This is a genomic window from Chitinivorax sp. B (assembly GCF_005503445.1).
Classification (GTDB): domain Bacteria; phylum Pseudomonadota; class Gammaproteobacteria; order Burkholderiales; family SCOH01; genus Chitinivorax.
The window spans coordinates 1-91,249 of the sequence record NZ_SCOH01000024.1 but is presented as its reverse complement, the minus strand read 5'-3'; the positions used below and the strand labels follow the sequence as shown (position 1 = coordinate 91,249).

The following is a 91,249-nucleotide window of genomic DNA, read 5'->3' as shown; positions in this document are numbered from 1 at the left end:
CTACCCTATCCGCCTCGCCAACTTGCCTGGCGGATCCCAGCGGGTTTGCTGGCTTTTTTTGATGAGCGCGGGGACAGGTCAGATATTGCCGACGTGATCGGCATGAAAGAATAATCAATCTAATCAATTATATCATGTCAAATGCGCATGTAATATCATCGAATCCCCTAGTCCGCTCCCCGTCGTTCTAACTCAACCCCTACCTGCAATCCGCCACCCAATTTGATGCGTTACTTTGCTGATGATCCAGTCACAGGCCTCCATTTCTGGCTGGAATCCCATGGTCTGGGCAGATCGTTTAGGGAACAATGTCGGGCGGCAGCCAGCCAAGGTGGGCTGAATTCAACCACGCCCTGCGCAGCTTTTGCCAAGCGGCTCGGATAGCTTGCAGGCGGTGAATCGTGGGGACCTGGGGGCATCACCTCCAGTTGATGGCTAGGATGGGCGAGCCCACGAAACGGGCAACGGCAGAAGCGCTGGGATGACAGGTTTCGACATGCCAATCATGGAAAGATTAAACCAGTTGCGCCAGCACATCGGTTCGACGACCCTTCTTCAAGATGGCTTGCACCATCCGTCGACTATCGTTGCGAAAACCCTCGGCATTGCCAGACTGAAGGTAAACCACGTTCTTTTTCTGTCGCGCCCACAGGGCCTGCAATTTTGTCGGATCTGACCCTTTGACTATGGCCCAGGCTTCTCCCAGCATGCGTGTACGGTAGAGGTGACATCGGGTGTAGATCGGGCCTCGTGGATGATGAAAATAAGGGGGCATGGATCCGTACCACTCTGCCCTCCCCTCCGCATCGATAGGCTGTAGATAGACAGGTGGTGGTAAATCCAACCAGCTTTGCTCGTAATAAGCCAGAATAGGTAGCTGTTCAGAGCAGTGGGTAAAAAAAGCACTGAGCCGGCCAGGTTCCGCTTTTTCGAACCCCCGGAAGAAGGCAATGGGATTGAGGAGTTGATCCAAAGAATCTGCCAACAACGAATATCGCTCTATTGCATCAGCAAGTGCCGCCAGGAAATGTGGGTGTGCCACTCCAAAATCTGCAGGGCTGGTATGATCAACCAACGTCGTCCGTCTTTTACGCAAACCTTCTAGCAGACAATCCAGCTCGGGTGCACCAAAAGCTTTACATGCTGCATTGACCAGGACGGGTTCGCCAGAGAGCAACCAGAGTATCCAGACCCTGGGTGGCAGGGACTGGGTCTGGGCCACCATCCACTCGCCGTAACCACATAACAACAGTAGCTCCAGCAACTGACAAATTTCCGCTCCGGCTTCTGGCCACGGGTAGCGAAGGAAGTCCTCCCAATGTGGATCAAACCAATAACTCATCGGATTGACGGGCGGGTCGGCTAATAACGCCAAAATTTCCTCTGGCTCAGCCTTGAAAAGACGTGACCGAACATGCCCTGGCAGGGATAGCTTGGGGTCATAAGCAAAATCCCGAAGGCTAGGTGTGGCAAGTTGGCGATGCTGATTTCTACTGTAAGGCCCAGCCTGTAGCTGCTCATACAGTTCAGGCCGACTGGACTGCACGTCCCCGAGGAACTGGTCTGTGTAGTTCACCCACTGTTGGTGCCCAAGATAGGTTTCTGCGCATTGCAAAGCCGCATTTCCCTCCAAAAAAGGTAGTGCCGCCTTAAGCAACTGAGGGCGGCGCCATGCTTCGGCCTGCAGCATGCGATACAGCGTTAAAGCAGGTTCGTGGCCACCCTTTGCAGCTTGTACAACAAGCAATTGCTCGCAGAATGTCAAAACAACACACCAGCGGGAAAACTGCGGGTCATGTTCTGACAGAAACGCATGAAATAAGGGAAATAGCTTGTTAGCCTCTTGCCACAGCGCTTCCAGTACACCGATATCGGGGAGATTGCCCAGACTGATATCGGTACGCCAGCCAGCGAACTTATAGTCAAACCCACTTAACGAATACGCCAGTGAATTGATGCGCTCGCGTACTTCAGGAGGAAGACCAATGAGAGATTGGCAGGGCCAAGGCAGGGAAGGTGTCATCACATTCATTCGCTCAGTGAATTGCAGCTGGAATACCGTTTTTACGGACGTTCAAATGATTCTATGGCCGATCGGGCGATAACACATTCAATCTGCGTGGCGTTTCAGATAGGGAGTAAACGGCAAAACCTGCATCAATCCTCAATTAAACACCATGTCGGCCGGAATCAGTTGCCTGAGAGCTTGCTCAAGGTCTGTGATGAGCGACCACCAGCAGGGTGAAGTGCAGCGCAAAAACTGGCGTGTAGGTGCGATACATGAGGACGTTGAGCAGCACATGAGCCCCGATCATGGTTGCGTAATAAGCCATTGAACAGATTCTAAGACCGGCAATGCAGGAGTAGTAATGATAGTAATCAAAGGATTGTTACATCTGGTATAAGAGCCGCTAAGTAGATCGCGTGATACGCGGTCTCCCCTTAACCACCCCTTGTTTCGACCAGTCGAGCAGATCCATCCGAGTGAAGCGCTTATTGACTCGGTCTGTTTCACGCAGGGTAACCAGCAGGCCATGAAGACAGCCTTTAACACGAAGGCCGGTCAAACCCATGCCAGCCCGTGAGCATTGCACCCATCGGCATCGAGCCCTGATCATCAATCAGCACGATCCGGTCTGCATCTCTGGCTTTGGTTGGATCTACTCGCCACCCGGTGGCTTATCCATGGACGGATGCATTGGCGGCGGCATCAGACTGCGCTGCTCGGGAGTCAGGCTATTGAAAAATTGCTCACGGGCTTGCCGCCGCTGTTTGAAATGCGATTTGATCTGTTCACGCTGTTCAGGCGTCAAACTCTCAAACAGTTCACGACGTTCCTCCGGTGACAGCTCGTGGCGGCGACGCATCCGCTCCCTTTGCTGATCCGACAGGCCCTGCTCCAGCCGTTCCCGCGCTTGACGGTCTTGCTGTTGCATGTCTTCAAATTGTTGGCGCTGGGGTGGAGTAAGGCTCTCGACCAGCCGCTTGCGGCGCTCCTTCCAGGCTGAGTCCGGCGGGGCCATGCCGGGGCGCTTCGGATAACCCCACAATTCCTGCTGCGGGCCTTGGCCTCGCCACCGCTCACGCAGACGGTCTGCTTCCTCAGGGGTAATTTTGCCATCCCGCAACGCCCGTTCCAAGCGGCGCTCGCGATGCTCGACATAAGGAGGCTCATCCCCTACTCGCAGCAATGCCGGGCGACCAGCTACCTGGTTGGCGCGCGATTGTGCCTGGGCAATGCCCATCAGCAGCAGACCCGTCATCCCCAGCAGCAGCCAACCGGCACGCAATGCTTGCGATAGCCGGAACAGGCGATTAGTCTTTACCCCGAACATCATCATCGTGTTTCTGCATATAAATATCGCGGCTCAATTTATTCAAATCGTGCCGCACCGCGACACGCTCGGCTTGGGTAAAACGACCATCAGCCCGATATTGACGCTCAGTCTGACGAATCTCCCGACGCTCCGAACGCAGCGATTGGACTTCATTGTGCGTCAGCGCCCCACTTCGCACGCCCTTGGCAATTCGCACATCCTGCTGGTACTGCCGCTCGTTGATCGATTCGGCCTGAACGGCTCCAAGCATACTGCACAACAACAGCCCAGCTACAGCAGATTGCAGATATTTCATCATTCACCTCCCTATTCCGTCAAAAGAATCCGACCTTGTCATCATCACCCAGGCTGATGATGCCGGATGATCTGGGTGACATTGTGTCGCCAGCTTGTAACGCAAATGTTTGACGGAGCAACCAGCTTGTAAAAATCCACGAGCAGAATCGACAATCCATACAGCTTTTAACAATTGCCCTCACAACGGCCGCGCCGCAAATTGCTACACTATCGGCATGAATACCACCAAGAAACGCATTCTGGTCATTGACGATGACCCCCGCCTGCGCGATCTGCTGTTGCGCTATCTGACTGAACAAGGCTTCGATGTCGATGCATATGCCGACACCAGCCAGCTGGACAAACGGTTGCAACGTAACCGGCCTCACCTGCTGGTGCTGGACCTGATGTTGCCTGGCGAAGACGGTCTTTCGGCATGCCGACGCCTGCGCGCCCAACACGATGCCTTACCAATCCTGATGTTGACTGCCAAAGGTGACGATATCGACCGGATCATCGGCCTGGAAATGGGGGCTGACGATTATCTGGCCAAACCATTCAATCCACGTGAACTGGTCGCACGCATTAATGCGGTACTACGTCGCCACGCTCAGACGCCTGCATTGGCTGCGGATTACAATGCAGAAGAGGTATACGAGTTCTCTGGTTTCGTTCTGGATGCAGGCTCGCGCAAGCTGACCCGGGATGGACAGGACATTGTGCTAACCCATGCCGAGTTCTCGATTCTCAAGGTGTTGGCCATGCACCCGCGTCATCCGCTATCACGTGAACGCCTGATGGAGCTGGCGCGTGGTAAGGAACACGAAGCATTCGACCGTTCCATTGATGTGCAGATTTCCCGGTTGCGCAAGCTGATCGAGGCCAACCCGGCCGAGCCCAAATTCATCCAGACAGTGTGGGGCTTTGGCTACGTCTTCGTACCAGATGGCGGACCGCGCTGATGCCACGATCGTTGTTCGGCCGGCTGGCGCTGATGCTGGTCGGACTGGTTGTAGCCAGTCAATTGTTCACGCTGGCATTGCTGAATTACAACTGGCGGCACCTGATGGCCGAACAGGTGTCGGAAGAGGTCATGGATGCCCTGGCCGACCTTGAATCTTCGCTGGCCAACATGACGCTCGATGAACGAGCACTATATCTTGATGCCTACAACCGCCCGTTCTCCATCAACCTGCTGCCCACGATTGCAGCCCGGCCACCAGCCGACAGCCACCCATTGCCAGGTGATCTGAATGCGTTGGTGGCGCGGCTGCGCACCGATGGGTTGGTCTTCAGTGACCAGCGCTATACTGTACAGCCCAAGCCACTACTATGGCTGCAGATCAGCATGCTGAACGAGCCGCATTGGCTGATCATCCCATTGGGACGCCCACAGCCCGGGCTGCGTACGACACTCAGTCTGGCGGTGGTCGGCTTCTCGGCACTGGCATTGATCGCCGCATTTTTCTTTGCCTGGTATCTCAACCGGCCATTGAAGCGGCTGATTTCCGCAGCCCGGCAATTGGCACTGGGCCAGCACCCTGCCCCACTACCTGAAGGTGGTATGCGTGAAACCCGCAGCCTTGCATTGACCTTCAACAGCATGACCACCGCATTGCAGCAAGCCGAAACCGATCGTCGTGTCATGCTGGCCGGGATCTCACATGATGTGCGTACCCCGCTGACCCGGCTGCGGCTGGGTGTGGAAATGATGAGTGACGATAGCCTGCGCGATGGCATGCTGACCGATATCGACGACATTGAGCGGATTGTGCGACAGTTTCGCGATTTTATTGCCGGCGAGCCTGAAGAGCCCGCCCAGCATTGCGATCTCAATGAACTGCTGCGAGAAACCCGTGACCGCTACCAACGGCAGGGACTGAGCCTGGCCACCGAACTGGCACCAGACGCGCCCTGGATCAAGGTACATCCGCTCGCAATCCAGCGTATGCTGACCAATCTGATCGATAACGCGCGGCTCTACGGGAGCCCACCTATCGAACTGAGTAGCCATGTTGAAGGAGGTCGGTTGATACTTCGCCTACGCGACCACGGTCCAGGTGTACCGGCCGAGTTGATCCCAACCCTGCTGCAACCGTTCACCCGGCTGGATCCGGCCCGCCGTGCAGATGGGGGCAGTGGTCTTGGATTGGCCATCGTCAAACGAATCGTCGAAGCTCATGGCGCCAACTTGAAAGTCAGCAATCATTCCGCCGGCGGCCTGTTAATTACTGTTGCCTTCCCGATTGCCCCATCCGCGCAAAACGCCTAGAATAACAATGCAATTTGCGCAAGGAGTCCTCAATGCCGCAAGCCAAGACATTCAAGTTCGCAGCCCCTGCTGCGACCGACCTGCCCGACGACTACAGTCGCCTTTCACAATTACTCTCAGTCGATGTGACAGATGAACTGAATCTGGCCGAACATATCAGTGCTGGCCTGCCTCTGGATGTAGTCAGTATGTTGACCAATGCAGGCATCAAGCGATCGGAGATCATCAGCCTAGTCGCCCCAGCCCGTACGTTGCAACACCGTCAAAGCAAGGGGGAACCGCTCAACCCGGAAGAAAGCGAGCGCGCCGTCAGACTGGCCAGAATCATTACCCAGGCTGAATCAGTGTTTGGCGATCGAACAGATGCCATCACCTGGTTACGCCGCTCACTGTTACGCTTTAATGGCAAATCGCCACTGGACATGCTGCGCACTGACGTTGGTTGCCGCCTGGTAGAAAATTACCTGATTGAAATCGATGAAGGCTACGCTGCCTGACGCCAGATGACCTCACCTCTGACACTGTGGCGTATCAGCAACTACGCTGATCTGGCCGGGAAGGGTGGCCTGATCGGACCTGCTCGCTGGCATAGCAAAGGCCGGCCGATCGTCTATTTGGCGACTTCGCCTGCCAGCGCGCTGCTGGAAACGCTAGTTCACCTGGAAGTCAACAGCCTTGCCGCCCTGCCTCGCAATTATCAGCTGCTGCAGGTCACCGTACCAGACCACGTCAGCATCGCCTCTCTGGATCAGGACATACTCACCGACGATTGGCGCGAACAAACTTTGCTTACCCGGAGTATCGGCGACCAATGGCTGCGTCAGGGTGCTTCGGCCTTGCTCTATGTCCCCAGCGCCATCGTACCGCACACACAGAATATGCTGATGAACCCGTTACACCCGGATACAAACCGCTGTGTAATCTTGTCCGCACAACGCTATCCGTTCGACAATCGATTGCTACCACCTGCCCCGCATGACACACGTTGATACCGTCTTTGAAACAGCTTTGCATGCAGCAAATCAGGCAGATCATGTTGGCTTGGCTCATCAACAATATATTCGCGACGCCGCTACCCGGCCCGAACATATGCTGCAGAACACGGCCTCGGCAGATGCGCTGATCATTGCTTTGGTACGCTATGTCAGCTGCTTTGGTTGCCCATTACCCAATCTGCCCACCTCCACACTCAATTGGATGGAGCGTGGCCATGAACGCTGGCTGGCCGAATTGGATCACGCCTGCGCGCAATCGGCATTGAACAATCTGATGGCATCTCCGGTCAGTCTCCATCGCTTGCAATGGATTGAACCGTTGCAAACCAGCCTGGCGGTACTGTTGCAACAAACATGAAAAAAGCCGACGGCAACGTCGGCTTTTTTTGCTTTTCTTTACGCTGCAGTGGTCAAGCCGCATGGGCCAAGCGTGGAAACACCCGCACCATGACAATACGCGGGCCTTTCATGCGTTTCACCACCACATCGAAATCATCAAATTCGATGCGGTCACCCTCTTTGGGCAAATCACCCAGACGCCACATCAACAGACCACCAACGGTGTCGACATCATCCTGGTCAATGTCCACGCCCAGTGCTCGCTCCAACGTAAAGATCGGCAGGCTGCCCTTACCAATCAACGAGCCGTCATCCAGTCGCGTCCATTCATTCTGAGTATGGCGAAACTCATCGCGAATCTCACCAACCTGTGCTGACAGCAGATTATCCAGTGTCACAAAGCCCAACGGCTCTCCATCCTGATACGTGACGACAGCGAAATGCGGCGCACCCTCGCGAAAACGACGGAACAGCTCCATCGCTGGCATACTGGGTGAAACAATTTGTGCTGGCCTCACCAAGTCATCCAGGTTGGCGGCCGCCCCCCCTTTGTTCAAGGCAAAGAACACATCCTTCAAATGCAACACCCCCATTACCTTGCCATCCTGGCCAATAAAGGGGTAGCGGCTATAACGAGTCTGCACCATCTTGTCCAGATTCGCTTCAAGCCCGTCTTCTGCACGCAACGCGACCATCTCACTGACCGGTCGCATCAGATCGGCAACATCCAGTTCCCGAAAATCCAGTGCTTGGGCCAATACCCGCCATTCCTCATTGGTAAATTGCTCCGTCTCTTCCGACCCTCGCAAAATCAGCTTCAGCTCGTCTGCCGAATAGTGGGTTTCATGTGAGGTGGTGCCATCCAGTTTGAACATTTTCAATATCCAGTTAGCGCTGGCATTCAGAGCCCAGATAGCAGGATACATGGCCCAATAGAAGCCATATAGCGGTACGGCCGTCCACAAGCCGATCAGTTCGGATCGACGAATGGCCATGGATTTTGGCGCCAGCTCGCCCACCACAATATGCAAATAGGAAATAATGAAGAACGCGATGAAGAAGGAAACACCGTGCACCAATTTCTCGTTGCCGATACCAACTGCCGTGAACAGTGGCTCCAGCAAGCGTGCAAAGGCAGGCTCACCCACCCAGCCCAAACCCAGCGAAGCCAGGGTGATGCCCAGTTGGCAAGCTGACAGGTAAGCATCCAGATTGGTATGTACTTTGGCAAGAATACGGCCACGGAAGCCATGCGCCTTGGCAATTGCCTTGACGCGTGTTTGCCGCAACTTGACCAGGCCGAATTCCGCTGCGACAAAAAATCCGTTCAATAACACCAGAACGAAGGCAAGAAAAAGTAAACTTATCTGACTACTCATATAAAGGGACGGCAACCGACCGGCTGTACCGGCTTGTCGAATCCTGCAGCCCCTGACGCTCCTTGGGTTGTTGGCAATCTCTATATCTTAGCCGATTCAATAAGGGGTGTCTTGCGCAATCCCCATGAACAATGCGGTCATACCCGACCGGCTGAGCTTCGAATGGTGTGATGATCAGCCCGATTCTTGATCATGTCGAGATCAACCGGGCCAGCAATGGCTTTCCGAGTTAAACTTCAAGCCATCACCCTGCCCAGTTGCCAATCATGGCTGAAGATAGCGATCAGGAACGGACGGAACCCGCCTCTGCGCGGCGATTGGAAGAAGCCCGTCAGAAAGGGAATATTGCCCGCTCACGCGAGTTGGCTACGTTTGCCGTCACCATGACGGGGGTAGCCTCCTTGGTGCTGATGGGCCCGCAGTTTATTGATTTTCTGCAAAAACTGGTACGTGATGGGCTGACCTTCGACCGCAAGCTGTTGCTTCATCCACATCACATGCTGGAGATGCTGTACAAGATGTGTGCTGATGCACTACTGGCGTTCTTTCCCTTCATGGCTGCCGTCACCATCGCTGCGATCGTGTCACCCTTGCTTTTGGGTGGATGGCTGCTGACGTTTGAAGCGCTGGAACCCAAATTCAGCAAGCTCAATCCGTTTTCCGGCCTGAAACGGATGTTTTCCGTCAGTGCACTGGTCGAAGGTGCTAAAGCCATCCTGAAATCACTCCTGATTGGTGGCGTGGCTGGCTGGGTAATCTGGCAGGAGCGCGGCGAGTTTCTTGCTTTGATCAGCGAATCCCCCTATTCCGGTTTCAGCCACACTGCGGCCCTGGTTTCCTTTACGCTGGAAGTCGTTGCCGGGTCGATGATCATCTTGGTGCTGATCGATGTCCCATTCCAGTTATGGAATTACCAGCGAAGCCTGCGCATGACCAAGGAGGACGTACGCCGGGAATCGAAAGAAGCCGAAGGCTCACCTGAGATCAAGGCACGCATCCGGTCACTGCAGCGCGAGGCTGCACGCAAGCGGATGATGCAGGAAGTCCCCAAGGCCGATGTGATCGTGACCAACCCAACACACTACGCGGTAGCCCTGAAATACCAAAGCAACACCATGCGCGCACCAACGGTTGTCGCCAAGGGGGCTCATCTACTGGCAGAACGCATCATCGAACTTGGAGAAGAAAACAGGGTAACCGTCATGCGCGCACCACCTTTCGCCCGGGCATTGTATTTTCACGCGGAATTGGGAGAAGAAATCCCCGCCAAGCTCTATACAGCAGCGGCCGAGGTACTGGCGTATGTCTATCAGTTACGGCATTACCGGCAATTTGGTGGCCAGCAACCTGGTCTGCCCGAGACACTGCCCGTGCCGCACGAGCTTGATCCAGAAGCCACCAGCGCGCCCCACAACACCTAAGCCTTCGAACCGGAAACGTGAAAAAAGCCGGGCTCAACCCGGCTTTTTGGGTACAGGGTACAGTGCATCAGTCGCGCGTCACCCGCAATACCTCTTCCAATGAGGTTTCACCCGCAAGGATCTTACGCACACCATCCTGTCGCAAAGTCAACATCCCTTTGTTCACCGCATAATCGCGAATCATTCCTTCTGATGTACCATCGTGGATATGACGTCGCATCAAGTCGTCCACAGTCAGCAGCTCATACAAGCCACTTCGGCCTTTGAAACCGTTGAAGTTACATGCCGGACAACCTACTGGTCGATAAATTGGTCCATCCCGTCCCAGCATTGCCCGCTCTGCTTCATCCGGATGGTGCTCACGCTTGCATTCCGGGCATAGATTTCGAGCCAGTCGTTGGGCCAATACACCAATCAGGCTGGATGCCAACAGAAATGGCTCAATCCCCATATCCACCAGGCGGGTCACCGCACTGGCCGCATCGTTGGTATGCAAGGTGGCTAACACCAAGTGCCCCGTCAATGAGGCCTGTACGGCAATTTGGGCTGTTTCCAGATCGCGGATTTCACCAATCATGATCACGTCTGGGTCTTGCCGCAAAATCGAACGCAAGGCCCGCGCAAAATTCATCTCAATGCGCGAATTGACCTGAGTTTGCCCCACGCCATCCAGGTCATATTCGATCGGGTCTTCCACCGTCATGATGTTGGTGGTCTTGGCATCCATCTGCCCCAACGCTGCATACAATGTCGTGGTCTTACCGGAACCGGTTGGGCCCGTGACCAGAATGATGCCATGCGGCTGAGCAATCAGCTCCCGTAATTGATTGAGTGTTGCCGGGCTCATGCCCAGGCGGGCCAAATCCATTTTGCCCGCAGACTTGTCCAGCAAACGCAACACAACCCGCTCACCATGCCCTGTCGGCAACGTCGAGACCCGCACATCGACAGGCCGGCCTGCAATGCGCAGGGTAATGCGGCCATCCTGCGGCAACCGTTTTTCGGAGATATCCAGATTGGCCATCACCTTGATACGCGACACCAACGCAGCATGCAAGGCCCGCTTGGGTTCGATAACATCAACCAATTTGCCATCAATGCGAAACCGCACCACCGAGCGCGTCTCAAACGGTTCGATGTGGATATCCGATGCATACTCACGCAATGCCTGCGTCAACACAGCATTGATCAAGCGAATGATCGGCGCATCGTCTTCCGCTTCCAGCAAATCCTCGATTTCCGGCAGCTCTTGCGCCAGACGCGACAGGTCGTAGTCCTGCTCAACATCCTCCACCACACTGGCCGCCTGGCTATCGCCACGCGAATACACCGCAGCTAGGCGCTGTTCGAATTCCTCAGGTGGATACAGACTGACCGCCAACGGCCTGAGCAATACACGACGGACTTCAGACAAGGTCAATGGATCAATATCATCCCGTGCCCAAATCTGGATCTTGCCTTCCTGCTCACCGGCATCGATCACGCCCTTGTTCTTGGCGAAATGATAAGGAATGCGATGTTCCATGCCTTAATTCTTCTCGCTCGTGGTCGGCTCGATGGCAACAGCCGGATTCTCTGTAGTTTTGCCTGCAACCGCCTCTGGCTTGCTTACCGCGTCGGGTTTGGCAGCGGCTTCCAACTTGGCCTTAGGCACAATTGGGGTCAATTCAGGTGCCACAATGGTGGGCGGATTATGCAATACAAAAGAATCCGGCAATTTGAACTGACGCTGCTGATCGCGAATGTATTCGTAACGGTCACTGGAAAGAACATTGGTGGCTGCACCATCTTTCAAGACAACTGGACGCAGGAACACCATCAGATTGGTTTTGGTGGAGCTACGGCTTTCGTACTTGAACAGATTGCCGATGATCGGAATATCGCCCAGCAATGGCACCTTGCTGATACCGCTATTCACTTTGTTCTCGATCAAACCACCCAATACGATGATCTGTCCATCGTCAACCAGCACTTTGGACTCGATGGTCCGCTTCTTGGTGATCAAGTCTTCACTCTTGATCTGACTATCGTCCACACTTGATACTTCCTGGTAGACCGTCATGGTGATACCGCCCCCTTCGGAGATTTGCGGCTTCACTTTCAGCGTAATACCAATGTCCTTGCGTTCAAAGGTGGTAAACGGGTTGGTGGTGGTTCCCGTTTGCGGTTGACTGGTGGTCTTGAATGGTACGTTCTGGCCTACCAGAATCTTGGCTTCCTCGTTATCCAGGGTCAGCAGGTTCGGTGTCGACAGTACATTACCAGCCTTGTTGTCTTCCAAGGCACGGGCCAGCATACCCAGGTTAATGAACTCCTTACCGCCAATGGTGATCGTCCCTTTTGCAACCCCCACACTCAAACCCGTGCTGGCAGAAAGCGGGTTCTGCAACACATTCAGAATGTTCTTGCCGCCTTCACCAAAATTTGTACCGCCAAAGCCACGATAGCTAGGGGCGTTACTTTGCAAACCATCTGCAGTCAACCACTGGAAGCCAAATTCCGAGGTATCCCCAGCATTCACCTCAGCGATCAACGCCTCCAGATAAACCTGGGCGCGACGCACGTCAAGCTTATCGATAACTGCCCGGAGATTACGATAGACATAATCCGGCGCGGTAATGATCAATGAATTGGTTGCCGCATCAGCCTGAATCATCCCGCCTTGCGCAGCAGAGGACGTGCCACCAGCACTGCTGCCACCAAGCGAGACTGGCGACACCGACGTACCTGGCAAGCCAGACGGCGTTGGCATGTTACTGGTTGGCGGGCTCGACGAACTCGCGGCAGCCGAGGTATCGCCTGTGATGATGGAGCGCAGCGTCTGCGCCAATTTGACGGCATCAGCGTTCTTCAAATACACCACGTTGATATTGCTGCCACTTTGGGCGGGTTGATCCAGCATGTCCACCAAGCGCCGTACATTTTGTGCAGTCGACGATGTTTCGCTACGAATCAACAGGCTATTCGAACGCGGGTCGGCAATCACGGAGCTGCGTTTCACCCCTTCTGCACCCATGCCCGGCACCATCGGCTGACCAGGCACCCCGCTGGTACCCAGTTCCGGCATCAACCGCGCCAAAGTGGTAGCCACATCCAGCGCAGAGCTGTGCTTGAGCGGAATGGCAAAGAATTCGGCAGTCGATGGTTGATCAATCGAGGCCACAATACGATTGATCCGCTTGACGTTCTCTGCATAGTCAGTGATAACCAGCGTATTGGCATTATTGTACGCCGCAATCATATTATTGGGTGTGATCAACGGCCGCAGAATCGGCACCAGCTGAGCCGCAGACTCAAACTTCAACGGATAGACCTGAGTGATGATCTTATCGCCGGATACGTTCAGGCTTTTGTCTGCTGTCACACTGAAATGCTGTTTGGCGTCAGCTTCCGGCACAATCTTCACCGTCCCTGTGGATTCGACAGCAGCAAAACCTTGCAGGCGCAATGAAGATAACAGGATGGGGTAAACCAGATCCTTGGAAACCGGGGTCGATGAAACGATATTGATCGTACCCTTCACTCTCGGATCAAGTACAAAATTCTTGCCGGAAATCAGGCCCACGGCCTTGATGGTCGATTCGATGTCGGCGTTGACGAAATTGAGCATCACCTTGTTGTCGTCCGCAGCAAAAGTAAGGGACGAAACGAACAACGAGGCTGCAAGCAAAACGGGTAACGTTTTTCTGATCATGATCGACCTTATGGTTGCAGGGTGTAATCAAGCATGGTCGGTCGACCATCGCGCATGACTTCCAACTGCACTTTGTTTTTCTGGGTAAATTCGTTGTAAACCAGCGCAATATCGCCAGGCCGGCTTAATTGCGCACCATTGATTCGGCGCAGCACATCACCATCACGCAGCTCAAGCGCGCTGATCAGGGCTTGAGCACTACCGCCAGTGATGCGAATGCCCCCCGCAGGGTCGGGTCGCAATCCGGTCGCCCATTCTGCGACATTACCCGACTGCAAAGCATTAACCAACGCCGCACGTGGCACAGTCAATACCATGGCATTGCCTTCAGCACCTGGCGGGGTCTCATTTGGGCCCATGCCAGGTGGAATGCCATCCTGCATCGCACCAACTGGCGTAACACCATCAATCACCAATGCAGGCTTTGCATCAAGATCAATCCGCTCACGGCGGCCATTGTTCTGTACCACAACGTGATCTGACGCCACCTCCAGAAGCTTGACGCCCGGCTGGATCTCGTCACCCACCGTCACCGCCACTTCTTTGGCACCTACGCCTGAGAAAGTTGCAGCTGGCACCTGATTAGCCGTCCCGGTAATTACACCGCGTAACTTATAAGGTAGATTGCTGGGTACGATCTGGCCATTATCGGCTACCCCTTGGGTACGGCCAAACAACCCCGCCACCAGGTTCAAATCCAGTATGGGGACTGGATTCTGCGGCATGGGTACAGCAGTGGATTTGGCACCCGGCACTGCAGTCGGCTTGGGCGCCACAAAACGCCATGTCACGCTGGCCGCAAGCCAGGCAATCAGGGCAATCAATAATACATTTAGCAGTTTGAGTGGGATCTGCGTGTGTCGCATCAGGGTATGCCGGCTGAGCCGGTCAATTATGTGGAGCCAGTCCTGTTAGAGGATACAGGCGAAATAGGGTTCAACGGGGGATTATACGAAACCCGCTTCATTATGTGCACTGAATACGCCATTTCACATATAAATCACCACCACACCATCCTCAACCAATCATTCCATTTGAATCCACGTATGGTGCAGCAAAGGCCATCTCAAGCGCCAAGCTCGGTCAAGTATAACGGAAGCATGTTTCAGCATCTAATTTCAAATTCAGACAGCTGGGCTGCCAACAGTGTTATTTACTCTGCTACTGATTGACACATTACTCGCGACACCTTTCCCAGAAAACGCGTTTCACTACATTCCATTCAAGTGTCAAGGCCACGCCCTTCTCTTGCTTGCCGCCCTAAATCGAAGCGGCAACAATTGTTCCAGCCACCAGTACAATTTGCTCAATCATGAAATATACATACCACCGCATTCAAGTTATTCATTTTTTTGAATCGAGCATTGGTGCGCCCTGGCGGTCCATCTCAAGGCCATGTGCCCGATCGAAAGTTTTTTGTAAAAGGGTGTTGACCCCTCCAATAAAGCATGATTAAATGCGCCCCTCTTCGACGCAACGGGCGCTTAGCTCAGTTGGTAGAGCGTCTGCCTTACAAGCAGAATGTCGGCGGTTCGACTCCGTCAGCGCCCACCAAACATTGCGTCAAGAACCGCTGCGGAGCGGTAGTTCAGTTGGTTAGAATACCGGCCTGTCACGCCGGGGGTCGCGGGTTCGAGTCCCGTCCGCTCCGCCAGCAACAATCCTGTTTTAGCATGAAATCCCGTGCACAGTAACAACGTGTAATGGGCGCTTAGCTCAGTTGGTAGAGCGTCTGCCTTACAAGCAGAATGTCGGCGGTTCGACTCCGTCAGCGCCCACCAGATCGATTTCATGTCATACCGCTGCGGAGCGGTAGTTCAGTTGGTTAGAATACCGGCCTGTCACGCCGGGGGTCGCGGGTTCGAGTCCCGTCCGCTCCGCCAGCAACAATCCTGTTTTAGCATGAAATCCCGTGCACAGTAACAACGTGTAATGGGCGCTTAGCTCAGTTGGTAGAGCGTCTGCCTTACAAGCAGAATGTCGGCGGTTCGACTCCGTCAGCGCCCACCAGATCGATTTCATGTCATACCGCTGCGGAGCGGTAGTTCAGTTGGTTAGAATACCGGCCTGTCACGCCGGGGGTCGCGGGTTCGAGTCCCGTCCGCTCCGCCAAATCCTCATACTGCCTCCCTATATTTCCTCTTGGATCATTCAAACGACCCAATGCTTACCTAAATATCAGAGGTATGCTTTTTGATGACAGATTGCTGGCCCGCATCGACTATCCTCGGCCAGGAAAATCAATCTGTAATTTGCCTGGCGTGACAAACATGGTCGTCTGGCTTCGGAATGGGTTGATCGGCGGCAGACCATTCGACACTTCGGCCAGTTCAATATACTCCACCACCAGCTTGTCTTTCAGAAAAGTCATTACCGTATATCCCCTGACACCTGTTTTGACGTATTGCAACCAAGTCGAATTCTGTTCAGCCATCATCTGATCGATCGTACTGGCTGTCTTCAACAGGCCGGACAAGCTGACGTTTTCTGTTGATGCCATGTCGGCAATCCGCTCCAACAAGGAAGGTGCCGACATACCAGCGGTTGCAAAATCCAGCATGACCGGGTTCCGAGCCTGACGATAATCGCCCCATACCTCGCCCGCCATGAAGGCGCCAGGGGCGGACAGAGAAATCACATTCTGTATTTGCTGATCCCGTATAAAGCCAACCAACTCACGTCGCTCTGCATCATAGCCATCCCATTGGTCTGCACTCAGCAAATAAGACTGCTGGAATAAGGAATCAACCGACTGCTGGCCCGCCAGATTCAGCGACATCTTCAACAGGCTACTTTCACCACCCAGCACTTTCCAACGCGCAGTACTGTGACGCAACGTTTCCTTGACCCAGGCTTTCTGCTCCATCCCAAGTAACGTTTGCCCAACCGGCTCACTGTTCTGCATGACACTGGACACCACCATATGACGCGCACCCAATGCACCGGTTTGATTACCTGGCAAATGGGGCAGATCTTCGCGAATTGCATGATCCGACCGAGCCAGACGCTGCTCGGTCAATAACAAATGCAGCAACGTGCCCCAATGAAAATCCCGATAGAGCCGGATCTGCTGGAATCCAGCCGCACCAGCGGTATAGTGCAGGTCATTCCAATCAACTGGCAGATTCTCCAACCAGGCCAATGTAGCCATTTGTCGGCGTTGAGTTTGCTGCTCGTTGGCGCTAGTTATACCTTCATGATCCTGCCAGGCATCTGGCGCAAACTCCTGATCACCCCACACTGGCAATAGCGTGTATCGCGCAAACAGGGCCTGCAGACGAGCATCTGCACGATAGGTACGATACAGATAGCGAAAATCATCCAATGAGCTGGCCAGCTTTCCTTTATCTTTAATCGTCAATCCGTTCGGCAGACTGAGTGGCCGATGTGTCGACTCAACAGTCAGTTTGCTGGCTTCAGGTGGCACCAATGCACTCAGACCATCCCCCAGCAGCACCAGGAAATCAATATCCGACTCGCCGTCAGTCAAAATACTGGCACCTTGCCAATGGTTATAACTCCAATCCAAACCACTGATAAAGGCCAATTTGAGCTTGTTGAGGTCAGCATCAGCCGCCGGCAATGTTCGCGCACGCCCAGTCGGCGACACATCGCGATCCGCCACAAAGCAGAAATAATAGGTCTGATCTGCCTCCAGACCCGTGATCTTGACTCGTACCGTGCCATCCAGATCCAGCTTGGCGATTACGTCATAAAATTGAATCAAGCGAAAATCGGCTGTTTTTGACAGCGCCAGCTTCATAGGCACGTCACCCACCACGCCATCTGCACGCAACGCACGCGTCCAAAACACGGCCGAATCGGCTTTCGGGTCACCGGATGCAATCGACTGTGGAAATTTATACACACCAGCACCAGGGCGGTTTGGCGCTGAGCCATTTTGCGCGGCTTGCTGAATATGTTTGGTTAAATCGAAATCATCCGGGGAATCGCCACCACTGACGGAAGATTGGCACCCGGTCAAACCAGCCGCTGCCGAAATTACCGTCAAACTCCCCGCCAGCTTCATGAACTGTCGTCTATCCATCTTGCCACCCTCTCCTGATGCGCCGGTTCACCCAGCTGCGTTTATCGGGGCTAACAGTCTACCGGCCAGTTCGCCCTGCTTCGGTCATGCCGATACGCATTAATAACACAAATACAAAATCAGGGAAAACCCTAGCCCCCATTTCACTCCAACTCAACGTCGCCAGACCATACGATGCAATGCCGAATCAGCAGCAAACCCATGAACCAGACACGAAAAAGCCCGCGATCAACGCGGGCTTTTTCATCCAGTCATCTGTAATCAGCCAACGACAACCGCCGCCGTATCTTTTGTCACCGTCAATCGTGTTGCGTATTGAACAGTCTGCAGAGGCAGTTTGCCATCACTCAAACGGCCGACCTTCTTGAACAAAGTTGTCAAATTGTCTGGCGTCACCGTTACTACCGCATAGCCTTGCGCGTCGGTATCGGCATGAGTAACCCAGGGATTGAAAGCCTTGAGATAGAAATCGAAGGTATTTACATCTCCCTTGTAGATCAAATCACGCAGCGGTGCGAAAGTAGGATTGGAATCAACCACTGACTTGAAATAGGACTGGAATGAATTGCTCGATACCCCGGCAGTAACCAGATCCACCATGACGGGGGTCGGGGTAGCCGCATCATAGTCATCCATGACACTACCTGCGAAGAATGCATGAATATCACCCGTGATTGCCACCACATTCTTCACGCCATTGGTCTTCAGGAAGCCCATCATATCCTTGCGCTCTGCATTGAAGCCATCCCACTGATCTGCATTCAGGATATAGTTGTTCTTGAAAGCATCAGGCACGGCCAGCCCCAACTGCGCTACCGTAGCTAGATTGACCTGCATGCGCAGCAATGACACTTCATTCGCCCATACCTTCCAGGTAGCAGTCGACATGGCCATCTTCTGCTTCCACCAACCGCGTTGCAGCTCACCCAACACCGAGGTTGCAGCCAATGGGAAAGGGCCGCCCGGCAAGCCGGCAGTCTGTGCCGTTGCCGCTGCGATCTTTTGCGCCTCGGCACCAACCAGGTCAGTCTGCTTCACAAAATAGCGGCTACCCACCTCACCCAATGGAGACAAGGTTTCCGGAATCACGTGGTCGGTACGGAACAAGCGTTGATCGGTCACAATCAAGTGCATCAGCTTACCGAACTGCAAATCACGGAAATTGCTGATCTGCTTGGAAAAATCAGGCTGACTAGCATCAAAACTGACATCAGCAGGCATAAACTCGTACCAAGCCTGGGTCGCAGACTTGCGGCGATCTGTTTGTTGCGGATTGTCCGTGGTATAAGTCTGATGATCACCCCAGCAATCATCACTGAACTCATGGTCATCCCAGATTGCGACAATCGGGAATTTGGCATGCAATGCCTGCAACCGTACATCAGTACGATAGCTCTTGTATAGATAACGATAATCCGCCAGAGTTGTTGCGTAGTGGCCCTTACCGGATTTGGTGACCGTACCATTTGGCAGGGTCAATGCACCATGAGCGCCCTCTACCCCGCCTGTCTGGAAAGCCTCACCGACTGTTTCATAGATGTAATCACCGAGATGAACAACAAAGTCGATGTCTTCCTTCACCAACTCGTCAAATGCAGCCCAATGGTTGACCGTCCAATCCTGACAGGAAATGAAGGCAAATTTCAGACTGGACAGGTCCGCATCTACAGCCGGTGCAGTTTTGGTACGACCAGTGATGGATACATCTTCACCTGCGACAAACCGATAGTAATAGGTAGTTGCTGGCTCCAGCCCCGTCACTTTGTGGCGAATAGTGTTATCCCACCCTGCCTGGGCCACCAGCGCAAAATCAACGATCAAGCTGGCAAAATCTGCTGCTTTGGATACCTGTACCTTGAAGTTGATATCCGCTGCCGAGCCATCATTCCGCGTGACTCGCGTCCATAGAATGATGCTGCCAGACTTGGGATCTCCTGACGCCACCCCTTGCGGGAAGCTGTATACCTTGCCGGTGCCCGGTGCGGGCGAGTCGCCGCCGCCATCGCTACCGCAACCAACCAGCCCTGTGGTTGCGACAGACACGGTGAGAAAACCACCCAATTTCAAAAACGCGCGACGATCCATTATTACAGTCTCCTCTTGTTGGTAAACGTCGTTAACCGGCAAATATTAACAAAAAGGCACGTAAGCTACGCCGTTTTTGTTACATTTTGTTCAATGTTCGCCCAAAAACGAACCGCTTATCACCCGGGCCGCGGCTCACGATTGAATCCATAACCAATTGGAAGATCATGTTTTTCACCCCACATCAGCGGCAATTTGCAATCCCCCAGATCCATCAGCAACTTCCCTGCCCGCCCACTCTCCGCCAACCAGTCCAGCAATACCGTCTCAGTGACGGGCCGGTCCATTTCATCCACCAGGCATTCTGACAAGGCCAGCAAATCCTGCTCATCTACCAAACCGAGGCCCAGTTCGGTGATCAGGTATAGGGCACCTTCCTCGTCCATCAGCGCCATTGCAGGCCGAACCGGTAAACCGGTATGACTGATGAAATGCCACCCATCCCCACCCTGCAACCGATAAATCCATGGGGTGGCCACCAGGCTGACGAATACCTGCTGCGGTCCATTCTGAAAATAATAGTCGCCCGCAGGCGACTGCACATAGTTCCGGCCGATGAAGGCACACATGGCATCATTGCGTATCTGCTCATCGCGCACCCACCATCGACCGCGCCGATCCAGTCTTAGCCAGCCATACACTGCCGGCACATTCGGCCACTTGGCCATGGCCTTGATGACCTGCTCATCCATGTATCGCTATCAATCCACGATAAATAATGTTGCGCCCACATCGGTATACGATCGATGAGGTTCGGCGAGATCCGCCACCTGGTAACTCATGTCGGGTTGCAAAACAAATACACGGCCGTTGGCAAATTCGGCGTGCAGCTCACCATTGAAACAAAGCAGGATATGCCCCTTGCTACACCCATGATCTGCCTTGTAACCCGGCGAATAAGTCACCATTCGCCCCCGCACTTCGCCAAACTGGCAAGTACACCAGCTTGCCCCTCCGATCTCACCCGCATGCACTGTTGGCTCAATTTCCTGCCATTGCGTAATCCCAAACGGGACATCTTGAATTTGCATCGCGCCCCCTCAGCCTGATTGATTCAGGACATGCAACGGCGGCGTACGCAGAAGTCGCAACATGCCCGGCAAACCGGCCAACATCACGGCCAATGCTCCGCCGCCAATTCCAAGTACCGGCAGCAGTGGGTTGAATTGGTAAGGCAGATTCAGCAACTGCGTACTCACGACCCATCCCAGCACGCCACTTGCCAGCACGGCCACCGCACCGGCCATTGCACCGATACTGGCAAACTCGGCCAAGGTGGTATGCATCAGTTGCCGACGACTCCCCCCCAATGTACGCAAAATCGCATTGTCGAACCGACGCTCATCCTGCGTGGCAGCCAAAGCGGCATGCAGCACCACAAGGCCTGCAGCCAGCGTAAACAGGAAAACAAACTGAACCGCCCCGGCCACCTTCTCGATAATGCCGCGGACTTCGCGCAATACCGAACCGACATCAATCACCGTCATGTTAGGAAAGCCACGTACGAGATCATTCACTACCACCTGCCCTCCTTCCGGCAGATGAAAACTGGTGATGAAGCTGGTTGGCTGTTTGGCCAACATGGCAGGCGTTGCCACCACAAAAAAGTTCACATTGAACGAATCCCAGTTGACCTTGCGAAGGCTGGTCACCGGTGCGGTATAACGCACCCCGGCAATATCAAATGTCAGACGATCACCCAGCTTGATCCCCAATGTCTCTGCCAAGCCCTCTTCAACACTGAATTGTGGCTTGGTGTCTCCTGGAGTCCAGAATTTGCCGGCCACGATCTGGTTATCTACTTGTGGCTTATCAGCCCAGGACAGATTGAACTCGCGTTCTGCCAGATTACGGGCATTTTCTTCCTGATACTGATCACCCTTCACCTGCTGCTCATTCTTGCTGACCCAGCGCCCACGGATCATCGGATAGCTGGCTGGCATCACCATCTGCTTAGCGCTGAAGAACTGATTCAGCGCATCACGTTGATCAGGCTGAATATTGATGACGAAACGATTAGGCGCATTGGGCGGAACCGATTGTTGCCAGGACTGCAGCAGATCACCGCGCACCAGGGTAAGCGTCAGTAAAGCCATCAAACCCAGTGACAACGCCACAATCTGCACCACTGATAACCCTTTTCGGCGATACAGATTAGCCACACCAAATCGCCAGGTGATCCCCGCGCGCCGATTGAAACGGCGCAATAGCCACATCAGCCCCCATCCAGCCCCAGCAGCCACTGCAATACCGGCGGTAAAGCCAGACAGCACATAGGCAGCCAGCTTGGGTTCATTTACTTGCCAGATCAGCAACAAAATCAACATTGCCGCGCCCGCCACATACATGGCACGGCTCCCCACATCACCTGCCACTTCGCGCCTCAGCACCCGCAATGTGGATGCACGCTTCAATTGCATCAGCGGTGGTATGGCAAAGCCAAACAACAACAAGGTACCCAGCAGCCAGCCCTGTACACCCGGCAACCAATGGGCGGCTGGCAGTGCACGATCCACCAGCCCTGCCAGGGTATCCACCAGCACATGCTGCGCAACGAATCCCACGCCCACCCCTACAACACCGGCCAACAAGGCCAGGCAGGTGAACTGCCACATGAACAACTGAAAAATCGTGGGCTGACTGGCCCCCAAGCAACGCATCATGGCCACCGGGTTAAGGTGCCGCTCAACATAACGTCGGGTTGCCAATCCAATTGCCACGCCAGCCAGCGCTACACTGGACAAAGCCGCCAACCCGAGGAATCGCTGCGCACGCTCCAACGCACTGCGCACCTCGGGCCGCGCATCCTGTACCGTTTCCAACCGCTGACCACGACCAATCTTGGGTTTGACAAAGACACGGAATGCTTCCACCTGCTTGGCTTGCCCTGCCGCCAGCAAGCGGTACCTGACCCGACTACCCGTCTGAATCAACTGGGTCGTAGCCAAGTCAGCTTGATTGATAATGACCCGCGGCATGAAATTGAATACATCGATGGCCGCATCTGGCTCACGTTCGATACGCGCATCAATTCGGAACGTCGCCTCACCCAGTTGTACGGTATCGCCCACCTTGGCATTCAATCGCAATAGCAGGCGCTCATCTGCCCACAATGTACCAAGCGGTGGAATACCCTTGGCCTGTCGGACGGCGGAAGCTTCACCCAGCAATAACCGTCCTCGCAGCGGATAGCCCGCTGTCACCGCCTTGATCGAAGCAATCTGCGCCCCATCACCTGCCAGTACCATGCTTGGAAAAGTGGTGGTATGCACCAGCGTCAGCCCCAGAGAATGCGCATGCTGCTGCCAATCCAAAGCGATCGGCTTGTCGGCATTCACGACCAGATCCGCACCAAGCAGGTCATTTGCCTGTTCATTCAGTGCCCGTTGTACTCGCTCGGTAAAAAAGCCCACACTAGTCATGGCTGCTACTGCAATCACCAATGCAAGCAGCAGGACATTCAATTCACCAGCCCGCATATCCCGACGCAACATGCGCATGGCCAATCTGATTTTCTGCCAAGTGTTCATGCGGCATCGTCCTGATCAATTCGGCCTGCAGCAATCCGCACGTGGCGATGGCAACGCGCCGCCAGCTGGGAATCATGTGTAACCAAGACCAGTGTCGTACCTTGTGCTCGATTCAGCTCGAACAACAATTCGACAATCTGTTGCCCTGTGGCGGTATCCAGATTGCCTGTCGGCTCATCCGCAAACAACAACTGCGGATTACCGGCAAAAGCCCTCGCCAATGCTACCCGCTGCTGTTCACCGCCCGACAGCTGTTTGGGATAGTGTGATAGCCGAGCGCCCAGACCGACTTTCTGCAGCCATTCAGTGGCAGATCGCTCCGCATCCGGCTTGGCTGCCAGCTCCAGCGGTAACATCACGTTTTCCAGCGCTGTCAGGGCCGGCAGCAATTGGAAGGACTGAAACACGAAGCCAACCAGATTACCACGCACACGAGCCCGCCCATCTTCATTCAACGTCGTCAGATTGGCACCACCCAGCCAAACTTCACCCTCTGAGGGAACATCCAGCCCCGCCAGCAAACCAAGCAGAGTGGACTTACCAGAACCGGATGCACCCACAATCGCCAGCGTCTCACCTTTGGCGACGGTCAGATCCACACCATGCAGAATGGTCAGGAGTGTATCCCCCATTGGCACTTGCTTGACCAACCGGGTCGCCTTCACAATCGGTACATCGCCAGTGGTCGAATCTTTTGAGGAAGCAACATTCATGTCGCGTTTCATGCGTTTACTCGTTCTATGGTTATGGCCAGTAATGGCACAAGCGGCACCGGTAATCATGGTGTTCGGTGACAGTTTATCTGCGGGCTATGGCCTGCCGCAAAATCAGGGTTGGGTACATTTATTGAGTGCCAAACTGACACCAGCCTATCAGGTCGTCAATGCCAGTGTCAGCGGCGAGACCACATCAGGCGGCCTGTCGCGACTGGATTCAGCATTACAGCAACACAAGCCCACCATTGTCATCTTGGAACTCGGTGCCAATGATGGCTTACGCGGCCTACCTTTAAAGCATAGCAAGGCAAACCTTGGCGCCATGATTGAAAAATCAAAGGCCAGCAAAGCCAAAGTACTACTGGTTGGCATGCAACTACCACCCAACTTTGGCAAGCCTTATACACAACGCTTTGCCGACATGTACTCGGAACTGGCACAGGCACACAAAGTTCCGTTGATTCCATTTCTATTGGAAGGGTTTGCAGATAAACCGGAATGGTTTCAAAACGACATGATTCACCCAACGGCAGCAGCCCAGCCATTCATTGTCGATCGGGTACAAAAAGCATTGAAGAACTTCAAGCCTTAAGCAGCCACCCAATGCTGCAGGGCGCCCTATCGCGCCCTGTCGAGAGCAGCATGCGGGTTGACTGCCTCCAGACCTGATCTGGGTGAACTGGATGAGATCAGAAAAAGGTCATCTGGAACGAATTGCCGGATTTGTCACGCACCAGCGACAAGGCATTGGTCGATTTGCCCTTGATTTGATCAGGTAGGCGCACAAATGACAAGCTATTGACTGCGCTATCGCCGCGCATGAATCCACGCACGAAATACTCTACTAAGACATCGCCTTTTGCCTTATCAAGCACCTTGGGCACCAATGCAAATGTCGCAGTGACCATGGGCCAAGTGTTATTACCACCCTTGTTGATCAGCCTTTCGTCAAAGTCACCTTTGGTTGACCAGCCGCTATTCAACAATGCATCGGTAATACTGGCAGGTCCTGCTTTTGCGGCACGGCCGGCACCGTTGATCAATCGGACATCCGTCAAGCCCAACTCAACAACGGTTGCATAATCCACATAGCCAATTGCCCCTTCGGTAGCCTTGACCGATGCTGCCACGCCACTCGCTCCTTTTACCTGTACGGCCCAAGCCGGCCATTTGATGTTGAAACCAACACCCTGATTGACCTTCCAGTCAGGCGATATCTGCGCCAGATACTCGGTCAGCGCATATGTCGATCCAGAACCGTCCGAACGTACAACCAATTTTATTGGCCTAGATGGTACGCGCTCCCCATCATTCAAGGCCACAATCGCCGGATCAGTCCACTCCACAATCTTGCCACTGAATATCTTGGCCAGCAGCTCCCCATTCAGTTTGACTTGACCTGACTTGACGCCTGGCAGGTTTACCACCGGCACGACAGCAGTCACTGCAGTCGGAAAGGCAACCAAGCCGGCCTTGGCCAGTTCTGCACCAGGTGGCAATGCATCGGTTGCACCAAAATCGACCTTGCCCGCTTTAACTGCCTCCAAGCCCTTTGCTGAACCAATCGGATCGAACCGAAGCGAGTGGCCACCATTCTTTTGAATCTCTGCCGCCCATTTGGCGTAAAGCGGCGCCGCAGCGGATGAACCTGCCCCAGACAACTCTATTGCATGCGTGTACGGTGTCCAGACACAAATCACTACTACCGAAACAGCCAGATACAAGTTGCGCACGGTTCCCTCCCCAATCAATTCAACATTGCTCAACGGAGCTTAGCCCATCTTGCCCTGCCACACTACTTGGCGCCGTGTTACTTCAGTGCCTGGAGATAGCGATTTTCGAGAAATACGCAGCACAGCCCCAACTGCAATCAATATCGTTTCATCACATGCTGACGGGCAGCAGGCAAGAACTCCATCCCCAACCTGCCATTTCATTCACCGACAAGAATGGCCATAGCGATCACAGCATCAAGGTCATTCGCGACATGATTCTGACCTACTTGGCTATTTTCATCGTAGCCAACTTTTAAAGCCCAATGCGATGACATCGCATCACGCAAAAATGAAGCCGGGGAGGTGGTAAATACCCCTCCCCGGCTTTGTCCAACGATGACGATGAATTAGAAGAAACTCATCGGCAACGGCTGGCCAGCCTTATCACGGATTGCTGACAAGGTATTGGTGGCCTTGCCCTGCACGGTAACAGGCAGCGGTGCATAAGACATTGAGTTGACTGCACGATCCCCAGACATAAAACCTCGAATAAACAATTGCGCTGCGGCAGTCGTGCGCGGCACGTTGTCGGCCACCTTGGGCATCACCGCGAACATTGCTGTCGCGATTGGCCAACTGCCTGAACCTCGCATATTGGTCAACTTTTCATCGAAATCGCCTTTGTTAGGCCAGCTACTGTTCTGCAACGCCTCGATAAAAGCATTAGGCGTAGCGCGGACAAATTTCCCAGCATGGTTTTCCATGCGAACGTCGGCAAGCCCTTGTTCAACAGCGGTACCGAAATCAACATAACCTATCGCACCTTCAGTATTCTTAACAGCAGCGACCATTTCCGCCGAGCCCTTGACTGCTGTGGTACCTGCAGGCCATTTGACGATGTAACCAGTACCGAATGCAGACTTCCACTCCGGTGACGTTGCGGAAAGGTAACTGCTCAAATGCAAGGTAGAACCAGAATTATCGGCACGGGTAATCACCTTGATTGGCTTAGAGGCCGGATGATTACTCTCATTCAATGCCACGATGGCCGGATCTGCCCAATCGGTAATCTTGCCGCTCATGATGCGGGCTAGCACGTCACCATTAAGACGCAGCTGACCACCTTTGAAGCCCGGTACATTCACCACCGGCACCAAACCGGTCATCACCGTCGGGAATGCCACCATGCCAATCTTGCTCAGCTCTGCATTACTGGGCGGCGCATCCGTCACGCCAAAATCAATCTTACCTGCTTTGACCGCATCAATGATTTTGACTGGACCCATGGTTTCGTATCGCAGACTATGGCCGCCATTTTTCTGCCACCCATCCGCCCACTTCGAGTAAATCGCCCCGGCCGATGGCGCACCAGCGCCCATCACCTCAACAGCACCCACCTGTTGAGCCAAACCCAACGAAACCAAAACAGCTACCAATGACATGGAACTACGGATAAACACCACAACACACCTCAACAATCAATCATTAATCAGGAGCACTGTCCCAAACAGTGCTAACAAACGCTGGACTTGCTTACAACCACGCTCAAGGAAAAGATGCTCACTAGCGACAACTTCATTCAACATCAGATACTTGAACTGAAAATCTCGGCAGAAAAATGGCTACCCGATCAATAGAATGGCCCCAGCCCAACCAACAACACATTTGCATTAATTCTATCAATTACTAGAATATCAATAAAGTATTATAAAATAATAGACATGTCAGTATTACTACCAATAAATTCAACTTTAAATCAAACAATACATTGTTTTAAAACGAATAAAATAAACATCCAACATGAAAAGCAAATAGCGAAACCCCAGAAAAATCTTGGCATAACTACCTACAAATCTCAAAAATATACCAACAAATAATTTATCTTTATTGAATATATAAATAACATGAGCAAATGCCGAACATGACAGTGCTGTAGCGGCATCAGGCGGTCAATTCGTAAAACTACGAAAACCAGCACCAATCCGACGAAAGGAAAAACAGACGAGATGATGAGAAGAAATCGCAGGGCGAGGTGCAGCAGCTCCATCACGCACTGCAAAAAAACCTGCCACACCACCAGAGAATGCAAGCAATGAAGCTTATGCCCATCAATTTATAGGAGGCAATGATCAGGTTTTGGCGGTACGTCCAACCTAGACCTAGCCAGCATTCACAGCATAGGCACCAGTGCCTCGTCGAACCATCAAGTAATATCGCCCCACAACACAAGCCAGAGCCAAGCCTTGCCAACAGCCATGCGATCCAACATCAAAACATGTTGAATCCAATAGCCAAACAGAACCCGCTCACATCGAGATGGAATTCAGAGGAGAAATCAAAGAAAGGAAGAACTACTCGAAGCGGTAATCAATACCAATGGTTGCCGCAGCCTCCCACTTACCACCAGGCGGCTGCCAAGCAGACGGACTATGTGCCTGCGCACGCTCCATGCTTTGCCATTCTCGATCAAGCATAGCATTCAGCGATGGATTGGCATTATTGATACCAACATACCGCGGGCGGCCTGCCTGAGCCATACCGACATCTGCAACCAGATTCAAACCGGTAGGCTTGAGGCGAGCACGGCTGAGATCCACCCCCAGTAACGGCGCAAGCTTGCCAATTGTGAACTGACCAGCCGTCAAGGCCACATCTTTGACACCCTGTCCAATTGACTGCGCCAAGCTAACCAGCTTGATACCCACCATGCTCAGTGGGTTATCAGATTGCCCTGAATAAGGGTGCGCATCAGTTACCACATCAGCAGACGACCCGGCAGATTCAATATGAGGCAAATACGAAGAACCCAACCCAGGCTCGGGCAGATTATTGGGTGTAATGAGGGGCTGCACCATAAAGCCGGGCAAACGCGCCACCATATCACGGGGAATGAAAACGGGAATACTGCGGGGTGATTCCTCACCCCGCAGCTCCACTGGTTCGATGAGCGGGTTGCACCCTACTGGCGCCCCAGCCACTGGAATGCTTACCGCACCCAGCAGCATGCCGCACAGGCAGCACCGCAACTTCATCGCGTCTCCTCAACAAGTGCGATTTATTAATATGTATATAGCACCGCACCACCCAAATTGGAGTGGAATGTAAACTCTAAATTTTCCACTGTCAACAATAAGTAGTTACCCGAATGGTTAAACCAATACCTTGAATCGCATTGTTTTTTACTGAACAACGTTCATTAAGGAAAGCCGGGCCGATGCCATATAACTCTTGAATCCACCAGAAAGCCCGTCAATACTAGGTTGAATACCGATTGACATGCCACTGGCACACACATCACACCCATTGATGCAATGCTGCTTTATGACAATATAATGATATTTGATACAACAAACGTCAACAGGATTTCGATCACTTGTGACACAATGCAAAGTATGTTGAACGAACGCTCGCAAATCCTGCTCAAGACACTGGTCGAACGCTATATCTGCGACGGCCAGCCGGTTGGCTCCCGGACGCTATCCAAATATTCCGGGCTTGACCTGTCAGCTGCCTCCATACGCAATGTCATGGCAGATCTTGAAGAAATGGGCTTCATCACCAGCCCCCACACGTCGGCTGGCCGCATTCCGACGCCACTGGGCTACCGAGTATTTGTCGACACATTACTGACCGTCAAACCACTGCACTCTGTTGAGATCCATCAACTGGAAGAGCAACTGCATCCAGATAACCCGCAACGATTAATCAGTTCAGCCTCCCAATTGTTATCCGAACTGACACAGTTTGCCGGCGTGGTGATGTCCCCAGTTCCTAGCAATGTGTTCAAACACATCGAATTCATTCCACTCTCCGAAAAACGGGTGCTCTTGATTCTGGTAACCCCCGAGGGTGATGTGCAAAATCGAATGCTGCTGACCGATCGCACGCATACCCAGGCAGAACTGACCTTGGCCAGCAACTTCTTTAATCTGCATTTCGCCGGTAAGACGCTGGACGACATCACCCTTTCACTGCGCGATGAATTGAAGCAATTGCAGGTGGACATCAGCGCCCTGATGACTGCGGCGCTCGCCGCCAGCAATGAAACACTTAGTGCAGGAGGACAATACGTGATTGCAGGCGAGCGTAACCTATTGAATATTGATGATTTTTCATCCAACGTTAATAGCCTGCGTCGACTATTCGACCTGTTCGAACACAAAACAGAAATGTTGAAGTTGCTGGAAATCAGCCGACAGGCTCAAGGTGTGAAGATTTACATTGGTGGCGAATCAGGTGTCGTCCCGCTGGATGAGTTCTCCGTTGTCACCGCACCTTACGAAGTGAATGGAGAAGTCGTTGGCACAGTAGGTGTCATTGGCCCCACACGCATGGCTTATGAGCGAGTGATTCCAATCGTGGATGTAACCGCCAAATTACTATCCAGCGCATTAACAGTAGCCACGCACGCCTGAGCATAAACCCACGCCATAAAAAAACCGGCAATGACATGCCGGCTTTTTTCCATACCCTGCAAGATCTTATGCCATCCGGCGTAACACCTCTTCCTTACCGATCAATGTCAGAACCGCATCAATCGACGGAGTCTGGGTGGTACCACATACCTTCACCCGCAGCGGCATACCCAATTGACCCATCTTGACACCCTCCTCTTCGCAGAAGGGCTTGAACAGGCCATGGATCGCTTCAGCAGTCCAATCCGACAACCCAGCCAACCTGGCTGCGAAACGGGCCATACGAGCCGCAGAAGCGTCATCCAGATGCTTGGCCAAGTCTTCGGCAGACGGGGCACGCTTCTGGTAGAAGTAATCGCACTGCTCTGCCAAGGCATTCAGATCCTGCACCCGCTCCTTGACCAAACCAATCACCGCCGCCAAGACAGGCCCGGCATCTGTGACAATACCCTTATCCGTCAGGCGCGGTAAAACCAGATCAGCCAAACGGATGTTGTCTGCAGCCTTCATATGCTGTGCATTCAACCACATCAGCTTTTCTTTATCAAAACGCGACGGGCTGGGGCTAACTCCCTCCAGGCTGAACCATTCCACAAACTGATCCACGGTAAAGAATTCCGCATCGCCATACCCCCACCCCAAACGCGCCAAATAGTTCAACAGCGCTTCAGGCAGGATGCCCATGGTGGCATATTCCACCACGCTCACCGCATCACGACGCTTGGACATCTTCTGGCCATCTTCACGCAGAATCATCGGCAAATGGCCGTAAACCGGCACAGGTGCGCCCAATGCTTTCAGAATATTGATCTGACGCGGCGTGTTGTTGACGTGATCATCCCCGCGAATCACATGGGTGATGCCCATATCCCAGTCGTCCACCACCACGCAGAAGTTATAGGTTGGCGCACCATCACCGCGGGCAATGATCAAGTCATCCAACTCATCATTGCTGATTTCGATACGGCCCTTCACCGCATCATCCCACGCTACCACGCCATCTAATGGCGTCTTAAAGCGCACTACAGGCTGCACGCCAGCAGGTGGAGGGGGTAATGTTTTACCTGCCTCCGGGCGCCAACGCCGGTCGTAACGCGGCTTCTCACCCCGTGCTTCGGCATCGGCACGCATCTGGTCCAACTCTTCCTTCGAACTGTAACAGTAATAGGCGGTACCTGTGACCAACATTTCCTGGATGACGGCCTTATAGCGGTCAAAGCGATGGGTTTGATAGAACGGGCCTTCGTCATGCGCCAACCCCACCCATTGCATGCCATCCAGAATCGCCTTGACAGATTCAGGGGTGGAACGCTCCAGATCGGTGTCTTCAATGCGCAACACAAAGGTGCCGCCATGCTTACGGGCAAAAGCCCAGGAGAACAGTGCGGTGCGTACACCGCCAATGTGAAGATAGCCGGTAGGGCTAGGAGCAAAACGCGTGCGAATCATGATGAACGTATCGTTGCGGGAAAACGGTACATTCTACCTGAAAAATGTAGGCCACCTAAGCACGGGCTTGGGTCCCACTGACTCGCCACAGCCAGTAGCTGCAGATTTGCTGGGCAGTCACCCTGTGTTTTGATGAGGGTATTTACTGAGCATGCAAATAGGAAACCCAGCGCGCACGACTTGGCCTGTCATTTTATTGACGGATGATGATGACAGGCCAAGTGGCAAAGCCAGCCGGATGATTACCTCAGCACCCCATCTTCCATATGCAGAATCCGGTCCGCCTTGGCGGCCAGCTCCTGATCATGTGTAACCAGCACCAGCGAGGTGCTCAATTGTCGGTTCAAGTTCAGCATCAGCTCATACACCTCATTGGCTGTCTTGCGATCCAGATTGCCGGTAGGTTCATCGGCCAACAAGCAGGCGGGCTTGGTAACCAACGCCCGAGCGATGGCAGCACGTTGGCGCTCGCCGCCAGACAGCTCACCCGGCTTGTGGGTCAGACGATGCCCCAGGCCAACTTGCTCCAGCATCTGCTTGGCTTGCTGCGTAGCAGATGCCGCCGTTTCACGACGGATCAGCAAAGGCATGGCGACGTTCTCCAGCGCGGTGAATTCTGGCAGCAGATGGTGGAACTGATAAACGAAACCCAAAGCCCGATTGCGCAATTCCCCCTTGCGGCGCTCATCCAGCTTGGCGATCTCTTGGCCATCAATCTGGATCTGGCCACGTGTCGGGCTATCCAAGCCGCCCACCACATGCAGAAAAGTGCTCTTGCCAGAACCGGAAGCACCCACGATCGCAACGATCTCGCCCTTTTCCACCGTGAAATCGATACCCCGCAAGACGGGTACTTCCGTTTTGCCCTGCAGGAAGATCTTTTCAACCGCCTGACAATGAATGATTGGCTTACTCATAGCGCAGTGCCTCCGCCGGATTGATGCGGGCAGCACGCCAGCTTGGGTAGATCGTGGCCAACAGGGAAAGAATCAACGACACAACGGTGATGGTCGAAACATCCATCCATTGAAGGTCAGAGGGCAATTCGGTAATGAAATAGACTTCGCCTGCCAGAATTTTGGTGCCGATGAAACGTTCGATGGTCGGTACGATCACGTCGATATTCAGCGCCGTCACAATGCCAGCAAGGGAACCAATGATGGTGCCGATGAAACCGACAATCGATCCCTGAACCACAAAAATCTTCATGATGGAACCTGGCGATGCCCCCATGGTGCGCAAGATGGCGATATCAGCCTGCTTGTCGGTGACCGTCATCACCAGCGTGGAAACCAGATTGAATGCCGCCACCGCCACAATCAAGGTCAGGATGATGAACATCATGCGCTTTTCGATTTGTACCGCACGGAAATAATTGGCGTTTTGTTGTGTCCAGTCCATCACATAGGCATCCGCTTTCAGTGTATGGATCAGATTCCGTGCGACGCTGGGCGACTGCATCACATCATCCAGTTTCAAACGAACGCCGCTGACATCATCACCAAAACGAAACAACTTTTGCGCATCTGTCATATGAATGTAAGCCAAGGTGTCGTCGTATTGGAACAGGTCCATCTCGAACACACCCACCACCGTGAACTGCTTGAAGCGTGGCATAGTGCCCACTGGGGAAACCTGGCCCTGCGGTGTGATCAAGGTAACTTTGTCACCAGGCTGTACACCTAACTCACGCGCCACCCCACGCCCCAAAACCATGCCAAACGCACCGGGCACAAGAGCATCCATGCGACCATGCTTCATGTGCTTGGCCACATCAGACACTGTGGCTTCAGCAACTGGCAGAATACCTTGGACGGCAATACCCTTGACTGTGGTATCAAAGCTCAGCAGACCTTGCCCTGTGACATAAGGTGCGGTCGCCACCACCTGTTTGTTTTGTTTGACCTGGCTCGTAACATACTGCCAATCCATCAACCGGTCGCGCGGGCCGACCACCTGCACATGCGACACCACTGACAGCATGCGTGCCCTGACTTCTTTCTGAAAGCCGTTCATCACCGACAACACCACGATCAAAGCCCATACGCCCAGCGCAATGCCGACCATGGAAGCACCGGAGATAAAGGAAATAAAATGATTACGCCGCTTGGCGCGCGTATAGCGCAAGCCGACGAACAACTCAAATGGCGTCAACGGACATTACCTCAATTTATGGAGCCGGCAGTGTGCCACATCCGAGAAGTCGGCTCCAGTTTATGCCAACCCGAAGGCACAGCGACGGCCATGCCTATTCAGTGATCAATCAACACTGACCGAAGGAAAAAACTGCATCAATGGTGGAAATGGTAAGTGTAGAATGCGCGCTTTCCCGTCATGCCCGCATTCATCGCTCATGCATCTGACGCTTGTCACCCCGCATTTGTTCTGGCCTGATCCGGCACTGCCGGAAATCTACCGTGACCTGCCCTTGCCCGCATTAAGCTGGCTACTATCCCGTGGTGCACATGCACCTCAGCCCCTGTCACTACACCACTGGCTGGCGCAGCGGTTTGGCATGTCGACGGATGGCATGTTGCCCTGGGCGCCATTGAGCCTGTTGCTGGACGGTACCGAACCGGCTGGAGATTACTGGATGCGCGCCGACCCGGTGCACCTGCAAGTCAATCGCGACCAATTGATTCTGGCGGACAGCGGGATTCTGTCGATCACCCAATACGAGGCCGATGCAATTATGGCTTCACTCAATCAACATTTTTCGGAAGATGGTCTGCATTTCATCGCCCCCTATCCCAATCGCTGGTATCTACGCTGCAATCAAACACCCCACATCACGGTAGTACCGGTCGAGCACGTCATCGGGCAGGATATCCATCGCCACCTACCACAGGGGCACGACGCCATGCACTGGCACCACCTGCTGAACGAACTGCAAATGCTGTTGTACAACCACCCAGTCAATGATGCACGAGATGCGGCAGGCGACCCGACGATCAACAGTATCTGGCCTTGGGGCGGCGGCACTTTGCCGCCAAGCTTGCACAAGCCTTATCAACAATGCTGGGCAGATCAACACGAGGCGGCCGCACTGGCCCACGCCGCCCAACTACCCTTTGACAACTTGCCCGCCACAGCAACCGTATGGCATGGTCAAGCGCAGGGCGAGCAACAACTGATTATCCTTGACAGCTTAAGCGGGGCTGCCTCCTATGGCGATGCCTATGGTTGGCGGGAAACGCTGTTACACCTGGAACAAGACTGGTTCACCCCAATGAAAACACTATTGGCCAGTGGACAACTCAATAGCCTATTGCTAGTGGCCCCTGGGTATTTTGATTGCCTTATCAAACCGACTGCACGCTGGCAGTTCTGGAAAGGCAGCCAATCGCTCGGCCATTGGGCATCCGCTGGAGATCCGACATGAGCACGATTCGTACCCGCCCCTATCAATCCACCCATGTTGAACAGCTGGTCAGTAGTGGTTTGCCTCCACTGTTTGCACGCCTTTACGCTGCGCGCGGAGTCAGTCATCCAGGTGATTTGGAAACCGGCCTGGACAAACTGATTCCATTTCATCAACTGAAGAACGTTGAAGCCGCCGCCAGCCGACTGGCCGATGCCATTGCGCACCGTGAACGCCTGTTGATCGTTGCCGATTACGATTCAGACGGCGCCACGGCCTGTGCTGTCGCCATGCGTGCATTAAACGCCATGGGCGCTACAGTTGATTTCATCGTCCCCAACCGATTTGAATATGGTTATGGCCTGACGCCCGAAATTGTCGAATTGGCAGCCCAGCGACAACCCGACCTGCTGATCACCGTTGATAACGGCATTGCCAGCGTCGACGGCATCCAAGCTGCCAAGACACTTGGCATTGACGTACTGGTTACCGACCACCATTTACCGGGCGATACATTACCAGAGGCATTGATCGTCAACCCCAACCAGCCGGATTGTCCGTTCCCTAGCAAGAGTCTGGCTGGCGTCGGCGTCATTTTCTATGTCATGCTGGCCTTACGGGCCGAATTGCGCCAACGTGGCGCATTTGGCGATGGCAGTGGCCCCAATTTGGGCAATCTACTTGACTTGGTCGCACTTGGCACAGTGGCCGATGTTGTCAAACTCGACCACAACAACCGCATTCTGGTCAGTCAGGGGTTGGCGCGTATGCGTGCCGGCCGGGCCGTACCGGGCATTCTGAGCCTGTTTCGCATTGCTGGTCGCCAATTTGCCCAGGCCAGCTGTTTCGACTTGGGCTTTACCTTAGGCCCACGCCTGAATGCTGCCGGCCGGTTGGACGACATGTCACTGGGCATTGCCTGCCTGCTGACCGACAATGTGGACCATGCACTGGCATTGGCCAGCGAACTGGATCGACTGAACCGGGAGCGTCGCAACATCGAAAGCGGCATGCAGGAAGAAGCCCTAGCGATTCTGGATGGATTGAACGCCGATGACCGTTATGCAATCAGTTTGTACCGGAATGATTGGCATCAGGGCGTAATCGGCATTCTGGCCTCACGCGTCAAGGATCGTTTTCATCGGCCGACTATTGTATTTGCCCCTGGCCACGAGGGAGAGATCAAAGGCTCCGGACGCTCTATCGGCCCACTCCATTTGCGTGATGCACTGGATTTGCTCTCCAAGCGTTATCCAAATTTGATCCTGAAATTTGGCGGTCACGCTGCTGCAGCCGGGCTGACCATTCGTGAGTGTGACTTTGAACACTTCAAGCAGGCGTTTGATGACGTGGCACGCAGCCTGCTGCACGCCGACGATCTGGCGCGCGAATTCCTGACCGATGGCGAGCTGAGTGCTCGCGAATTCTCGCTGGATATTGCCGCCAATCTAAATCGCCACGTATGGGGACAAGGTTTTCCCCAACCCGCCTTTCATGGGGAATTCCATGTCGCCAATCAGCGCGTGGTTGCAGACAGACACCTTAAACTCAAGCTGGCCAACCAGGGCCAAGTGCTGGATGCCATGCTGTTCAATCACGCCACTCCTTTACCGGAACGGGTGCGGGCCGTCTATCGGCTCAGTGCCAATGAGTACAATGGCAATACGACGCTACAACTGATTTTGGAACACTGGGAAACGGCTTGAAGCAACAAAAAAGCGAGATGAATTGATCTCGCTTTTTTCATGGGAGTCGCAATACTCCCTTCTTATTTGAATTTTGGCACATCCCAACGCCGCCATTCGTCCTTGAACCAAGCATAGAACACCGGTGCCGCCACCACACCCACTGGCCCGAACACCCGCTCCATCAATAACATGACCAGCAGGATTTCCCAGGCTTTGGCCTTGATTTCACCACCAACAATGCGGGCATTGAAGAAGTATTCCAGTTTGTGAATTACGATCAAATAGGTCAGCGCTCCGATGGCCGCACCAAACGAATGATGCAAACTCAGCAGAAAGATGACTACGTTGGAGATCAAATTACCCACCACCGGCAACAAACCACACACAAACGTCACAACGATCATGGTCTTGGTAAATGGTAGATGGACGCCCATCAAAGGCAGCGCCACCGCCAGATACAGGCCGGTCAGCGTGGTATTCAGGACAGAGATTTTCACCTGTGCCGAGATAATACGGGCAAAAGCCAACCGTACCGCCGCCATCTGCGTCATCAACTGATTGGCCACCGGCCCCAGACGGGCATATTCAACGATATCGGCAAATGCGATCATAGCTCCCAGCAGCATCCCCAGCAAAGCATAGCCCAACACTTTCAGCGCACCCAACCCAATATTGCCAACCATGGCGGCGTGTTCCCGCAGCAGTCGGCCCACCTCACCCAACAGCTCACTACGCGGTGGCAAGAATTTGGCAATGAATGCAGGCAACCAGGCCCGGCTGGAATCAACCGCATCGGCCATTTCCTGCAACAGCTCCTCCAGCATGCCATGCGGCTTGAAGAAGAACATAGCACCCGTCACCACCGCTGTCAGCAACCCCACCACCAGAATGGCAATGGTCGACACAGCAATCCATTTGGCGCGACCGGATGAACCAAGACGACCAACCAAGGCTCGGGACAACGATTCCACCCACCAGAAAGTCAACAAACCGGTAAATAACGGGACGAGCATGCCACCGTACACCGCCAGCATGTAGATGAGCGCTGCAAAGGCAAACGCAGCAAATCGCAGATTGGGTGCCGTCCAACGGCCTGATGCAGTATTCATAAAATCCGAGGGAAATCTTGACGAACACGCATCATAAGTGTTTTGCCAGCCTCGTCAACCTAACTATCGATTGTTCAAGTTACATGGCTATTTGCATGCATGGTGATGCGCGTGTTGCCATTCAACCAGCTTCTGAACGATAATTCGCCCGTTCATGCAGGAGAGTGCAGCGCCGCCAAAGGCGTCGCTGCCGCCGAAGGCGCAAATTCACCCGGAATCGCTCAGGCAACAAGGACTGCATGATGCAGCAGACGCTGCCGTTCATAAATGTTATCCAACATGCAGAACGGTCTGGCCAGCAGATGCTGTGGCGCGCTAGCGTCCAATCACTCTGGAGAGAGTTGGCTGATTCAAAGCCATCCGCCGAAGGGGCTAACGGCTGTTTTCAGCCGGAAAATCTCAGGTACCAAGGACAGAGGGGTGAGTCTATGATGGGTAAAACCCCGTTTACGAACGAACCTGGACTCACTCAATGACCAACGCTCCGCAACGCACGCCCCTCTTCCAAAGCCACGTCGACTGTGGTGCCAAAATGGTCGATTTCGCTGGCTGGGAAATGCCTATCCATTATGGTTCACAGCTGAAAGAGCATGAAGCGGTACGTACTGACGCCGGCATGTTCGATGTTTCCCACATGACTGTGGTCGATGTAACAGGTAGTGGCGCAAAAACCTACCTGCAACGCCTGATTGCCAACGATGTCGCGAAGCTGGGCTTCGTCGGCAAGGCACTTTATTCCGGCATGTTGAATGAGCAAGGCGGTGTGATCGATGATCTGATCGTCTATCTGACTGCTTCGGGATATCGTGTGGTGGTCAATGCCGCCACGCGTGACAAGGATCTGGCCTGGATGGTCAAGCAAACTGCCGGTTTCGATGTCACACTGACTGAACGCCCCGAACTCGCCATGGTTGCCGTACAAGGCCCCAATGCCATTGCCAAGGCATGTGCAGCCTTTGCAGACAGGGCTGAGCTAATCCAGTCCCTGAAAATCTTCCAGGGTGTACCTGCAGGCGATTGGTTTATTGCCCGTACTGGTTACACCGGTGAAGATGGCCTGGAAATCATGGTGCCCGCAACTGAAGCCCCCGCTTTCTGGCAGGCATTGGTCCAAGCCGGCGTCGCCCCATGTGGCTTGGGGGCGCGCGACACCTTGCGCCTTGAAGCCGGCATGAACCTGTACGGCCATGAAATGGATGATACCGTTTCCCCATTACAGGCCGGGATGGGCTGGACCATTGCCTGGGAACCCACCGATCGTCAATTCATTGGCCGCGACATCATTGAAACCGAGCGGGCTGCCGGCATCAAAATGAAGCAGGTCGGACTGGTGCTGGAAGGCCGTGGTGTCATGCGTGACGGCATGAAAGTTGTGGTCGATGGCCTGGGCGAAGGCATCACCACCAGCGGCACCTTCTCTCCCACCATTAAAACCTCAATCGCCATGGCTCGCGTACCCGCAGGTACCGGCAGTACTGCCAAGGTGGACATCCGTGGCACGCTGGTAGAAGTCAAAGTTGTCAAGATGCCGTTCGTTCGCAACGGTAAAAAGGTTTACGAATAACAAGAGGCTGCCAGTCACACCAGCCGTACCGTGTAGCCTGGGCCCCCAATTTTAGCGTCGATGTAGGACGGAGACAGCCGCTTGGCCGTTGTCCGCCGTTATCCAAAGCCGGGCTGCGGTTTGTACCCGCCCTACAAACAAAAGGAAAGCATCATGAGCACGATCCCCGCCGAACTGAAGTATGTTGAATCCCACGAGTGGTTGCGCCAAGAAGCGGATGGTACCGTTACCGTCGGCATCACCCACCACGCTCAGGAACTGCTGGGCGATGTCGTATTTGTCGAATTGCCAAAAGTAGGTTCAGTGCTGGATAAGGATGGCCAGGCCGGCGTCGTGGAATCGGTCAAGGCCGCATCTGACGTGTACTGTCCGATTGCCGGTGAAGTCGTGGCTATCAACGAGGAACTCGAGGCCAGCCCTGAACTCGCCAATACCGATCCGTACAGTGACGGTTGGTTCTTCAAGATCAAACCGATGAATCTGGCTGACCTGGATGGCTGCATGAATGCGGCCGCCTATGCCAAGGAAATTGGTGCCTAAGGCAGTTTCGCAGTGGACATACAGCCCCGCGGGGCTGTTGTTTTTTCGGCCGGTGACGGCTGGCCGCGCGCATGTAAGGATACCCAGCGATGACGCACTCGCTTACCCAACTTGAACACCACGAAGAATTCATCGGTCGCCATATTGGCTCGGAAACCGCCGACCTCGATGCCATGCTGAAAGATATCGGCGCCAGTTCGCTGGACGATCTGGTCAGCCAGACTGTCCCTGCCGCCATTCGACTGCCGCATGAACTACCACTGGACGCACCACAAACCGAGTACGACGCCCTGGCCGCCCTGAAAGCAGTTGCCAGTAAAAACAAAGTCCAACGCTCGTTTATTGGCATGGGCTATTACGATGTGATCATCCCGAAGGTCATTCTGCGCAATGTGCTGGAGAACCCCGGCTGGTATACCGCGTACACCCCTTATCAAGCCGAGATCGCCCAAGGTCGCCTGGAAGCATTGCTGAATTATCAGCAAATGGTCATCGACCTGACCGGCATGGAACTGGCCAACGCCTCGTTGTTGGATGAAGCCACTGCCGCGGCGGAAGCCATGGCCATGGCTCGCCGTGTCGGCAAAGCCAAGAGCAATGCTTTCTTCGTTGATGTAGATTGCTTCCCACAGACCATTGACGTAGTCAAGACCCGCGCTGCGTTCTTTGGCTTTGAACTGGTGTTCGGCAAAGCGCAAGATGCCGCATTGCATGATGTCTTTGGCGCACTCTTGCAATACCCGAACCAGCAAGGTGAACTGGCCGACCTTCCAGCCATCGTTAGCGCGCTGAAAGCCAAAGGTGTGATCACCGCCGTAGCAACTGACCTGATGGCACTGTTGTTGCTCAAATCTCCCGGTGAAATAGGTGCAGATATTGCCCTTGGCTCAGCTCAGCGCTTTGGTGTTCCTATGGGTTTCGGTGGCCCGCATGCTGCCTTCTTTGCAACCAGGGACGAGCATAAACGTTCGGTACCGGGCCGTATCATCGGTGTATCGATCGACGCGCGGGGCAAAAAAGCGCTACGTATGGCGTTGCAAACACGTGAGCAGCATATCCGCCGAGAAAAGGCCAATTCCAACATTTGCACTTCGCAAGTGTTGCTGGCCAATATTGCATCGTTCTATGCTGTCTACCACGGTCCGCAAGGCCTGAAAAGGATTGCAACCCGCATTCACCGTCTGGCCGCCATTTTTGCCGAAGGCTTGAAACAAACCCACTTGGTGGTGCTGAACAACAGCTTCTTCGACACCATTCATATTGAGCTGGGTTCGCATGCTGGCGATGTCTACCAAGCCGCCTTGGCTGCGGGTTACAACCTGCGCCGCGTCAGCCCCACCGTGTTGGGCGTATCGTTTGACGAGAAATCCAGTCGTGCTGATGTGGAAGCCTTGTGGCAAGCCTTTGGTGCCAATGGCCATTCGGTCGATACTATTGATGGTCTGCTGGCAGATGGCAATGGCATTCCGGCAAGCCTAGGGCGCGAGTCGGCTTACCTGACGCATCCAGTATTCAATCGCTACCACACCGAACACGAGATGCTGCGCTATATCAAGCGCCTGGAAAACAAGGATCTGGCGCTGAATCATTCGATGATCAGCTTGGGTTCCTGCACCATGAAACTGAACGCGACCAGCGAGATGATCCCAGTCACCTGGTCCGAATTTGGCGACATTCACCCGTTTGCGCCGCTGGATCAAGCCCAGGGTTATCTGGAAATGATCAACGGCCTGGATGGCTATCTGCGCGCGATCACTGGCTTTGACGCCATCTGCATGCAACCTAACTCCGGCGCGCAGGGTGAGTATGCAGGCCTGGTTGCCATCCAGCGCTACCACGCATCACGCGGTGAAGGCCACCGTAATGTATGCCTGATCCCGAAGTCTGCCCATGGCACCAACCCAGCTACCGCACAAATGGCCAGCCTCGAAGTAGTAGTGGTGAACTGCGATGACAATGGCAATGTCGATGTCACCGATCTGAAAGCCAAGGCAGAGCTGCATTCCAAACACCTCAGCTGCCTGATGATCACTTACCCGTCTACCCATGGCGTATTTGAAGAAGCAATCAAGGAAATCTGCGAGATCGTGCATGGTCATGGCGGCCAGGTCTACATGGACGGTGCCAACCTAAATGCCCAGGTCGGTTTGACCCAACCGGCGCTGATTGGTGCCGATGTGTCACACATGAACCTGCACAAAACTTTCTGCATTCCACATGGCGGTGGCGGCCCCGGCATGGGCCCAATTGGCCTGAAGGCCCATCTGGCGCCTTTTGCCAGCAACCATGCCGTACAGCCGGTCGAAGGCCCTAATCAGGGACAGAGTGCCGTGTCTGCAGCGCCATTCGGCTCAGCCTCCATTTTGCCGATCTCTTACATGTACATTGCGATGATGGGCGCCAAAGGCCTGAAGATGGCCACCCAAGTTGCGTTGCTGAATGCCAATTACGTGGCTACCAAGCTGGCACCCTATTTCCCGGTGTTGTATACCGGCAGCAAGGGCCGTGTAGCGCACGAATGCATCATCGACATTCGCCCGATCAAGGCTGCATGCGGCATCAGTGAGGTGGATATCGCCAAGCGCCTGATGGACTACGGCTTCCATGCCCCGACCATGTCCTTCCCGGTGGCAGGTACCATCATGATTGAACCGACCGAATCGGAATCGAAGGCCGAGCTGGATCGTTTCATTGAGGCATTGATTGCCATCCGTCAGGAAATCAGCAAAGTGGAAGCTGGTGAATGGCCTGCTGATAGCAACCCGCTCAAGCATGCGCCACACACACAAAGCGATGTGATTGGCACCGATTGGGGCCGTCCATACAGTCAGGAAACTGCTGTATTCCCACTGGCCTGGGTGCGTGACAACAAGTTCTGGCCAAGTGTGAATCGTATCGATGATGTATATGGCGACCGCAACCTGTTCTGCGCATGCGTCCCGATGGACGAGTACGCCCAGTAAGCGCCTTGTTCTGCAGGTGTCGCTGCATTCCCGCGACACCTGACAATCTGCTTGACCCTTGTTATCGACCGCGCAGCGGTTGATAACAAGCGCATCAAAAACAGTGCATTGCAGCACCCGTCGTACAGCATGTCGCACCTGCCGTAACCAGTGAATTCACCATTGGCCGCCCAATTCAGGGTAAATCCCTGTGACAGCCGCCCTTGGCCTGTGTACTCTGCATCATAGAAGGCGGGCTACCTCACCCAACCTGCAGCCTTGCCGACAAGGCGCCCGTTGGCTATCGTCCAGCCCGCTCCAGCCTTATTTTGATTGGAGAACGTGCATGTCTGTGTTTCTGGTATTGACTGTCATCGGTGATGACAAACCTGGTCTGGTCGAACAGCTTTCCGTTACGATCAGTCGCCATCAAGGCAACTGGCTGGAATCGTCCATGTCACATCTGGCGGGTAAATTCGCCGGCATCCTCAAGGTCAGCATTCCCAGCAATCAGGCCGACGCACTGAAAGCAGCGCTTGGCAATCTGTCCCAGCTCAAGGTCATTGCAGAGACGTCGGTTGACGCCACACCCAAACAGTTCAATCGCAAATTGACACTGAATCTGGTAGGGAATGATCGCATCGGTATTGTCCGGGAAGTATCGCAAGTACTGGCCAAGCACACGGTGAATGTGGAAAAACTCACCACCTTTACCAGTAGTGCGCCAATGTCCGGCGATGTGTTGTTTCATGCCAAAGCCGAATTGGAAGCTGACGCCAGCCTGGATGCCCCTGCCCTGCAGCGCGAGCTTGAACAATTGTCCAATGACCTGATCGTTGATATTACGCTTGATGAAATCATCTCCGCCTGAAGACCTGAGCTATTCGCCATGTATTCAGCCTATCCGCGAATCACTGACGATTCGTGGGCTGCAACATCAATTCTGGCACTGGGGCGATCCGCATGCCCCGTTGCTGGTGATGCTTCATGGCTGGATGGATAGCGGCATTTCCTTTCAGTTCCTGGTAGATGCGCTGCAACCAGTGTGGCATGTTGTCGCCCCAGATTGGCGAGGTTTTGGCGGTAGCGACTGGAACCATGGCAGCTATTGGTTTCCGGATTATGTCGCCGACCTGGATGCAATGCTACAAGCCTTATCGCCAGACCGGCCTGTCATGCTGGTAGGCCACAGCATGGGGGGAATAGTTGCCTGCCTGTATGCCGGCCTGCGTCCGGATCGAGTCACAAAACTGGTTTCGCTTGAAGGTTTTGGCCTACCTGCCACCGAGCCACAACAGGCGGTGCAACGCATGCGCAACTGGCTGGATGAGCAACGTGATCTACCTACCTTCGGTGAGTATGCTGGCGATGTCATCGTCGCAAGGTTGATGCGTAACAATCCCCGGCTCAGTCGTGGCAAGGCCGAGTTTCTCGCTCGACATCTGACACAAGGCGCCGGTGAAGGCAATTTCACCTACCTTGCCGACCCCAGCCATAAAATGGTCAACCCGGTGCTTTATCGTCTGGAAGAAGCCAAGGCCATCTGGAGAGAAGTCACCGCCACGACATTATGGCTGGCCAGCGACAGCGACTGGCTGCCTAACTGGCTGAAGGAAACACCGGAACAGTTCCAGCAACGCATGGATTGCTTCCGTGATTTTCGGTATCAACAAATACCGGATAGCGGCCACATGTTGCATCAGGACCAGCCCCTTGCCGTTGCCCTGGCACTTGACACCTTTTTTACACACAGCTGACCACTCAACCTGCCCAGTATTGGCAGATACGACATATTACTGAAAGCCCCGCCATGGATATGACGCGACTGAAACCAGTATGCTGGCTGTCAATCGTCATCACGCTGGTCACGTTTGCTGCGCTGGGCACCATCAATGCTGGCACTCAGACCATTGCCGCGCCCGAAGGTATTGTGTCGCTTGAGCTATGTGCCTATGGTGATCGCTGTACCGCTATCCTAAACAGTTGGACGCCATTGCAAGTCCAATTGGCAATGCTGAGTCTGGGTTTGGATCATCTTTTCCTACTGGCCTACCCGACAGCACTGTTTACCGCGCTATACCTGCTCAGCCAGCCTCTGTCCCGTCCGTGGCAACGTGGTGCCCATGGCGCTGCTTGGCTAACTTGGCTGGCCGTTCCTACCGATGCCATCGAAAATTACTGCCTAATCCGCTTGTTACTTGATCCCGCCAACATAATCTACACTTGGCCAGCTACCCTGATCGCCACCATCAAATTTGCGACTGTTGGCTACGCGATACTTTGGCTGGTTGGCCTGACTATCAGACCGACCATCCTGTGGCTCCGTACCAAAGCAATCTGACCCATGCGTGATCAAGTCAATTGCTGATATCGCAACAGTCGCCGTTCCAATTTGCTGCATCTCAAGCAACAACCTCTTCATTTCAGTGTCAAATCACCTGTTTTTCATGGCACGGCAATTGCAATAGGTCATGCATCTCAAACACGAATGGGATGCATCATGAAAGCACTGATTGTGGGCGCAGATGTGCTGGGAAGAATTCCCGATGTATTGGCGGCACATGATATCGAGATCATTGGCCATGTGACCGGGCGAAATCGCTCGCAGCAGCGAAAAATAGGCAGTTTGCCGATTCAAGCTGAAATGGTGGTGCTATTCACCGACTTTTTGGGACACAACGTCATGCGCCGTTATCGCGACCTGGCCGAGGCAGGCAACATTCCTTTCATTGCCTGCAAGCGATCGGTCTGTGCACTGAAACAGGTATTGGAAAACCGTCAAACGATGTGAGGAGGATCCAATCCACCAGCTTCGTTGTTCAATACCTCCATCAGATTACTGGCAGGGAATCCCATTGCAGTGAATGGTCAGGGCGGGCTATAACGGACACTGTACCGACCTTGACCAATTCACCATGCCCTTGGATCCCTTGCTACGCTTTTTACACTTGACCAGCGTGACTGTCTGGGTGGGTGGTATGTTCTTCGCCTACCTCTGCCTTCGACCAGTCGCCGTCGAGCTATTTGAACCGCCACAACGATTACGTATGTGGCAGCAGGTTTTCGCACGGTTTTTCTACTGGGTCTGGATTGCTGTCATGCTGATTCCGATCAGCGGGCTCATCATGCTGGGCCGTGCCGGTTTCCTGGCCGCACCGTTGCACTGGTATCTAATGATGGGTAGTGGGCTGGTCATGATCGCCATTTTCATCCATGTGGTCACGGGCCCCTATCACATGCTGAAACGGGCAGTGGCGGTTGAAAACTGGCAAGCAGGTGGCACCGCACTGGGTCGTATCCGGCGTCTGGTTGGTTTGAACCTCTCACTTGGCATGGTGACAATCGCGTTGGCGACGCTGGGTCGACTGCTTACCTGATCGGCCTGGAGCACGCACAGAACACGATTTCAATCGCACCAAACCAAGCACCGGTTTGTTTCCAGCCGATCAAGCAGAATGGCGGACTATCTGGGCATCTTATAGACACGCTTAAACGCGACCCGATTCGCAAAAAACCTTCGTGCCAATGCCAGCAATCCAAGGCCAATCACGATACCAATGATCCAAGCGATGTAAATCAGTGATTCGGGAAGTTCCGCACTCCCGGAAAGACCAATAATTGCAACCAGCGACACAATGAGTAGCTTGAGACGCATAGGCGTCCCATATTCGATTTCCGCATTGCATCCCGGACAAACCTTTGCAGCATCAGGCACGCCAACATGACAGTGCGGGCACTTGAATGTCGCACCCATTTCCACCTTCCTCTACCAGCATGGAATATAAATTTGATTGGTGCCGAGCATTGCAGCCGCATCAATAACAATGTGCGCAATAATGAGAATTAATTTCAAACAGCCAAGCGCAACCCAAGAAAGGCCCACGAACCTATTCTAAACACACAGTGCAATACCAGATATTCATCATTCATTTTAGCACCACACAGGTGGGTGCGTGATCAAATCGCCCGCGCTATCATGATTTTCTGTCCGATATATCTACTCAATGCATCTGATGCTGGCATATCAGACAGTGCAGATTAAGCCACCTTCACGCTCACAAACAATATTCACTACTGGTTATGCATTTTACGGATTACCTCAAGACAACCACATCCAATCCAATTCAAACATTCACAAAACAGAATGTAAAGCAGATCGGACTCACATTAAAGCAAGCCATTGAAAAGCTTGATCATTGCATGTAATTTTCTGGAAAATTGAACATTCTACAATTTAAATATTCACAACAATAAAAACATCAGATATAACGATTAAATATCGGTCCATGAAACTGCACACACGACAAGGTGCTGTATGATTTCAATGAAATGAATTACACCTGATCATTATCATTTACACTAAACATCTGTACTGACCAGAAGCCGTTTGCAAAATTGCGAAGCACATTTAGCCAATTCTGCTTTTCTTGCCTACGACTCAACGACTGGGAGAATGCATTGCTTGATGCTTTTTTCACTATTGATGTCGAAATATGGTGCAATGGCTGGAACAATCTTCAGGAAAAGTTCCCATCAGCTTATCGCAAGTACATCCATGGCTCGACAGCGGCAGGAAATTACGGATTACCCTATCAACTTAAGGTATTGAACGACTACAACTTAGCCGGCGTGTTCTTTATTGAACCGCTCTTTTCTGCCTGTTTTGGCACTCAACCGTTGACGGAGATCGTCGGAATGGTTGAAGCAGCTCGCCAGGAGGTGCAGCTTCACCTTCATACCGAGTGGGTAGACGAGGCATGCTCTCCGCTGCTGCCCAACGTCATTGGAAAACGACAACATATGCGGTATTTCTCGCGAGAAGAGCAGGCACTGCTGATCAAAGTGGGAACAGACATGTTGCATGATGCGGGCGCCCACGGGGTCAATGCGTTTCGCGCAGGTAGCTTTGGAATGAATAGCGATACGCTTTTGGCTCTGGCTGACAATCGATTCAAGTTTGACACCAGCTACAATGCCTCACTGCTCGGCCCGGATAGCGGTGTGATGCCTGGGCAGCTGATGACTGAGCCAGCTCAATTTGGCAGTGTCCATGAATATCCAATCATGGTATTTAAAGATGGCATCAATTCGCTACGTCATGTTCAGCTCACAGCCTGTTCATTTGATGAAATTGAAGGCCTCATGTGGCAGGCGCTCGAACAACATCGGACTTCGTTTGTCATTCTATCTCATGGCTTTGAGCTATTGAATATGGCGAAGGATCGCGCTGACCCCATCGCAGTGAAACGCTTTCACAAACTGTGCGCTTTTCTCGACCGGAATCGTGACTGCTTTCGTACGGTCGGCTTCAAAAACCTCATTCCGCAGCATATCGAACATCAACCCGAGCCCCTTGCCTCACCCCTCTATCGCACGGGCCTCCGCATGATGCAACAAGCGTACCGAAGGGCATATCAATGAGTCGTTGGCAATTTCGAACGGTACCATTCAGTTTTCAGCTCAGTGATTTGACGCTATTCACCATATCGCTGCCCTTGCAAGTCCGGGCAGAGCGATTGATTGATGACACCCCTCCCGTGACCACCCCCAACCCGCCGATTGACGAATTGACCGAAGGAAGCCAGGGATTCCTCATTCGTGCCCTTCCCTTGGTTGAGCAGTTACCTGCACTCAGACGTGTTGGTGACTACATATGCTATGTTCGCCAACAATATGAACATTGTTATATCGATCTGAGTATTGGATTCGAACGATATCGATCCAAATTTTCTGCGAAAACGCGTTCGACGATTCAACGCAAATTGCGCAAATATGAACAGCACTGCAATGGGCCGATTGTGTGGAAGACGTTTCGCTCCCCTGAGGATATTGAACAGTTTCTACAACTGGCTCTGCCGCTATCCAAAGTGACTTATCAAGAACGGTTACTGAGTGCTGGCTTGCCCAATACACCTGCATTCCGTCAGCAAGCAGTAGGGTTGGCACAGGCTGATCAAGTACGAGCCTATCTGCTCTTTCATGGTGAAAGACCGGTATCGTATCTGTATTGCCCGGTCGATCACGGCGTCCTGAGCTATTCATATGTTGGTTACGACCCAGAATACATGAACCTTTCACCTGGCACAGTACTGCAATGGCTGGCGATTGAGCAGCTATTCGAGGAAAAACGCTTCCGCTATTTCGATTTTACGGAGGGTCAATCCGAGCACAAGCGTCTGTTTGCCACCAATCAGCAGCTTTGCGGAAATATATGCTTCATAAAATACTCACTGCGTAATCGCGCCATGATCTATTGCCACAGGATGGTGGACACACTATCCCGTTCACTGGGGAAAGCGATGGAGGATCTTGGCTTAAAGGCGCGTATCAAGCGTCTGATTCGCTTCACCCATTAGCGGAATGGTCACATGAAAGAATTGCTAAAATCGGTGGCTCGTGCCTTGTTAGGCGAGTATTCAATATATTACATCTTGACATACGAACATAAAGATAAATACGCATCACACTCACCATCCCCAGCTGGGTATACCGTTGCGTTGGTAGATGAGACGACAATTCGACAGTGCACCGACCCGTTGATGCAAGCCCAGGCCCACTATGCTGGCGATGGTTCCTTGGCCTACGCCTGCCTGCAAAATGGGCATATTGTCGGCCTATGTTTCTATTGGTTTGGCGCACGTTATCTCAGGCGCAACTTTTGGCCATTGAAAGAGAACGAAGTCAAATTAGTGCAAATTGTTACCGCCCAGGCCATGCGCGAAAAAAAAGTTGCCTACACCCTGCTCACTGCAACCCTTCCTTTGGTGCTGCAACATGGATTTGATCGCGCATATGCACGCGTATGGCATTCCAACAAACCGTCAATGCGTGCATTTTTCAATGCTGGCTGGACACGTCATGCACTGGTTATTGAAGTCAGGCCGTTTGGTCGAAAGCAGCCACTGAGATTTTGTTTTTTACAGGGAAGCACCCGGCTGACCTGGTTACTTCGGTTTTTGCCAGAGTAATGCTGCCAGACCGTCTGATCACCGGCTCATTCATCCAGTGATATTCCCGGAAGACTACCCACCCAAAGCCGCAGCTTTTAACCAGGTAAGCGCCAATCAGAACGTAGCAAATGCAGGACTGGCCGCTCAGAACCTGTTCAAGGCCTGTGATGAGCGGCCAGCCGCAGGGTGAAGCGCAGCGCAAAAACCGTCGTGTAGGTGTGATACATGAGGATGTTGAGCAGCACATGCACCCTGATCGTGGTCGCGCAATAAGACATTGAACAGGTTCTCAGACGCATTCCTGCCTGACAAAGCCTTTTCAATTGGCCGCTGGACGGAATTTCTTCAAGCGGTCAGCGGCATCACGCAAGGTGGCTTCATCTTTGGCAAAGCAGAATCGCAACAGCCTCTCGCCTGCAACACTTTGATGAAAGGCTGACCCTGGAACCGATGCCACGCCCGTTGTTTCCAATAAAGCCATGGCTGCGCTGCGGGCATCGGCATAACCAAACTCACTGATGTCAGCCAGCACATAGTAGGCCCCCTGAGGAATCACTGGCCGCATACCGGCCGTGACCAGTCCTTCGCACAGAACATCGCGCCGCAGCTGATAGTCATGCTTCAGTTGATACAGATAGTCCGTCGCCTGTTCCAAGCCTGCGGCCACACCACGTTGTAGCGGTGCTGGTGCACAAACATAGTACAGATCGTTGACCAGATTGATGGCCCTGGCCAACGCAGCAGGTGCCACCACATACCCCAACCGCCAGCCAGTGATGCTGAAGGTTTTGGAAAAGCCCGAGATCATCACGGTACGATCCCGCAGTCCAGGCAAGCTCGCTGGTGATATGTGCTGACGACCGTCGTAGGCAATGTATTCGTAGATTTCATCGGTAATGACCAGCAGATCATGCTTTGCTGCCACACGACTGATCAACTCGATATCAGCTTGTGACAACATCTGCCCACTGGGATTGGCTGGCGTACACAATACGATGGCCCGGGTATTGGGGCGGATGGCAGCTTCGATTACGGCTTCCTGCAAGGTAAAGGCCGGGGCATTCAACGTGACGAACTGTGGCTCATTACCAGTCAGCAAAATGGTGTTGAGGTGGTAACCATAATAGGGTTCAAACAGCAGTACCCCGTCCCCTGGATTCAACAAGGCTTGCAAGGTAGCGGCAAATGCCCCTGTTGCCCCTACGGTCACGACAATCTCAGCTGCCGGGTCAGCATGAATCCCATTATCCCGTGCCAGTTTGCGGGCAATGGCCACACGTAGCTCCGGTATGCCTTCCGATGCCGTATAGGTGGCCGCATTGGCTTCAATGGCCTGTATTGCCCCTTGCTTGACCGCCAGCGGTGCTGGCAGATCACCCAAGCCCTGCCCCAGGTTGATACCGCCCAAACGCTCGCAGGCACGGGTCATCGCGCGAATATCGGATTGTTGCAAGCGGGCAATGCGTTGTGCGGTGTGTAGTGTCATCATGCGCTCCCTATCTGTTCATACTGATTTCTCAAGTCTTGCGGGCCTTCAGCCCAACCTGGCCCCACATCCGTGTGTATGGCCTGCTGGTCATCGCGACCAGCCAGCAGTCCAAAGCGTTTCAGCTGCGCCCGCAGCACATTGCGTGATATACCCAGCAACCGGGCGGTACGGACCTGATTCTGGCCGCAGTGATGAAATGCCGTGTGTACCAGTACCCATTCGACACGTTGATACAATGCAGGCTCTTGGTTGCTGAACAAGCGACCGAAGACCGCAGCCAGGGCTGTAAAGTCAGCCTGATCGACATCCACCGGCGCAGTCGATACCAGATCTGCCAGTGCGACGGAAGGGCAACACGATGCCGATGCCCCAGCAAACTTCAAGTCTGCCACGTCGATCTGCTGGTTCGAGCAGACGATCAACGCAAAGTGGATCACATTCTCCAGCTCACGGATATTGCCAGGCCAGGTATAGCGCAGCAAGGCCTGCTCGGCAGCGGCGCCCAGCATAATCTGCGGCAATTGTAGGCGGGTGCGATAGACGCTGATGAAATGGTGTACCAACGGCAGGATATCGCCTGGCCTTTCTCTTAATGGCGGCAGTTCAATCGCTGCCACATTCAGGCGGTAATACAGGTCCTGTCGAAAATTCCCTGCGGCCACGGCTTTGTCCAGATCAACATTGGTGGCTGCTATCAGCCGCACATCGATCGATACTGGCTTGCGTGCCCCAATCCTTACCACCTGCCGCTCTTGCAGCACCCGCAACAGTTTCACTTGCATCGATAATGGCAAATCGCCAATTTCATCCAGAAACAGGGTGCCGCCGTTCGCAGCTTCAAACCACCCGGCGCGGGCTTGCGTTGCGCCGGTAAATGCGCCGCTCTCGTGGCCAAACAGTTCCGACTCAACCAATGTTTCGTTGAATGCACCACAGTTCACTGCAACAAATGGCCCCTTGCGGCCGCTCCGCTCATGAATATGCCGTGCCACCAATTCCTTACCGGTGCCAGTCTCACCAGTGATCAAGGCTGTGACGTCGGTCAGCGCAATCCGCTCAATCCGGCTCAGCAATGCAGCCGAGGTCGGGTCGTTGAACACCAATGCCTTTGCGCGAATGGAAAGGACTTGCGTATGGTGATCAGGAAAGGTCAACAATCTGTTGGCTGCGCCCCATTCGCCTGGAATGGATGCGCAATCAGCCACGGTGGGCTGTCCTTGCATGGCATGCTCCTGTACTTGGGCTGCAAGCCTGCTGTATCGATCAGCATGTGATTGCAGCATGGTTGGTACTGGATTATGGCCCGGCCATTAATAACCAATTAGAATTAAAAATTACATTTTTATAACAAAAATTTACTTTCGAGGTAGCAAAAACCGCATCATGGCATCGTAAGACAAACCATCCGTAGCCGGCGAAGTTCGGTGACACGGACGGTTCCCGGACAATTACTCACGTATCAACAGACGACGATAGTTGGGATCAGCCTGAATCTCCGCATCACTGAATGGCAGCTTTGCAAACACCTTTTTCTGATACAACGGCATTGCCTGGTCCATGAAATGGCTACTATCCGGGTCTGTTGACTGTGAATAGGTCAACATCGCCTCCGCAATCGGTCCCTGACGATCCCAGCTGACAGTCTGAATGTAGCTGGAACCCGATACCGCCTCGGTATAACCCGCTGTAGTCAGCGGTGTCATCGTGATCTTGTTGAACGCCCCCTCAAAGTCGTCACCGCCATGCAAACCGATTGTCACACCATTGCGACGCACAAACTGCAGTTGTTGTAAGGGGACCGATAGATTGATACCCAGCGCGGTCAGCTTCTTAACCGTCAGACCCAGGTGCTGAAGAATGGCCAGCCGTGTCACCGGGTCGGCCGTATTGAGCGTGTTGGGGGTATGTACCGGATCATTCGGATTGAATGGTACCGCCCAGATGTTTTTGAGCTTGCGTGCATCGCGCCAGAACTCTCGGAACACCACCACACCAACACTGTCCAGGTTCACCTTGCGATCCCAACGGGACAGCACACCGCACGCAGCGCTCAAATCAACGACTTCACCCGTCGATAATGTCACGACTGACTGCTGTTGACAGGCTGCAAGCAACGTATCCAGCGTCAACTCTGCTGCCAACAGGCGATTACCGAACATGACCGACTGCAATGAGGCCAAGCTGTCAAAACCTTTGCCAGGCAAACCATCTGTCCCGGCCAGCCGCTGCTCGATCTGCATGATGCCAAGTCGGGTGCGCAAGGTGCGCACGGTACCCACTGGGCCAAACACGGGCGAAAAGCCTGTCAGCGGTTGTTTCGGGTTGGAAAGCCAATAGCTGTCGTTCCCGTTGGCGACATAATCCTCCCGCAGTAGCGATGGCATGGCAGCGCCACCGAACAGGCCGGGTTGACGGGCCAGGGGATCTTGCACCCATTCGCAAGCAGCGGTACTACCATCCAACAGCAACATGCCGGATGCAGCGTAGACGGCTTTTGACAAGGGGAACTGTCCACATTGCTGATACAGCGCGGCCGATACATTCGGTGCCGCGCCAATATCGGCATAAAGGGTATCGCCGGCACGATCAGCCGCAATGGTATTGACCCATGGCAAGCCGGTCACGTCATACAGGGCACGCTTCACATCCTGCACATTTCTGGCCGTATCCAGACGGAACCACTGCTCCACGATTCGGGTGTTCCCCAAATTGGCATCACGCAGGGTATAGGCCTTGTCCGCAGTCCAATTCAGATTAGGTGGGTTAATGACTATCGGCCCGAAGTGTGAGAAATAGACCGTGCGAGTCTGCGTGCTCAGCACTCCGCTCGGCTCGATCACCTCTACCGTCACGGTTTTGGCCTGCAGCTTACGACGTGTGCCGTCGTAGATATAAGACAACGGATCCTGCGGATCCATCTTCAGCTCATACAGCGTGAACCGTTGTGTTGTCGAAACTGTGTGGCTCCAGGCCACATCACGATTGAATCCGATCAACACACCCGGTACACCGCCAATGGTAGCGCCCATCACATCCAGCTTCCCGGGAATCGTCAAATGCAGTTGATAAAAGCGATTGGTGGTCGCCCACGGAAAATGAGGATTCCCTAACAACATGCCCAGCCCCGAACCGGTCACTTGCTTGCCCAATGCATACGCATTCGATCCGAACGGCTTTTCAGTCATGTTACCCAGTTGACGCAACCCTTCCGGGTCAGATAGCAATGGCTCGACCGTCTGAGGGTAGGCTCGCATCGCACGAGCAGCCGCCACCGGAGGTTGAGCTGTAACAATCGCCTTCAGGAATGCCCCGCCAGAAGCCTGAATCGCCTTTTCGGACATCAAGCGATACAAATCCGCATCGGTGATTGGACGTAGCCACGGTTTCCCACGACAGGTCGCATGACGGGTGTCGCTCTCGCGAAGGTAACGGTTGTAACCAGCCACATAACCCCGCATCAGCTCACGGGCCTCTGCAGGGGCAGATTCATAACCGCTTTTCAATGTGGCATCATCAAAATAGGTTTTGAAAAACACATCACTGCTAAGATTATCGACCTCGGCAAACGCCACATTGGTTTTACCCGTTGCCCCAAAATACCGTGAACGCTGGCCGTTTACCGTCACGACCTGATCAGCCAGCATACATAGATTATCCCGCGCATAGGCATAGCCCATACCGAAGCCCAGGCTGGCATGATCAGCCGCCTTGATATGTGGAATACCCCAGCTGGTGTAACGAATATCCGCCTTGAGCGCATCATCGTTCTGTTGTTCGCACCCGTTCAAGAAGATCAGGGAGAGCATGCCTGCCAGCAGATAGCTGCACAGTTGAAACGGGCGCGTCATGACAATCCGGCGCATGAAAATTCACCTTCGAGAAATAGAAAAGGGTTTTGTTCAGGCAGTAGCAACGAACAACGCTGCAGAGATCAGCAGCAGGCCACAGACAATGTCCAGCATGCGCCGATAGCGTTCGTTTTCCACCACGGCTGCAATACGTGCACCCACAACCGAGTACGCCAACAGAATCGGGAATTCCAGCACAATAGCCAGTAACCCCAACACCATGATGCGCAGACCCGCATGGTCATTCGAGCCGATGAAATTGGGTAGCATCGCGCCGAAGAACAAAATGGATTTGGGGTTGGAGATTTGCAACACCAGACTTTGCCGGAACAACGCCATCGGCTGATGGCTGGTGACTCCGGCCTTGACCTGCAACACTGAAGTGGGTGACAGCATACGCTTGAGGCCGATGTAAATCAGATAGGCAACTCCAGCATAACGAATGACATTGAACAAGGTCGGCGAGGCCAACAAAATGGCCCCCAAACCCAAGGCAGACAGCCCGCAATAAATGACATTGCCCGCCAGAATACCCAGTACCGACGCCTGTGCACGCCACCAACCGTTTGAAATGGCATGCCCGACAACCTGCAATACAGCCGGGCCAGGGGAGATATTCAGTAGAAAATTGGTAACGGCAAAGGTAATCAGGAACTTCAATTCAAACATGGTTGACAGGCGCTGTTGCCAACGCCGCTCCGATTAAGAATTTACGATGACGGGACAATCGGACCAGACAAGATCCTCAACAAACTAGATTGTTACCTGACTCGCCATTGCTGGCTGATCGATACAGAACGGATTCATATCCCCGTTCCAGAACAGCAGCGGTTGCGTAGTGGTCATGCGCTCGCATTGCAATACTTCGCCAATGAAAATGACGTGATCGCCTTCTACGTATTGCCTCCGATTGGCGCATACAAACCAGGCCAGGACATCGTCCACCACAGGTTGATCGTGCAGCATCAACCGATGCGGCACGCTGGTAAACCGATTGCCCGGTGCAGTGGCAAAATGCCGGCCCAATACACTCTGCTGATGGTTGAGGATACTGATCGCAAAGTGGCCTGTTGCCTGAAAAATCGGCAACAGCCCGGATTGTCGTGACAAACTCCATAACACCAACGGTGGATCAAGCGATACCGAACTGAACGAATTGATCGTCAACCCGACCGGCTGGGCATCACCCGCTTGGGTCGCCACGATGGCCACACCGGTCGCAAATTGCGACAGAACCCTGCGCAAGGCACGACTATCGAGCGGTGCCGGCATCGTGCCTGTTTCGATGGTTTGTCCGAGCGTGGTCATCGCTCAATCAACCAGTAAGGCCGCTTGCAGGTGAGGCACAAACCCGTTGGTCATGGGATACCGCCGCTCACGCGACAACGCCTTTTCGCTCAGTTTGACGCCCGGCGGTGCCTGTCGCCGCTTGTATTCAGCCCGCTCCAGCAAGGTCCAGACTCGCAGGACCGTATCACGCGCAAAGCCCTGTGAAACCAGATCTGCAACGGTCTGCTCCAACTCGACCAGACCATGCAGAATGGCATCCAGCTCGTCATAAGCTGGCAGATTGTCCTGATCCTTTTGCCCCGGCTTCAACTCCGCGGTAGGCGCCTTGGTCAACACCCGATCCGGGATCATTTGCCCGGCCGGCGCCAGGCCATCCGCCAAGGTATGCTGGTTACGCCACTGTGCTGCCACATAGACATCGGTCTTGTACACATCTTTCAGTGGGTTGAACCCACCGCACATATCGCCATACAACGTGGCATAACCCACAGCCATCTCCGATTTGTTTCCTGTCGTCAGCAACATGTAATTCAACTGATTGGACAAGGCCATCAACGTCACGCCACGGGTTCGTGCTTGCAGATTCTGGCCGGTCAGATCACCCAGCTGTTCACCCAGTACCCCGTTCAGCATGCCTTCAAGCGCTGTGTGGGCAGGCTCGATGGCAATATGATGCAACCGAATACCCAAGGCATCGGCAATGGCTTTGGCATCATCCAGACTATCCTGACTGGTGTAACGCGAAGGCATCATCACTGCCAATACTTGATCAGGCCCCAACGCATCGGCCGCTGCAACGGCAACCAGTGCAGAATCAATCCCGCCGGACAAACCCAACACCACGCCAGGAAAACCATTCTTGATGACATAGTCACGCAAGCCAAGCACCATGCCAGCATAAGCGTCGCCGATATCGGCCGGCTGGTTGTGATGAGGCCCATCCACCCATTGCCAACGTGCGTCCTCGTTCGCCACCAGCGTGACCACATCCAACGATGGTTGCCATGCAGGGAACGTCGCCGCCAATTGGCCCTGTGCATTCAACGCGAAACCCGCCCCGTCGAATACCAGTTCATCCTGCCCACCCAACAGATTGACATACAGCAGGGGCAAACCGGTCTCCTGCACCCGCGCCCCAGCCGCAGCCAGCCGCGCGGCACGTTTTTGACGTGAATAAGGACTGGCATTCAAGGCCAACAGCGCTTGTGCGCCTTGTTGTTGCAATTGTTGCGCCACGTTGCTTTGCCAGCCGTCTTCACACAACAGAACACCGAGTTTGATTCCAGCAAGTTCGATCGGCGTGTTATCACGGCCAGGGCTGAAGATACGCAGTTCGTCGAACACGCCATAATTGGGCAACAGCTGCTTGCTCAATACCTGCTTGATCTCACCCTGATCAATCAGTAAAGCCGCATTGGCGAGCACGCCATGAATCCGCCACGGTGTGGTCAGCAACAACGCACACGTACTGGCCTCAGACAATTGCTGTAACTGTGACACTTCACGCTCAATGCAATCCATGAACTCGGGCTTGAGCACCAGGTCTTCTGCCGGATAACCAGACAACGCCATTTCAGGCATGATCAGCAGATTGGCCGACAACTGTTGGGCCTCCAGCCAGGCGGACTGGATATGCCGGCTATTGCCGAGAATGTCACCCACGCGTGGGTTGAGTTGGGCGCAGGCAATCGATAGTGATTGGTTCTTCAAGACAATGACTCCACCCCAGCCGGGGACGAATGATGACAAGCACGGGAGATGGCTGACCGCAGCAAGTCAGCCATTTGTAGCAGATGCGAATGAATGAAGAAGTGACCGGCTGGCAACCAGTGCTGGCGGCACGGGCCTAACGTCAGCGACTGCCAAGCAGCAATACCACCCAGATCGGTTTCTGGGTCGAGTTCACCAGCCAACACCTCGATTGGACAAGTCAACAATGGCCGGGCCTGTGGGCGATAAGTTTCAATCAGCCGGTAGTCGTGCTGGATGGGTTTCGCAAAGCAGGCCAACAACTCAAGATCAGCAAGAATTTCGGCCGGCGTGCCGCCCATGGTGGCCAGATGCTGCTGTAAAGCAGGCAAGGTCATCCGATGAACATCTTTGGCGGGCGGTAGCTGATGCGGGGCATTCATTGCACACACCAATAGTGCCTTGGGTGGCATGCCAGCCTCAGTCAACATCAAGGCAACTTCATAGGCCAGCAGTGCCCCCAGACTGTAACCCAGCAAAATGGGGGATGTTCCCATGGGCAGAATGGCTTGAACGGCTTCATGGCAGATATCTTGCAATGTGCCATCCTGCGCATCCCGGATTCGACGCCCTCGCCCAGGCATGACGAATTCGGCCAGGCTGACCGCATCCGTCAATGGCTGAGCAAGTGGCTGAAATACCATGCCATTTCCACCAGCATAACCAAAACCCACGCAAGTCGGCGGTGTTGAATGGTAACGATGCAGATTCTGCAGAAATATTGGATTCATGAGCGTGCCATGTCGGGTTGTTCCGCCAGCCATGCGACCAATCGACGGCGCAAGGCCTTGCGTTGAATCTTGCCAATGGATGTGCGTGGGATATCAGTTTGGCTGCAGGGGAAGTAATGCACTGCGATATCCGAAATCTGCTGCGCTACGACTTGTTGAATCTGCGACAACAGTGCAACAGCATCGCCACCCTGCTCAGCACAGTAGAACACGCCCAGCACGGTACGCCCTTGTTCGACCACCTTGCATACTGCGCAGTATCCAGCTGCAACACCTGTCAGCTCCTCCAGTTGTGCCTCTAATTCGTAAGAATGGAGATTTTGCCCCGCTACATCGATGCCATCTCCTTCCCGATCGGTCATATACAGCTCGCCGTTCAGGATAAATGCGCGATCACCGGTATCGAACCATCCATCCACCAGAAACTTTTCATCCTGCCCAGCGTTGTAGTAACCACAGGTTACCGATGGCCCTTTGACCTGCAGGGCTCCCACGTCTCCTTCCAGCAGCACCGCCCCTTGCTCATCCACAATCCGAATCTCAGCACCCGCAATGGGCTTGCCCAGGCTTGCATAGCGACCATCGACCACCGAAAGACCCGTTGGCCAGGTAATGCCCGAACAGGTTTCCGACATACCAAATGCAGGGCGTACAGACTGCCGACGTAACCCATGTTGGGCGAGTCGATCAACAAAATGTTCAGCAAATCGGGTACTGATACTTTCACCCGCATTGACCAGGAAACGCATTGAAGACAGATCCCAGTTGGCATCGGTGCGTTGCAACAGCGCTTTGGCGACGACATGAAACACGTAATTCGGCACCCAGGTCACGGTAGCACGGTACTGCTCGATAAAATCAAGCCAACGGGTAACATCCTGCCGCACCAGACCATGGGCAATGTGTACCTGCGAAGCGCCTGCGCACACCGGCAAAACCCCGAGAAAAACAACCGCACCGACATGATCCATCGGCATCCAGTTAAGAAAGCAATCAGTCGGCGAGAAATCATTCATCAAGATGCCACCAGCACACATGCTCAGTATGGCGTCCCCGGTTTGCATGACCGGCTTGGGTACCCCCGTTGAGCCAGAGGTAGGGAAGATGACGGCAAGATCCGCGGCACATCGTTCCGATACCGCGATTGGTTCAGCATCCGCTGTGGTGATGGACAACATGTCACCATTGATGACGGTCAGTTCATCCCAGCCAAACCGTGCCTTGGCAGACGCAACCCGCTCCAATTCATCGCCGGCAACCCACATGACTGTGGCATCCAGCTGCTTCAGGGCGCTGACCACACCACGTAGCGCGAGCTCATCGTCAGGCCAGGGGTTACTGGCGGCCAATGGTACGACAGCGAATCCCCCCACTACAGCGCCCCAGAATGCCAACAGGAATGACATTGGATCGGCCAATCGGATCAGCACGTTACTGCCAGGGCGCGCCCCTGCCGCCAACAATCGCGCAGCAATCGCCTGGGCTCGCTGATAGACCTCTCGGTAGCTGAAGAAAACGACCTGACCGGCCCTGTCAACCACATGAATACCGATCTGCTCATCAGCAGCTGCCGCCCGCGCCAGTGCGGCAGCCAAGGACGATAACGCCTTGACTGGATGATTCAGCGGCCCACCTTGTGACAAAGCGGGTTTGAAGATTTCAGACATGGTGATCAGCCTTGATTTCGAATCACAGGAAATGTGACAGGACAATTGCATTACGCAGCCATTGCTCGACCGCGTCGCCTTGTCCTTCGCGAATCAATTGCAACCATTCGACAGATGGCACCACGGGCGTGCAGTAACGTTCATCCAGTATCAAATGCTGGGTAGGAACTCGCCATTCACGTTTCCAAGTGAAATCGATGTTCCGATCGGGGTCCAAGGTCACATGACGATACAACTGACTGTCAGGCAACTGAGTCGCTTCTGCCTCAGTCTGATAGATCACCGGACGTGCACCTTGGCGGAACAACCAATTACGGTCGACAACAAACCCCACAGGCGCATAATTGATCCCAAAGGTCTTGGAGGATGCCAGCAGCTTGGCTGATACATTGAGCGGGGTTTCGGTGAAACCCACACAATGCTGGCTACCCAATATATAAGGTGGCTTCGTGCCAGCTATCTGCTTGCTGGCCAAGGCCCGAGAGAAATCGGCGACAATATCGCCCACAGTTGGCTTCAGCCAGTGGGTCAGCTTGTCAGTCAAATCAATCCGCAGTCGTCTGTCCATTATTTCTGTTCCTCACCCATTCGATTGAACATCTGTATTCTTTTGCCTTGCATAAAACGCAATTCGATCAACACCATGCTGACAACAATTGCCCCAAACATGACCAATGTGGTGCTGAGCAGACCCATCACATCAGATAACCATCCACCCAGATAAATCACCACCACAATCCCCAGGGTGGACGCTGAAATGCCAATGGAAGACACCACCGCCATGTTTTCCTTGGGGCAAGCAGTGATCAGATTTTTCTGAGAGAACGTAAAAGCCATTTCAAACAGGAATAGGTAGACGGCGTACACCAATAGACTGGGAATGGTCCACTGCAACAGCACCGAACCCAACATCGCCATGGCAGCCCATAAACACATGACCCATGGCTCCGCTTTACCAGCACGGTTGTTTTGCTGCATCAACAGCGCCACAAACATTGCCCCAACAAAGAATGCCGCGCTGGCGATCGCTTGCAGGTACATGACCCCTTGCGGCCCCATCTGCAGATGAGATACCGGCAACAAGGTACGAGCAATATTGTGATATCCCTGAAAGAATGCGGTGGTCATGACTACGTAGGCAAAATGCCGGGTCATGTCGGGGCTCTGCTGCACCACACTGAACACTTGCCAGATACTGGCCCTGCCACCCGTGGGACGGGCTGCCGTTTCGGCATGTAATGGAGATAGCGAGCAATACAGCGCCCCGGATATCAAGAAGGTCAACGCATCTGCCAGCGTAATCCCTAGCATGGTCAACTTGCCGACCAGTGCGGCACCAATCAGCGAACCAATTGAAATTCCAAGAAAGGTAGCGGTACCCACCAATGACGCCGCTTTTTCAATGAATCGATCCGGGACATGCTCTTTCAAAGCCACCACCCGTGCCGACTTACTGATACTTTCGGCCAGCCCACGACCGAACAACCACAGATAGACAGCAGGTAGCCAACCATAGCTCAAACCAATCAGCAACGAAATCGCACCGCCTACCCATTCGCTGTAAGCGGATAGACGGCGTGAGGACAAACGGCTGCTCAGCACGTTGACCAACGGTGCTGAAAAAATCGCCGCAAGCCATTGTGTGGCAAATACTGCAGCCGCCGCAAAATTGGAGGTGGTATGTTGGTAAACATATACTGACAACGACAACATCAGCAAAAAGTTACCGGTGGTACTGACAAAGATGGCTAACCATATCCTGATAAAGCTACGGTCACGAATCACTTCCATCAAGCTTGGCACGACTACTCCTATTTTCAGCAGATTCTGGGCGGCACGCCTATCATTCGCCAGGTCAACTTGCCACATCCAGCCTTAAATCATCTAACCTGGATATTTCGCGAATTCGCGAGGTGATGGCGCAGGATTTTGATTCATAGGGAGATTTCGTGAAGGAGTCGCGTAGTGGCTCTTACGCGCGACAGAACGAAAATCTTCATATGGATCAAAAGACAAGCCAGCACTCGCGTCAATTTATGAAATATCCAGGCTAGCTATTCCGTACCGGTAGTCACCCCAACTACAGCCGGTAACGACTCAAATCGATGCCATATTGTCCAACCAGTCTTAACATCTCATTGGTGATCCAAGCCCCCAGGCGATTGACCAATTCCGATTGGGCAATCGAATCTGCATCGGGCTCAATCGCCCAGCAAAGTGCTTGATGACAGTCATTCGCCTGTGCGGAGTAATACTCAGCGAATGTCCGATGGCATAGCCATAGGTCACGGGTATATTGCCGGCACCGATCCATGGTCAGATCAAACGCTGCTCGTACCAACGCTTTCATGATCCATTCGCAGGTATTCACCTTTTGTGCCACTTGCTGCTCGTTTTGCAATCGCTCGCCATACAACCGCAGTCGTTCCGGTACATACAAAGCCTCCCCCATCACTTCCGGGCCCGGGTAATAGTTTTCGAGCTGTTGCGCATAATCGATGCCATGCAGGCAAACAGATTGTGTTTTGATCAGAAAGGGCCAAGTGCTGTAATAGCTGTCCAACACATTTGCTTCGGTGCAGGCGTGAAATTCAAACTGCGTTAAGCCCGGTGCCAGCATGGATAAATGCTTCAGTTCTGTATCGGTCGGCGCCGGGCATTGTGGCAATGCGTCACGATCCAGTACCGCAAAGGTATCGAAATCGGAACATCCCGGGATTGCATTGCCTCTTGCGACCGAGCCACGTACATAAACACTGCGCAGTGTGTCGCCAAACCATTGCTCATATAGACGCACCGTTTCCTTTGCCAGGCTCGGCTCGATATGGGACAGACTGGTATCGTTGATCAGTGCGCCATCAGGGGTTAGGGGCAGAAAGGAGCCCACAGCCTTTATATCAGCCGGCATGCGATATCTCCTGACCTTGTGGTGCTAATTGATCAATTTTGTCAAAAGTCTGAATGGCCACCTGCATCGCTTTGATGGCCTTCTGCCAACCCACGAAAAATGCAGTCAATTCAATCACATTTACCACTTCCAGCTTCGACCAACCCGCTTTGATGGCCGCTGCCACATGGAACTCCAGCCCACCTTCTTCTGACGGCTGGGTGGCAGCCAATGCCGTTGCCAACAACAGTTTTGTCTTGAGGTCGATGGCTTGTTCTCCTCCATAAAACTCCCCAAACATTTCAATAGTCCGTTGCTTGAAGGCTGGTGCATTGACACGCATCCCATGCAATAAGCCGTGCGGATTGCCAAGGTCCAGTTCCATCTCCTTCAAGACTGCGATGCCAGTTTCCAATCGACTGGATTCGTGATGTTTATCTTGGGTATCCATTGCAAAGCTCCTTGTTTATTGCAGCCCAGGCCGGCCAGGTCGTCGCGCGGTCAGCGCCTGCTTGCGGCGTGCAGCGTGTACTGCTGATTCACTTTGAACCGTGGTTGACGCGCTTTCTTCAGGTTGATTCTGTTGTTGAAGATGTTTCCCAAGCGCGGCAATACTCGGGTGCTGAAACAAATCCACAACATCCAGCTGCAGATTCAGACGTTCGACCAGCCGGTCCCGCGCTTGTACCATCAGCAATGAATTGGCGCCCAGCTCAAAGAAATTGGCTTCTCGGTTTGGCAATGCGGACAGACTCAACAATGCCATCCAGACAGATGCGATTTCTTGTTCCAGCTTGTTTTTCGGCACGATGCCTTCCACCGGTTGCCGTTGCTGAAGATAGGGCGTGGCATCTGGCAAGCGCTTGCGGTCAACCTTGCCACTGGCAGTCAACGGCAAAGCGGGCAGCGTGAAGAAATGTACCGGGACCATGTGGGACGGTAAGTACTGCGACAGGGCTTGTTTCAATGCCACGGAATCGAGGGTCATCCCGTTGCTGCTGGTCATGAACGCTACCAATAGTGGCGTCTGCCCTTCCACTTCATGGATCGTCGTGGCGCAATGAGCCACGCCCGGTAGTTGACCAATGGCAGCGTCGATCTCACCCAGTTCGATCCGGTTACCACGCAACTTGATCTGGAAGTCGATCCGACCATGAAAAGTCAACACACCGTCACCGCGCCAACGCCCCAAATCACCAGTTCGATAGCAAGGCAAAGGGCAGCCCAGCTGATCCCATTGGGTCGTCACAAAGTTGGCCGCGGTTTGCTCAGGTTGATTGGTATACCCAGCAGCCAGACCAGGCCCCGCTATCCAGATTTCGCCAATGGCCCCTTGCGGTAACGGTTGCCCATGCGCATCCACCACGAACAGCGTGGTATTGGCGTTGGGTACACCCAGTGGCACCGTCAGGGTATCCAGATCCTGTTCTGCGACAACGTGTGTCGCACTGGTCATGGTGGCTTCGGTCGGGCCATACTGGTTGATCAGCGTCAGAGCTGGGCCAAACAGCTGGCGGGCGCGACGACAATCGTCGCCACGCAACCGCTCGCCGTTCAACATCAGCGCTTGCAAGGCATGTCCGTCTGTCACCAATCTCCCCTGCTCTGCCAACAACGCCCGCAGCAAGGTCGGCACCATCGACAGCACATGGCTGACGCGCTGTCCCACTATGGTGTTAATGATGCGCGCCGGGTGCTTGGCGACCGTATCGTCGACCACCACAGCACTCGCCCCAGCCCCCAGCGCGGCAAACAGATCACGCACGGATGGGTCGAAACTGAAAGCAGTCAATTGCAGGACCCTGTGGCCATGACGTAACCCCAGCTTGCGGATCAGGAACTGCAGATCATGGGCTACGCCACCGTGCCGAATCAGAACCCCCTTGGGAACACCCGTCGAGCCGGAGGTAAACATCAGGTAGCACGGATGCTCTGCCGTTACTGGCACCTGAGGCGCGGTGATATCGAAATGCGTATCGTCGTTGCCATACGGTAAAACCGCTGGCAACCCAAGCGCATCGATCTCGCTTCGCAAGGTGGCTTCCACCACCACTGCACGACACGCCGCCTGACCGAGCACCAATTGACGGCGTGCTGACGGCCATTCCGGGTCGATCGGCAAGTAGGTAGCCCCGGCTTTCAAAATACCGAACAAGGACACAATCCGCGCAAAACCACGTGACTGGAACACCCCCACGATGTCACCTGGCTGTACACCAGCAGCAATCAATTTATGCGCAAATTGATTGGCTTGCTGATTCAGCTCGCCATAACTCAATTGCCCGCTCTCGCTCAGCAAGGCCACCTGATCAGGCGAGTGGCCGGCCTGCTGTTCAAACAGGTGGTGTACCAGATCATCTGCCAGTAAGGTTGTGTCCGGCCGGGACTGAACAAGATTCAATTCATCCAGTTGAGCCGCCGACAGCAAGCACAAACCAGCCAGCGGCTTGGCCGGATTGCTGGCCACCATTTGCAATAACGCTGCCCAACTGGCGCCCAGGGCCTGGATGGTGTCTGGCAGATACAGCGCGCTGCGGTAATCGAGATTGATCTCAATCGTATTGCCGTCATCGAACAAATGGACATTCAAGTCATACTTCGCACTGCCATCGCCCAATGGCATGGCGGTCACACTGACGCCATCCAATGCCAACCCTGCCTGTGAAACAGGGTCCAGTACAAATTGAACCTGAAACAACGGGGACAAGCCGAGCCGCCGCGGTGGATTGACTGCATCCACCACATCGTCAAAGGCCACCGACCGTCGATCCCGTGCAAAGCGGAAGGCCTGAGTCGTCCGACGCAGTAATTCGACAAAATCCGTGGCCTCCGCGCTATCCACCCTGATTGCCAGCGTATTCAGCAATGGCCCGATCACATCCTCACTACCTGGCACATCGCGACACACAATCGGTACACCGACGACCAGATCATGCTGTCGCCGATAGGTAGCCAATAGCAGGAACCAACTGGCCAGCAGCACGCAGAACGGCGTCGTTGCTTGTTCTGCCGCCAGTTGCTGGACATGGCGACGTGTCGCTGAGTCCAGTTGGAAGTGATGTCGCGATGTCTGGTAATGACTGCTCGGCGACCGGTCTCGATCAACGGGTAAGCCGGATTCCGGTGGTGCGTCACGTAACATCTCGGCCAGCTCGGCCAACTGACGACGATAATCTTCCCGCTGCTGTTCATCGGCCTGGTATTGCGCCAATTCGGCAAACTGCACCGGCGCGCGATCAATGAACGGGGGTTCGCCGTCCCGACGACGACGATAAGCTTCGCTCAATTCGCCAAACAACGTGATCAATGACATACCGTCGCAAGCGATATGGTGGATATTGGCCAGCAGGTAGTGCTCTTCCGCACTGACCGACCAAATACCAAAGCGTGACAGCGGCTCGTGTACCAGATCAAACGGTCTGCTCAAAAAAGCGGCCATTTGCGACTCAACGACTGCAGGCTCCACCCAGTGCCGTTCGATCAGAACGATTTCGTACGGCATCACTTGCAATGTGGGCATGTCGTGATGACAATCCAGCTGGCTACGCAAAATCCAATGGCGCGCCAGTAGATCACGCAAGCCGGCCGCCAAAGCACCGATATCCAGCCTGCCTTCCAGTCGGTACGCCGCGGCCATGTTGTAATTTGCGTTCGGCCCTTCCAAGCGGAACAGGAACCACAAGCGTCGCTGCATGGCCGTCAATGGCACGCAATGTGCTACTGACAAGGTAGGCAATGCCGCCATCATCCCATCTTGAGAAAGATGTGAGGCCATGCCACCCAACGTGGCATGACGGAACACAATATCGATATCCAGCGCCAAGCCCAGCTCCTGCCGGACGCGCCGTACCAGTTCCAATGCCAGCAGCGAATGCCCACCCAGGGCAAAGAAGTCGTCCGTCCGCTGCCGTGGCGCCTGCCCCAGCAAGGTTTGCCACAGGCCCGCCAGTTGCCGTTCCGATGCGGTCCAGTCGTCCTGCTGCGCGGTCCCCTCCTGCCGGGCCGGCAGGTGCTGCGGCAAGGCGTTACGGTCCACCTTGCCGCTGCGGGTCAGCGGCAGCTCAGGCAGCCACAGGTAACGGGCCGGCAGCTGGTAGCTGGCCAGGGTCTGCGCCAGGGTCTGCCGCAAGCTGGCTTCCGCTTGCGCCTGGCCATCCCGGCTCTGGTAGAAGCCGACCAGGATCGGGTGGCCGTGGTCGTCCTGACGCAAGGCCACCGCTGCCTGGGCGATCGCCGGCACCGCCAGCAGGGCGGCTTCGATCTCCCCCAGTTCGATGCGGTAGCCGTTCAGTTTGATCTGTTGGTCGCGACGGCCCAGGTAGTGGTAGCAGCCGTCCTGGCAGTACACCAGGTCACCGGTGCGGTAGCGTTGCCCGGTATGGCCAAGGCCGCCGCTCAGGAAGGCCTGCACGGTCAGGTCCGGGCGCTGGAAGTAGCCCAGTCCGACGCAGTCGCCGTCGATCTGCAGTTCACCGACCACCCCCTCCGGCAGCGGCTGACCGTCCTGGTCGACCACTTGCAGCCAGCAACCAGCCACAGCATGGCCCAAGGGCACCGGGCTTGTCTGTTGTTGCAGGTCGGCCGCCAGCCAGTGGTAGGCGACCACGTCGGCGCATTCGGTGGGGCCATAGCTGTTGAGGATACGCGCCGGACTGCCGCTGACCTGCTGCCAGTGCCGTAACGGCTCCAGCTGGATCGGTTCGCCGCCCAGGACCACTTGCCGCAGGCTGGCCAATGCCCGGTAGTGGTCGGGTTCGCTGTCCAGCAGCAGGCTGTGGAAGGCGGTCGGGGTGCAGTTGACCAGTTGCGCCTGTTGTACCTGGAGCGCCTGCAGGATCGCTTGCGGGTCGAAGCGGGCGCTGCTCGGGAAGCCGATCTGGCCACCGCAGGTCAGCGGACCGAGCAGGTTCTTCTGGGTCAGGTCGAAGCTGGGGTTGCTGATCACCAACACCCGGGCCGCGTCGGTCAGGCAGGTCTGCCGGTACCACTGCAACAGGCCGGTCAGGCCGCCGTGATGCACCCGCGCGGCTTTCGGCCGTCCGGTGGAGCCGGAGGTGAAGATCAGGTAGGCCGCGTCGGTCGGTTCGACCGGCGTGGGTTGCCAGTCAGCCAGCCGATGGGGCGAGACGGTCAATAAGGGGATGGTGGACGTGGCAGTCTCTGTGACGGTGGCGTCGGTCGGCTCCGCGGTCAGGAACAGCGCCGACAGTTGCGCTTCTTCGATCAGGGTCTGTCGCCGGGCCAGCGGCAGTTGCGGGTCCAGCGGGACATAGGCGGCCCCGACTGCCAGGCTGGCCAGCAGCGCGATCACCAGTGCCGGGCTGGCCGGCAGTTGCAGGCCGATCTGCTGCCCGGCACCCAGGCCATGCTGCCGCAGTTGCTCGGCGGTGGCGCCCACTCGTGCCCACAGGGTGGCGTAGTCCAGTGACTGGTCGCCCTGGACCAGCGCCACCGCCTGCGGCGTGGCGGCCACTTGCGCGGCGATCTGGGCCAGCACCGGCTGCCAGGGTGTGGGGCGCGCCAGCGCGGCCGGTGCGCTCGGCTCGGCCAGGGCGAACTCGCCCAGTACACGCTGTGGGTCGGCCAACGCCTGGCGCAGCAAGGTCTGGTAGCCGGCGGCCAAGGTCGCTACCTGCGCCGCGCTCAGTGCCGCCTGCCGGTAGTCGAACAGGCCTTGCCAGTGTTGACCGCGTTGTTCCACCGTCAGACACAGGTCGAACTTGGCTTGCTGCGGGCGGTAACGCAGCAGCCGGGTGCGCAGGCCCGGCAGCGCCAGGTCCTGTTCCGATACCGTCTGCAGGCTGAACATCAGGTTGCTGGGCACTGTGTCGCCACGTGCCCGGCCATCCGCCACCACCTGTTCGAACGGGATACCCTGGTGCGGCAGCATCGCCCGCGTCGCCGCCGCTTCCTGCTGCACCAAGGCCAGCAGCGATTGCGCTGGGTCCAGCACACTGCGGCTGACCACGGTGTTGGTCAGGAAACCCACCAGTGGCTGGGTGTCCGGGTGGCTGCGGTTGGCGACCGGTACCAACACGCACAGGTCACGTTGCCCCGCATACTTGCTCAGCAACAGCTTGTACACCGCCAGCAACCAATGATACGGCGTCACACCGCTCGACGCGGCGCGTTGTTGCAAGACGCTGTGCAGACTGTCCGGCAAATTGAGGATCAGCTGGCCAGCCCGATCGTCGTCACTGGCAGCCGCGCCAAAGCGCAGCGGGGATACCGCCGGGGTCAGTTGCTGCTGCCAGTAGTCGCGACCAGCCTGTTGCTGGGCCGGCTGCCCGGCTTGCCAGACGGCCCAGTCCGCCACCGTCAGCGTCACCGCCGGCAATGAGGGCAATTGACCGGTCTGCAGCAGGTGCTGATAGGTCGCGGTCAGTTCGTCCAGCAACTGCGCCATCGCCCATTCGTCGATGGCGCTATGGTGCAGACACAGCAGGAAGGTGTGATGCTCAGGACCGTGACAGATCAATTGACTGCGGCACGGGGCATCCTGCGCCAGATCGAACGGTCGATCGGCAAAGGCCTGCAACAAGGCCTGGCTGTCGCTGGCGGGGGCAGACTGCAGAGCGCAGTCTGGGGCCGGTAGGTCCCAGTGTTGCTGCAGTTGCCCGGCGTGCTCCTGCAGGCGGGTCCGCAAGGCGGGATGACGTTGCAAGGTGGCAAGTACGGCTTGTTGCCACGCCTCGCGTTGCAACGGACCATGCAGTTCGATGCCTGCCGCCACATGGTAGGCACTGCCGGCGCCTAACCGGTCCAATAACCACAGCCGTTGCTGGCCAGGGGTGGCGGGCTGCGGCGAGCCGCCAGCCAGGGCCGGGATCGGGGCCTCGGCCGCAGTGGCTTGCAGTTGCTGGGCCATGTCGGCCAGCTGGCCATGGCGGAAGATGGCTTCCACGCTCAGCGCCAAGCCCAGCTCCTGCCGGACGCGCCGTACCAGTTCCAACGCCAGCAGCGAATGCCCACCCAGGGCAAAGAAGTCGTCCGTCCGCTGCCGTGGCGCCTGCCCCAGCAAGGTTTGCCACAGGCCCGCCAGTTGCCGTTCCGATGCGGTCCAGTCGTCCTGCTGCGCGGTCCCCTCCTGCCGGGCCGGCAGGTGCTGCGGCAAGGCGTTACGGTCCACCTTGCCGCTGCGGGTCAGCGGCAGCTCAGGCAGCCACAGGTAACGGGCCGGCAGCTGGTAGCTGGCCAGGGTCTGCGCCAGGGTCTGCCGCAAGCTGGCTTCCGCTTGCGCCTGGCCATCCCGGCTCTGGTAGAAGCCGACCAGGATCGGGTGGCCGTGGTCGTCCTGACGCAAGGCCACCGCTGCCTGGGCGATCGCCGGCACCGCCAGCAGGGCGGCTTCGATCTCCCCCAGTTCGATGCGGTAGCCGTTCAGTTTGATCTGTTGGTCGCGACGGCCCAGGTAGTGGTAGCAGCCGTCCTGGCAGTACACCAGGTCACCGGTGCGGTAGCGTTGCCCGGTATGGCCAAGGCCGCCGCTCAGGAAGGCCTGCACGGTCAGGTCCGGGCGCTGGAAGTAGCCCAGTCCGACGCAGTCGCCGTCGATCTGCAGTTCACCGACCACCCCCTCCGGCAGCGGCTGACCGTCCTGGTCGACCACTTGCAGCCAGCAACCAGCCACAGCATGGCCCAAGGGCACCGGGCTTGTCTGTTGTTGCAGGTCGGCCGCCAGCCAGTGGTAGGCGACCACGTCGGCGCATTCGGTGGGGCCATAGCTGTTGAGGATACGCGCCGGACTGCCGCTGACCTGCTGCCAGTGCCGTAACGGCTCCAGCTGGATCGGTTCGCCGCCCAGGACCACTTGCCGCAGGCTGGCCAATGCCCGGTAGTGGTCGGGTTCGCTGTCCAGCAGCAGGCTGTGGAAGGCGGTCGGGGTGCAGTTGACCAGTTGCGCCTGTTGTACCTGGAGCGCCTGCAGGATCGCTTGCGGGTCGAAGCGGGCGCTGCTCGGGAAGCCGATCTGGCCACCGCAGGTCAGCGGACCGAGCAGGTTCTTCTGGGTCAGGTCGAAGCTGGGGTTGCTGATCACCAACACCCGGGCCGCGTCGGTCAGGCAGGTCTGCCGGTACCACTGCAACAGGCCGGTCAGGCCGCCGTGATGCACCCGCGCGGCTTTCGGCCGTCCGGTGGAGCCGGAGGTGAAGATCAGGTAGGCCGCGTCGGTCGGTTCGACCGGCGTGGGTTGCCAGTCAGCCAGCCGATGGGGCGAGACGGTCAATAAGGGGATGGTGGACGTGGCAGTCTCTGTGACGGTGGCGTCGGTCGGCTCCGCGGTCAGGAACAGCGCCGACAGTTGCGCTTCTTCGATCAGGGTCTGTCGCCGGGCCAGCGGCAGTTGCGGGTCCAGCGGGACATAGGCGGCCCCGACTGCCAGGCTGGCCAGCAGCGCGATCACCAGTGCCGGGCTGGCCGGCAGTTGCAGGCCGATCTGCTGCCCGGCACCCAGGCCATGCTGCCGCAGTTGCTCGGCGGTGGCGCCCACTCGTGCCCACAGGGTGGCGTAGTCCAGTGACTGGTCGCCCTGGACCAGCGCCACCGCCTGCGGCGTGGCGGCCACTTGCGCGGCGATCTGGGCCAGCACCGGCTGCCAGGGTGTGGGGCGCGCCAGCGCGGCCGGTGCGCTCGGCTCGGCCAGGGCGAACTCGCCCAGTACACGCTGTGGGTCGGCCAACGCCTGGCGCAGCAAGGTCTGGTAGCCGGCGGCCAAGGTCGCTACCTGCGCCGCGCTCAGTGCCGCCTGCCGGTAGTCGAACAGGCCTTGCCAGTGTTGACCGCGTTGTTCCACCGTCAGACACAGGTCGAACTTGGCTTGCTGCGGGCGGTAACGCAGCAGCCGGGTGCGCAGGCCCGGCAGCGCCAGGTCCTGTTCCGATACCGTCTGCAGGCTGAACATCAGGTTGCTGGGCACTGTGTCGCCACGTGCCCGGCCATCCGCCACCACCTGTTCGAACGGGATACCCTGGTGCGGCAGCATCGCCCGCGTCGCCGCCGCTTCCTGCTGCACCAAGGCCAGCAGCGATTGCGCTGGGTCCAGCACACTGCGGCTGACCACGGTGTTGGTCAGGAAACCCACCAGTGGCTGGGTGTCCGGGTGGCTGCGGTTGGCGACCGGTACCAACACGCACAGGTCACGTTGCCCCGCATACTTGCTCAGCAACAGCTTGTACACCGCCAGCAACCAATGATACGGCGTCACACCGCTCGACGCGGCGCAGGCACTTAACTGGTTACATAACTCAATGGGTAAATCGAACAGCAAATCGCCACCCGCAAAGGCGGCACCAGCCACTTCACCCGCCCCATTAAAACGGATAGGAACAGGCGGAGATGTCAGCCGTTCACGCCAAAACGCCAACGCCGTGTCATGCTGAGCTGAATGCTGACGACGTGCCACGTCCGCCATGGTCGTGCTATTGACAGGCCAAGTCGGTATGGTGCCCTGGCAGAAACTGTCATAGGCACTGCGCAATTCCTTCAGCAGTACTGAAAAACCCCAGCCGTCGATGGCGGTATGGTGGACGCTGATAAAGAAGTAATGGGTCTCTGCATCCGCTTGTGTCATGCAGACCCGAATCGGCAGGTCATGTGCCAGATCGAACGGGCGATTGGCGAAAGCCGCCAGCCAATCCTCCGGCGGTTGTTCTGGCACGGGAATCAAGTCGACCATCGGTTGTGCATCAGCCAACTGCTGGCTCAGCTCACCATTCTGCTCAATCAGTAAGGTACGCAGGGCGGGATGACGCGCCAAACAGGCATTCAACGCCTGGCACCAGGCCTGAAGATTCAGCTTGCCCTGCCAGGCAATACCTGCGGCGATGTTGTAGGCGCTGCCCGCTCCTTGCTGGTCAAGCAACCACAAGCGTCGCTGGCCCGAGGTGGCAGGGGTAAAGCTTACCGATGCATCGGTTGTTGCAAGCGATGTCACGGCCGACGCGACAGAATCACGCGGCAGGTTGATCAATGCAGCTTCCAATTCGGCAAGCGATTGCTCGCTGAATAGCCATTCAATCGGGGGCAGGCTACCCAGGCGCCTCCCCAAACTGCCTTGCAATTCAATCAGCTGTAATGAATCCAGCCCGGCCTGCAACAAACTGGCGTTGGGGTCGAGCCGTGGCAATGGGATCGCGATATCTTGCAAGGCCAGGGCGACCAAGCCTTGATCACTTGTCTGGTGAGCTGCGTCAAGCGCATTTGATTGCCCCTCGACCAACGACAGGCCACCCGACAACCAGGCCGATTTCATGAAACCACGACGGATCTTGCCGCTGGAGGTCTTAGCCAACGTTGCCGGCTTGATGGCAATGAGCCGGGACAACGTCAAGCCATGGACTGCAGCCACTCGCTCGCGAACCTGCTGCAATACGGCTTCGTGATCATATTGGCGTAACGCGGTGCGCCCGACTTCCTGCACCACGACCAATTGCTCCCCTTGCCCGCCCTCATGCAGAAAAGCTGCCCCACCGCCACTGACAAAGCCAGACCACGCTTGTTGTACGGTTGCTTCAATATCCTGCGGATAATGGTTACGGCCACGGACAATCAGCAATTCCTTGAGACGACCAGTGACATACAACTCCCCATCCAGCAACGTGCCCAGATCACCCGTACGACAAAACAGCCCAGCATCGGGCAGATCGGCACAAATCTGAAACACGGCCGCATCCGCGTCGGGTCGCATCCAATAGCCACGCGAAACACTTTCGCCTTGCAGCCAGATTTCGCCGATTTCGCCCGCGGCACATAACTTGCGCGTTTCCGGGTGAACGATCCGAACCTGTTGATCACCCCAAGGTTTACCGCAACTGACCAGCGAACGGGTGCGTTGAGCCGTACTGGCCAACAGCGGTGCCAACACACCTGACTCCAGTGCATCGGCATCCACCTCGATCATTGGGGAGATGCTGCCCGGCACTGGGCCGGTCACGAACAGCGTAGCCTCGGCCAGCCCATAACAAGGATAGATCGCGCTTTCCCGTACCCCGTGTGGCGCGTAGGTTTCCAGAAAACGTCGTTGTGTCGCGGCACGGATTGGCTCAGCGCCGTTATACACCACTGACCAACTGGATAAATCCAACCCGGCACGATCAGCTTCCGCTACTTTGTCGACACACAGGTCATAGGCAAAATTGGGGCCACCCGTACACGTCACCCCCTGCTCGGAAATGACCTTCAACCAGCGCAGCGGCTTTTGCAGGAAAGCCATTGGCGGCATCAAATGGCACGGCACCCCCAAGAACAACGGCTGCATCACGTTACCGATCAGCCCCATGTCATGAAACAATGGCAACCAGCTGGCAAACACGGTGTGGGGGCCATTGCCCATGCCTTCACGAATCAGTTGCTGGTTTTGCAGGATGTTGCCATGACTGATGATGACGCCTTTCGGGTCGCCCGTTGAGCCCGACGAATACTGCAGGAAAGCAATGGTTCCCGTTGTGGCGGCTGGGTTTCTCCATAGTAATGCCTCCACGGTTGACAATTGGTCCGTGCAGATCATCGGTAATGGATCGCGATCCGACGCCTCTGCTTCACGCAACAAATCCGGCAAGGTGGCAGCATTGGTCAGAATCGTCTGGGCGCCACAACTGGCCACCAACTTTTGCAAACGATCAGATTTGGAGCGATTGCCCGTGGGCGGGTAAGCAGATACCGCAATGGCGCCCGCATACAGGCAACCGAAAAATGCCACGATGAAGTCCAGGCCGGGCCGATACTGCAACAGTACAGCCTGACCCGACAACCCACGGGTCTGCAACATGCCGGCGACAGCTCTCGCCTCTTGATCCAATTGGCCAAAAGTCAGCGTGGCGGTGGTTTCCTCACCGTTCTGCATAAAATTGAAGGCCAGTTGATCCGGTCGCACGTCCGCCCAGTGACGGATCACATCATAGTAATTCTTCGCATTGCCAGGAAGTTGCATCATCGTCATCTCAAAGCGCTACCCGCTATCCGAACAAACCACAGGTAGCGGTGGGAATCATCAGGTTCTGGCAAACGGGCAGGGTTTGCCATTAGGCGCCTCAGAACCTGTTCAAGGTCTGTGATGAGCGGCCACCAGCGGGGTGAAGTGCAGCACAAAAACCGGCGTGTAGGGGTGATACATGCGGATGTTGAGCAGCACATGAGCCCTGATCGTGGTCGCGCAATAAGACATTGAACAGGTTCTCAGGCGTGCTCGTCGAAATACACCTTGACCGGCCGCGCCTCGGTATGGCCGAACTGGCGACGGAAGGTATCGATCCGCTCCCGCTGCAATCGATAGGGACCGCAATGCAGGTTGGATGCGGTAAAGCCGTATTTGACCAACCCGGAAAGGTGTGTCCAGGCATCCTCCTGGCTGACCATGCCCAGCGTACGTGGGTAGCCATACTTGGCCGACAGCAGACTGGAGAAGATGCAACCGGTGATGTGATGCGCATTGTCGTCATCGACCGGGTATTGCAGCGCCCATTCAAACTGTTCAGGTACATAAATGGTGTGTTTGACCACATCTGGCGAACGCAGCGCTCCACCCTCGGTAAACAGAATGTCGCCACAGTTTTCGAAACGCTCAATGGCTTGTTGGGCGTCAAAGCAATGCGGGTCGGAGTCGTCCACGACCAAGGTGCCCGGTTTGACCCGATGGATATCCAGTACATTCGGTGCATTGGTTGCCCCAACCACGACGGTGGCTTCGTACACTTCATCCGGGCAGGTACGCTGGGATGGGGTAAAGCGCAAATTGCCCGTGAATTCGAAGTCCTCGCGAATCTCACGCATCAAAGCTTCGATGTCGGCTTGCTTGGCATAGACATCGCACAAGGTCAGGCTTTTTGGGTGATCCAGCGCATTCAGCATCAGTCGCAATGTTGACGTACCGATCGAACCCAATCCGATGAAACACAGATCCTCGTCAGCCAGATGCCGACCACTCTCCTCCAGCAAGCGCTTCAGTGCCAGCAATACCGATGAAGTCGTAGTGGCATGACCCGTGGTAATCGTTGGCTGACCTTCGCGATGTCTGACTGCACGACCATACTCAGTCGCCGACGGAATCAAGCCCGTCAGCGAAACGGTCTTGGCACCAATCAGGGCAGCCATGTTCAGACTCTGCTCCACCAACCTGACTACATCCTGGCTCTCGGCATAGATCTGGCCGTGTGTACGGGGCAAGGTCAGGGTCGCGATACGACCGATCGACAGCTCACGGATATTGGTCAGCATGGGCAAATCGCCACATAACTTGTGTGTCACATCCGACAACGTCACCCCGTTCCCGACCACCCGATCCGTCATGCAGGTGATGGAAACGGCATCGACCGGCGCCTCTTCGCCTGCCGCAAACAGACTCAACAACGACCGTTGATCCAGACGTAGCCAGTCGGCCGGTTGCTTATGCAAGGTAATGTTCTTACTGGCTTGGCGTGAACGTTCTGCCAATTTGGCCAACAGCTTGGCACGCAGCTCAGGGGGCAGATTGTCGAGTTGTACATTGGGTTGAGTCATGTTCATTCCACAGTGGCAGGTTCGGTAACAGCGGCGGGCTGGATGCGACGGCGATCATCCATTTCCTTGAGCAAGGCCAGGCTTTGCAGCACGTCTTCAGTCGAGACACCAAAATCCACCAGACAGGCAATCTCGTTGACGCCGATATCAGCCAGCGTGTTCAGCAGTGCCTGGCATTTGTCTTGTGGGCCCAGTAATGAGGCCTGCTCGAAATAGCGCTCAAATGCAAATTCGAGAAATGCATCTTTGTTTGCCGCCACATCCTGTTTGATCGATTCATCGACCAGTACGTTGTATTGCTGGATGTAGTCTTCGAGGTATTGCTTCATCGGCCCACGGACCTTGTCCTTGGCTCGCTTGCTGTCGTTATCGACATAGGTATGCAACATCACACTCACGATGCCATCCGCAGGTGCATGGCCCGCCTTGGCCCGAGCCTGCCGGTAGACGGCAATCTGCTGTTCCAGCTTGCTGATGGAAGAACCGAGCATGCACAACACATTGGCCCCCATCTCACCAGCCTTTTCCCAACCCGTTGGCGAAGCACAGGTCAACCAGAAGCGCAGCGCCGGTTGAACCGGACGCGGATAGGAGATGATGTCGACCGGTTCGCCATCCACACCGGGGACTGACACCTTTTCACCACGCCACAATCGCTGAACCATGTCCAGACTGGGGCCCATCAGCATCCGCCGGTCTTCATAGGCCTCGGGCCGCAATGCGAAATCAGTCTTGTGCCAGCCACTGGCAAACGACAAGGCCACCCGCCCTTTCGACAGGTTGTCGACCACTGCCCATTCTTCCGCAACCCGAATCGGGTTATGCAACGGTAATGCCACGCTGCCGGCACGCAGTTCGATACGACTGGTCTTCACCGCCAACGCTGCCGCCAACACCGACGGGTTCGGGTACAAACCGCCAAATGGGGTGAAATGACGTTCCGGCATCCAGATCGCCTTATAGCCATGGCGATCGCCAAATTCGGCGCAACGGAACAGCATGTCGTATTTGTCACCACCATCGCTCGTTCCATCTGCTGAAAAAAAGAAAATGGTGAAATCCAGCGGCTTGCCATTCGACTCCACCGGTTTTTTGGTGGCCAGTTGGCTTTTCAACTTGGCCAATTGCTCCGGTGTCAAACCGGCCAACTTCTGTTTCAAATCACTCATGGCAAGGCTCCGTCAGGTCTGCGATTCCAACAGTTGATGGATTTCTTCCGGTGACAGGTCACCCAGCTCACTCAGCAGCGCATCCAACTCCCCTTCATCCACCGTGCTCAGCAGCCTTTTCTCCACCAATGCAGCCAGATCCGTCACCGTCGCGGCCCCCAGCAACTCAGACAGATGAATCTCACAGCCAAATGCAGCATTGACCTTGCTGACAATCTGCAATGCCCAAAGTGAATTGCCACCCAGATCGAAGAAATTGTCATGCGGGCCAACCTGTTCGATGCCCAGTACCTTGGTCCAGATACCGGTAATCACCGCAGGAATGTCACTCAGATCAACCGCAGCCTCGATTTGCGGTGCACCTGTAGATGCATGTGGCAAGCTCATGGCCACCTCCTCTTTTTGCAAATGCAGATAAATGGATTGTTCGCCAACGAGTGACAACTTGACCGCCTCCATCAATTTGGCTGGGGTAAGTTGCACCAGCGGTTGCTGTAGAATCAACCAACGCACACTCGCTGCATTGGCCGTCAGCAGGGCTTGGCGAGCGGCGTGCAGGCGCCTTGCCCGCAATCCGCTGGGCAAATCCGCGCTATCGACCAATAGCCAATGCCTGCCTTCTGGCCAATCCAACTCACTGGGTGTGATTTGCCCGGTCAGGGCCCAAATGGTCCATTGCGGCGTGGAAGAAAACGATGCGGTATCAACCGGCAACTGAGCCAGCCATGATTCAGGTACGCCCTGCCAGCCCGCGAGCGCAACCGATTCATGCCGGGCATCGACAGCACCGGTGCGGATGGCCAGACTGGTGCCATCCAGCAGCATCACAGGCTTGGCCGGAGCAGACCGGGCACAGTGGGTGGCAACCGCACGACAATTGGTCACTTTGGAGAAATCCGCAGTCATGCCATCAACCAGCAACGCCTCTTCGGTGACCATGGTAGTATGGCGCAGCACGGTCATAGGCCATGCCTGTGCCCAAGCACCCAATTGGTCACGTACATCACCATCAGCTGACGTGTCCAGCAACAAGGTCGGCAAAGCCGGGTCGAGGCGGGTTGATGACAGATCTGCGATATCGAGAAGACGAACCTGGCACCCCACCTGCTGCAGTTCAGCAACCAGCATCGCAGCCAGATCAGGCCGTTGATGAACCAGTTGTACCGTTGGCTCAGCGGTAGCCCGTGCAACCTGCCCCAGCAGAGGCAAGCATTCGATCACACCAACGGGCTGACCCAATGCTGCTGGCAGCACAGGCGCAGGTTTGGCAGCGCTGGCTGGCACCCAGTAGGACTGACGCTCGAAGCAATAACCAGGCAACCCAACTTGTTGCGTAGTGGGCGCTAACTGACTGACCTTGGCCAGATCAACCGTGACGCCACGCACCCATAGCTCGCCAGCCGCCGCCATCAATGTCAGCAGCGCCTTTTCGCGACGGGCGGCATTTGGCTGTGAAGCAATGCACGTCATGGCGCGCAGTTCACTACGTGCCAGGCTGGTCAATACATTCCCTGGCCCCACTTCCAACACCATCGCAACCGACTGGTTGGCCACGCTTTGCAGGCCTTGGGCAAATTGCACCGTGCTGCGCAATTGCAGCGCCCAATATGCAGGCGATGTCGCATCAGCATCAGACAACACGTCACCAGTCACATTGGAGATGATCGGAATCTGCGGTGGCGCCAACTGAATCTCGGTAACCAGTAGCTGGAATGCGGCTGCGGCGCCTTCCATAGATGCCGAATGGAAAGCATGTGAGGTGTTGAGGCGACGATGGCCAATGCGAGCCGATTCGAGCTGCACAGCCAGACGGTCGATTGCATCGACTGGCCCGGCCGCGACACAGGCTGACTGTCCATTGATGACGGCGATTTCGACGGATTCCGGCAACTGGCGCGTCAAATCCGATGCCGTCATGGATACCGCCAGCATGGCTCCACCCGGCGCAGCCTGCATGAATCGACCACGTGCGCACACCAGGCGGACCGCATCGGACAATGACATCACCTTGGCCACACAGGCCGCAGTCAGCTCGCCAATGCTATGCCCCAGCAATACCGCCGGTTTGACGCCCAACGATTGCCACAATTGCGCCAATGCATACTCAGTGGCAAACAATGCAGGTTGTGTGTGGGCAGTCTGGGTCAACAGGTCAGGCGATGTCGCGTTGATCATCGCCATCAGATCAAACCCGCCATACTGCTGTACCAAATCAACGACCTCTGCCAGGGCCTTGGCAAATACCGGAAAGTGATCGCATAGCGCGAGCGTCATCCCCTCGTGCTGTGCGCCCTGCCCTGGAAACAGGAAGGCCACTTCGGGAGCGTTGATACCAACCGGCTGCAAAGCAGACCCTACATTCGCAAATCGCTTCGCGGCGTCTTCCATTGATGCCACCGCCATTGCATGCCGGTAAGACGACTGCGATCGTCCTTGCAGCAAACTGGCCGCCACACCACGTAATTCAGCATCGGATAAGCCAGCCAGATGTGATGCTACCGCCTGGGCAGTTTTCGCCAATGCGGCTGGGCTTTTGGCAGACAGCACCAGCAATATTGGCAAGGTTGATTGGGCTTCAGGTTCAGCTTGATCCGGTGCACGTTGCAACACCACATGCACATTGGTGCCACCAATACCAAAGCTGCTCACTGCCGCACGACGCGGGCCTTCCCCATCCATAAATGGCACCACACTGGTTGGTATGGAAAAAGGTGTGGTATCCAACTGCAACTGCGGATTAGGTTTGATAAAGTGGGTCAACGGTGGAATCTGCCCCTCACGCAAGACCAGTACGGCCTTGATCAAGCCCGCCACGCCTGCGGCGGCCCCCAGATGGCCAACATTTGCCTTGACTGACCCGAGATAGCAGAATCCCCGTCGTTGCGTGTACTGCCGGTAAGCCTGCGTCAAGGCACGCACCTCGATCGGGTCACCCAATTTGGTGCCCGTGCCGTGTGTTTCCACAAAACCAATGGTATCCGGCGAAACACCTGCCACTTCCAGTGCATCGGTAATCACTCGTACCTGACCGTTAACGCTGGGTGCGGTATAACCAACCTTATCGCTACCATCGTTATTGGCGGCACTACCCAGAATCACGGCGTGAATCCGGTTGCCATCACGCAAGGCATCCTCCAGCCGTTTCAGCACCACGACACCGACACCAGCCCCATCGATCGTGCCATCTGCTCCGTCGGAGAATGGTCGACACCGGCCATCCGATGCGAGGAACCCACCTGGTACATAATGCTGCCCCTCCGGTGCAAAGGCCGGCAGAGCCGCCCCACCGGCCAATGCCACATCGCATTCAAAGGTCAACAGACTGTTACAGGCCAAATGTACGGCCAGCAGCGATGTTGAGCATGCCGTGTTCACACTGATTGCGGGCCCGCCTAGATTGAGCTTATAGGCCAGCAAGGTTGCTGCACTATCCTTGCGGTTGATCATCTGCAGATAATCCGAACCCAGCGATTCGAGGTGTCGCTCGCTGAAAAGCAAGTGCTGCTCCAGATAACGGGAATGACGCAAGCCAGCGAATACACCCGTGCGCAGCCGCGTTGTGTCATTGGTGGCAGAGGCTTCCTCCATCGCGTGGTAGGCGCACTGCATCATTAAACGGAGCTGAGGATCCAGTGCCTCTGCCTCAATCTCGGTAAAACCGAAAAAACGCGCATCAAATTGATCTACAGCCCCAACCAACGGGCGTCGCTTCACATAACTCGGGTCAGCCAATAGGGAGGGATCGACACCCGCCGCCAGCAGCGTTTCATCGGTGAAATCGGTAATGCATTCTCGCCCAGCCAACAAGTGCGACCACAAGGCAGCGACATCCGCCGCCATTGGAAACACCCCATCCATGCCTACTACTGCAATTTCCATTTGCCGACACTCCACTACCCGTCAACCAACTTGGGCGATCGTCACCCTGCTGTTCATCGGGATCAATAAAAAAACAAAGAAATCCCCAACCAGGTCAATATCACCCTGGCGATCAATGCACAAATTGGAATTGACTGAAGATTAAATTCGGATGGATAGCATTAGAATTAGCCACCCCACCATCCCGAGAAATTAGATCAACCAGGCATTACCATCTTCTCGAAGCAGATGGCATCCTGCCGCCCGATATAAGGACCGTAATTCTCACGAACTTGATACCCATTCGCCAAATAGAACCTGACAGCTTCGTCATTCACCACACGCGTTTCCAGCCAGATGGCTTCATAAGAAAATCTGGCCGCATATTCCTCAAGTGCCCGAAGCATGGCACCCCCTACTCCCTTACCGGGATGCCGCGAATACATCCGCTTTATTTCACAAATCGAATCGGAGATTGGCCGCAATGCACCACATCCGATTGGCTCCAAACCAGACCGCGCCATCAGGAACACCGATCGCGGCCCGGAAAACTCATCCATCCGGAAATTTTTCCTGCCATCACTCCCCGTGATGTCATACAAGCGAGAAGACAATTCATCCATCAACAAAATGGCATCTTCAGAATTCAATTCAGTTGCAACAACATTCAGCATCGTACAATCAACCCGTTGCAAATCATGAAATTCACTACATGATGACGAGCATGGAAATTCAGTCGCCCGCACCAAGCCACAAAAATAAAACAGTCATTTATCCGAAACAATTCTTCTTAAATAGAACATCGCTGTCAACAACATGCAATTAATCAAAAACATCAATCCCTAATAAAGTGCAACAAATCACCAAAATGGTGCGCAGACTCAATCCAAAGAAAGTGAGAAGTAGCAAAAAAATCTTTGAAAATCATAAAAATGAATTATTCCGGATTAATAAATCAATGAATGCATCACGCCATAAATAGTAAATGTTCGTATTTGATTATGTTATTTAGCGCGTAGTTGCAGCATTGCCCCGCTGGCCACGACCGCGGATTCACGCAGTAACTACAAGCCAAACCAGGCAATGTGCTAGCATGATGGGCTTTGTTGTACTTTTGCAGATAACGACTTACCTATGCACGCTGCCCTGCGCCCCTTATACCAACGCCTGTCACACTGCCTGTTGATCGATCGCCAACCCATCAAGCGCCGGTTGCGGCAACTTGAGGAACGCCTGAAACAAGGCAAGCCTTCCGACAAGATGCTGGCCGATCTGGATGGGCTGATCACCTCCTCTGCCACCAAGTTGGCTACCCGTGTTGCAGCACAGCCCAAACCCAGCTTTGACCCGGTACTACCGGTCAATCAGAAGCGGGATGAGCTGCGAGCGGCCATCGACAAGCATCAGGTCGTGATTGTGTGTGGTGAAACGGGTTCGGGTAAAACCACCCAATTACCCAAGATCTGCCTGGAATTGGGGCGTGGTGCAGCAGGCCTGATCGGCCATACCCAACCCCGGCGGATTGCTGCCCGCTCGGTTGCCGGTCGGCTTGCTCAGGAACTGGAATCGCAATTAGGTGACATCGTCGGTTACAAAGTACGCTTCAATGACAAGATCAGTGAGCGTAATTACATCAAACTGATGACTGATGGCATCTTGCTGGCAGAGACACAGGGCGATCGCTATCTGAATGCCTACGACACCATCATCATCGATGAAGCGCACGAACGCAGCCTGAACATCGATTTCCTGCTGGGTTACCTGAAGCAGCTGCTTCCAAAGCGGCCCGATTTGAAAATCATCGTGACCTCCGCCACCATTGACGCCGATCGCTTCAGCAAACACTTCAACGGCGCGCCGGTGATTGAGGTATCCGGGCGCACCTATCCCGTTGAAGTCCGTTATCGCCCATTGCAGACCAAAGATGAAGACGACCGTGAGGAAGACATGGAAGAAGCCATTGTCGACGCGGTGGATGAGTTGATTCGTGAAGGCAGTGGCGACATTCTGGTGTTTCTGCCGGGCGAACGCGAAATCCGTGACACGGCTGAACATTTGCGCAAGCATCAGCTGCGAGGGGTAGAGATTCTGCCGCTGTTCGCTCGCCTGTCGATCGAAGACCAGCAACGAGTGTTCCGTTCCGGCGGGCAGCGCCGGGTCGTGCTGGCAACCAACGTGGCCGAAACATCCTTGACCGTACCCGGCATCCGTTACGTGATCGATACCGGTTTGGCACGTGTCAACCGCTACAGCGCTCGTGCCAAGGTGGCACAACTGCAGATCGAAAAAGTCAGCCAGGCATCGGCCCGGCAACGTGCTGGTCGTTGCGGCCGGGTAGCCGAAGGCATCTGTGTACGGCTTTATGACGAGAATGATTTCAACGCCCGTCCACCGTTCACCGATCCGGAAATCCTGCGGTCTTCGCTGGCGAATGTGATTTTGCGCATGGCCTCGTTACATCTGGGTGATGTCGAAGACTTCCCGTTCATCGAGGCCCCCTCCTCCCGTCAGATTGCCGATGGATATCAGCATTTGCAGGAACTCGGTGCGGTTGATGACAAACGTCAATTGACCTCGCTGGGCCAAGAATTGGCCAAATTACCGGTCGACCCGAAAATCGGTCGGATGCTACTAGCCGGGCGTGATGAGCATTGCCTGGCCGAGATTCTCACCATTGCTTCCGGCCTGTCCATTCAGGACCCGCGCGAACGTCCTTATGAAGCGCGTGAAGCAGTGGACCGTGCACAGGCACGTTTTACCGATGAACGCTCGGACTTTCTGAGCTATCTCAAACTGTGGGAATTCTTCGACGATGCGTTGAAGCATAAAAAATCCAACAAGCAACTGATCAACCTCTGTCACGATCACTACCTGTCACATTTACGATTGCGCGAATGGCGTGAGCTGCATGCGCAACTGGCGAGCATTGTTGGCGAGATGGGCCTGCGGATCAACGAGCTGCCCGCGACCTATGAACAGATTCACAAGGCACTGATGGCCGGCCTGCTTGGCAACCTGGGTATGAAGCAGACCGAAGACGAACAGTACCTGGGAGCGCGTGGTATCAAATTCTCGATCTTCCCCGGCTCTGGCCTCAAGAAAACGCGTCCCAAATGGGTATTGACCAGTGAACTGGTGGAAACCACCAAACTGTATGCACGTTGCGTGGCCAAAATTGAGCCTGAATGGGTGGAGTCGATTGCCAAGACATTGTGCAAAAGCCATTACTACGAACCGCACTGGGAAAAAGATCGTGGTGAGGTCGTGGCCTGGGAACGCGTCACCTTGTATGGGTTACCCATCGTACCCCGCCGGAATGTGTCCTATGGCCGCATCAACCCACAGGAAGCACGTGAGCTGTTCATCCGTGAAGCGCTGGCCACATTCCAATTCAACACCCGTGGTGGTTTCTACCAGCACAACCGGGATCTGGTACGTGATATCGAGCAGTTGGAACACAAATCCCGTCGCCCTGATGTGCTGGTGGATGAGCATGCCATCTTCGAGTTCTACGATGCCATCATTCCGCAGGATGTGTGTAGTGCAGCCGGCTTTGAAGCCTGGCGCGAGCAGGCCGAGAAGCACCAGCCCAAGCTGCTGTGGATGACCCGTGAGCGCCTGATGCGACATGGCGCCGATCAGGTCACGGCAGAACAGTACCCGGAGCATATGATGATTGCCGGTGCCAAGCTGTCGCTCAAATACCGTTTCGAACCGGGTCACGCATTGGACGGCGTCACCGTCACCGTTCCCCTGGCGCTGCTGAATCAGCTGGAGCCTGAACAGTTCGACTGGTTGGTGCCCGGCATGTTGCGCGAAAAGCTCACCAGCCTGATCAAGTCGCTACCTAAAGCCCTGCGCCGCAACTGCGTGCCCGTACCGGATTTTGTCACCAATGCGTTGACCGACCTGCCAATTGGCGACGGCCCATTGCTTGATGCCTTGGCGGCTTTTATCAAGCAGCGCACCGGCCAGCATGTATCGCGTGAGGACTGGTCGCTGGATGGTCTGTCCCCTCACTGCTTCATGAACTTCCGCATTGTGGACGACGGGAAGAATGAACTGGCCATGGGCCGCGACCTGAACCAATTGAAAGCACAATTGGGACAAGCGGCACAACTGACTTTCCGCGACAATGCACCCAGTATTGAACGCGAAGGCCTGACCAAGTGGGATTTTGGCGACCTGCCTGAAAAAATCGCCTTCAGCAAAGGCCGTCAACAACTCACCGGGTACCCGGCGCTGGAAGACATGGGTGACTCTGTCGCCATCCGCCTGTTCGACACCGAGCAGGAAGCCTCTTACGCCATGCGGGGCGGCGTGCGGCGCTTGCTACGGCTAGAATTGAAGGAACAGATGAAGCAGCTGGAAAAAAGCCTGCCCAACTTCACCCAGATCGCCATGCAACTCCGGGCAGTAGCCAATGCGGACGACCTCAAGGACGACATTCTGCTCGCCATCACCGACCGTGCCTTTATCGGTGACGAAGCGCTGCCACGTAACGAGAAAGCCTTCGCCGACCTACGCCAAAAGGCCAAAACCCGCCTACCGGCAGTCACACAGGGCGCAATGCAACTGCTGGCCCAGATTGCGACCGAATATCAACAGAACGTGCTGAAGTTGACCGGACAACAAAAACCCACACCCGAATTACGCGAACAGATGCAGAAGCTGGTTTACAAAGGGTTCTTCCACGCAACGCCGTGGGTTCAGTTGACCCATCTGCCACGCTATCTGAAAGCCCTGCGGGTGCGGCAGGAAAAATACGCCAACAATCCAGCACGGGATAACCAGCGCAGCGCCGAGATCATCGAACTGTCAGCAAGGCTGCAAGCCCGACTGGAGCGTAATCGCAAAGCAGGTATCGATGAACCGAAGCTGGTGGATTTCCGCTGGCTGATCGAAGAACTGAAAGTATCGCTGTTCGCTCAAGAGCTGAAAACACCATTCCCAGTGTCATTGAAGCGCCTGAACAAATTCTGGGATGATGAAATTAGCCGATAACCAGCCAAGCAAACACAGCACCCTCGCCATGCCCAGCTGAGCCGCGCCCCTCTCCCCAACCACAGGCCACCAGGAAAGGTGGTGTTGCATCAACACCACCCACCTGCTCTTGCCGACAATCCAGCCCCTGACAGCTCGATCACACCCTTACCCTGCACCCGCTTGTAAAATCTGCCCTGATAACTAAGATTAGATGTATCAGCATGGCTGCTATTCTTGCTATGCGGTTAATCATTTCATCATTCGAATGTTCGAATACCTGAAATGCTTACCACAACCAGCGCCCAACAGCATCAGCAGCGATACCAACAAACCACCTCATCCACCAAGGCAGATCAAGACATGAGTGACCAGGCTCCCGTTTCCATCAATGGTGATGAACACGACGACCGTGCCTTTCTGTGTCGAGAGGCCATCCTCAATCGTAGGCAACGTGTAATTGGCTATGAATTCATGTTGCACAAAGGCATCACCAGCCGTGCCCGCGTGCTCACTTCAGCCATTGGCAAATTTTACGATGTTGCCCTGATCGCCCATCTGATCACCATCGGCATTGATCGCATGCTGGGCAAACGCTCTGCTTTTGTCGCCCTGTTCACGCTGGACAGCCTGCACGACCCCGGTATCGAGCAATTGCCGGCCAAACACATCGTGCTCAGTATCGATATCGACAAGCTCCGACAAGCCAATGCTGATCAACGGCAGCGCATCACTGATCTTCACGAGGCAGGGTTTCGCATTGCCTGCCTGTTTGATGGACGCATTGAGTCGAACGACCATCAGCACTATGCGCTGGCCCAGTATTTGATTCTGGATCTGAGCCGCCCATCGGACCTCGACATCAGCCATGCCATCAATACCATCCTCAGTAAATGCCCCCATCTCGAAGTACTGATCAAGAACATTCTGGTCCATGAAGAATTCAGCGCCGTCTTCAGCAACAGCACCTATGGCCAACAAGTGGAGTACTTCCAGGGGCCGTTCGTCACGTCGCGTGAGCCATGGGAAGACAAGCCCGTTGAAGCCAATAAGTTACGTATCATCGAGCTATTGAATAAAGTCAAACAGGACGAAGCCCTGCAGACCATTGCCGAAACCCTCAAGCGAGATCCGGTGCTGCTGTTCAAAATCCTACGCTATGTCAATAGCCCACTCACCGGTCTGCGTACTCATGTGGAAACAGCCGAGCAAGCAGTATTGGTATTGGGGCGGGATAAACTCTACAACTGGTTATCTTTACTACTATTCATCACCAATCAGGATACCGGCGATGAATTTGCCCTGTTGGACAATGCCTTGATCCGTGCCCGCATGATCGAATTGGTCGGTAGCCGCGTTCTTGGCCCAAAGCATGGCAGCGCACTGTTCCTCACCGGCATCTTCTCACTACTGGATGTGCTGCTGAAGCTTCCACTGCATCGTGCACTTGGTTACCTGAAACTGCCCGAATCCGTCGTCGATGCGCTATTGAATGAGCACGGCGACTACTACCCGTTCCTGGAGCTCGCCCTGGCCTGCGAAACCGGCACCCCGAAAGAGGTGACCGCCATTGCGGAGCGTATCGGCCTGACCGAAGACGATGTCAATGAACATCACATCGACGCCATCGTTTGGGCCAATCAGCTGGAAGACTAAACAACAAGGGCGCTGCCAACCAGATGGCAACGCCCATTTAATGGATCAAGCTTGCAATAAAGGTTCAAGCACTGAACTACCTTGACCCGGCAATCAAACTCACCCCGCAAACAGCACAAATTTCTTTACACGGGAAACCGGTGTCGCATCATCAAACTTGAACTCGACATACTTGGCATCATCCGCATCCAGCTTGGCTTCCACCTTGTCACTACGCCCGACCTCCGCATCCTTGTCGTCAAAGGCACGCAGGTGCAATTTGCCACTGTAAGCCTGCGCTGACATCACATACAGCTTTAGCGTATCGCTTTCTTGGCCACTACCCACATATTGCGATCGGGTTACTTTCAACCCTTTACCCGATGACGATCCATCAAGCACAATCGTCAGTTCCTCTGCCCGATCCACACCCTTAGCAATCCCTTTCAGCAAACTCCCGGCCCCTGCAGCCAGCTCCTCAGCGGCACTCTGGCCATCTTTCTGCAAAGCCTCACCCACCCCTTTGGCCAAAGCAGCTTCTTTTTCCACCAGTTGCTGGCCCGCAGTGTGTTTCTCTTTAACTTGCTCCTCGTGAGGCTTACAGGCCACCAAACCCAACAATACAACAGATGTTGCACATAATAATTTGTACATATCCACTACGCCTTCCCACACACAATGATGAAAACCTTAAATACACTCATTATTCTCAACATCGCATGCCAACACAAATCTGCTTTAGCGATCTATTGATATAACGATCTCGAATACTGGTAATCATAGATGGTAAACAAACACTATCGCGTGGCGCGCAGCAAGCCATAGGCATGGCAGACTGCGGATCAAATGACAATGGGTCAGCGTGCTTGCCATCCAACTACACTCGTTTGTACATGTCCTAGTGAAGCCCGTGACACAGAGTCTGCACCATACCTTGCCAGAATCACGCCTTCTTGCTCAGCTCAGCCATGGCTTGCGCATGGCGCTGACGTTCGCGCTGCATTTGCTCATGATTGACGCGATCTGCCTCCCGAAATACCTCCGTAGCATTTGGGGACCTTGGATTGGCTTTCCAACGCTCGTTGATTGCTTCCTTTTGCTGACGCAAGTTTTCCATGCGCCGTTGATGATCCGCCTTTTCCTGCTCAATCGCCTGGGCTCTAGCCTCGGCCATCTTCCGTTCATGTTCAGAATGATCTTCCGGCTCATTGGCAATGGGTTCTTTATCGCCAGCCGGTAAATAGATATGACGATAACGGACATACCCCCACATCTGATAGGGCTCGTGATATTGACCCACACGAAACCACGCACGTGAATCATGCATCAATTGCTCAAACAAGGGGATGGTGTTGGGTTCGACTTCTTGATACCAGGCACGCTTGAGGTAATCATCCCACTCTTTTTGCTTCGCTCTCATGGGAATACTCGCGTACTTCTTCAACAGGAATTCCACCGACTTTCCCAAAAAAAGCGGTACTGAATTCGCAAGAACGGCACCATATGCCTGCATGGCCGGGTCGATATCCACCTTGTCAAACTTATCCTTGGATGGATCTTCCAAAAACTGGATTTCTTTTTTCAATTCCTCATCGGCCTGACGAATATCAAAAATATCCTCATCATGTGTTCCTGCCGTTGAGGCCTTCAAACCCGGCAATTGGTGTGCTTTCCCCAGCATACTTCGCCGCCAGGCCAGAAACAGGCCATAGTGCAAACCACGCAAGGCAGACACGGGCTTCAGCGGCTGTGTCTCAGTCAACCACAATGGCCCTTTTGCCTTGACCCGGCCAAAACGGGTGGACTCTATGTAGGCATTGAAGAGTTTGATGGTGTCGGGGTGAACCTGGAAATCAGCCTGCCGAATCTTTAGCAGTTCATTGCTAGGTAACAACGGCACCCCTGCAATCAACGATTCCCGATACATCTGCGCCAAGGATATCTGTGACAGCTTGCGGGCATCCCCCACCGCACCTTCACCCAATGCCCGCCCCTGGTCGTTGGGTGGGTAACCGCCACCCACATCAGAGTGCACACCGGGGTAAAACACCTCTTTACAGTTGGGCGCACTGCCAATCGAATCCAGTGGGAACGAGCCGCGTACCTCATGCACCGAGGCCAGATGCACACAGCGGCGCACAGCAGGTGGCACCCGCAGGTTGGCTTCGCTCGCCCAGGCAAAATGACCATCCCCACCAGGGGCAGAGTGAGCGATACCTACGGACGCAACCGTATCAAAAATCCCCAAAAAATCGATTTGCAGCGGAATCCCGGCCACACCATTGCCATAGGCTTCAAGCAACCAGTTACAGAATGCCCTGGCCTCAGCAGCACCACGTGAAAACCCATACACCGATACCCGTACCGAGCGAATGACGGGCTTGTTTTTCAAATAAGGGGTAATGGCTTTGCGTAACTGCTCAGCACGCTCTCTTAACACCTGTTCCCGACTGAGCACTTCGACTGCCGGTATTGTGAAGGGAGTGTTGCGGCCCGGGGCTTCGCGTAGCACATTGAAACGCTGTGCCAGCTTGCCGTCTTCCTCCAAGGGATCTGCCATGGGGCGATCACAGAACACGGCATGGATCTGATTGGTGACCTGCAGTAACGCCCAGTTCAGGCG

General features: G+C 54.9%; 64 protein-coding genes, 6 tRNA genes and 2 riboswitches. Of the genes, 29 read left to right on the top strand and 41 right to left on the bottom strand.

The window, feature by feature from the left end; genetic code table 11:
• Positions 1-514: 514 nt before the first annotated feature.
• The 4 genes from FFS57_RS15260 to FFS57_RS15250 all read right to left on the bottom strand — a co-directional run bounded on the left by FFS57_RS15260 (position 515) and on the right by FFS57_RS15250 (position 3,636).
• The gene (locus FFS57_RS15260; RefSeq protein WP_137938669.1) at positions 515-2,023 is read right to left on the bottom strand and encodes a hypothetical protein; all 1,509 of its coding nucleotides are present in this window, start codon (positions 2,021-2,023) and stop codon (positions 515-517) included.
• Between the two features lie 187 nt (positions 2,024-2,210).
• Positions 2,211-2,333 carry a hypothetical protein gene (locus FFS57_RS26115; RefSeq protein WP_283204915.1) on the bottom strand — a complete coding sequence of 41 codons (123 nt, stop codon included), beginning with the start codon at positions 2,331-2,333 and terminating at the stop codon, positions 2,211-2,213.
• Between the two features lie 327 nt (positions 2,334-2,660).
• Positions 2,661-3,341, bottom strand: coding sequence for a Spy/CpxP family protein refolding chaperone (locus tag FFS57_RS15255; protein WP_137938668.1), 681 nt, complete (start codon positions 3,339-3,341; stop codon positions 2,661-2,663).
• Positions 3,316-3,636 carry a hypothetical protein gene (locus tag FFS57_RS15250; protein WP_137938667.1) on the bottom strand — a complete coding sequence of 107 codons (321 nt, stop codon included), beginning with the start codon at positions 3,634-3,636 and terminating at the stop codon, positions 3,316-3,318. Before FFS57_RS15250 ends, FFS57_RS15255 begins: the two co-directional genes overlap by 26 nt.
• Before the next feature lie 214 nt (positions 3,637-3,850).
• Here FFS57_RS15250 and ompR point away from each other — a divergent pair, with 214 nt between their 5' ends.
• The 5 genes from ompR to FFS57_RS15225 are packed head-to-tail and all read left to right on the top strand — an operon-like array spanning position 3,851 to position 7,239.
• The gene (ompR, locus tag FFS57_RS15245) at positions 3,851-4,576 is read left to right on the top strand and encodes an osmolarity response regulator transcription factor OmpR (protein WP_137938666.1); all 726 of its coding nucleotides are present in this window, start codon (positions 3,851-3,853) and stop codon (positions 4,574-4,576) included.
• Positions 4,576-5,886 (top strand): ATP-binding protein, encoded by a 1,311-nt coding sequence (locus FFS57_RS15240; RefSeq protein ID WP_137938665.1) that lies wholly within the window; start codon positions 4,576-4,578, stop codon positions 5,884-5,886. Before ompR ends, FFS57_RS15240 begins: the two co-directional genes overlap by 1 nt.
• 32 nt (positions 5,887-5,918) lie before the next feature.
• Positions 5,919-6,383, top strand: a complete 465-nt coding sequence (locus FFS57_RS15235) for an Xre family toxin-antitoxin system antitoxin (RefSeq protein WP_137938664.1) — start codon at positions 5,919-5,921, stop codon at positions 6,381-6,383.
• A gap of 6 nt (positions 6,384-6,389) precedes the next feature.
• On the top strand, positions 6,390-6,875 hold the full coding sequence (locus FFS57_RS15230; RefSeq protein ID WP_137938663.1) for an RES family NAD+ phosphorylase: 486 nt from the start codon (positions 6,390-6,392) through the stop codon (positions 6,873-6,875).
• Complete coding sequence (locus FFS57_RS15225) at positions 6,862-7,239, top strand: hypothetical protein (protein ID WP_137938662.1); 378 nt, start codon at positions 6,862-6,864, stop codon at positions 7,237-7,239. The genes FFS57_RS15230 and FFS57_RS15225 overlap by 14 nt, the downstream gene beginning before the upstream one ends.
• Before the next feature lie 52 nt (positions 7,240-7,291).
• Here the strand turns inward: FFS57_RS15225 and FFS57_RS15220 are convergent, their stop codons facing one another.
• Entirely contained in the window at positions 7,292-8,599 is a 1,308-nt protein-coding gene (locus FFS57_RS15220; protein ID WP_137938661.1) for a hemolysin family protein, read from the bottom strand.
• Positions 8,600-8,865: 266 nt separating this feature from the next.
• Between FFS57_RS15220 and flhB the strand changes: the two genes are divergently transcribed.
• The gene (gene flhB, locus FFS57_RS15215) at positions 8,866-10,020 is read left to right on the top strand and encodes a flagellar biosynthesis protein FlhB (RefSeq protein WP_137938660.1); all 1,155 of its coding nucleotides are present in this window, start codon (positions 8,866-8,868) and stop codon (positions 10,018-10,020) included.
• 67 nt (positions 10,021-10,087) lie between these two features.
• Here flhB and gspE read toward each other — a convergent pair whose 3' ends face one another.
• Genes gspE through FFS57_RS15200 form a run of 3 tightly spaced genes read right to left on the bottom strand, consistent with a single transcriptional unit; the run spans position 10,088 to position 14,580 of the window.
• A complete protein-coding gene (gene gspE, locus FFS57_RS15210; protein WP_137938659.1) occupies positions 10,088-11,545 on the bottom strand; it encodes a type II secretion system ATPase GspE in 1,458 nt (485 codons plus the stop codon).
• 3 nt (positions 11,546-11,548) lie between these two features.
• Positions 11,549-13,714 (bottom strand): type II secretion system secretin GspD, encoded by a 2,166-nt coding sequence (gene gspD, locus FFS57_RS15205; protein ID WP_137938658.1) that lies wholly within the window; start codon positions 13,712-13,714, stop codon positions 11,549-11,551.
• An 8-nt stretch (positions 13,715-13,722) separates the two neighbouring features.
• Positions 13,723-14,580: a type II secretion system protein N gene (locus tag FFS57_RS15200; protein ID WP_137938657.1), complete on the bottom strand. Its 858-nt coding sequence runs from the start codon at positions 14,578-14,580 to the stop codon at positions 13,723-13,725.
• A gap of 612 nt (positions 14,581-15,192) precedes the next feature.
• On the opposite strand from FFS57_RS15200, the gene FFS57_RS15195 reads away from it, so the two are divergent.
• From FFS57_RS15195 to FFS57_RS15170, 6 genes are all read left to right on the top strand, one after another.
• Positions 15,193-15,268: transfer RNA gene (locus tag FFS57_RS15195), tRNA-Val, on the top strand.
• 23 nt (positions 15,269-15,291) lie between these two features.
• A tRNA-Asp gene (locus FFS57_RS15190) sits at positions 15,292-15,368 on the top strand.
• A 51-nt stretch (positions 15,369-15,419) separates the two neighbouring features.
• Positions 15,420-15,495, top strand: a tRNA-Val gene (locus FFS57_RS15185).
• A 25-nt stretch (positions 15,496-15,520) separates the two neighbouring features.
• Positions 15,521-15,597 (top strand) — tRNA-Asp (locus tag FFS57_RS15180).
• A 51-nt stretch (positions 15,598-15,648) separates the two neighbouring features.
• Positions 15,649-15,724 (top strand) — tRNA-Val (locus FFS57_RS15175).
• 25 nt (positions 15,725-15,749) lie between these two features.
• Positions 15,750-15,826 (top strand) — tRNA-Asp (locus tag FFS57_RS15170).
• A gap of 109 nt (positions 15,827-15,935) precedes the next feature.
• Here the strand turns inward: FFS57_RS15170 and FFS57_RS15165 are convergent.
• The 6 genes from FFS57_RS15165 to FFS57_RS15140 all read right to left on the bottom strand — a co-directional run bounded on the left by FFS57_RS15165 (position 15,936) and on the right by FFS57_RS15140 (position 24,102).
• On the bottom strand, positions 15,936-17,762 hold the full coding sequence (locus FFS57_RS15165; RefSeq protein WP_137938656.1) for an alkaline phosphatase D family protein: 1,827 nt from the start codon (positions 17,760-17,762) through the stop codon (positions 15,936-15,938).
• Positions 17,763-18,023: 261 nt separating this feature from the next.
• On the bottom strand, positions 18,024-19,847 hold the full coding sequence (locus tag FFS57_RS15160; protein WP_137938655.1) for an alkaline phosphatase D family protein: 1,824 nt from the start codon (positions 19,845-19,847) through the stop codon (positions 18,024-18,026).
• A 119-nt stretch (positions 19,848-19,966) separates the two neighbouring features.
• A complete protein-coding gene (locus FFS57_RS15155) occupies positions 19,967-20,539 on the bottom strand; it encodes a DUF2946 family protein (protein WP_137938654.1) in 573 nt (190 codons plus the stop codon).
• Positions 20,540-20,548: 9 nt separating this feature from the next.
• Positions 20,549-20,878 carry a DHCW motif cupin fold protein gene (locus FFS57_RS15150; protein ID WP_137938653.1) on the bottom strand — a complete coding sequence of 110 codons (330 nt, stop codon included), beginning with the start codon at positions 20,876-20,878 and terminating at the stop codon, positions 20,549-20,551.
• 9 nt (positions 20,879-20,887) lie between these two features.
• Positions 20,888-23,377, bottom strand: coding sequence for an ABC transporter permease (locus FFS57_RS15145; RefSeq protein WP_137938652.1), 2,490 nt, complete (start codon positions 23,375-23,377; stop codon positions 20,888-20,890).
• Positions 23,374-24,102 (bottom strand): ABC transporter ATP-binding protein, encoded by a 729-nt coding sequence (locus FFS57_RS15140; RefSeq protein WP_171013978.1) that lies wholly within the window; start codon positions 24,100-24,102, stop codon positions 23,374-23,376. The genes FFS57_RS15145 and FFS57_RS15140 overlap by 4 nt, the downstream gene beginning before the upstream one ends.
• Between FFS57_RS15140 and FFS57_RS15135 the strand changes: the two genes are divergently transcribed.
• Positions 24,089-24,685, top strand: coding sequence for an arylesterase (locus FFS57_RS15135; RefSeq protein ID WP_137938651.1), 597 nt, complete (start codon positions 24,089-24,091; stop codon positions 24,683-24,685). The two genes, FFS57_RS15140 and FFS57_RS15135, sit on opposite strands and share 14 nt — an antisense overlap.
• Before the next feature lie 97 nt (positions 24,686-24,782).
• Here the strand turns inward: FFS57_RS15135 and pstS (FFS57_RS15130) are convergent, their stop codons facing one another.
• The 3 genes from pstS (FFS57_RS15130) to FFS57_RS15120 all read right to left on the bottom strand — a co-directional run bounded on the left by pstS (FFS57_RS15130) (position 24,783) and on the right by FFS57_RS15120 (position 28,840).
• Positions 24,783-25,826, bottom strand: coding sequence for a phosphate ABC transporter substrate-binding protein PstS (gene pstS, locus FFS57_RS15130; protein ID WP_171013977.1), 1,044 nt, complete (start codon positions 25,824-25,826; stop codon positions 24,783-24,785).
• A gap of 389 nt (positions 25,827-26,215) precedes the next feature.
• A complete protein-coding gene (gene pstS, locus FFS57_RS15125) occupies positions 26,216-27,268 on the bottom strand; it encodes a phosphate ABC transporter substrate-binding protein PstS (protein ID WP_137938649.1) in 1,053 nt (350 codons plus the stop codon).
• Between the two features lie 891 nt (positions 27,269-28,159).
• The gene (locus FFS57_RS15120; protein ID WP_137938648.1) at positions 28,160-28,840 is read right to left on the bottom strand and encodes a hypothetical protein; all 681 of its coding nucleotides are present in this window, start codon (positions 28,838-28,840) and stop codon (positions 28,160-28,162) included.
• A 360-nt stretch (positions 28,841-29,200) separates the two neighbouring features.
• On the opposite strand from FFS57_RS15120, the gene hrcA reads away from it, so the two are divergent.
• Positions 29,201-30,223 carry a heat-inducible transcriptional repressor HrcA gene (gene hrcA, locus FFS57_RS15115; RefSeq protein WP_137938647.1) on the top strand — a complete coding sequence of 341 codons (1,023 nt, stop codon included), beginning with the start codon at positions 29,201-29,203 and terminating at the stop codon, positions 30,221-30,223.
• A 66-nt stretch (positions 30,224-30,289) separates the two neighbouring features.
• Here hrcA and gltX read toward each other — a convergent pair whose 3' ends face one another.
• The 3 genes from gltX to FFS57_RS15100 form a co-directional block, all read right to left on the bottom strand.
• Positions 30,290-31,675 carry a glutamate--tRNA ligase gene (gene gltX, locus FFS57_RS15110; RefSeq protein WP_137938646.1) on the bottom strand — a complete coding sequence of 462 codons (1,386 nt, stop codon included), beginning with the start codon at positions 31,673-31,675 and terminating at the stop codon, positions 30,290-30,292.
• Between the two features lie 239 nt (positions 31,676-31,914).
• On the bottom strand, positions 31,915-32,589 hold the full coding sequence (gene lolD, locus FFS57_RS15105) for a lipoprotein-releasing ABC transporter ATP-binding protein LolD (RefSeq protein WP_137938645.1): 675 nt from the start codon (positions 32,587-32,589) through the stop codon (positions 31,915-31,917).
• On the bottom strand, positions 32,582-33,826 hold the full coding sequence (locus tag FFS57_RS15100) for a lipoprotein-releasing ABC transporter permease subunit (protein WP_137938644.1): 1,245 nt from the start codon (positions 33,824-33,826) through the stop codon (positions 32,582-32,584). Before FFS57_RS15100 ends, lolD begins: the two co-directional genes overlap by 8 nt.
• A 199-nt stretch (positions 33,827-34,025) precedes the next feature.
• Here FFS57_RS15100 and FFS57_RS15095 point away from each other — a divergent pair, with 199 nt between their 5' ends.
• Positions 34,026-35,054, top strand: a complete 1,029-nt coding sequence (locus tag FFS57_RS15095; RefSeq protein ID WP_171013976.1) for a phosphoglycerate mutase — start codon at positions 34,026-34,028, stop codon at positions 35,052-35,054.
• Complete coding sequence (gene recJ, locus FFS57_RS15090; protein ID WP_137938642.1) at positions 35,051-36,739, top strand: single-stranded-DNA-specific exonuclease RecJ; 1,689 nt, start codon at positions 35,051-35,053, stop codon at positions 36,737-36,739. Before FFS57_RS15095 ends, recJ begins: the two co-directional genes overlap by 4 nt.
• Before the next feature lie 62 nt (positions 36,740-36,801).
• On the opposite strand, the gene FFS57_RS15085 is transcribed toward recJ, so the two are convergent.
• Positions 36,802-37,830: an AI-2E family transporter gene (locus FFS57_RS15085; RefSeq protein ID WP_137938641.1), complete on the bottom strand. Its 1,029-nt coding sequence runs from the start codon at positions 37,828-37,830 to the stop codon at positions 36,802-36,804.
• 147 nt (positions 37,831-37,977) lie between these two features.
• Positions 37,978-38,078, top strand: a riboswitch (glycine riboswitch).
• A gap of 73 nt (positions 38,079-38,151) precedes the next feature.
• A riboswitch (glycine riboswitch) is annotated at positions 38,152-38,256 on the top strand.
• A gap of 46 nt (positions 38,257-38,302) precedes the next feature.
• On the opposite strand from FFS57_RS15085, the gene gcvT reads away from it, so the two are divergent.
• The 8 genes from gcvT to FFS57_RS15045 all read left to right on the top strand — a co-directional run bounded on the left by gcvT (position 38,303) and on the right by FFS57_RS15045 (position 46,253).
• The gene (gene gcvT, locus FFS57_RS15080; RefSeq protein ID WP_137938640.1) at positions 38,303-39,394 is read left to right on the top strand and encodes a glycine cleavage system aminomethyltransferase GcvT; all 1,092 of its coding nucleotides are present in this window, start codon (positions 38,303-38,305) and stop codon (positions 39,392-39,394) included.
• Between the two features lie 153 nt (positions 39,395-39,547).
• The gene (gene gcvH / locus FFS57_RS15075; protein ID WP_137938639.1) at positions 39,548-39,934 is read left to right on the top strand and encodes a glycine cleavage system protein GcvH; all 387 of its coding nucleotides are present in this window, start codon (positions 39,548-39,550) and stop codon (positions 39,932-39,934) included.
• Between the two features lie 89 nt (positions 39,935-40,023).
• Positions 40,024-42,897 carry an aminomethyl-transferring glycine dehydrogenase gene (gene gcvP, locus FFS57_RS15070; RefSeq protein ID WP_137938638.1) on the top strand — a complete coding sequence of 958 codons (2,874 nt, stop codon included), beginning with the start codon at positions 40,024-40,026 and terminating at the stop codon, positions 42,895-42,897.
• Between the two features lie 325 nt (positions 42,898-43,222).
• Positions 43,223-43,747 (top strand): glycine cleavage system transcriptional repressor, encoded by a 525-nt coding sequence (locus FFS57_RS15065; protein ID WP_137938637.1) that lies wholly within the window; start codon positions 43,223-43,225, stop codon positions 43,745-43,747.
• Entirely contained in the window at positions 43,728-44,633 is a 906-nt protein-coding gene (locus tag FFS57_RS15060; protein WP_137938636.1) for an alpha/beta fold hydrolase, read from the top strand. The genes FFS57_RS15065 and FFS57_RS15060 overlap by 20 nt, the downstream gene beginning before the upstream one ends.
• A 53-nt stretch (positions 44,634-44,686) precedes the next feature.
• Complete coding sequence (locus tag FFS57_RS15055) at positions 44,687-45,217, top strand: hypothetical protein (protein ID WP_137938635.1); 531 nt, start codon at positions 44,687-44,689, stop codon at positions 45,215-45,217.
• A gap of 159 nt (positions 45,218-45,376) precedes the next feature.
• On the top strand, positions 45,377-45,667 hold the full coding sequence (locus FFS57_RS15050) for a DUF2325 domain-containing protein (protein WP_171013975.1): 291 nt from the start codon (positions 45,377-45,379) through the stop codon (positions 45,665-45,667).
• 124 nt (positions 45,668-45,791) lie between these two features.
• Positions 45,792-46,253 carry a CopD family protein gene (locus FFS57_RS15045; protein WP_137938633.1) on the top strand — a complete coding sequence of 154 codons (462 nt, stop codon included), beginning with the start codon at positions 45,792-45,794 and terminating at the stop codon, positions 46,251-46,253.
• 86 nt (positions 46,254-46,339) lie between these two features.
• Here the strand turns inward: FFS57_RS15045 and FFS57_RS15040 are convergent, their stop codons facing one another.
• Positions 46,340-46,630, bottom strand: a complete 291-nt coding sequence (locus FFS57_RS15040; protein WP_137938632.1) for a hypothetical protein — start codon at positions 46,628-46,630, stop codon at positions 46,340-46,342.
• Positions 46,631-47,334: 704 nt separating this feature from the next.
• On the opposite strand from FFS57_RS15040, the gene FFS57_RS15035 reads away from it, so the two are divergent.
• Genes FFS57_RS15035 through FFS57_RS15025 form a run of 3 tightly spaced genes read left to right on the top strand, consistent with a single transcriptional unit; the run spans position 47,335 to position 49,844 of the window.
• Positions 47,335-48,297: a polysaccharide deacetylase family protein gene (locus FFS57_RS15035; RefSeq protein WP_137938631.1), complete on the top strand. Its 963-nt coding sequence runs from the start codon at positions 47,335-47,337 to the stop codon at positions 48,295-48,297.
• Positions 48,294-49,232 (top strand): GNAT family N-acetyltransferase, encoded by a 939-nt coding sequence (locus FFS57_RS15030; protein ID WP_137938630.1) that lies wholly within the window; start codon positions 48,294-48,296, stop codon positions 49,230-49,232. Before FFS57_RS15035 ends, FFS57_RS15030 begins: the two co-directional genes overlap by 4 nt.
• A 12-nt stretch (positions 49,233-49,244) precedes the next feature.
• On the top strand, positions 49,245-49,844 hold the full coding sequence (locus tag FFS57_RS15025; RefSeq protein ID WP_137938629.1) for a GNAT family N-acetyltransferase: 600 nt from the start codon (positions 49,245-49,247) through the stop codon (positions 49,842-49,844).
• Between the two features lie 301 nt (positions 49,845-50,145).
• Here FFS57_RS15025 and FFS57_RS15020 read toward each other — a convergent pair whose 3' ends face one another.
• The 17 genes from FFS57_RS15020 to FFS57_RS14940 all read right to left on the bottom strand — a co-directional run bounded on the left by FFS57_RS15020 (position 50,146) and on the right by FFS57_RS14940 (position 82,682).
• Positions 50,146-51,315: a pyridoxal phosphate-dependent aminotransferase gene (locus tag FFS57_RS15020; protein ID WP_349306742.1), complete on the bottom strand. Its 1,170-nt coding sequence runs from the start codon at positions 51,313-51,315 to the stop codon at positions 50,146-50,148.
• Positions 51,312-52,538, bottom strand: coding sequence for a sigma-54 interaction domain-containing protein (locus FFS57_RS15015; protein ID WP_137938628.1), 1,227 nt, complete (start codon positions 52,536-52,538; stop codon positions 51,312-51,314). The genes FFS57_RS15020 and FFS57_RS15015 overlap by 4 nt, the downstream gene beginning before the upstream one ends.
• Before the next feature lie 225 nt (positions 52,539-52,763).
• Complete coding sequence (locus FFS57_RS15010) at positions 52,764-55,178, bottom strand: acylase (RefSeq protein ID WP_137938627.1); 2,415 nt, start codon at positions 55,176-55,178, stop codon at positions 52,764-52,766.
• A gap of 36 nt (positions 55,179-55,214) precedes the next feature.
• Positions 55,215-55,832, bottom strand: a complete 618-nt coding sequence (locus tag FFS57_RS15005; RefSeq protein ID WP_137938626.1) for a LysE family translocator — start codon at positions 55,830-55,832, stop codon at positions 55,215-55,217.
• An 84-nt stretch (positions 55,833-55,916) separates the two neighbouring features.
• A complete protein-coding gene (locus FFS57_RS15000) occupies positions 55,917-56,471 on the bottom strand; it encodes a flavin reductase family protein (protein ID WP_137938625.1) in 555 nt (184 codons plus the stop codon).
• Positions 56,472-56,474: 3 nt separating this feature from the next.
• Complete coding sequence (locus tag FFS57_RS14995; protein WP_137938624.1) at positions 56,475-58,163, bottom strand: NAD+ synthase; 1,689 nt, start codon at positions 58,161-58,163, stop codon at positions 56,475-56,477.
• Positions 58,160-58,933 (bottom strand): thioesterase II family protein, encoded by a 774-nt coding sequence (locus tag FFS57_RS14990; protein WP_171013974.1) that lies wholly within the window; start codon positions 58,931-58,933, stop codon positions 58,160-58,162. Before FFS57_RS14990 ends, FFS57_RS14995 begins: the two co-directional genes overlap by 4 nt.
• Entirely contained in the window at positions 58,930-60,600 is a 1,671-nt protein-coding gene (locus FFS57_RS14985) for an AMP-binding protein (protein WP_171013973.1), read from the bottom strand. The genes FFS57_RS14990 and FFS57_RS14985 overlap by 4 nt, the downstream gene beginning before the upstream one ends.
• Before the next feature lie 22 nt (positions 60,601-60,622).
• Complete coding sequence (locus FFS57_RS14980) at positions 60,623-61,168, bottom strand: hypothetical protein (RefSeq protein ID WP_137938621.1); 546 nt, start codon at positions 61,166-61,168, stop codon at positions 60,623-60,625.
• Positions 61,168-62,403 (bottom strand): MFS transporter, encoded by a 1,236-nt coding sequence (locus FFS57_RS14975; RefSeq protein WP_171013972.1) that lies wholly within the window; start codon positions 62,401-62,403, stop codon positions 61,168-61,170. Before FFS57_RS14975 ends, FFS57_RS14980 begins: the two co-directional genes overlap by 1 nt.
• 277 nt (positions 62,404-62,680) lie before the next feature.
• A complete protein-coding gene (locus FFS57_RS14970; RefSeq protein ID WP_137938619.1) occupies positions 62,681-63,508 on the bottom strand; it encodes a nucleotidyltransferase domain-containing protein in 828 nt (275 codons plus the stop codon).
• Entirely contained in the window at positions 63,498-63,938 is a 441-nt protein-coding gene (locus FFS57_RS14965) for a carboxymuconolactone decarboxylase family protein (protein ID WP_137938618.1), read from the bottom strand. Before FFS57_RS14965 ends, FFS57_RS14970 begins: the two co-directional genes overlap by 11 nt.
• Positions 63,939-63,953: 15 nt before the next feature.
• Positions 63,954-75,419 (bottom strand): non-ribosomal peptide synthetase, encoded by an 11,466-nt coding sequence (locus tag FFS57_RS14960; RefSeq protein ID WP_171013971.1) that lies wholly within the window; start codon positions 75,417-75,419, stop codon positions 63,954-63,956.
• Between the two features lie 242 nt (positions 75,420-75,661).
• Entirely contained in the window at positions 75,662-76,981 is a 1,320-nt protein-coding gene (locus FFS57_RS14955) for an amino acid adenylation protein (RefSeq protein WP_212749163.1), read from the bottom strand.
• A 2-nt stretch (positions 76,982-76,983) separates the two neighbouring features.
• Complete coding sequence (locus FFS57_RS14950) at positions 76,984-78,150, bottom strand: MupA/Atu3671 family FMN-dependent luciferase-like monooxygenase (protein WP_137938616.1); 1,167 nt, start codon at positions 78,148-78,150, stop codon at positions 76,984-76,986.
• Positions 78,151-78,162: 12 nt separating this feature from the next.
• Positions 78,163-82,029, bottom strand: coding sequence for a type I polyketide synthase (locus FFS57_RS14945; protein WP_137938615.1), 3,867 nt, complete (start codon positions 82,027-82,029; stop codon positions 78,163-78,165).
• Between the two features lie 197 nt (positions 82,030-82,226).
• Positions 82,227-82,682: a GNAT family N-acetyltransferase gene (locus tag FFS57_RS14940; protein ID WP_137938614.1), complete on the bottom strand. Its 456-nt coding sequence runs from the start codon at positions 82,680-82,682 to the stop codon at positions 82,227-82,229.
• A 460-nt stretch (positions 82,683-83,142) separates the two neighbouring features.
• On the opposite strand from FFS57_RS14940, the gene hrpA reads away from it, so the two are divergent.
• Together hrpA and FFS57_RS14930 are read left to right on the top strand one after the other, a co-directional pair.
• On the top strand, positions 83,143-87,012 hold the full coding sequence (gene hrpA, locus FFS57_RS14935) for an ATP-dependent RNA helicase HrpA (protein WP_137938613.1): 3,870 nt from the start codon (positions 83,143-83,145) through the stop codon (positions 87,010-87,012).
• 264 nt (positions 87,013-87,276) lie between these two features.
• On the top strand, positions 87,277-88,647 hold the full coding sequence (locus FFS57_RS14930; RefSeq protein ID WP_137938612.1) for an EAL and HDOD domain-containing protein: 1,371 nt from the start codon (positions 87,277-87,279) through the stop codon (positions 88,645-88,647).
• Between the two features lie 99 nt (positions 88,648-88,746).
• Here the strand turns inward: FFS57_RS14930 and FFS57_RS14925 are convergent, their stop codons facing one another.
• Positions 88,747-89,280: a hypothetical protein gene (locus FFS57_RS14925; protein WP_137938611.1), complete on the bottom strand. Its 534-nt coding sequence runs from the start codon at positions 89,278-89,280 to the stop codon at positions 88,747-88,749.
• Between the two features lie 289 nt (positions 89,281-89,569).
• The coding region (locus FFS57_RS14920; RefSeq protein ID WP_349306741.1) for a T6SS phospholipase effector Tle1-like catalytic domain-containing protein at positions 89,570-91,249 on the bottom strand (1,680 nt) is incomplete at its 5' end.

Coding starts and splice junctions, on each gene's coding strand:
- FFS57_RS15235 (WP_137938664.1), top strand. CDS start 5,919: ATGCCGCAAGCCAAGACATTCAAGTTCGCAGCCCCTGCTGCGACCGAC.
- FFS57_RS14990 (WP_171013974.1), bottom strand. CDS start 58,933: ATGAATCCAATATTTCTGCAGAATCTGCATCGTTACCATTCAACACCG.
- gspD (WP_137938658.1), bottom strand. CDS start 13,714: ATGATCAGAAAAACGTTACCCGTTTTGCTTGCAGCCTCGTTGTTCGTT.
- ompR (WP_137938666.1), top strand. CDS start 3,851: ATGAATACCACCAAGAAACGCATTCTGGTCATTGACGATGACCCCCGC.
- FFS57_RS15010 (WP_137938627.1), bottom strand. CDS start 55,178: ATGCGCCGGATTGTCATGACGCGCCCGTTTCAACTGTGCAGCTATCTG.
- FFS57_RS15230 (WP_137938663.1), top strand. CDS start 6,390: ATGACCTCACCTCTGACACTGTGGCGTATCAGCAACTACGCTGATCTG.
- hrcA (WP_137938647.1), top strand. CDS start 29,201: ATGTTGAACGAACGCTCGCAAATCCTGCTCAAGACACTGGTCGAACGC.
- FFS57_RS15045 (WP_137938633.1), top strand. CDS start 45,792: ATGCCCTTGGATCCCTTGCTACGCTTTTTACACTTGACCAGCGTGACT.
- FFS57_RS15160 (WP_137938655.1), bottom strand. CDS start 19,847: ATGGATCGTCGCGCGTTTTTGAAATTGGGTGGTTTTCTCACCGTGTCT.
- FFS57_RS15225 (WP_137938662.1), top strand. CDS start 6,862: ATGACACACGTTGATACCGTCTTTGAAACAGCTTTGCATGCAGCAAAT.
- FFS57_RS15050 (WP_171013975.1), top strand. CDS start 45,377: ATGAAAGCACTGATTGTGGGCGCAGATGTGCTGGGAAGAATTCCCGAT.
- gcvT (WP_137938640.1), top strand. CDS start 38,303: ATGACCAACGCTCCGCAACGCACGCCCCTCTTCCAAAGCCACGTCGAC.
- FFS57_RS15095 (WP_171013976.1), top strand. CDS start 34,026: ATGCATCTGACGCTTGTCACCCCGCATTTGTTCTGGCCTGATCCGGCA.
- FFS57_RS15200 (WP_137938657.1), bottom strand. CDS start 14,580: ATGCGACACACGCAGATCCCACTCAAACTGCTAAATGTATTATTGATT.
- FFS57_RS14965 (WP_137938618.1), bottom strand. CDS start 63,938: ATGGATACCCAAGATAAACATCACGAATCCAGTCGATTGGAAACTGGC.
- gcvP (WP_137938638.1), top strand. CDS start 40,024: ATGACGCACTCGCTTACCCAACTTGAACACCACGAAGAATTCATCGGT.
- FFS57_RS15135 (WP_137938651.1), top strand. CDS start 24,089: ATGTCGCGTTTCATGCGTTTACTCGTTCTATGGTTATGGCCAGTAATG.
- FFS57_RS15255 (WP_137938668.1), bottom strand. CDS start 3,341: ATGATGATGTTCGGGGTAAAGACTAATCGCCTGTTCCGGCTATCGCAA.
- FFS57_RS15040 (WP_137938632.1), bottom strand. CDS start 46,630: ATGGGTGCGACATTCAAGTGCCCGCACTGTCATGTTGGCGTGCCTGAT.
- FFS57_RS15000 (WP_137938625.1), bottom strand. CDS start 56,471: ATGACCACGCTCGGACAAACCATCGAAACAGGCACGATGCCGGCACCG.
- FFS57_RS15240 (WP_137938665.1), top strand. CDS start 4,576: ATGCCACGATCGTTGTTCGGCCGGCTGGCGCTGATGCTGGTCGGACTG.
- FFS57_RS14955 (WP_212749163.1), bottom strand. CDS start 76,981: ATGACTCAACCCAATGTACAACTCGACAATCTGCCCCCTGAGCTGCGT.
- FFS57_RS14925 (WP_137938611.1), bottom strand. CDS start 89,280: ATGTACAAATTATTATGTGCAACATCTGTTGTATTGTTGGGTTTGGTG.
- FFS57_RS15250 (WP_137938667.1), bottom strand. CDS start 3,636: ATGATGAAATATCTGCAATCTGCTGTAGCTGGGCTGTTGTTGTGCAGT.
- FFS57_RS14940 (WP_137938614.1), bottom strand. CDS start 82,682: ATGCTGAATGTTGTTGCAACTGAATTGAATTCTGAAGATGCCATTTTG.
- FFS57_RS15055 (WP_137938635.1), top strand. CDS start 44,687: ATGGATATGACGCGACTGAAACCAGTATGCTGGCTGTCAATCGTCATC.
- FFS57_RS15155 (WP_137938654.1), bottom strand. CDS start 20,539: ATGGATGAGCAGGTCATCAAGGCCATGGCCAAGTGGCCGAATGTGCCG.
- FFS57_RS15015 (WP_137938628.1), bottom strand. CDS start 52,538: ATGCAAGGACAGCCCACCGTGGCTGATTGCGCATCCATTCCAGGCGAA.
- FFS57_RS15220 (WP_137938661.1), bottom strand. CDS start 8,599: ATGAGTAGTCAGATAAGTTTACTTTTTCTTGCCTTCGTTCTGGTGTTA.
- flhB (WP_137938660.1), top strand. CDS start 8,866: ATGGCTGAAGATAGCGATCAGGAACGGACGGAACCCGCCTCTGCGCGG.
- FFS57_RS15260 (WP_137938669.1), bottom strand. CDS start 2,023: ATGACACCTTCCCTGCCTTGGCCCTGCCAATCTCTCATTGGTCTTCCT.
- FFS57_RS15005 (WP_137938626.1), bottom strand. CDS start 55,832: ATGTTTGAATTGAAGTTCCTGATTACCTTTGCCGTTACCAATTTTCTA.
- FFS57_RS15020 (WP_349306742.1), bottom strand. CDS start 51,315: ATGATGACACTACACACCGCACAACGCATTGCCCGCTTGCAACAATCC.
- FFS57_RS14985 (WP_171013973.1), bottom strand. CDS start 60,600: ATGTCTGAAATCTTCAAACCCGCTTTGTCACAAGGTGGGCCGCTGAAT.
- gspE (WP_137938659.1), bottom strand. CDS start 11,545: ATGGAACATCGCATTCCTTATCATTTCGCCAAGAACAAGGGCGTGATC.
- FFS57_RS15065 (WP_137938637.1), top strand. CDS start 43,223: ATGTCTGTGTTTCTGGTATTGACTGTCATCGGTGATGACAAACCTGGT.
- FFS57_RS15030 (WP_137938630.1), top strand. CDS start 48,294: ATGAGTCGTTGGCAATTTCGAACGGTACCATTCAGTTTTCAGCTCAGT.
- FFS57_RS15025 (WP_137938629.1), top strand. CDS start 49,245: ATGAAAGAATTGCTAAAATCGGTGGCTCGTGCCTTGTTAGGCGAGTAT.
- recJ (WP_137938642.1), top strand. CDS start 35,051: ATGAGCACGATTCGTACCCGCCCCTATCAATCCACCCATGTTGAACAG.
- FFS57_RS15085 (WP_137938641.1), bottom strand. CDS start 37,830: ATGAATACTGCATCAGGCCGTTGGACGGCACCCAATCTGCGATTTGCT.
- FFS57_RS14980 (WP_137938621.1), bottom strand. CDS start 61,168: ATGGACAGACGACTGCGGATTGATTTGACTGACAAGCTGACCCACTGG.
- FFS57_RS14970 (WP_137938619.1), bottom strand. CDS start 63,508: ATGCCGGCTGATATAAAGGCTGTGGGCTCCTTTCTGCCCCTAACCCCT.
- FFS57_RS14945 (WP_137938615.1), bottom strand. CDS start 82,029: ATGGAAATTGCAGTAGTAGGCATGGATGGGGTGTTTCCAATGGCGGCG.
- FFS57_RS15145 (WP_137938652.1), bottom strand. CDS start 23,377: ATGAACACTTGGCAGAAAATCAGATTGGCCATGCGCATGTTGCGTCGG.
- gcvH (WP_137938639.1), top strand. CDS start 39,548: ATGAGCACGATCCCCGCCGAACTGAAGTATGTTGAATCCCACGAGTGG.
- hrpA (WP_137938613.1), top strand. CDS start 83,143: ATGCACGCTGCCCTGCGCCCCTTATACCAACGCCTGTCACACTGCCTG.
- FFS57_RS15120 (WP_137938648.1), bottom strand. CDS start 28,840: ATGAAGTTGCGGTGCTGCCTGTGCGGCATGCTGCTGGGTGCGGTAAGC.
- FFS57_RS15060 (WP_137938636.1), top strand. CDS start 43,728: ATGAAATCATCTCCGCCTGAAGACCTGAGCTATTCGCCATGTATTCAG.
- FFS57_RS14930 (WP_137938612.1), top strand. CDS start 87,277: ATGCTTACCACAACCAGCGCCCAACAGCATCAGCAGCGATACCAACAA.
- FFS57_RS15140 (WP_171013978.1), bottom strand. CDS start 24,102: ATGAAACGCGACATGAATGTTGCTTCCTCAAAAGATTCGACCACTGGC.
- FFS57_RS14960 (WP_171013971.1), bottom strand. CDS start 75,419: ATGATGCAACTTCCTGGCAATGCGAAGAATTACTATGATGTGATCCGT.
- FFS57_RS14950 (WP_137938616.1), bottom strand. CDS start 78,150: ATGAGTGATTTGAAACAGAAGTTGGCCGGTTTGACACCGGAGCAATTG.
- lolD (WP_137938645.1), bottom strand. CDS start 32,589: ATGAGTAAGCCAATCATTCATTGTCAGGCGGTTGAAAAGATCTTCCTG.
- FFS57_RS15165 (WP_137938656.1), bottom strand. CDS start 17,762: ATGGATAGACGACAGTTCATGAAGCTGGCGGGGAGTTTGACGGTAATT.
- FFS57_RS26115 (WP_283204915.1), bottom strand. CDS start 2,333: ATGGCTTATTACGCAACCATGATCGGGGCTCATGTGCTGCTCAACGTC.
- FFS57_RS15150 (WP_137938653.1), bottom strand. CDS start 20,878: ATGCAAATTCAAGATGTCCCGTTTGGGATTACGCAATGGCAGGAAATT.